The organism is Nonomuraea wenchangensis (genome assembly GCF_900111685.1).
Classification (GTDB): domain Bacteria; phylum Actinomycetota; class Actinomycetes; order Streptosporangiales; family Streptosporangiaceae; genus Nonomuraea; species Nonomuraea wenchangensis.
In genome coordinates, this window is sequence record NZ_FOHX01000018.1 from 1 (window position 1) to 112863 (window position 112863).

A 112863-nucleotide genomic window follows, 5' to 3' on the forward strand; every position below is an offset into this window, starting at 1 on the left:
CCGACCGCTGGTTCCCGTCCTCGAGGCTCTGCGGCGGGTGTGGGGCGATCAACCGAGATCTCACACTCGCCGACCGGGTGTGGACGTGCGGGTGCAGAAGCGAGCACGACCGTGACGTCAACGCCGCCCGCAACCTGCTTAACGCGATGACGCTCGAGCAGCAAGCAGCCTAGTTCCACGTCGCCGGGCAGTTCCTTGGAGACGCTAAACGCCTGTGGAGGCGACGTAAGACCTCGAGCAATCGAGGCAGATGCCAGAGAATCAGGCAAGAGGATCACTGAGATTCTCCGAACGGGAGGATGTCAACAGGGGAGAGGGCCTTCGGCGTCGAAGTAGCCACCGGTGGGGCCGTCGGGGCCGGCCTGCGCCATACGGACGATGATCTCGGCGCCTTCCTCGACGGTCTGTGTGCCGGTGTGTCCGTTCAGGTCGGTCGCGGTGTAGCCGGGCTCGACCGCGTTGATCCGCATGTTCGGAAACGCCTTGGCGTACTGCACGGTGATCATGTTGACCGCGGCCTTGGACGCCGGGTAGGCGACGCCGGGGTAGGCGTACGCGGGTGTCCCCGGAGCGGTCATGCCGGTCAGCGAGGCCAGCCCGCTGCTGACATTGACCACGACCGGGGCGGCGGAACGCTGGAGCAGCGGCAGGAACGCGTGGGTGACGCGCACCAGGCCGAAGACGTTGGTCTCGAACAGCTGCCGCATCAGGTCGGCGGTCGTCTCCGCGGCGCCGGCGACCAGGTTCCCTTCGAGGCGGCCTTCGATGCCGGCGTTGTTGACCAGCACGTCCAGGCCGCCGTCGGCCTCGATGGTCTTCGCCGCGGCCGCGACGGAGGCGTCATCGGTGACGTCGAGGAGGACCATGCGCGCGCCCAGCCTCGCGGCGGCCCTGCGCCCGCGCTCTTCGTCCCGGCTGCCGACGTAGACGGTGTGACCTGCCGCGATGAGCCTGCCGGCGGTCTCGAAGCCCAGCCCCTTGTTCGCTCCGGTGATCAGTGTTGTCGTCATGTCTCCAGGGTCCGGCCGGGTCGGGCGGACAGCCAGCCGTCTCGTCTTCCTGGGACTGGTGGTACCAGGAAGACCCGCAGGCGGGCGGTGCACAATTGTGGACATGGCGGAGTTCGGGCGGGCGGTGCGGCGGTGGCGCGATCGCGTCTCGCCCGAGGTCATCGGGCTGCCGGTCGGTGGGCACCGGCGTACGGCCGGGCTGCGCCGTGAGGAGCTGGCCCTGCTGGCCGGGATCTCCGTCGACTACCTCACCCGCCTGGAACAGGGCCGCGCCGCCAGCCCGTCCGCGCAGGTCGTCGAAGCCCTGGCCAGGGCGCTGCGGCTGTCGCCTGCCGAGCGCGCCCACCTGTTCGGCCTGGCCGGACTGGCGCCGCCTGGCCCGCGGACGGTCCCGGCGTACATCACCCCGAGCGTTCACCGGCTGCTGGACCGGATGACCGGGACACCCGTCGCCGTCTACGACGCGTCCTGGACGCTGCTGATGGCCAACCCCCCGTATGCGGCGTTGATGGGCGACCCGTCCGGATGGCGCGGCAACCAGCGCAACGCCGTATGGCGGCACTTTCTCGGCCCGCCCAACCGGGTCCGGCACACGCCGGAGTCCCGGCGCGCCCTGGAGGCCGCCTTGGTCGCCGACCTGCGCGCGACCGCCGCCCGCTACCCGGCCGACCAGCGGCTACGGCACCTGGTCCTGGACCTGCGGACGGGCAGCGACCGGTTCGCCGATCTGTGGGATTCCGGCACCGTCGGCCACCACGAGGCCGCGCGCAAGACCATCGATCACCCGCACGTGGGCGCCGTGACGCTGGACTGCGACGTGCTCACCGTGTCCGGCAGCGACCTGCGCATCATGATCTACACGGCCGAGCCCGGCACCGCGGACGCCGAACGCCTCGCACTGCTCACCGTGCTCGGCACCCAGACACTCGCCGGGTAGCCGGACCCCCTCGGCCGGCCGCCGTCGGCCCGTCGTCCCTCAGGCGCTCTCGGCGCGGAGGGCGTCGATCAAGACGTGCGAACGGGCCACGATCTCGCGGGCCTCGGCATCGTACGGGACGAGTTCGGCGGTGGTGTTGCCGATCATGCACCCTTGCGGAACGCCGGCGTCGGAGGCGTACTCCTGCGCCCGGGCCGGGTTGGCGAGAACCTCGCGCAGCGCCGGCAGCACCGGCCCGTCCTGCAGGGCCGCGACCAGCTGCCGCTTGTCGCCGAAGGCTCCGTACAGGCTGCCCCGCTCCAGCACCAGCGCGTCGACCAGGTCCTGGACGGAGGTCTCTCCGTAGCCCCGGGACCAGAACAGCAGGAGCGCGCGCTCCAGGGCCTGGTCCTGGTCGAAGCCGGCCCAGTCCGCGAGATCCGGCGTCGACTCCGCCTGGCCGGGGTGAGGATCTTCTCCCGGCCGGACGGCGGAGCGCCCCGGGTCGGCCTCGGCTCACCGGCGTGGTCGGCTGGGTCCCGAGCTGCAACACGGTGATCGTCTAGCGTCCATGACAGAAGGTCCCCGGAGCACGCCCCGGGGGGTCTTCCCGTTCCGGGGTGGTCGGCGTGATGTCACGTCTCGGCGATCAGCGGTGTCCTGAGGGCATGACCGAACACAACACACGCCACAAAGTCGTGGTCATCGGCGGCGGTTACGCCGGAACGCTCGCGGCCAACCGGCTGCGGCAGCGCGACGACGTCGACGTCACGCTGGTCAATCCGCGCCCGGAGTTCGTCGAACGCATCCGGCTGCACCAGTTCGTGGCCCGTACGGGCGAGGCCACGGTCGACTACGGCACGCTGCTCGGCGAGGGCGTCCGCCTGGTCGTCGACAGCGCGGCGCGCATCGACGGCGCCGCCCGCGCCGTACGGCTGGCGTCGGGCCGTACGCTGGACTACGACCACGTCATCTACGCGGTCGGCAGCACGGGCGGGACCCCCTCGGTGCCCGGCGCGGCCGAATTCGCGTTCGACCTCGCCGAGTTGGAGTCCGCGCGGCGGCTGCGCGCCAGGCTGGAGGAGTTGCCCCTCGATGCTCCTGTCACCGTGGTCGGCGGCGGGTTGACCGGCGTCGAGACGGCCGCCGAGCTGGCCGAGCGAGGGCGCAGGGTCACGCTGGTGTGCGGCCGGAGCCTGGCGCCCTACCTGAGCGCGGGAGGACGCCGCTACGTCGCCAGGTGGCTGTCCCGGCACGGTGTCGCCGTGCTCGGGAACGCCGCGGTGAGCGAGGTGCGGCCGGACGCGGTCGTCCTGGCGGACGGCGGGGTGCGTGCGAGCGCGCTGACCATCTGGACGGCCGGTTTCGGTGTGCCGGGGCTGGCGGCGGCGAGCGGGCTGCGTACCGACGCGCTCGGCCGGCTGCTCACCGACGAGACGCTGACCAGCCTCGACGACGACCGCGTCGTCGCGGCCGGCGACGCCGCCGCGCCGTCGGGCCGGCCGCTGCGGATGAGCGGCTACGCCGCCGGGCCGCTCGGGGCGCAGGCCGCCGACACCGTGCTGAGCCGTATCGGGGGAACCGAGCCTGCGCCGATCGAACTGGCCTTCACGGGGGCGTGCGTCAGTCTCGGCCGGCGCGCCGGCATCCGGCAGCTCGCCCGCAAGGACGACACCGCGGTGAACGTCTACGTCGGCGGCCGCTTGGGCGCGGTGATCAAGGAGTTGACGTGCAGGTTCGTGGTGGCGAAACGGATCCGCCGGGAGGCTCGCGAGCCGGGCTCCATGGGCTGGCCCAAGGGCGGCCCGCGTCCTGGGGAGCCGGCCGCCGCCGCGCGGGTGGTCACCTCCCCGTGAGCGCCGACGAGCACGCCGAGCGGTTCACCCTGCTGCGGCCGCTGCTGTTCACGATCGTCTACGAGATCCTCGGCTCGGTGACCGAGTCCGACGACGTGCTGCAGAACAGCTATCTGCGGTGGGCCGACGTAGACCTCGCGACCGTGCGGGACACCAGGTCGTATCTGGCACGGCTGGTGACCCGGCAGGCGCTCAACGCCGTGCGGGCGAGCGCGCGCCGGCGCGAGGACTACATCGGCTCCTGGCTGCCCGAGCCACTGCTGCTGGAGGAGAACGACGCCTCGGCCGATGTGCTGCTCGCCGAGTCGGTGTCGATGGCGATGCTCGTGCTGCTCGAAACGCTCACCCCCGATGAGCGTGCGGTGTTCGTGCTGCGCGAGGTGTTCGGCTTCGGCTACGCCGACATCGCCGCGGCGGTGGGCAAGTCCGTGGTGACGGTGCGCCAGGTGGCGCACCGTGCCCGCGAGCACGTACGGGCGCGGCGCAGACGCTTCGAGCCCGCCGACGCCGCGACGACCGCGCGGATCACCGAGGGGTTCTTGACGGCGGCGTCCACCGGCGACCTGGAAGGGCTGATGTCGCTGCTCGCGCCGGACGTCACCTGGACAGCCGACAGCGGCGGCAGGACCACCGCGGCGCGCCGGCCGGTGGCGGGCGCGGAGAGGGTGGCCGCGGTCGTCATGACCCTGTTCCGCCAGGAGCGGATGGCGGACCTGCGGATCCGGAGGGTCAACTGCAACCACGCCCCCGCGATCGTCCTCAGCGGCGAACGCCTGGAGGGGGTCTTCCTGATCGAGATCAGCGAGGGGAGGATCACCCACTTCTACGCCATCCGTAACCCGGACAAACTTCTCGCGGTGGCGGTCCCGCGTCAGATCAGCCGCTGATTAGACGCGCCGCCAGGCGGGGTTCACCCGGATCTCGATGTCGTCGCACATCGTCTCCGGCGCTGCGTCGGCCGTTACGCGGACCCGTATCGGACGGCCGGTGTCGGTCTCGACGAACGACAGAGGCGGGCGGCCTTCCTGTAGGTACGTGTCGCCCCATTGCATCAGCGACAGAAACACCGGCAGCAGGTCCTGGCCGGCCTCGGTCAGCCGGTACTCGTCGCGGGCCCGGCTCCCCGGCTCCCGATAGAGGACGGGCGCGACAATACCCGCGGCCTTCAGCTGTTTGAGTGCCCGAGACACCGCAGGTGCCGAGGTCCCAATCCGCGCGACGAAGTCGTCAAACCTGGTTGTGCCGTAGAAGCATTCGCGGACCACCAGGAACACCGTCTTGGTGCTGAGCAGGTCCAGCACCCGCCCCGCTGAGCATCCGTCGCCGATCGACCACGCATCTCGGTCGCGCAGCCGTTCCTCGAACTTCATCGCCATCTCACCATTGTAACTAACGTTTGCGTTATCCAGCATGGCGTGGTTACATCTCACTAACGAGGTCGTTATCCAGATGGAGTGTGCCGTGGTTGCAGTAGCGGGCAGAGTGGTTGTGGTGACCGGGGGCCGACGTGGACTCGGCGCGGCGCTGGTCGATGAGGTGCTGGCGCGCGGGGCGCGAAAGGTGTACTCGACTGCGCGCTCGGCGTACGTCGACGACCGTCCAGAGGTGGTGACCGCCGAGTTGGAGGTCCGTTCGGCGGCGTCGGTCGCCGCCCTCGCGAAGGTCGCCGCCGACGTCGAGATCGTGTTCAACAATGCCGGCATCCTGTTGCCGGCTCCGCTGCTGACGGGTGACTTCGAGCGCGCCACCGTGACGTTCGACGTCAACGTCTTCGGACCCCTGCGGATAGCACGCGCGTTCGCGCCGATCCTGGCCGCGAACGGTGGGGGCGCCCTGGTGAACATGCACTCCGTGCTGTCCTGGCTGGCCGGCGCCGGCGCCTACGGGGCGTCCAAGGCGGCGGCGTGGTCCATCACGAACTCGCTCCGACTCGAACTAGCGCGTCAGAACACCCAGGTCGTCGGCGTTCACGCGGGGTTCATCGACACCGAAATGGTCTCCGCCATCGACCTGCCGAAGGCGACGCCGGCCGAGGTGGCCGCGCGGATCGTCGACGGCCTCGAGGCCCAGGCCACGGAGGTGCTCGCCGACGACGTCACCATCGCCACCAAGGCGGCACTGTCCGGCCCCGTGGACCGCCTGACCTTCTCGGTCGCCCGTTGACGTCGCATCCCAACACTTAAGGAGTACTGACCCGCGATGCCACTGTGGACTGTTTTTCACACGCCCGGAATCTTCACCGACAAGGAGAAGCACCAACTCGCCTCCCACATCGCCGACCACTACGAACAGGTCGGGCTGCCCCGGTTCTACGTGGTCACGCTGTTCCATCAGACCCGACCCGAGGATTTCTACGTCGGTGGGGAGCCTGCCCCGGTCGGGGTCCGCGTTGTGATCGACCACATCGCCCGCCGCAACGCCGATCGAGAGAGCCGGCGCCGGACCGCCCAGTGGGTCAAGGGCATGCTGCAGCCCCACCTCGAACGAAACGCAGGGCTGCACTGGGAGTTCCACATCGATGAGACCAGTGACGACCTCTGGATGATCAACGGGATCGTGCCGCCTCCGGCAGGCTCCGACGCCGAGAAGCTCTGGGCTGAGACCAACTCGGCGTCCCCCTACTGACCGCGCCGCCGGTACCGGCATCGCGCCGATCCTGGTACCACTGGCTGTCACAGGTCTGGCCACGATCATGGTAGGTGCGGTGATCCTGCGCATCCGACGCCACGAAGCCAAGGCAATGCTGCTGGACCTGTTCTATCCCGTCCCGATCGTCTTCGTGGCCATCGGCCGCTTCGGCCCCGAGTCCTTCATCAGCTGACCGGGTGCAGAGGACGTTGCCACCCCGCGGGCGCCGGCTTCGGCGGCGAAGCCGGCGCCGCGGTGATGTCATCGGGAAGGTGGTCGGCCAACCGCGCCAGGGCACGTCCGGAGTCTGTCGTAAGCCGGTCAGCGGTGGGCGTGTGAGAAGCTCTGAAGGACCTGGTTGTCCTGGTCAGGGATATGGCCGAGCTTGTCGACCTCTTCAGCCAGCCCTGCCAGCACCGCGCGGAGCTGCACCCGGGTGACGTCGGCGAAGGTTCGCAGGTAGGCGATCTGCCGCTCCAGTTCCTCGGCCTCGCCACCGTGCTCGCCGCCGCGCGAGCGGTAGGCGCCGACCGCCTGGTCGGCGGCCTCCTCCGCCTGCCGCTGCGCCTCCGTCAGGATCATCTCGTACTGCTGGCGGGCCTCCCCGAGGATCCGCCGGGCGTAGTCCTCAGCCTCCGCGATCTGGACGTCGGCGGTCTGCTGAGCGCGGGAGAGGATGTTGATCGCATCGACGCTCAGGGCCTGCTGCTGGGGACCGGCGGGCTCGGCGCTGATGCCGTGCTCCTTGTACCACTGCTTCAACCGGTCGACGTACGCCCGCAGGTCCGCCTTCTCCTTGTCGCCGGCCGCCACGTCTTCCGCGACCCGGTACAGGAACGAGCGCACCTCGTCCTCGCTGTAGCCGCGGCGCCCGAGTGGTGTGCGCGAGAACTCCTGCTTGCGTATCCGATCCGGGGTGAGGGGCTGGCGTTCGCGGTCCGGGTGATCTGCCCAAGACATCTCTGCCGTCATGACTCCCCGCCTTTGTCGCTCGTGAACTCGTCGAAGTGGATCTGCTCGGAGGGCACGCCCGCGTCCAGCAGTCGTCCGACGGTGCTCTGAGCCATCTCCGTGGAGCCGCAGACGAACACCTGCTGGCCACGCCATGCCTGCAGCGCGACGTCCACGGCGTTGCCGCGGGCGCCACGGTAGTAGGGGTCGTTGGAGACGGCTGGGACGACGTTCAGCCAGGGGTGCTCCACGGCCATCTTGGACAGCGCATCGAGGTCGTACAGCTCCCGGGACGTCCGGGCGCCGACGACGATGTCGACCTTCCGCGACGGGCCCTCGTACATCACCTGTTCCACCAGTGCCTTCAGCGGCGCGAGACCCGTGCCGCCCGCGATGAGGAGCAGGTCGCCGGGCATGTCGGGGGAGAGCTTCAGCTTGTCGCCGACCGGCGCTCCCACGCGCAGTACGTCGCCGCGCCGCGCGCCCATGACCAGGGCGGCGCTCAGCACACCGCCGTCGACCATGCGTACGTGCAGGTCGATCGTGTTGTCCTGGCGCGGCGCGTTGGCGAAGGAGTAGAAACGCCAGACGCGCGGCCGCCTGGGGTGCGAGATCGACGCCGACTGGCCGGGACGGAAGACGTACTGGTAGTTCAGCCGGGCCCGGATCACCGCGATGCCGAGGGCGGGGGTCTCGTGGCTGATGATCTCGCCTTCCCACCAGGGCGGGGTGGTCTTGGACACGTCCGCGGCCGCGTCCGACATCACCTGGGCCACCAGGCTGTACGCCTTCGTCCAGTCCTCGGCGAGGGCAGGCGTCCAGCGGTCGCCCAGGAAGTGCTCCAGGGTGGCGAGCAGCGCCCTGCCGACGGCCGGGTAGTGCTCCGTCACGACGGCGAACTTGCGGTGGTCCCGGCCGAGCTGCTGCAGGTACGGGACCAGCTCCTCCACCCGGTCGACGTTGCTGACGATGCGCCCGAGTGCGCCGACGAGCCGGTCGCGCTGGCTCGCCATCGCCACCGGGAACAGGTCCCTCGTCTCCGGGTTCATCAAGAACAGGGCTGAGTAGAAGAACAGCGGCACCTCGTCGCCCGACCGGGCGACGAGGCGCCAGCTGTCCTTGAGAGCTTGCGCGTTCACTCAGTCGGCCGTCCCTACTGGCTCGGCCACAATGGACGACTCCACCTTGTTCAAGGTCAGCTCGACGTGCTGCAGGATCTCGTCCCCCACACCGGCCCCCTGCAACACGGAGAGCAGGATCTCGCCGACCTTCGCGTAGTGGTCGGCGGTGATGCCCATGCCGCGGTGCGCCTCTGCCAGGTCGCGGCCCTCGTACGGGTCGGGGCCGCCGAGGACGGAGCAGAGCAGCACCACCATGTGCCGCTTCAGCCTCGGCATGTCGATGCCGGCGAAGTAGGGCTTGAGGGCGGCGTCGTCGAGGACTCGCACGTAGAAAAGGTCGACGACGTCGCGAACAGCCGACGCGCCGCCGACCTGGTCATAGTAGGACGGCGAGATTGTCATGAATCCTCCAAGTGGGCTATGCGTCGCGGGACCGGCTGACGGTGTTCGGGGTTCGCCGCGGTCACGACGCGAGGAATGGCGAATGGACGCACCCTGGCGCTCCGGACGCCGAAAGCCCGGGCGCCCGCGAGAGATGCGGTGAGTGATGGTCGTGGGTTTCCTGCCGTCACCCTTCCTTCATGCCAGAGCAAAGGCACCGAGCCGGATTTTGTTACGCAGGGTAACGGTCGGTCACGCCTCAGGTGCCTGGCCTATCTAACCATGCCACCTATGCCCCATGAACCACGTTCCACCCTTTTTTGACCCCTGTGTCTCACGAACAGGCAACCTCTCCTGTCCGACCGTGGAAGTGCCGACGGGCATCCCGACTCTGGCGGACTCCGCTCCCGCGACACACCGCGACAGAACCCCCATCCCGCACCCACTCACCGCTTGACCTGCAGAAACACGGTTCATGCACCCACCGCCACGGACCGGCCGGCGGGCGAGCGATGGAAGGGGCTGACATGTCGAACCACTTCACCGGCCTCAGCCTTGGGTCACCACTCGGCGACCAGCGGCTCGACCTGTGCGACCTGTACGCCTTCCAGGCCGCCTGGAGCCCGGCGGCGTGATGCCGCCGCGGCTGCTCACCGACGACGAGGCCGTGGCCATAGCGGCGGGCCTGCGCCTGGCGGCGACGCGGCAGCTCACCGACGGCGCGGACACGACGATCCGGGCGCTCGCCAAGCTCGAACGGGTCCTGCCCGCCGCCCTGCGGGAACGGGTCGACGCGCCGTCCGAGCGACACTGGTACCTGCTCTGCTGGGACCTCTACCGCGACGGCTGGCGCACGTTTGTAAGGGCAGGATGTGACCGCGTCTGCTGCGAGCATGCGTGCACCGCCCAACAGAAACGATGATGACCCGCGAGCCCTTCTTCGGCATCGCCACAGCCGCCTCCATGATCTGCTGTTCGTATGGAACTGGTCGGCGCCGTCCCAGTCGAAGAGGCCGGCCTGCCCAGGCGGGGCATCTGAGCGGTGGGTCACGCGGCTCGCCAGATCTCGCTCCGCAGGTCGGTGCCGCGGATGACCTGGACGCGCCACGGGATCAGCCGGAGGACGTGCAGCCGGGGATCGGCGGGGCCGCTCCAGAAGTTGCCCAGATCGTACCCCGCCCCAGGCGGACTCCCCTGGCGGTAGAGGTCCCACACCCGCCGCGTCAGCTCCGGGTCGTCGACCCACTCGGCCACGGTGTCGAGGCTCACAGCGTTCTGCCTGGGGCTCCAGTACGAGAACGTGGCGTGCGGGTTGCCGGCCAGGTGCGCCGCCTTGACCGGGGTCTTGTAGGTGGCCAGCCAGCCGATCGGGCGATCGTCGACCACCTCCCAGATCGGTATCAGGACGCGTGCCCGGGGGCGTCCCTTGGCGTCCACCGTGGTCATGGTGGCGTAGACGATGTCGCCGATGTAGGCGGCGAACTGCTTCTCGATCTCGCCGAAAGAGGTCACTCTGGTCGTCATCGGGGACTCCTTCCGGGGTCAGGCCGAGACCTGGACGGGCACGGGGGCCGCGGGGCCAGGGGCACGGCGGCGGATCCCGAAGGCGGTGATCACGGCACCGGCGACCGCGGCCGCGACCGGGACGACGAGGGCGAGCCGCAGGGAGTCAAGCATCGCTTCGGGCGTGCCGGCGTCACCGAGCGCCGCGACGCTCACCGCGGTCACCGCCGACAGCCCGAGCGCGGTGCCGAACTGGATGGAGGTGTAGAGCAAGCCGCTGGCCAGGCCATGCTCGGACTCGGCGATCCCTTCGGTGGCGGCCATGGTCAGCGGGCCGTACGCCAGGGAGAAAGCCACGCCGAGCAGGAGCATGGTCGGCAGCATGGCCGCGTAGGTCCAGTCCATCCCGATCGGCAGGAAGAGCGCGTACCCCAGGGCTGCGACCACCAGCCCGCCGAAAAGCACGCGGACGTTGCCGAACCGGTTCACCAGTCGCGGGGTGAGCGTCGGCGCGAGGATCGTGTCGATGCCGATCACCAGCATGGCCAGACCGGTCTGCAGGCTGCTCCAGCCGCGCACCTCCTGCAGGTAGAGGGTGGCCACGAACTGGAAGCCGGCGAATGAGGCGAGGAACAGCATGGCGCCCAGGTTGGCTCGCACCAGCGGGTGGGAGCGCAGGATGCCGAGCCGGACCAGGGGGTGGGCCGTCCGTCGTTCGATCAGTACGAAGACGGCCAGCAGGGTGAGACCCGCGGCGAACACGCCGATCGTGCCCACGACGCCGTTGCCGGGGTGCTCCAGCCGGACCACGCCGTACACCAGCAGCAGCATCGCTCCGGTGATGCTGAACGCGCCGGCCAGGTCGAAGCCGCCGGCCGGCCGCTCGGGCACCTCGCTCTCCTTGAGCAGAACCAGCGCCGCGACGAGGATCACCGCCGCCATCAACACCGGCGCGAAGAACACCCATCGCCATCCGCCATCCGATCGAGGTCAGCAGTCCGCCGACGACCAGGCCGAGCGAGAAGCCGCCCGCGGCCGTACCGGCGTACACCCCGAGCGCCTTGGTGCGCCGCGGCCCTTCGGGGAAGTTGCCGGTGATCAGCGAGAGCCCGGCAGGCGCCATGAACGCGGCCGCGACCCCGGTCACGAATCGGGCGACCAGCAGCATCCACCCTTCTGTCGCGAAGCCCCCCAGGCCGGAGAAGAGCAGGAAGACGATCAGCCAGAACAGGAACATCCTCCGGCGGCCCAGCAGGTCGGCCGCCCGGCCGCCCAGCAGCATGAATCCGCCGTAACCGAGCACGTAGGCGCTGACCACGCCGCTCAGCACGCCGGTGGACAGGCCGAGGTCCGCCCGGATCGCCGGCAACGCCACGTTCAGCATCGCCACGTCGATCCCTTCCAAGAAGACGGCTCCCGCGAGCACGAGGAGCACGCCCCACGCGCGCGCGTCCATGCGGTGGTCCGATGTGGGCACGGTGTTTTCCTTTCGCAGAAACAGAACCGGCCCACGGTTCCTCAACCGCCTGCCAGTTCCCTCTTGTAACCAGCAGCATCGTCGAGCACCATGGGATCCCATGGAAGACGGCACTTCTGAGTCCCTCGGTTACTGCGGGGATACCGACGCCGACTACGACGTTCTCCAGTGGGACACGCGGGAGGACTGTGAGGTCCGGCAGATTCTCGACCGCGTGGCGGACAAATGGTCACTGCTGGTCATCGCCCTGCTCGACCGGCGCAGCCTGCGCTTCACCGAGCTGCGCCGCATGATCGACGGGATCAGTCAGCGCATGCTCACGCGCACGCTGCGGCACCTGGAGCGCGACGGGCTGATCAGCAGAACCGTGCATCCGACCATCCCGCCGCGCGTCGACTACGAACTCACCTCTCTGGGCGCGACCCTCCACTCCACCATCCGCGCGCTGGTCACCTGGACCGAGACGCACCAGAACGAGATCGCCGCCGCTCGGACCGCCTACGACGCCCGCATGCTCGCCGAGCAGCAGGCCGCCGAAGCGGAAGCCGCCGAACGGGCCGAGATCGCCCGCAGCGCCCTGCGCTGATGTGAGGCGCCTCGTCCGCGTGGCCGACGGCGCGGACGGTCTTCTCGATCAGCCGATCGCCGGCGGCCACGCCGCCAAGCCGTCCATCGAGAGACCTGCACCTCACAGCCAGGGGCGGCGGCCCGGCCCGGTGGGATGGGTGCCGGTGACGCCCATGAGGAGCGAGTAGACCGAGGTCGTGGCCGTGATGAAGAGGCGGTTGCGTTTGGCGCCGCCCCAGGAGATATTGGCGACCGGCTCCGGGACGGCGATCCGGCCGATGAGGGCAGGAGCTGGGCTACGGCTCGGGCATGACTTGCTGGCGGCGGCTGGCGGAGTGGGACAAGGCCGGCGTCCGGCAGCGGCTGCACGAGGTCCTGCTCGATCGGCTTCGGGCCGCCGACGCACTCGACTTCTCCCGAGCTGCAGTGGACTCCTCGCAGATCAGAGCGTTAAAAGGGGGCGCAGACCGGCCCGTCCCCGGTCGACCGAGGGCGGGCCGGCAGCAAGCACCACCTGATCACCGACGCCACCGGCATCCCCCTCGCGATCATCCTGACCGGAGCCAACCGCAACGACGTCACCCAGCTTCGCCCGCTGCTGGACGCCATCCCGAAGGTACGCGGCAAGCGCGGCCGACCCCGCCAGCGGCCTGATGTGGTGCTCGCCGACCGCGGCTACGACCACGACAAGTACCGCAACCTGGTACGCGAGCTGCAGATCCGCCCGCTGATCGCCCGACCGGCACCGAACACGGCTCCGGCCTGGGCAAACAACGCTGGGGCGTCGAGCAGACCTTCGCCCTGCTGCACGCCTTCCGCCGCCTGCGCATCCGCTGGGAAGTCCGCGCCGACATCCACGCGGCATTCCTCAAACTGGCCTGCGCACTCATCTGCTGGCGACGCCTCACCTCATTGCGTTAGGAGCTCTTAGCCGGGAGGGTCGCCCTCGGTGGCTCCGTGAGGAGCGCGGCCGCCCAGAGGAACACCTTGGGGTCGCCGAGGCCCGAGTCGGTGAGCCATTGAGCGGCCCTGCGCGCGTCCTGCTCGTCCTGGATCAGCCCATCGGGGCCCGGCCGGATGCCGGTGGCCTGGTGGACGTCGGTGACGAGGCCCCCGATGCAGGTCCAGGTGTGCCAGCCCGCGACGTCGAAACCGACCAGTTCGAAACCCAGCCGCCGCTCGCCGGCGCCGGGGAACTCCTCACGCCGGATGAGCCGTTCCGGGAGACTGCCGTCCCAGCCGTCGCGGGCCATGTCGTCCTGCAGCCCCGGAACATCATCGGCGGCGAATCCGGCCCCGAGCACATGTAACTCCGGCCGGCCGGCCTGGTCCCGGGCGATCTCGGCCTCCTGCGAACTGGCGAACCAGCGGTCCCAGCCGTCGGGGTCCACCGGCACCAGGTCCACCACGCAGTCGCTCAGGGACAGCAGATGCGGACCGGGAAGTCCTTGCTCCTGCCAATCCCGGAAATGAGCGCGGGTGGCGACCCGATAGCCGGCGAGGACGTAACGCAGTCGCATGGCACCGTTCCCTCTCGCTTCGCCGCCGCGCCCGGCTCGGCCCGGCGCCGTCCATTCTCGCGGTCAGGGAGTGCCGCTGCGCCGTTCGACCATCAGGACGCCAGGGTGCGCAGGACGCAGAACTCGTTGCCCTCAGGGTCCGCCATGACCACCCAGCTTCGGTCCGGGCCTTGGCCCACATCTCTCTTGGTGGCGCCGAGGCCGAGCAATCTGGTCACCTCGTCGTCGGTGCTGCAGTCGATCGGGCTGACGTCGAGGTGGAGCCGGTTCTTCACGGTCTTGCCCTCGGGCACCTGGATGAACAGCAGGGTGGGGGGCATCTGGCGGGCGCGGACCTCTTCGACGGTCGGCTCCCAGGAGCCGATCTCGACCTTGTGCTCGTTCCGGTCGATCACTTCGAGGCCCAGAACCGCGCACCAGAAGGCCGCGAGGCTCTCCGGGTCGTGGCAGTCGATGGTCAACTCGGTGAGTCTGCTTGTCATGCCTCGCCCTGTGTCGAAGGCGTTCCGAACCATACGGCGAGCGCCTCACGCAGTTCGGGCGTGGCGCTGTCCGGGGATTCGTCGAGGCCGGCGGCCCAGGCGACGTACCCGTCCGGGCGGATCAGCAGGGCGTCGGCCGGTCGGTCGTGGGTCTTGGCGGTGTGGATGTCGATGAGATGCCTGTGGTTCCGGGCTGTTCGGCGGAGCTCTGGGCGGTCGGCCAGGTCGAGCAGGACGGGCCGGGCGGCGTGCATGAGCTCGGCGACGCTGGTGGTGCCTTGGCCGGTGTGCAGGGTGAGGTCGGGGGCGAAGGTGCCGGACAGCGCATGATGGACGCTGCCGGGCATGGGGTAGCGGAGGTCGGTGCCGGCGACGAGGGCTCCCATGCGGCGCAGCGGCTGCTCGTCGGTGAGCAGCTCGGTGAAGACCTCGCGCAGCGCCTCGGCGGCGGCGTCGTGCCCGCGCCGCAGTGCCACCTGGGCCCGGGTGTGCAGCATGGTACGGCTGCCGGCGAAGTGGCGTTCGGCGTGGTAGGTGTCCAGCAGGCCGGTCGGGGCCTGGCCGTGCAGGTCGGCGGCCAGCTTCCAGGCCAGGTTGACCGCGTCGAGCAGGCCGGCGTTGAGCGCCACGCCGGTGGCGGGGAACAGGTGTGCCGCGTCGCCGGCCAGCAGGATCCGGCCGTTGCGGAAGCGGTCGGCCTGGCGGGCCTTGAAGGTGAAGCGTGACAGCCGGGTCGCCTCGGCCACGGGCAGCCGCGCGCCGAGCACGCGGTGGATGCTGTCCTGGAGCTCCGGCACGGTCATCGGGACGTCGTCGTCGTACTCGGCGTTCTCGTCCTCGATCGTGTAGAGGGAGACGGACTGGGAGCCGGATGACGAGCCGATGCCGAACAGGCCGTGGTCGGTGCGGGTGAAGCCCGCGCTGATCGTGCCGAAGCCGGGGACGTCGAGGTCTCCGTTGGCGAGCACGGTCACGGTGCCGGGCAGGGTGACCTGGGCCAGCCGGTTGACCTCGGGGTAGACGGTGCCGGGGAAGCCGATGCCGGCCCGGTCGCGCACCCGGCTGCGCGCGCCGTCGCATCCTACGAGGTAGCGGGCGCTCACCTGGTACGGGCCGTCCGGACCCAGCACGTCCACGGTCACCGCCGTGTCGTCCTGGCTGATCCCGGTCACCTCGTGCCCGCGGCGGATCTCGGCGTCGAGCTCGCCGGCGCGGTCGTCGAGCAGCTGCTCCAGTTGCTGTTGCGGGAGCGGCAGGGCGTGCAGCGGGGGGTCGGCCAGCTGGGTGAGGTCCAGGTGTACGCCGCCGAACGGGAACCGGGCAGGCGGGCGGGGGCCGGTGCAGGCCGCCTCGAAGCGTTCCAGCAGGCCCCGGTAGCGCAGCAGCTCCAGGATCTGCCCGCCGAGGCCGCCGGCCTTGGGGGTGTCCCGGCGGTGCGGCTGCCGTTCCAGGACCAGCGGCCGTACGCCGGCCAGCCGCAGCTCGGCGGCCAGCATGAGGCCGGTGGGGCCGGCCCCTACGATGATCACGTCGGTTCGGGTCATGGGGTTGTTCCTTCTTCGAGGTCGCGGGCCACGGTGGCGGCGGGGGTGTGCAGGATGCCGTCGAAGGCGTCCAGGACGGGGGTGTGCAGGAAGGTGCTCTGCAGGCGGATCCGGTCGGGGCCGGGGACCTGGGTGCGCGCCGGGCGGAGGCCGGCGAGGCTGAGCCCGAGGCCGGCGCCGGCGAAGGCGGCTTCGACGCTGCCCGGCTCGGGCGGCTCCAGCGCGGTGTCCTCGATGCGGAAGCCGAAGCGCGCCTCCTCGTCGCGGACCATCTCTCCGGTGTGCCCGCCGGTGCTGGTCAGGCCGAGGGCGACGTACGCGTCGCCGAGCGCGTCGTGCAGGTGCTGCCCCATCGGGAACCCGGTGAGCTGCCCGTTGAAGGAGATGGGTGCCTTCTGTATGTGGGCGTTGTGGGCGGCCAGCACGATACGGGTGCCCGGCTCGAAGCGCTCCAGGTGCCACAGGACCGACTCGGCCATGTAGACGTCGCGGGCCGAGGTGTCGGCGGTCAGCCCGTTCCCGGCGAACAGGCCGGCCATGGCACGGAAGCCGTAGTCGGCCTGGCAGGCGCCTTCGAGCCGGCGCAGGGCGAGGTCGTAGTCGCGCCGGTCACCGCGCGAGACGTACAGCGGCTCGACGGCGCGGAAGCGGATGAGCAGGCGCGTCAGGGCGGCGGTGAGCGCGTCCTGGTCGGCGGCGGGCAGGCGGGCCCACGCGGGCGCGGCCGAGGCGGCGGAGGTTCCGGCGAACGACGCGGCGATGCGCATCGCCTGCTCGATGGCCGGCAGGGTTTCGGGGTCGATGTCGCGCAGGTAGTCGGCGACGGGGGTCAGGGCGGGCAGCAGGGAGCCGCCGGCGGCCGGGATGTCGATGCCGGCGAAACGCATCGGCGTCGCGGCGGTGGCGTTGTGCCGGCGGATCCAGCGCAGGGGCTCCTCGACGCCCACCGGGATGGCCGTAGCGAGCTGGGCCGACAGGTCGTCGTCGGCGCCCTCGCCCTGGGCCCAGGCGTCGAGGGGGAAGCCTTCGCTGAAGCCGTACTCGAAGGCCAGGACGGTGAAGCCGCAGCGCTCGACCAGGAACCGCAGCAGGCGCCGGCGCAGGCGGATGAACTCGTCGATGAAGTGGGAGTGCTCGCCGATCGCGACGACGCGCGCGTCGCCGATGAGGTCGCGCAGCGGCTCCAGGTCGTCGAGCGGCGCCTCGGGGTCGAGGTGGGTGAGGGGGGCGGCGTGGTCGCGGAGCCAGCCGGTGAACGGGTCGGGGTGGGATGAGGCGGGCATGCCGGTGAACCGATTCTGTCGTGTGATCAGTGGCGCGGGAGTGCGGAGGCCGCGCGCTCCAGGTCGTCGATGCTGCCGGACATGATCGTCCGTACGTGTTGGGTGAGGTGCTCCAGCGGCCAGTCCCACCACGCCAGCGTGAGGAGGCGGGCGATGTCGGCGTCGCTGTGGCGGCGGCGGATGAGCTTGGCGGGGTTGCCGCCGACGATGCCGTAGTCGGGGACGTCGTCCACGACCACGGCGCCGGAGGCGATGATCGCGCCGTGGCCGATGCGGACGCCGGGCATCACCATGGACCGGTAACCGAACCACACGTCGTGGCCCACCACGGTGTCACCTCGTCCGGGCAGGCCGGTGATGAGGTCGAAGTGCTCGGCCCAGGAGCCGCCCATGATCGGGAAGGGGAAGGTGGAGGGGCCGTCCATGCGGTGGTTGGCGCCGTTCATGATGAACCGCACGCCCTCGCCCAGCGCGCAGAACTTGCCGATGATCAGCTTTTCCGGGCCGTAGTGGTAGAGCACGTTGCGGGTCTCGAAGGCGGTCGGGTCGTCCGGGTCGTCGTAGTACGAGAACTCGCCCACCTCGATCAGCGGCGAGGTGACCAGCGGTTTGAGCAGCACCACCCGGGGCTGGTCGGGCATCGGGTGCACCACGGTCGGGTCGGGGGAAAGGGGTATCAACGATCGGCTCTTTCCAAGAGACACTTAAGAGTACGGAACGCACCGTTCCGATAGGATGATGTCGGCGTACGGCTACCGATGTCAAGTACGGAACGTACCGTACCGATAAAGTGGCCGCATGACCCGCACACCCCACCGCCGCGGCGCCGACCGGACCGAGGCCATCATGCGGACCACGCTGGAGCTCGGCCAGGAGATCGGCTACGCCAACCTCAGCATGGAGGCGGTCGCGGCCCGCGCCGGCGCCAGCAAGCAGACCCTCTACCGCCGATGGTCGTCCAAGGGAGCCCTGCTGCTCGACTCCCTGCTGTCGCTGAACGAACCCGGCTTGGACTACCCCTACACCGGCGACCTCGCCGCCGACCTGCGCGCGCAGATCTACGCGGCCGTGGACCTGCTGGCCGGTCCGCCGTACGGCGCCCTGTTCCAGGCCCTGGTCGGCGAGGCCCAGCATGACCGCCGGGTCGCCGTGGCGCTCAACGAGCGCTTCATCGCCCCGCAGGCGGACAAGACCGTCGCCCGGCTGCGGGCGGCCCGCGACCAGGGTCAGCTGTCGCCCGACTTCGACCTCGATCTGGCGATGGCGATCCTGTCCGGCCCGCTGTACTTCCGGCTCCTGATCACCCAGGAACCGCTGACCCACGCCTACATCGACCGGGTCCTCGATGTGCTCTTCGCCGGGATGACGCCCCGCCCGTGAGCAGGCGCAGCCAGGCCGCGGCGAGTGCGGCGTGACCGGCAGCCGGAGCAGCGCCACCGGCGGCTGCCCGGACATGGGGTACGGGCGGTAAAGTGGTCGCGGGCAGCGATCTTGGCCGGCCAGGACCGGCACCGCCCCAGGTCCGCCTCGGACTCCACAAGGTCTTCAAGGAGCGAGCAGCCATGACCGGATCGTGGGGGTGGGATCTGCTGATCGGGATCACGGCCGCGCTGCTGGTCGCCTGGCTGGCGCTGATCGGCACGCTGGCGATCGTCCGGCCCCGCGGCAATCTGCTGCGGGAGGCGCTGCGGCTGCTGCCCGACGTGCTGCGCCTGGTGCGCCGCCTGGCCGCGGACCGCGACCTGCCACGCGGCGTACGCGTACGACTCGTGCTGCTGCTGGCCTACCTGGCCATGCCCCTGGATCTGGTGCCCGATTTCATCCCCGTGCTCGGCTATGCCGACGACGCCATCATCATCACCGCGGTGCTGCGCTCCGTGGTCCGCCGGGCCGGGGTGCACGCCGTTCGCCGGCACTGGCCCGGCACCGATGACGGCTTCGCCGCGTTGACGAGGCTGACCGGGCTCGACAAGCCTTCGACCACGACCTGACGCCCGGGAAAATCTTCCCGCCTGAGCGATGACTGCGCCCCATGGCGGGAGTCCTACCAGGTGACGGGCCACACGGGTCCTTGCTGAGGAGGATTGCCATGACGTCGACCCCCACGCCCGGATGGTTCGACATCTCCACTCCCGATGCCGCGCAGGCGCGACGTTTCTATCAGGAGCTGTTCGGCTGGACGGTGAACGCCATCGACGAGACCTACGCGCTCGTCGGTGGTGACGGCGGCTCTCCGGCAGGGGGCATCGGCCAGGCGGGGCCGGGCAGCCCGTACACCGGGTTCGTGGTCTACTTCACGGTCGACGACGTCGAGGCCGCGCTGGCGCGTGCGGAGAGCCTCGGCGGCAGCCGCGTCATGGAGCCGTCGCCGACGCCCATGGGGCGGATCGCGGTGTTCGCCGACCCCGACGGCAACCATGTCGGTCTGGTGAGCCACTGACCCGGCCGGTGGCGGGAGTTCCGCGAGAGCCTGTCCGGCGGATGACTCCGCAGGTCAGCTGCTCGCGGAACTCCCCGCGAAGCCCGAGGTCAGATCCGGGTCATGGACGAGGCGTAGCCGCCTCCGCCGGGGTAGACCCATGCGCCGGTGACCGTGGTGCCGTCGGCGTCGAACGTGCCCTCGTAGTACGCCGGGCTGCCCTTCGCGCCGCCCCAGATGGTCAGCTTGTCGCCGGTCAGCTCGTACACGTAGTCCAGCGTGTCGCCGGCCGAGTCGTAGAAGCGCGACACCACGTCCGCGCTGACCGGCTCGCCGAACGGGCGCAGGTTGCCGATCACTTCCAGACCGGTGATCCGCCGGCCGTCGTGGGTGAGCTCGACGTGCTGGAACAGGAAGAAGCCGCCGGGCATCCACTCGTAACGCACCGTGCCCTCGGCGCCGCCGGTGACCTTCCAGGTGCCGACCAGGCGGTCCAGGGCTTTCAGCTCGGCGCTCGGCTGGCTGGTGTCAGGCATCGTGTCCATCTCGTCCTCCTTGGTGAGTGCTTGCCGGTACCTCGGAGTCGATCCCCGGCCCTCGACATGGATCGAATGTGGCATAAGTCACATGATGGACCACGTCGAAGTCCCGGTCCCGGTGACGAGGTAGCGGCAGGAACTCTCAAGGAGGACGTCATGGCCACCGCCATCCCCGCTGTCCACATCACTCCCGCCGCGTCCGGCCGCCTGCTGCTCGCCGGGGCACTCGCCGGGCCGGTCTTCTTCGCCTCGGCCATCGCCCAGATGCTCACCCGCGAGGGCTTCGACCTCACCCGGCACCCCATCAGCCAGCTCGCCACCGGCGACCTGGGCTGGATCCAGATCACCACGTTCGTGCTCGCCGGCCTCGGCGGCCTGGCGCTGGCCGCGGGCGTCCGGCGCACCCTCACCGAGGGGATCGGCCGGCGGGCGCTGCCGATCCTCGTCGGGATCTTCGGCGCCGGGATGGTCTGCGCCGGCCTGTTCACCATGGATCCGGAGAACGGCTTCCCCGCCGGCACCCCCGACGGACCGGCCGCCCAGCTGTCCTGGCACGGCGTGGCGCACTCGGTCGCGGCCGCCGTCTCCTTCACCGCGCTGGCCGTCGCCGCCGTCGTGCTGACCGTCCGGTACGCCCGCCGCCGGGCCGCGCTGCCCGCCGTGCTGAGCGGCGCCGCCGGGCTCGTCCTGCTGCTGCCCATGTCGCCTGATCACATGAGCGTCCAGATCGCCGTCAACGGCCTGGTCGCCTTCACCTGGACGACCACCCTCGCACTGTCCCTGCGCCGCTCCGCCTGACCCGGCATACCCTTTCCCTCACCACTCTCAAGTAGAGGATCACCGTGAAGTACCTGTTGCTCAGCTACACCCCGGCCGCCGCCTGGGACGCCGCGACCGCCGACACCCCGTCCGAGGAGGCGCTGGCCGCGTTCGCCGCGTACCAGAAGTTCGAGCAGGAGTTGATCGCCACCGGCGAGTTCGTCGGCAGCGAGGGGCTCGGCCACCCGGTGGTCAGCACCACCGTACGCAAGGGCCCGGACGGGGTGGTGGCGACCGACGGGCCGTTCGCCGAGCTCAAGGAGGTCCTGGCCAGCTTCGCCGTGATCGACGTGGCCAGCAGGGAACGCGCCGTCGAGATCGTCTCGCGGGTCGTGGAGGTGCTGGGCGAGCCGATCGAGATCCGCCCGATCATGGGCGGCGACTTCGCGGCATGACCGGCCGTTCCGGCGAGGTTGAGCACCTGCTCCGTACGGAGGCGCCGCAGGTGCTCGGTGCGCTGGTGCGTCGCTTCGGTCACTTCGACGTCGCCGAGGACGCGGTGCAGGAGGCGCTGCTGGCCGCGAGCCGGACCTGGGCCGCCGACGGCGTGCCGGACGACCCGCGCAGCTGGCTGATCCGCGTCGGCTACCGGCGGATGGTCGACCTGCTCCGCTCCGAGCAGGCCCGGCGCCGCCGCGAGCACGAGGCCGGCGTCGCCGCGCTGGCCATGGGGGAACCGGCCCGGCAGGCGCGCCCGCCGCAGGAGACCGACGACAGCCTCGCCCTGCTGCTGCTCTGCTGCCACCCCGCGCTGAGCGCCACCTCCCAGGTGGCGCTCACGCTGCGCGCGGTGGGCGGCCTGACCACCGCCGAGATCGCGCACGCCTTCGGCACGACCGAACCCACCATGGGCACCCGGATCAGCCGCGCCAAGCAGCAGCTCGCCCGCGCCGGCGCCCGCTTCACCCCGCCGACCGGCGCCGGCCGGGACAGCCGGATGGCCGCCGTGACGCAGGTGCTCTACCTGATCTTCAACGAGGGCTACACGGCCTCCGCCGGCGACGAGCTCGCCCGCGTCGACCTCACCCGCGAGGCGATCCGGCTGACGCGCATGCTCCGCGACTCCCTGCCGGACGACCCTGAGGTGGCCGGTCTGCTCGCGCTGATGCTGCTGACCGAGTCACGGCGCCCCGCCCGCACCGGCGGCGACGACGAGCTGGTGCCGCTGGAGGAGCAGGACCGGACGCGATGGGATCCCGGCCTGATCCGCGAGGGCACCGAGCTGATCGACAGCGTCTGGAGCCGGCGCGAGGTGGGCCCGTACCAGTTGCAGGCCGCGATCGCGGCCGTGCACGCCGCGGCCGCGACGCCGGAGCAGACGGACTGGCCGCAGATCGCCGCGCTGTACGTGTGGCTGGAACGGCTCACCCCGACCGCGCCGGTGCGGCTGAGCCGGGTGGTGGCGGTGGCCCAGGCGTACGGGCCGGGCCGCGGCCTGGCGCTGCTCGACGACCTCAACCGTCGCCACCGGCTGGACCAGGAACCGCTGACCCGGCAACGAGAACGCGCGGTGCGCGCCCACCTGCTCCAGATGACCGGCGACACGGCCGGCGCGGCCCGGCTGTACCGCGAGGCGGCCGCACTGACCGGCAACCAGGTCGAGCAGCGCTATCTGCTCGACCGGGCCCACCGCCTCGGCTGAGCGACACAGGGCGACGGCCCGGCCGCCGCGGTCATGATGCGGTCATGCCGCGAGGAGCATGGGTCGCCCTCCTCATCGTCTCCTTCGTGCTCGCGACCGGGCGGCGGGTCACGCTGACCGGCCACACCGACGAGGTCTACGACGTGGCCTACAGCCCCGACGACCGGCTGCCGGCCAGCCGGTCCGCGGACGGCACCGTCCGCCTGTGCCCCGCCCCGGGCTGAGCGTCCTTCTTCCGGCACATACGAGAGCACCACCAGCCTGCCGCCGGAGCTTTACCGGAACCTTCGCCATTGGCGGGCGCGCACGAGAAAGGCGCGGGCATTATCACCAGTGATGTTCGCGACACTCTCCGTACGCACGCGCCGGCCCGCCTCATCGGCGGCCCGGCTGCTGACGTACGGGCTGCTGGCGATCAGCATGCTCGTCGGGGTGGTGTTCGCGCACGGCGGCGCCTGCGCCGCGGTGGAGCTGGCCGAAACCGGCGCGGACACCCTGCCCGCCCTCCTCGGCCCTTCCACCGCGCGCTCCGCGGACGCGACCCAGGCCGGCCACGGCCGGGGCAGCGCCCAGCCGGAGGGCCGGTGCCTGCATCGGCGGCTGCCGCCCCGGCATCAGCACGGCACCGAGCAGGACAGCTCGGCGGTCAGCCCGGCCGGCGCCTGGGTCCCGCCGCCGCTCCCGGCGGCCGCAGCCGTCGCCGGTGCTCTGCCGGTCGCCGCGCCTGTTGCGGTCCGGGTGGACGGGGGGCGCTCGCCGAACGCCCCGCATAGGAATGATCTCTGCGTGCTGCGCCTATAGGACGTGCGGCTCTTCTTCCGTCGCTTTCTGTCCATCGGCGTCCGCGGCTCTCTTCGTCATGCCGCGATCGCGTCATTCTCGCTTTCGGGGAATTCCACTCATGTCATCGCAAGCCACTTTCGCGCGCCCGCAGGCGGCGCCGCTCACGGGTCGTCCGGCGCTTTCGCTCACGGTCGGCAACACGCCGCTGGTCTACCTGTCGGAGCCGTTCGTACCGGACGGCGGCGGGTTCTGGGCCAAACTCGAAGGTCTCAATCCGGGCGGCATCAAGGACCGTCCGGCCCTGCACATGGTGCGCCGCGCCCGCGCCCGGGGCGAGCTGGCTCCGGGCGCCACCGTCATCGAGTCGACCAGCGGCACCCTGGGGCTGGGCCTGGCGCTGGCCGGGATCGTCTTCGGCCATCCGGTCGTGCTGGTGGGCGACCCCGGCATGGAGGCGCTGATGCGCCGGCTGCTGACCTCCTACGGGGTACGGCTGGAGATCGTCGAGCAGCCGCACCCGGTGGGGGGCTGGCAGCAGGCCCGCCGCGAGCGCGTGCGGCACCTGCTGGCCGAGACCCCGGGCGCCTACTGCCCCGACCAGTACCACAACCCCGACAACGTCGACGCCTACGCCGGGCTGGCGTACGAGCTGCTGGCCAAGCTGCCGCACATCGACGCGCTGGTGTGCTCGGTCGGCACCGGCGGGCACAGCGCCGGCATCGCCCGCGTGCTGCGCCGTCACTTCCCCGGCCTGCGCCTCGTCGGGGTCGACACCGTCGGCTCGACCATCTTCGGCCAGCCCGCCCGCCCCCGGCTCATGCGGGGGCTCGGCTCCAGCATCCATCCGCGCAACGTCGCCTACGACGCCTTCTCCGAGGTGCACTGGGTCGCGCCGGGCGAGGCGGTGTGGGCCTGCCGCGCCCTGGCCGCCCAGCACTACGTCTCCGGCGGGTGGAGCACCGGCGCGGTGGCCCTGGTGGCCCGCTGGGTGGCCCGTACCAGCCCCGGCGGGTGCGTGGTGGCCGTCTTCCCTGACGGGCCGTGGCGCTACTTCGACACCGTCTTCGACGACGAGTTCTGCCGCGCGAACGACCTGGCCGGGGTGGTGCCCGCGCAGGAGCCGGACGTGCTGGCGCACCCCGCCGAGCGGGAGGTGCACCGCTGGACCCGCTGCGCTCACGTCAGCGACCCGCTGGCCGGTGCGCTGTGAAGGGCGTGCCGGCCGAGTTCCGCTCCTTCGAGCGGCCGATCCAGCTGCTGCAGCTCAACCAGGCGGGCATCAATCTCGGCTTCTACATGCTGATGCCGTACCTGGCCCAGCACCTGTCCGGCGCCGGGCTGGCCGCCTGGACGATCGGGCTTGTCCTGGGGCTGCGCAACGCCAGCCAGCAGGGCATGTTCCTGATCGGCGGCAGCCTGGCCGACCGACTCGGCTGCAAGCCGATGATCATGGCAGGGTGCGCGTTGCGTACCCTCGGCTTCGCCCTGTTCGGCCTGTCCACCGCGGTGCCGCTGCTCATCGCGGCGGCGGTGGTGACCGGGCTGGCCGGTGCGCTGTTCAACCCGGCCGCCCGCGCCTACCTGGCCGCCGAGGCCGGGGAGCGCAAGGTCGCGGCGTTCGCCGTGTTCAACGTGTTCTACCAGGCCGGCATCCTGGCCGGCCCGCTCGCCGGGCTCGCGCTGCTGCGCGGCGGCTTCACCGTGGTGTGCCTGGCGGCCGCGGCCGTCTTCGCGGTGCTGACCGTGCTGCAGGGGCTGTGCCTGCCGGCCCGGCGCGTCGCGGCCGAGGCTCGGCCGCCCGTGCTGCGCGAGTGGCGCCAGGCGTTCACCGACCGCGCCTTCGTCGCCTTCTCGGCGGCGATGATCGCCTCGTACGCGCTGTCGTTCCAGACGTATCTGGCGCTGCCGCTGCAGGTGCGGCACCTGGGCGGCGGCCCGGCGGTGGTGATGGCGCTGTACGCGCTGTCGGCGCTGCTGGGCATCACCGTCCAGGTGCGGCTGACCGCCTGGTGCACGTCCCGGTGGAGCCCCGGCCAGGCGATCAGCCGCGGCCTGGCCCTGATGGGCCTGGCCTTCGTGCCGCTCGCGGTCACGACGTACCTGCCGCTGCCGGCGGGTTGGGCACTGGCGCCGGTGGCGGTGTGCACGCTGCTGCTCACCCTCGGCACCCTGGTGGCCTTCCCGTTCGAGATGGCCACCATCGCGGACATGGCCGGACAGGGGCTGGTCGGCACCTACTACGGGCTGTACAACCTGGCCTGCGGCGCCGGCATCCTGGCCGGGAACCTGCTGGCCGGCGCCCTCGTGGACGCCGCCCACGCCGATGGTCTGGCGGCCCTGCCGTGGCTGCTGCTGAGCGCGGCCGGGCTGGCCTCCGCCGCGGCCGTCGGCCGCCTGGACCGGCGCGAGCGCCTGCGCGGCCCCGGCCAGGAGGCGGCGGCCACCTGACGAGCGCCGCGCCAGGCCGGCTGCGTCGCTGCCTGCGGGACCGCGCTCGTGTTGGCTGGTTCCTGCGCCGGCATGGGCTGGGTGATGAGCTGGGGCCCGCTGCGGGCGCCTCTTGAGGGCTGTGTGGGGTGGCTGCGGGCGGGCGGAACGGTCGGGAGTAGCGTGGGAAGTGGTTCTGGCACAGAAGTAGTCCGGGGGGATCGTGAATGTGCCGCCGATGGGGATGTGCTGTTCGGAAGCGGTCGGCGGCTTCGGGTTGGCCGTTTCGGCTGGCTGGCTCGCGAGTTGCGGTTGAGTGATGAAGGCGCGGAGCCGTCGCGGGCTGCCTGATCTGCTCAGGGAGTCCCGTCGTCCGCTGCGGGTGCGGGAGCACCCCAACGCGGCGTGGTTCGCTGTGGGCGCGGTGTGCATCGGTGCGTTCATGGGCCAACTGGACGCCAGCATCGTCACGCTGGCGTTCCCGGCGCTGCAACGAGAGTTCAGCTCCTCGTTGGCGGCGGTGCAGTGGGTGTCGCTGGGCTACCTGCTCACGCTTGTGGCCTTGCTGGCCGGGGCGGGCAGGGTAGCCGATACGGCGGGTCGCAAGCTGATCTATTTGCATGGCTTTGTGGTGTTCACGGCGGCGTCTGCGGCGTGCGGGCTGGCGCCGTCGCTGGCGGCGCTGGTGGGTTTCCGCGTGCTGCAGGCGGTGGGGGCGGCGATGCTTCAGGCCAACAGCGTGGCGCTGGTGGTCTCCAGCCTGCCACGGATGCGGGTGCGGGCCGGGCTGGGGTTGCAGGCGGCGGCTCAGGCGCTCGGCCTGGCCTTGGGGCCGGCGCTGGGCGGGCTGCTGGTGGGGACGCTCGGCTGGCGATGGGTGTTCTGGATCAACGTGCCGGTCGGCCTGGCCGCCATCGCCGCGGGCCATTACTTGTTGCCGCGTACTCGCCGGCGCAGGCGCGCCCGCCGCTTCGACCTGGCCGGGCTGGCCCTTCTGGCCGGCACGACCACCTGTCTGCTGCTGGCCGCCTCGGTGATCTCCGGCCTGGCGTTGCCGCTGTGGTCGTTGCCTGTCCTGCTGACTGTCGCCGCCGCGTGCGGGGTCGCCTTCTGGCTGTGGGAGCGGCGGGCGACGTCCGCGCTGATCGACGTCGGTCTGTTGCGCAGCCGGAGGGTGGCGGCCGGGCTGGCGGGTGCGTTGGGCGGCTATCTGGTGCTGTTCGGCCCGCTGGTGCTGGTCCCCCAGGTGCTGGTGGCCGGCGGCATGGGTGAGCTGAGCACCGGCCTGATCCTGACGGCGTTGCCTGCCGGGTTCGCGCTGGCCGCATTGGGCGCGGAGCAGGTGTTGCCCGCGCGGTGGAGCAACCGGCTGCGGTGCGCGGCGGGTGCCGTGCTGGCCGCGGTAGGGGCTGGGCTGGCGGCCCTGTTGCCGGGCCAGGTAGGACTCCTGGTGGCTTGTCTGCTGGTGATGGGTGCCGGACTGGGCACGTTCATTCCCGCCAACAACAGCGTCGTCATGGTCGCGGTTCCGGAACAGGTGTCGGGCACGGCCGGGGGCATGCTGAACATGGCCCGCGGCATCGGTACGGCGTTCGGCATCACGGCGGTGACCTTGGCGCTGCATCTGGCCGGCGCCTCCGTCCTGGCCGGCGCGCGGGCCGCGCTGGTCGTGCTCGCGGCGGTCGCCGTACTGGCCGCGCTCACCGCGTTCGGCGCGCCGCCCGGCCACGATCACGACGGCACAGCCCCTGGCTTTTGACGACTGCGAGGAGGGAGAAACACGATGGCGACAAGCGTGACACCGCCCAGTCTCCCCGGGTCGGCTGGTTCCGCCGGGCTGGTGCTGGCCGACACCGTCGCCCGGCTACGGCGGGCGATGCGCCGCGCCGCTCGCGCCGCCGATCCTGACTGCCGGTTGACGGTCGCGCAGCTTGAGGTGCTGTCCTGCCTGGCAGCAGCATCCGGCGCCCGTCCCAGCCAGCTGGCCCGCCATCTGAGGCTCTCCCCGAACTCGGTCACGACGCTGGTGAACGCCTTGTACGCGCGTGGCCTGGTCAGCCGATCACGCACGGCGGACGACGCACGCGCGTTCGCGCTGTCTCTCACCGCCGACGGACAGAGCGCGCTGGCGCGTTGGAGGCGTACCAATGCCATCCTCGTCCACACCGCCCTGACCGGGCTCGAGGAGCACCATCAGCGCGTGCTGGCCGAGGCGATACCCGCGCTGGACGTGCTGACCCAGGCCATCGACGCGCTCGCGGACGCTCCGCCCCACATCGAGGAGGCTGATGATGACAGCACCGTGGCTGCCGGCCGATGACCCTCAGAACCGAGCACGTCAGGCGACCCAGAACCGGTGCCTGGCGGCCGCCACCGCGCTGGTGTCCGGACTTGTGATGCTGACGGTCGGCAGCGATGACGCCCTGCTGGCGGCGGGGTCGCTCAGCCTGACCATCGCCGTGCTGCTCGGCGCGTACGCCTACCGCCACCGCTATCAGGCGCAAGGGGGACCATCACCTCGCCACCTGGCCGCACCCGACCCACGCTTCTTCCTGCTGATCGCGGTGCTCGCCCTCACCGTGGCCATCCTGGTGGGAGCCAGCCTGCTCATCCAGTGAACAGCCCGGCCCGAACACTGTGCCGGAGCAGCGGCCTCGACTGGCCGCCCGTATCGCCGCGAAGCTGTAGGCGCCGGTGCCGTGGATGCCGGAAGTCACGATCGCGCTGGAAGTGGCGTTGGGCAAGGGGCTGGAGGCCGCCCACACCATCCACACCGCGGTCACGGGCGACAGCCGCTGATCCGGAGCGGACAGCCGCCTGCCGGCTGGTGCGCTCGCCTGTGCGGCAGGGCCGCTCCTACATATCCGCTCCCTCAAATCAGTCGAGGCCCAGCCGGCGCAGGGCGGTGGTCGCCGAACGGGCCGCGTGGCGGCGTTCCTGGCCGTGCAGGGAGCGTGGGGAGCGGTCCTCCCAGTCCGATTCGAAGCATCGCTCGGTGACCAGGTCGATCATCAGTTTGCGCTCGCCGTCGATCAGGCCGTAGCAGGAGGTGCTGCGTCTCATGGGGTGGCCGACCCAGAGTGCCAGGCGCCGCGTGCGGTCGGGGTGGAAGAGGGACTCGCCGTGGGAGGGCGCGGCGGCGACGCCGGTGAGGTCGAGGATGGTCGGCAGTACGTCGAGGTGGGACGACCAGGGGATCTGCACGGCCGGCAGCGTGGGGTGGACGGCCGCCAGGGGGACGAGGGTCTGCTCCGCGGTCACGGCCGTGGCGTGGAAGTGGTAGCCGAGCTGTCCGAAGGACTCGCCGTGGTCGGCGGTGAGGACGATCAGCGGGTCGCGCAGCACGCCTCGTTCCACGAGGGTTTCGTGCAGGCGGCGGAGGGTGTCGTCGGACTCCTCCAGCGCGTCGAGGAACCGCTCGCGCCGGCCGTCGCCCCTGCGGCGGAAGCGCGGGTCGCGGACCCGGTAGGGCACGTGGGTGTCGGTGGTGTGCACGTGCAGGAAGAGCGGCGCCCGGCCGGCGGGCAGGTCGGCGAGGAGGGCGTCGGCGCCTGCCGTGGGCAGCTCTCGGTCGGTGACGTGGCCGCCCAGCCGGGCGCGGTCGACGAGGGTCTCGTAGCCGGCCTCGGCGAGGATGTCGCGCAGCCCGTAGTAGCTGGTGCGGGCGGAGGTGAGGTACGCGGTGCGGTAGCCGGCCGCGTTGAGCCGGTGGACCTGCGATTCGCCGTCGGCGCGGTAGCGGCCGTGGGCGAGGAGGACGTGCGCGTTCGTGGTCAGCGGTGAGGGCGCGACGTGGCGGGGCGAGACCACGGCGTGGGCGTACAGGGCGTCCAGGAAGGGGGTGCGGGCGCCGTCCGGCGTGAACCGGGCCAGGTGGTCGCGGCCGACGGACTCCATGGTGATGAGCAGTACGTCGTGGCCGTGCAGGGCTCCGGCGTACGGTGAGCGGCGGGGCGGTCGTGCCTGCCAGCCGTCCGCCACCGCAGAGGGCCGGTACGGGGCGGGCCAGGGGCGTGGGAGCAGGCAGTCGCCGGCGATCGAGCCGCGTAGCAGCCCGCGCCGGCGGAGCAGGCGGCCGGCCGGCAGGAGGGCGAGCACGGTGGCCAGGTGCCACCATGGGGGAGGGGGAGTGGAGGCGGCGGGTGCGAGCGCGGCGGCCAGCGCGCAGCCGAGCCAGCAGCTCGCGCGGGTGCGGGCGGACGTCGTCGCCAGCCAGGCCACGAGTACGGCCACGACGGCGACCCTGGCCGCGCCGTGCGCGTGGACCGGCAGGAACGGCACCGCGAGCCAGCCGATCACGGGCAGCGGCAGCAGCGCGAAGCCGGGGTTGTCGCGGTAGAAGGAGATCGTCCAGTCGCGTACCCAGTCCACTTCCTCGGGCTCGCGGAAGGACCTCGACTGGGCCATGCCGTCGAAGGCGAGCCGGCCGACCTCGACGGTGAACACCCGCCAGATCGCGGCCCCGATCCACACCGTGGCCAGCACGGCGAGCACCACGACGCCCGCCGCCGCGCGGCCGGCGGGTCCGCCCGCCAGCTCCGCGAGCGCCGCTCCCGCCGCCAGCGCCGCGGCCCACAGCCCGTCGCCGAGTGCGGGCCGCGCCGTGGCCTGTCCGGCGAATTTCACCGCGCGTGACGCCGCGAGGATGACGAAGGCGATGGCCGCGTCATAGGCAATCGCGAGCGTGCTCATGCGCCTCCGTAAATGGTGCGGGAATTCACGTCGACGCGGATAAAGATAGTCGGGCCGAGGCGGCGGCGATGACGTCCGTGACGGTCACACCTGCGTGGCCGCCCGTCCTGCTATATGCGGATATATCCGGAATGTGGCGGGGTGATATGGTGCAGCCCGCCGCAGAAGGACCGGGAAAGTCTTGTCTCACTGGAACGACATGTTCAGCGGAGCCGGTGACCGTCATAGTGCGAGTCATGGCGGACGTCTTCGACAAATGTCGCAGCTGGGAAACCCACCGAATTTTCAAGTCCGCCGGGCTCTACCCATTCGCGCCCCCCGTCGAGGAGTTGCTCTCTCCCGGTGAGGCGCGTATTCACGGGCGGCCGGTCATCATGGCGGCGTCCAACGACTACCTGGGGCTTTCCGCCGACCCGCGCGTACGGGAGGCGGCGCGCAAGGCGATCGCCGAACACGGCACCTCCTGCTCGGGATCCCGCCTCGCGAACGGCACGTACGTGCTCCACCTGGAGCTGGAGGAGCGCCTGGCGGCCTTCCTCCACCGCGAGGCCGCGCTCGCCCTGTCCACCGGATACCAGACCAACCTCGCGGTGTCGGCCCTCCTCGGCCAGGACGACGTCGTCCTGACCGACCAGGACAACCACGCCTCCCTGCGCGACGCCGTACGCCTGGGCGGAGCCGTCGAGCGCGTGTTCCGGCACAACGACACCAAGCATCTGGAGTGGCTCCTGTCCGACACCCCTCCCGGCAGCGGCGTGCTCATCGTCACCGAAGGCGTCTTCTCCATGGCCGGCGACATGTGCGACCTGCCCAGGATCGCCGAGCTGGCCCGGCAGCACGGGGCCCGCCTGATGCTCGACTGCGCGCACGACCTGGGCGTGCTCGGCGCGGACGGCCGCGGCGTGCCCGAGCTGTCAGGGCTGGAGAGCAGCGTCGACCTGATCATGACCACCTTCTCCAAGAGCCTGGCCTCGCTCGGCGGGGCGCTGGCCGGAGAGGCGGAGGTCATCGACTACATCCGCCATTGGGCCTCTCCCGCGGTGTTCTCCGCCTCCATGACGCCGGCTTCGGTCGCGGCGGCGCTCAAGGCGCTCGAACTCGTCGAGGCCGAGCCGGAACGCCGCCGGCTGGTCATGGAGAACGCGGCCCGGCTGCGCGACGGTCTCCTGGGTCTCGGGTACGAGGTCGGGCGATCGCCCACGCCCGTGGTGCCGGTGCACGTCGGCGACTTCATGACGTGCCTGCGGCTGTGGCGTGCGCTGTTCGACGCGGGGGTCTTCACCGGCGCGGTGATCCACCCGGCGGTGCAGCACGGCCGGGAGCTGATCCGCATCAGCGCGACCGCGGCGCACACCGAGGCGCAGCTGGACCGGATCATCGGGGCCTTCGCCGAGGCCGGCACGGCCGTGGGGGTCATCGGGCCGCAGGGCATGACACGGTGACGGCGGTGTCCGTCGAACCGGTGAGGCGACGCTCCGACCTGACCGCCTTCATCCGGTTCCCGCATCTGATCCACCGGCCGGCGGACCCGTGGATCCCGCCTCTGGACAGGGAGCGTCGCGCGTTCCTCGATTCCCGGCGCAACCCGTTCTTCGACTACGCCGAGGCCGGGCTCTTCCTGGCCAGGCGGGGCGGGCGCGTGGCCGGCCGCATCGCGGCGGTCCGCAATCCCCGCCACAACGAGTTGCACGGCCCGGACGAGGGGTTCTTCGGCATGTTCGAGTGCGTCGACGATCCCGAGGTCGCGCGCGCTCTGTTCGAGGCGGCGGCCGGTTGGCTGGCCGGGCGGGGACTGCGCACCATGCTCGGCCCGGTGAGCCTGTCGACGAACCACGAGTGCGGCCTGCTCGTGGACTCCTTCGACCGGGCTCCCGCGGTGCTCATGCCGTACAACCCCGCCTATTACCCCCGGCTGCTGGAGGCGTGCGGATGCGTCAAGGCCAAGGACCTGTGGGCGTGGGAGCTCACCTGGGACCAGGTGCCGGGGGAGTTCCTGCCTCTGGCCGACGCCCTGGCCGAAGGCTCCCCGTACACGATCCGGCCGCTCCGGCTGGCCGACCTCGACACCGCCGCCTCGCACATCTGGGAGATCTTCAACCAGGTGTGGGCGGGCAACTGGGGGTTCGTGCCCGCCACGGAGAAGGAGTTCCGCCACCTGGTACGGACGTTGAAGCCGATCCTGCGGCCCGAGCTGACGCTCGTCGCGGAGCGCGACGGCGAGACGGTGGGCGCGCTGATCGGCCTCCCCGACGCAGGCCCGGCGTTCAAGGCCGCGCGAGGACGGCTCACGCCCCTCGGCCTGCTGCGGTTCGTCCGCGCCCTGCGCCACGTGGACGCGGCCAGGCTGATCCTGCTCGGCGTACGGGCGGAGAACCGGGACGACAAGGTGGTGCTCGAACTCGGGGCGCGCGCCATGCGGTCCGCGCGCGAGCTCGGCATCCGCCGCGTCGAGTTCTCCTGGATCCTGGAGGACAACGTCGCGGCCAACGGCGTGGCCCGCTACATCGGCGCCCGCCGCTCGAAGACGTACCGCATCTACCGGCGTGACTGCGAGCCGCCGCGGTGAGGCGCTTCCTGGTCACGGGCGCGACGGGCTTCATCGGCAGGAGTCTGGTGCGGCGGCTGCGGGCCGACGGGCACGCGGTCACCGCCCTCGTACGCGTCTCGTCCTCGCCGCGGCGGCGGCACGAGCTCGACCGGCTGGGCGTCGACTGCGTCGAGGGCGACCTGGAGACAGGTGCGGGACTGCCCGCCGCCGTCGCCGCCGCCGACCGGGTGATCCATCTGGCCGGCCTGGTCAAGGCGCGCACCGCGGCGGACTACTTCCGCGTCAACGCGGAGGGGACCCGGCGGCTGGTGTCGGCGCTGGCCGCCCGCCCGGACCCGCCCCGCCTGGTGGTGTGCTCGTCGCTCGCCGCGAGCCCCACCGCGGGTCCGCCCGTGTCGTACTACGGCTTGAGCAAGCTGGCGGCCGAGACGGCCGCCCGTCGCGTGGCGCGGCGGCTGCCGGTCGTCATCGTCCGCCCGCCCATCGTGTACGGGCCCGGCGACACCGAGTTCCTGCCGTCGCTGCTGCCCATGGCGCGGCTCGGGGTGATGCTCAAGGGCGGCCTCGGACCCAGGCGGTTCTGCCTCATCCACGTCGGCGACCTGTGCACGGCGCTGCTGGCCGCGGCCGAGCGGGGCAGGACCGTGCGGCAGGACGATCCCGCGGCCGGCGTCTACACCGTGTGCGACGGCGTCGAGCACAGCGCCGAGGACATCTGCCTGGCCCTCACCCGGGCGCTCGGCCGCCGCCCGCCGCTCGTCATCCCGGTGCCCGGCCCGCTGGTCGAGCTGGCGGCGGCCGGCGCCGAGGTCGTCGGCAGGGTCCGCGGGACCGTCCCGATACTCAACAGGGACAAGGCCCGGGAGATGCGCTGCCCCTCCTGGACGTGCCCGACCGGCCGGGCCGCGGCCGAGCTCGGCTTCCAGGCCCGGACCACCCTTCAGCACGGACTCGCGGCACTCGTACGCGACGAGATCGGAGACTCGCCATGACCCCTGTCGCCATCGTCGGGATCGGCTGCCGGCTGCCCGGCGGCATCAGCGACCTGGACGGCCTGTGGGCGGCGCTCTCGGCGGGCCGCGACCTGGTCACGCAGGTGCCGCCGGACCGCTTCGAGCCCGGGCGGTTCTTCGCGGCCGACCCGGCCAGCCCGGGCAAGACCTACACGGTCGCGGGCGGGTTCCTGGACGACGTCGCCGGTTTCGACACCGGCTATTTCGGGATCTCGCCGCGTGAGGCCGCCTCCATGGACCCGCAGCAGCGGCTGATGCTGGAGCTGGCGGTGGAGGCGTTCGACGACGCCGGGTTCGACCCGGCCGTCCTGGCCGGCTCCGCCACCGGCGTGTACGTGGGAGCCTCCACCCACGACTACGAGATCATGCAGGTGAGCGAGCCCGCCGGCATCAACGCCTACACCAACGCCGGCACCTCGGCGGGCAACATCGCCAACCGCGTCTCGCACGCCCTCGATCTGCACGGGCCGAGCATGACCATCGACACCGCGTGCTCCTCCGCGCTCGTGGCCCTCCACCAGGCCGTCCAGTACGTCGGCGGCGGCGGGCGGCGGATCGCGCTCGCCGGCGGCGTCAACATCCTGATCAGCCCCTACCCGTTCGTCGGGTTCGCCAAGGCGTCGATGCTGTCGCCCCGGGGCCGCTGTCACGCCTTCTCGGCGGAGGCGGACGGCTACGTCCGCTCCGAGGGCGGCGGCTTCCTGGTGCTGAAGAGCCTGGCCGACGCCCTGGCCGACGGCGACCGGGTGCACGCGGTGGTGCTGGGCACCGGCGCCAACGCCGACGGGCGTACGCCGGGGCTGAGCCTGCCCAACCCTGACGCGCAGGAGCGGCTGCTGCGCGAGGTCTACCGTGAGGCCGGGGTCGCGGCCGATGAGCTGGTCTACTTCGAGGCGCACGGCACCGGCACCCCGGCGGGCGACCCCGTCGAGTGCGAGGCGATCGGCAGGGCCCTCGGACGCCGTCGCAGCCGGGCGCTGCCGATCGGCTCGATCAAGACCAACGTCGGCCATCTGGAGGCGGCCGCGGGCGTCGCCGGCCTGCTGAAGGCCGTCCTCGTGCTCCGCCACGGGCGGATTCCTGCCTCGCTGCACGGCGACCCGCCCAACCCGCGCATCGACTTCGCCGGTTTACGGCTGCTTCCCGTCACCGAGTCGCGGCCGGTGGAGCAGGCGGGCGGGCGCAGGGTCGCCGGGGTGAACTCCTTCGGCTTCGGCGGCGCCAACGCGCACGCCGTGCTCGCCGCGCCGCCGACGATCCCGTCGGAGGGTCCCGCGAGGCCGCGCCGGCTGCCCGTGATGGTGTCGGCGCGGAACGAGGCCGCGCTGGCCGAAGCCGCGCGCCGGCTCGCGGCGCGGCTGCCGGCGGCCTCCGGCGAGGAGTTCTACGACCTCAGCTACACCTCGTGCCGGCGGCGGGGCCACCGGGAGGTCAGGGCCGCGGTCATCGCGGGCTCGGGCGCCGAGGCCGCCGAACGGCTCACGCGGCTCGCCGCGGGCGATGCGGCGGGCGGCGCGATCGGCGGCGCCTCCGCCGGAGGGCGGGTGGCGTTCGTCTTCTCCGGCAACGGCTCCCAGTGGGCCGGCATGGGCGCCGACCTGCTGCGGAGCGAGCCCGTCTTCCGGGCCGCGGTGCACGCCGCCGACGCCGCACTGTCGCCGTGGCTCGGCTGGTCGGTGGCCGAGGAGCTGGCCGCGCCCGTGCGACGGTCGCGGCTCGCGCTCACCGAGGTGGCCCAGCCGGCGTTGTTCGCCGTCCAAGTCGGCCTGCTGGAAATGTTGCGGGACTGGGGCGTGCACCCGCACGCGGTGGCCGGTCACAGCGTCGGGGAGATCGCGGCGGCGTACGCGGCGGGGATCCTGGACCTGGGGCAGGCCGCGCGGGTGGTCGCCGTACGCAGCCGGGCCCAGGCGCCCACCGCCGGTCTCGGCCGGATGGCGGCGGCGGGCCTCGCCCCGGACGAGGCCGCGAAGGTGCTGGCCCGCTACGGGGGGCGTCTGGAGCTGGCCGCGGTCAACAGCGGTCGCGACGTGACCGTCGCCGGGGATCCCGAGGCGCTGGCCGCCCTGGGGGACGAACTCGCCTCCCGGGGCGTCTTCTTCCGGCCGCTGGACCTCGACCACGCCTTCCACAGCGCGGCCATGGACGGCGCCGAGAAGGCGGTCCGCTCGGGGCTCGACGGGCTGCGTGCCGGGGCCGGTCACATCCCGTTCGTGTCCACGGTGACGGGGCGGGAGCTCCAGGAGACGCTCGACGCCGGTTACTGGTGGCGTAACGTACGCCGTCCCGTGCTGTTCGCCCAGGCCGTCGAGCGGTTGAAAGAGCGTGGTTGTGAGCTGTTCGCCGAGATCGGGCCGCATCCGGTCCTGGGCACGTACCTGACCAGGATGGGCGTCACGGCCGTGGCCACCCTGCGGCGCGACGGCGACGGGCCCGCCGCGGTGGAGAGCGCGGTGGCCGCGCTGGCCGCCGGTGACGCGCGGCTGGACTGGGCGCGGATCTTCCCTGGTCCTGGCCGCGTCGCCGACCTGCCCGCCTATCCCTGGCAGCGTGAGCGCCAGTGGCACGGCGGCCCGCACGTGTGGGCGCGTCCCCTCGACCATCCGCTGCTGGGCGAGCGGGCGGCGCTCATGGAGCCGGCCTGGCAGGGGCGGCTCGAACCCGAACGGCTCCCGTGGCTGCCCGACCACGAGATCGACGGCACGGTGATCATGCCGGGGGCGGCGTACATCGAGATGGCCCTGGCGGCCGGCCGCCGGGCGCTGGGCGGCCCGGCCGAGGTGCTGACCCTGCGGTTCCCCTCCGCGATGACCCTGTCGGCCGCCGACCCCGTCAGGCAGACCCAGGTCACGCTGTCCGACGAGGACGGCCTGTTCAGGATCGCGAGCCGGTCCGGGCAGGAGGGCGAGTGGCGGATGCACGCCCGCGGCAGGGTGCGCCGCCTGCACGGCGAGGCCCCGGGGCGGGTGGACCTCAAGGGCGCCAGGGCCAGGGCCACACGGCATCGCGACCACGACACCTGCTACGCCGAACTGACCGCCGTGGGCTTCACCTACGGTCCGAGCTTCAAGGTGCTGCGTGAGCTGTGGACGAGCCCGCGAGAAGCGCTCGCGTCCTACGTGCTCAACGTGTCGCAGAGCGGCTACGAGGCCCATCCCACGCTGCTCGACGGAGCGTTGCACACGGTGATCCCGCTGCTCATCGGCAGCGGTCACGGCTATCTGCCGGTGTCGGTCCGTGCGGTGCGGGCCTGGCGCACCCCGCCGCCGTGGGGGTTCGCCCACACCGAGCTCACCTACGTCTCCGAGCACGAGGCCGAGTTCGACGTCACGATCAGCGACGACACCGGCGAGGTGGCCGTGCTCATCGAGGGCTGCCGGGTGCGGCGGCTGCCGACGACGGCCAGGACGCCGGTGGTCGAGTACCTGACGGAGCTGCGGCCGGCGTCCCGCTCCGGCGCACCGTCCCTTCCCTGGCCCGCGTCCTGCCGCCCGGACATCGGCGACACCGCCCGCCCCGGCGACGGCGGTGACGACGGGGCGTGTGGGGCTCACTTCGCCGACCTCACCGCGCACTTCGTCGCGCGGGCCTTCGCCCGCCTGCTGCCCGGCGCGACCGCCTTCGACGTGCCCGCCCTGCTCACGGCGGGGGTGCTGCCGCGGCACGCGCGGCTCGTGGCGGCGCTCGCCTCGATCGCCGAAGCGCGCGGCCTGCTCACCCGTGACGATGACGTCGGCGATGGCCACGCTCACGAGCCGGCCGACCATGAACGCCCTGACGCCCGCTGGCGGCCGGCCGCCGAGCCGGTGCCCGAGGCGCTCTTCCGAACGCTCCTGCGCGCCTACCCCTCCCACTCGGCGGAGCTGATCCTGCGCGGGCGCTGCGGCCAACATCTCGAACAGGTGCTGACCGGCCGTCTCGACCCGTTAGAACTGCTCTTCCCGGAGGGCGGCGGGCACACCGTGGAGCATCTGCTCGACGCGTCGCCGGGCCGGCGGCGCGACTCGCGGCTCGCCCAGGCCGCGCTCGAGGAGATCGTACGGGCCTGGCCCCGGGACCGTCCGCTGCGCGTTCTGGAGGTCGGCGGCGGCACGGCGGGGATGACGGCCGCGCTCCTGCCCGTCCTGCCCCGCCGGCTCACCGAGTACGTGTTCACCGACCCCTCCGAGGCGTTCCTCCGCCGGGCCGCGGCACGTCTTGCCCCTTACGACGACTTCGTGCAGTACCGCCTGCTCGACCTGGCGCGAGAGCCCGCCGAGCAGGGATTCGACGGCGAGTCCTACGACGTGGTCGTGGCGGACGGCGCGCTGCACGCGGTGCCGGACGTGCGCGCCGCCGTCCGCAGAGCCCGCGACCTGCTGGTGCCCGGCGGTCGTCTCCTTGTCGTGGAGCAGCACGACAGTGACCGGCTGGTCGCCGTGTTCGGGCTGCTCGAACGCTGGTGGTCCTTCGCCGACTTCGACCTGAGAGCGGCGAGCCCGTTGCTCCCGGCGGCGCGGTGGGCGACGGTGCTGGGGGAGTGCGGCTTCGGCGACGTGGTCCGCCTCGGCTCCGGAGCCGAGGCGTCCGTCCTGCTCAGCCATGCCGAGGCGCCGGCCCTGTCCGACGCGGCCACGGAGCCCGTCGTGGACGGCGGCGCGTGGATCCTGGTGCCCGAGCAAGGCGCCGGGGACGAGCTCGCGCGCGAGGTCGCGGCGGCGCTGCGCGCTGCCGGCGCGTCCCCCGATGTGCTGGACGCGACCGTGGCCGGTGTGTCCGACTGGCCGACGGCTGTCGGCGACGGCGACGGCAGCGCCGACCTCGTGCTGCTGCTGGGCGATGAACCCTCAGGCGGTCCGGGGGCGGTCGCCGAGCTCACCGGGCGGCGCGCGCAAGTGCTGCGGGCCTTGGCCGGCGCTCGCGACCGCCTGCCGGCGAAGCTCACCGCTCGTATCTGGGTCATCACGCCGCCCACCGGCCTGCACCCCACTCCGGAAAAGCCCTGCTCGCCGCCCGCCGCCGCCGTCTGGGGCCTGACCCGGTCGCTCGCCAACGAACGGCCGGACCTGGAGATCAGGCGCATCTCGCTGGAACGGACCGCGCTGCCCCGTACGGATGCGCACCGCCTCGCGCTGGAACTGCTCGAACCGTCCGCCGAGGACGAGGTCGTGCTGACCGCGGGCGGCCGGTTCGTGCCGCGGGTCCGTCCGGCCCGGCCCGTCACCCGTCCCCATGACGTCGCCGCGGGGGAGCCGTTCCGGTTGCGGCTGGACGACCAGGGGCCCGGCTACCGGCTCGCCTGGGAGCGGACCGGTCCACCGCCCGAGCCCGGCCCCCATGAGATCGTCGTGGCGGTGCGGGCCGCGGCCCTGAACTACCGTGACGTGCTCTGGGCCCGCGGGCTGCTGCCGGAGGAGGCGGTGCAGGACACCTACCTGGGTCCGCATCTCGGCATCGAGTGTGCCGGGGTGGTGACCGCGACGGGCCTGGGCGTCACGAAGTTCCGGATCGGGGACGGCGTGTTCGTCGCGACCGGCGGGTCCCTCGCCTCGCACGTCGTGGCTCGCGAAGGGCTGGCCGGGCTCATGCCGGACGGCATGAGCTTCACGGACGCCGCCACCCTGTCCATCGCCTGCCTGAGCGTGCACTACGCGCTCGACCATCTGGCCCGCCTCCGGCCGGGGGAGACGCTGCTGGTCCACGGCGCCGCCGGCGGGGTGGGGCTGGCCGCTCTCCAGCACGCCGCCCATGTCGGCGCGCGGGTCGTCGCCACGGCGGGCAGCCCCGAGAAGCGCGACCTGCTGCGGCTGCTCGGCGTCACGCATGTGGTGGACTCGCGCGACCCCGGGTTCGCCGACCGCGTCCGCGCCCTGACCGGCGGCGGCGTCGATGTCGTGCTCAACTCGCTGGCCGGTGAGGCCATCCCGCGCGGGCTGGAGCTGCTGCGCGGCGGCGGGCGTTTCGTCGAGCTGGGCAAGCTCGACCTGTACGGCGACCGGTCGGTGTCGCTGCGCCCGTTCCGTGACAGTCTCAGCCTGTACGCGCTCAACCTGGACCTCGGCCCCCTCCTCGAACCGGAGTTGTGGGCCGACCAGGTGACCAGGGTGACCCGTCTCGTGCACCGGGGCGACTACCGTCCCATCGCCAACCGGGTCTACCCGGCGGTCCGGGTGCGCGAGGCGTTCCGGCTCCTGCAGCATTCCCGCCATGTCGGGAAGGTGGTGATCTCCTTCGACCAGCCGTTCCCCGTCGAGGAGCGGCCGAAGCCCGTGGAGCTCGATCCCGAGGGGACCTACCTCGTCACCGGAGGGCTCGGCGGGCTCGGCGCGTCCGCCGCCGTACGCCTGGCCGAGCGCGGCGCGCGTCACCTCGCCCTGGTCAGCCGCGCCGGCCCGGACGCGCCCGAGGCGGCGGCCACCGTACGCGCCATCGGGGAAAAGGGCGCGACGGCCACCCCGTACGCCGCGGACGTGACCGATCCGGCCGCTTTGCGTGCCGTGCTCGACAGCATCGAGCGCACGGGCCGTCCGCTGCGCGGCGTCATCCACGCGGCGATGGTCCTGGACGACGCCCCGCTGAGCGAGCTGTCCCCGGAACGTTTCGGCGCGGCGCTGAGCGCCAAGATGACCGGCGCGTACGTGCTCGACCAGCTCACCCGTGGACGCGAGCCGGGCTTCTTCGTCCTGCTGTCCTCGCTGGCCACCGTCATCGGCAACGCCTCGCAGAGCAACTACGTGGCCGCCAACGCGTATCTGGAGGCCCTGGCCCGGTCCCGCCGCCGGGACGGGCTCCCGGCGCTCGCCCTGGGGCTGGGCGCCGTCGGCGGGACCGGCTACCTCGCCCGGCACCCGGAGCTGATGGGCTTCCTGTCGCAGCTGCTGCCACCGCTCACCCCGGACGAGGCGTTCGACGCCCTCGAAGCCGCGCTGGCGCGGGGCGTGGAGGTGACCACGGCCGCGCGCGTGACGCCGGAGGCGATCGCCGACCGGCTGCCGGCGGTGCGCGTCCCGCGGCTGGCCGAGGTGCTGCCCGCGGTCTCCCGCGACCAGGACGGGCCGAACGCCGCCCTCCACGACCTCGCCGCCCTGGGCAGCCCGCAGGAGAGGCGGGGGCTCGTGGCCGCGGCCATCGCCGAGCTGGTCGCCGGCATCCTGCACACCACGTCCGACCGGCTCCAGCTCGACCGGCCGCTCGCCCAGCTCGGCCTCGACTCCCTCATGGCCACCGAGGTGGCGGCGACGATCCGGCGGCGGTTCGGCTGCGCCGTCCCGGCCCTGGAGGTCATCGGCGCCCAGGGCATCGACCATCTGGCGCAGCTCGTACACGCCCAGCTCGTCCAGCTGCCGGCTCCGGTGGACGGTTAGCCGGCGGCGGCGGCGAGGCGTTCGAACGGGCCCGGACCGTCGTGCGGCTTCGGCGGGGCGCCCAGGTGACGGACGCGGAGCTCGTCCATGAGCTCCTCGATGAACGCCGGGCCCTCCTCGCGCATGAGCCGCTGCCGGCTCCGGAGCTCGTCGCTGCCCGGGCGCCAGTCGAGGCCCCAGTTGCCTAGGGCGTAGATGATCGGGAGGGTCTGGATGCCGGCTTCGGTGAGGCTGTAGCGGGCGCGCTGCCCCCGCGCGGCGGCGCCGCGGGTGAGGATCCCCGCCTCGACGAGCCGTACGAGTCGGTCGGCGAGGATGTTCGAGGCGATGCCCTCGATCGACCCGGTGAGCAGCGCCCGGAAGTGGCGGCGGTCGCCGAAGATGACGTCGCGCAGCACGAGCATCGACCAGCGATCTCCGAGCACCTCGACGGCGGCGTTGATCGGACACCCGGACCGTGGCTCCACGATTCCCTCCTTGACAGGCATTTCACTCCACCTATAGTACTTGCAAAGTACAACCACTTGGGAAGAAGGGGAGTGATGGGCCGCTTCGTCTATTCGATGAACGTGTCCCTCGACCTGCGGATCGAGCAGGTCCCCGGGGACAACGGCGCCGGCGAGTGGCTGCGCCTCGGCGAGGAGCTGCACCGCGAGGCCAACGCGCGGACGCGGGCACTCGCGCTCATGGTCCATGGCCGGGTCTACTACGAGACGATGGAGGAATACTGGCCACGGGCGCCCGAGGACGCGTCGCTGCCGGACTACATGCGCGAGTACGGCGAGATCTGGACCGCCAAGCCCAAGATCCTCGTCTCCCGCACCCGCCGCGGCGCCGCCCACAACACCCGGATCATCGGCGGCGACGACGCGATCGAGCGGCTCGCCGCCCTGCGGGCCGGGACCGACGGCGACATCAGCGTGGGCGGCGCGACGCTCGCCACCCAACTCCTCCGGGCGGGGCTGCTCGACGAGCTGCTGCTCTGGACCCACCCGTCGATCCTCGGCTTCGGCCGGCCGCTGTTCGACGACTACGACCTCCCGATCGAGCTCGACCTCATCGAGCACCGATCGTTCGAACGCGACGTCACGATGCGTCGTTACGCCATCCAGGACACGAAGGAGACGGGCACGTGCTGAAGCAGGTCGCGGAGGGCGTGCTGGTCCACCAGAGCGCGTTGCTCCAGAACAACACCGTCGTCGTGCAGGGCCCGAGCGGCGTGCTGCTCATCGACCCCGGGATCACGGGCGCCGAGCTGGCCGACCTCGCGGACGGCCTTCGCCGGCTGGGCCGGCCCGTCGTGGCGGGCTTCGCGACGCATCCCGACTGGGATCACGCGCTCTGGCACGCCGAGCTCGGCGAGGCGCCCCGTTACGGCACCGCCCGCTGCGCGGCCGACCTGCGCGAGCTGCGCTCGGACGCGGACTGGAAGGCCCGCCTCGCCGAGGCGCTGCCGCCGGAGATCGCCGACGAGACGCCGCTGGAGCTGTTCGGGCTGATCACGGGTCTGCCCGCCGGAGCCACGCGGGTCCCCTGGGACGGTCCCGAGGTCCGGATCATCGAGCACCAGGCCCACGCCCACGGCCATGCGGCGCTGCTCGTCGAGGAGAGCGGGGTTCTCGTCGCCGGCGACATGCTCTCCGACGTCCTGGTCCCGATGCTCGACCTGGACGCCGCGGACCCGATCGGGGACTACCTCGCGGCGCTGGAGCTGTTCGACGGCGTGGCGGGCGACGTCGAGGTCTTCGTCCCGGGTCACGGGTCCGCCGGCGACGCTGAACGGCTGCGCGCGCAGATCGACCTCGATCGGGCGTACGTGCAGGCCCTGCGTGACGACCTGCCGGTCAGCGACCCGCGGATCGGGCCGACGGCCAAGCCGGGCTGGGAGTGGGTGAGCGATGTGCACGACGGGCAGGCGCAGGGCCTCGCCCGGAGAGGCGAGCGCGACGGGGCGCCCCGCTGACGTTCGCGTCGGCCGGGAGGGTCGCCCGCGTCTCGCGCGAGAGGCGCGGGCGACCCGTGGTTCAGCCGACGGCCGGGCCCGGGATCGGGCTGTAGCCGCCGAACTTGTGCGGCGGCAGGACGGAGGGATTGGGCTCCAGGTTCAGGCCCAGGGCGCCGCTGCCGAGGCGGGCCAGCAGGAAGCCGGTGCCCGGGACGCTGGGGCCGGTGCCGAACGCCGCCGGGTTGCCGGTGACGGTCCCGTCGATGCGCTCGAAGCCGCGGTAGGCCGCGTCAGGAGCGGTCGTCTTGTTGACGTACAGGGCGTTGTCGGTGCCCCTGACGTAGAGGGCGGTGACGTTCGCCTGGTAGCTCAGGGCGAGGTCGCTGGTGGCGCTGCCGCCGAGGGACTTCCAGGTGTAGGGCAGGGTGAACAGGTTGAGCGTCCAGACGGCGTTGTCCGCACCGCGGGCGGCGATGAAGCCGCCGCCGAAGATGCCGTCCTCGGCCACGGCGATGTTGCTGGTGACCTGGAGGTCGCCGAGCGGCTCGAAGGGGGTGACGCCGCTCGCGGCCACCCTGCTCACGTAGACGCGGCGGTCGGCGCCGCGGACGAACACCCGGACGGTGTCGTTCGGGAAGGCGAAGGTGCGGGTCGCGGTGATGTCGCTGGTGGCGAAGCCGCCGAGGCTGCTCCAGCCGCTCCAGGCGCCGCCGGTGAGCTGGTTGGTCCAGACGGCGCCGTCGGTGCCGCGGGCGAAGATCCGCAGGCTGCCCGCCGGCGCGAGGTTGGGGACGAGCGCCTCGACGTCGCCGGTGACGGTCAGGCCGGGCACGTGCGCGTAGCCGGTGACGGCGCCGGAGGGGGTGATCGTGTTGGTGTACACCTGGTCGTCGGTGCCCCGTACGAAGAAGTGGGTGCCCACGGCGTTCACCACCACCGACGGGTCGCCGACGATCACCCCGCCGAGCGACTGGAAGGGCCCGAAGGAGGAGCCGGAGCGGGCGCTGTAGAGCAGCGAGCCGTCGGCGCCGCGGGCGGCGACGCCGGTCGCGGCGGGCTGTGCGGTGCGGTCGTAGGCGACGGCGGGAGTGCCGAGGTCGGGCAGGTCGGCGGCGTACGGCGGCGGCGCGGCCGTCGCGGCGGCGCCGGCGGGTCCGGGCGTCAGGACGCCCGCGGCCACGGCCAGGATCAGGCCCGCGGTCAGGGTCTTGCGTAACCAGTGTGGCTGGACCATCGAAGTCCCTTCCGTTGGAGAGGTGACCTTGATTCGTCCGGCGGACGCGGGTGGATCACCGGCGGCGCGAGAAAGATCGCGCAAGCGCTCCTACAGGTAGGGCGGGCCTCACTGCCGACAAGGGGGTGTGCGGCAATGCGGAGACGCACGGCGGCGTGGAGCCTGGACCGTAGCTGTGGTCGTTCCCGGGGAGGTCCCGTGTCCCTCGTTCTCGCCGCGTTGCGCCGGGCGGCCCAGTGGCATCGGCCGCTCATGCTGATGGTCGCCTCGATGCTGCTCCTGCTGGTCGTCTCGGCGGCCGGGCTCGCGCTCGACGGCCGGATGCCGTTCGGCAACCCCGTCTGGCTCAAGCTGCTCAAGCTCGCGGTGTCGCTGGCCGTCTACGGGACGACCCTCGCCTGGATGCTGTCCCTGCCCACCGGGTCGGGCGGTGGACCTCCGGGCCGGCCACCGTCCCCGCCGTCACCGGGTCCGCCGCCACCGCCGTCGTCCCGGCCGGCCTCTCGGCCGGTGACAGGACACAGGCCGGCTCCGGCGGGGGTGCGAGCAGGCGGGGCGGCCGCCGGGCGGTCCCGAGGCTGCAGGCGGCGACGGGCCTTTTCCTCGAAGTGCTCATCACATCGCCGCGACCGCTGCTTTGATCATCCTCAGCGGGAACTCTGAAACGCCCAACGGATAAAGACGGTCGTGACAACCACCTCAGAACGGGAGCTTGTCGTGACGGATCCTCCGCCTCCCGACGACCACCGGCCATCGGTACGCGGCCAGGCCGGGTTGGCGGATCGCCAGGACGACTCCGCCATCATCAGAGAATCGCTGCGCACGCCGGAGTGCTTCGCGGCGCTCTTCGACCGGCACGCCACCGCCCTGCACCGCTACGCCGTGCGGCGCCTCGGGCCCGACCACGCCGAGGACGTGGTGGCCGAGGCGTTCACCAGGGCCTTCGAGACGCGCCACCGGTACGAGTTCGGCCGCGCGGAGGCGTTGCCCTGGCTGTACGGCATCATCACGAACGTCATCGGCCTGCACCGCCGGGCCGAGGTGCGCGGCTACCGGGCCATGGCCCGTACGGGTGAGGACCCCGTGGTCGCGGCGTTCGACGAGCGCGTGGCCGCCCGGGTGTCCGCATCGGCCACCCGGCAGCGCCTGGCCGCCGCGCTGGCGAGACTCGGCCGCGGTGAGCGGGACGTGCTGCTGCTGATCGCCTGGGGCGATCTCACGTACGAGGAGACGGCCCAGGCGTTGCGGGTGCCCATCGGCACGGTCCGCTCGCGCCTGTCACGCGCCCGCCGCAAGGTCGCGCACGCCCTGGGCGGCGCCAATCCCGTGGAGACGAGAGAAGAAGACCATGAACGACCTTGAGCTGATCAGGCGACTGCGCTCGGAGGTGGCGGAGACCGACCCGGACACCCTGACCGGTGCGCGGGGGCACCTGCTGGCCGTGATGGCCCGTAAGCCGGCTCCTCGGCGCTCCCGGCGACCGCTGACCATGCGGATCACGGGCCTTGCCGCCGCGGCCGCGGTCGCGGCCACAGCCGTCGTGATCGTCACCGGTCAGGCCGCCACGCCCGTCAAGCCACCGGCCTCCGCTGGTGACGTCCTGCCCCTGACCTCCGCCAGGAACATCCTGCTCGTGGCCGCGGCCAGCGCCGAGCGCACGCCGCAGGGCTCCGGAACCTACTGGTACATAAAACGGGAGAGCGAGGACGGCCGGCACGTCTGGGGGGAGAGCTGGACCACGCGCGACGGGCAGCGGTGGAGCAGAGGGGAGCCGGGCAACGGGCCCGGCGTGGTGAAGGAGCCCTCGGGCACGTTCTGGCTCGGACCCGCCGACAGCGGCGCCGAGGTCTCCATGGAGGATCTCGAGGCGTTGCCGACCGACCCCGAGGCGCTGAGGCAGAAGGTCACCTCGATGCAGAAGGGCGATCCCGCCGACGAGCTCGACGTCGCCGTCCTGCCGCTGACCTCGCTGATCGCGGAGCTCCCCGCGCCAGCGGAGGTGCGATCGGCGGCGTTCCGTGCGCTCGCCGAGCTGCCGGGCGTGCAGCGGATGGGCGCGGTCGGCGGCGGCGAGGAGCTGCTGATCCAAAGCGGGAAGCATGAGAGGAGGCTGGTCGTCGATCCTGAGACGTCCCAGGTGATCCGTACCAGTTGGCTCCCCACCGCCACGGGAGGGTCGATGGGTACGAACCGCGGGTTGTTCATCAAGCTGACCACAGGGTGGACGGACGAGCTTCCCCGGTAGGGTCCGCGCCCGTTATCCCGCTCGCCGCAGCAGCAGCGCCCCGGCGGTCATCGCCGCCGCCGCGGCGACGGCGGCCACGGCGGCGAGCAGGGCGGTGGCCGGGAATCCGAGGGCGCTGGAGAGGGCGCCGAAGGCGAACGGCGCGACGGTGGCGCCCGCGTACACGCCGATCTGCACGGTGTGCCCGGCGTCCTCGGTCCGGCCGGGCACCAGGCGCAGCGTGGTGGCGAGCAGGAGCCCGGTCCAGCCCCAGCCCGCGGAGAAGGCCAGGATCGCACCGAGGACGAACGTCGTCGCCGTCCCGATCGCGATCAGTGCCAGCCCGAGCCCGCCGGTGAGCATCATCGCGACGATCACCGCCGCATTGCGCCGAGGAGCCCGGTCGGTGAGCGCCCCGGCGATGATCCGTACGGCGATGGCGAACAGGGCGCTGAGCGACAGCAGGTTGCCCGTGACGGTGGTGCCCAGGCCGGTGTGGGTGCCCAGTTCGACGAAGTACGTGGCCACCGCGTTGTTGCCGGTCGCGGAGAGCGCGGCGGCCAGCGCCCAGAGCACCAGGACCCGCCCGACCGTCCGTCGCTCGCCCCTGGCCTCCTTCGGCCTGACGGGCAGCGGGCCGCCGGGCGCCCGGGCCAGTGGGGCGAGCGCGGCCGGGACGAGCGCGGCGACACCCGCGACGAGCAGGGCGGTCCGCCAGCCGTACGCCGGGAGGACCAAGGCGACGAGCAGGCCGGGAACGAGGGCGGCCGCCCCCAGCGCCGCGCCGATCATGCCCGCGGCCAGCGAACGCCGGTGTTCCGGGACGCGCGCCGCGATCAGCCGGCTCGCCACCGGCTGGACGAGCGCGTTGCTCAACCCGCCCACCAGCAGTGCCGCCGTCAGCAGCCCCGGCCCGGTCGCCCGCGACGCCACCAGCATGACGGCCGACGCGACCAGCGCCGCGACGGCGAGGACCGTGGGGACCGGCAACCGCGCCGCCAACCGTTTGGCGACGGGCGAGCCGAAGGCGGTGGCGGCGTAGAACAGGCTCATCGCCAGCCCGACGGCGCTGCGGGAGAGGTGCAGGTCCGCTCCCATCGTCGGGGCCAGCGCCCCGACGGTGAAGCCGGGCATGCCTGCCACGGTCGCGGTCAGCGCGGTCGCGACGATTCCCGGCCAGTACCGTACGGGCGAGCGGGTGGGCAGGCCGCGAGTGATGGTCGTGATCATGGATGATCTCGGGGCCGGTCAGACGTCCAGGGGACGCCAGGCGGGGCCGGCGCCGTCCTGGCGGACCTGCCCGAAGACCGCGTCGGCGAAGTGGATGCCGAAGCCGATCGTGCCGGGCTCTTCGAGCTCGGCGACGAGCCGCCGGCGATGCTCGGCGGACCGGGCGGGGTCGTGGTCGTAGAGGCAGGACCATTCGGGGTGGTCGACCTGGATCGGTGAATGGAGGGCGTCGCCGAAGGCGATCAGGCGGGTTCCGCCGCCGGTGATGACGTACTGCGTGTGCCCGGCCGTGTGGCCGCCGGTGACCTGGACCCGCACGCCGGGGAAGATCTCCTGCTCGTCCGTCACCGTACGCACGCGCGGCGTCAGCGCGGTGGCCTCCTCCTCGGTGACGCCCTGCGCGGACAGGTCGCGTCCGGCCCATTCCGGTTCGGCCACCAGATACTCGGCCCGGGTGAACACCGGCTGGTCGCCGCCCGGGGCGGGATGCCAGGCCCAGCCGAGGTGATCGATGTGCAGGTGGGTGAAGGCCACCGCCTCGATCTCCTCCGGCCTGCGGCCGAGCGCGGCCAGGCCGTCCAGCAGCGCGCCACCGTGAACGGCGCCGTTCGGGCTGCCCGGCTCGGCGGGCAGCGACACCGGGCCCCACCCCGCGTCGATCAGCAGGGCGCGGTCGCCGTTCTCCACCAGGAGACCGCCGATGCTCGCCACGAGGTGGCCGGAGTCGTCCAGGTACTGCGGGTGGGCGGCCCAGATCTCGTCGGTGGTGTCCGGCAGCCAGCTGCGGGGTCTGCCCTGGATGGCCCCGTCCGGGACGAAGGACACCTTCGTCTCGCCCAGCCGTACCGAGCGGATCCGCGCCGGCCGCCGCAGCCGCTCGTCCTGGTGAACCATGGTCGCCTTCCCTTCTTCGTGGTTCGGGTCGTCGACCCACCGTAAGATTCAAGCTTGAAATGGTCAAGCTAGAAATATTCTCGCTTGATGTACTTGCTAGGATGGGCGCATGAGCACGTCCCCGTCCTCGGAACCGCAGGCCGTCGCCGAGCGCGAGCTGTGCGGCCTGGTGAACGGACTGGCCCAGCAGATCGCCGTTCACGTCCGCGAACGTGCGGTCACCCTGGGCCTCACCTCGGCCCAGGCGACCGCGCTGCGGGAGCTCACCGGACCTATGACCATGCGGGAGCTCGCCGAACGCATGAGCTGCGAGCCCTCCAACGCCACCTTCATCGTCGACAAACTCGAGAAACAGGGCTTGATCGAGCGCCGCGCGCACCCCACCGACCGTCGCGCCAAGCAACTCGTCCTCACCCCGGAGGGCGACGCCCTCCGCGAACGGCTCCTCGAACTCCTCGTCCAGGACTCACCGCTGGCCGGCCTCACCGCCGAGCAGCAGCGCACCCTTCAGGACCTGCTCGAACAGGCCATCATCCGTTCTTGAGCCGACTGAGCACCCGATGGAGCCGGCTCCCGTCAGCGATGCCCCTAGATGATTTCGAGGTTGGCCATCATGGCCATGTCCTCGTGTTCGGCGTTGTGGCAGTGGAAGAGGTAGCGGCCGCGGTAGCCGTCGAAGCGGGTGATGATTTCGGCCGCCTCGCCGGGCCGTAGGGAGATGGTGTCCTTGAGGCCGGCGTCGTGCGGCAGCGGGGGGCGGCCGCTGCGCGAGAGCACCTGGAAGCCGACCAGGTGCAGATGGATGGGATGGTGGACGTCGGCGATCAGCCGCCACACCTCGACGTCGCCGAGGCGGGTGGTGACGTCGGAGCGGGCGGGGTCGAACGGGAGCCCGCCGATCAGCCAGCCGTGGCCGCCGTGCAGTCGCCCGGCGCGGAAGGAGAAGTCGCGCACGCGGACGGCGTCCGTCCGCCGCCAGGCCGGCAGATCGGTGGCGAGCGTGCGGGGGATGGTGCTGTCGTCGGCGGCGCGGCGTGCGACGCGGAAGGCCATCACTTCCCTGGTACGGCCCGAGCCGAGCCGGTTGAGGAGTCTGACGCGGCTGCCGATCGGGACATCGGAGAAGTCGATGATCACGTCGTAGCGTTCGGCGGGCGCGATCGGCAGCAGCCGGTGGGTGACCGGCGTGGCGAGAAGCCCCTGGTCGGCGCCGATCTGGACGAGATCGAGCCGGCGTCCGTCGTCGGTGACCGCTTCGAGCTCGTAGTGCCGGGCGTTGGAGGCGTTGAGGATGCGCAGCCGGTAGCGGGCCGCGTCGGCCTCATGCACGGGCCAGGGGGCGCCGTTGACCAGGATCACGTCACCGAGGACCCCGCCCAGGTAGGGTTCGTGCACGCCCGGCCGCTCCCGCAGGGTGGGGTCGAGGGAGGGGTAGGCGAGGCTGCCGTCGGCGGCGAACGCCCGGTCGGCGATCATGAGAGGCAGTTCGCGCGGCCCGGCGGGCAGGCCGAGTGCGGCCTCGGCGTCGTCACGGACGATGTGCAGCCCGGCCAGGCCCCGCCAGATGGCGGGGGCCGTGAAGTCCATGCGGTGGTCGTGGTACCACAGCAGCGTCGCCCGCTGGTCCAGCGGGAAGGTGTAGTCCCGCGTCAACCTGGTCACCACGGCCCGCGGATCGTGCATGACGTGTGGCGCGCCGTGCCCGGAGCCGTGTCCGGGCCGGCTGGGGGCGTCGGGCCAGCCTGCGGGCAGGACGAGGTCGGTCGGGTAGCCGTCGGAGGCCGCCGGGGTCCGTCCGCCGTGCAGGTGCACCACGGTCGGCACGGGCAGCTCGTTGCGGTGCGTCACGGTGACCGCACGGCCACGGCGCGACTCGATCGTCGGCCCGGGGAAGGAGCCCTCGTACGTCCACAGCGGCGTCGTGACGCCGGGCAGCAGTTCCGCTCTCGCCTCGCGCTGGGTGATCCGGTAGTGGTCGCCTCCGCCTGAGGTGCTGACCGGCTTCAGCACGGCGGGGATCGGCAGCGGTGTCTGGAAGGGCGGCGGCAGTGTCACGGCGCTGCGCAGCTCGGCGCCCGTGATCGGCGGCCGGCGGGCCAGCGCGGCCGAGGCCGACAGCCCACTCGCCGCCGTCAGCCCGAGCGCCCCGCCGATGCCCAGCATCCGCCGCCTGGTCACGCCACGGCCCTCAGGCATTCTCGGCCCCCTTACGCCGCGGCAGAGGCCGCCGCCAGACATCGATGAACTGCACGACGAGCGCGGCGACGGTCATCACGCCCAGCGGGACGTGCAGCCACAGCGCGCCTTCCAAGCCCGCGAAGTACTGCACCGTCTCGGCCGCCACCACCGCCGTCGTCGTCGCGAACGGCCAGGCTCGGCGCAGCCGTACCCACACCGCGATCCCGGCGAAAAGCTGCAGGTAGCCGATGGAGGTGACCACGTCGGCGCCGACCGCGTGCCAGCGAAGGCCGTCGAAGTCGCCGCTCAGATACACCCCGGCCAACACCGGCTGGCCGGTGATGGCCGCCACGTGCGCGCTGACAAGAGCCCGGAAAGCCCACCCGACCATACGAATCCTCACGGTGATCCCCCAATGCGAACACCGGCGACCTTATGACGGATGAGCTATCTTGGCTAAGATCAATATTGCTATGAGGTTATGCTCAGGGAGGCATGATGGAGCTGAACTCGCTCAGGCAGTTCCTGGTGGTGGCGCGGCTGGAGCACCTCAGCCGGGCAGCCGACGAGCTTCACATCGCCCAGCCGTCGCTGAGCCGTACCATCGCCCGGCTGGAGAGCGAACTGGGCACACCGCTGTTCGACCGGAGCGGCCGGCTCCGGCTGAACGACGCGGGCAAGCTTTTTCGCGATCACGTCGAACGTTCCCTCGGCGAACTCGAGGCCGGACGACGGGCCGTAGCCGAGGCCACCAGCGATGGCCTGGGCACCGTGAGGCTGGCGTCGGAGACCTTCCTCACCCTCACCGGACCACTGGCGGCTTACAAGCGAGCCCACCCCTCGATCGAGATCGAGCTCCACTGGTCACCGGCCGAGGACATGGCCCGCCACCTGCGGGCGCAGGAGGTCGACCTGTGCATCGCCTCCCAGCCGATCCATGCCGAGGGCCTGGAGTCGGTGAAGCTGTTCGACGACGCAGTGGGGTTGGCCACGCCACTCGACCATCCACTGGCGGGCCGTGCCTCCGTGAGCATCGACGAGCTCGCCGACCAGCCCTTCATCACCGCCCGCAAGGGGCACTGGCAACGCCGGCTCCTCGATCGGCTCTTCGCCGCGAGAGACCTCGTGCCGCGGATCGTCTGCGAGAGCGACGAGCCCGCCGCGATCGCGGAGCTCATCAGCGCGGGACTCGGCATAGGTCTCGTGCCCGCCTTCGCCCTCCGCAGCGCCACGCGGACCACCGCCGCCTGGATCTCCATCGACAGCCCCGACTGCCGTCGTACCGTCGCTCTGTACTGGGGCGCCGACAGCCACCTGTCCGCTGCCGCCCGCCTGATGCGCACCACGATCACCGACTGGCCCTGGACCACCGGCGTTTCCAAAGGTTTCCTTGACATCTGATGGTGCTCGATCCAGAATCCAAGCATGTCTTTGGAATCTTGGAGGAAGCGGCCACGACGGGTGCTCGACGACCCGGCCGCCATGCGGGCCTTCGCCCACCCCGTCCGCCTGGCCCTGCACGAGCTGCTGATGCGGGCCGGCGCCACGACCGCCGCGGACGCCGCCCGCGAGGTCGGCATCAGCCAGGCCCTGGCCTCCTACCACCTGCGGCAACTCGCCAAGTACGGCTTCGTGGAGCAGGCCGAGGCGCGCGACGAACGGGAACGGCCATGGAAGGCGACGTCGCTGACCCAGGAGTGGTCCGACCCCGAATCGAGCCCCGAGGCCTCGGCCGCCCGCGGCCTGCTGGAACAGGTCATCGCCGAACGGGCGCTGTCCCGGCTGGCCGAGTGGCAGGAGCGCCGTACGGACGAGCCGGACGAGTGGCGCAACGCCGGCGGGATCGGCAGCTCCTACCTCTACGTCACGCCCGACGAGCTGGCCTCGTTCGACGCCGCGTTCAACCGGCTCCTGGAGCCGCTGATGGCGCGGATCGCCGACCCGTCCGAGCGGCCGGAGGGGGCCCGGCCCGTCGTGCTGACCACCCTCCTGGTCCCGCTCCCGGCCACCTGCACCGGTGACTGACGCCAGGGGCGGCACCTTAGCGGGCGGGATCCGGGGCCTGTTAGGGAAGAACCGCGACTACCGGCGGCTGCTCACGGCCGGGCTGATCTCGCAGACCGGTGACTGGGTCATCGGCACCGGCCTGACCTACCACGTCTACGTCCTCACCGGGTCCACCCTGTCCAGCGCCACCATGCTGCTCGCGGGCCGGCTGCCGGACGTCCTGCTCGGCTCGCTGGCCGGCGTGCTCGCCGACCGCTGGGACCGCCGCAAGCTGCTGGTGATCACGGACGTGCTGCTCGGCCTGGGGCTGCTCCCTCTCCTGGCGGTACGCGAACCGGGCCAGGTGTGGATCGTCTACGCCGTCGCGCTGTGGACGGGCGTGCTCAGCACAGTCCTGTCCCCCGCACAGAAGGCCCTCGTCCCGCAGATCGTGGCCCCCTCGCAGCTCGTCAGGGCCAACGCGCTGCACGGGCAGAGCGGCCAGGCCGCCAGGCTGCTGGGAGCGCTGGCCGGCGGGGTCGCGGTCGGCACGGGCGGACTGGCCGCCGTCGTCTGGATCGGCATGGCCGGGTTCCTGATCTCCGCGCTCCTGCTGGCCCGCCTGCGGACGCCCGCCCGGCGTGCCACAGCCGGGACGACCATGGGCGGGCAGTGGGTCGCCGGGCTGCGGCTGGCCGGGCATGACCGCGGCGTGCGCCTGCTGGTGACGTACATGGTGATCACAGGGCTGGGCGAGGGCATCTTCGCGACGCTCGCGGCGCCGTTCGTGGCGGACGTGCTCGGCGGAGAAGGAGACGCGTACGGGCTGTTCCTGTCCGCGCAGGCGGTCGGCGGGATCGCCGGCGGTCTGGCGGTCGCCGCCCGCCCGGGGTTCGCCACGCCGCGAGCGCTGTTCGGATGGGGAACGGTCATCTTCGGCCTGGCCGACCTGGCGCTGTTCACCTACCCGCTCCTGACCCCTGAGCTGTGGCCGGCCATGGCGCTGATCGCCCTGGCCGGGCTGCCGGCCGCGGCGGCGATGGCGGGCCTGACCACCTTCGCCCAGACGGCCACCGGCGAGGACCGGCTGGGCGCGGTCTTCGGGCTCCTCGTCAGCGCCCAGGCCGCCACGTCGCTGCTCGGGATGGTGTCGGCGGGCGTGCTCGGCGAACGGTTCGGCATCGTCCCGACGCTCTGCCTGCACGCCGCCGGACTGATCACGGCGGGCCTGCTCGTCGTGGTGACATCACGGGGCGGTTCGCGAGCTGAAACCGCCTGAATGTTCGCCCCCGGAAAGGGGATCGTGGAAGCGAAGAATTACCTAAGATGAGCTCTCCCGACCGGGAGGGAACATGCGTGACCGGCTTCTGGCCGCTCTTCGCGAGCGCCTGCACGAGTTGTCCACCACCGGCGGTCCGATGCTCGATCCCGAGAGGGACCGGCTGGCGGAGGCACTCTGGCGGACGGTGGAGCCCGGCGTCGTGGACCTCGAGGTCAGCATGGCCGTCGGGTGGCATCAGTGGCATCGACATCACGCTTCACAGGACGAGAACGACCTCAGGGATGCTGTCCATATTCTCGGGCGATGTCTGTTCTTTGTGGATGCGGCGGAGTTTCCCGAAGACTTACTGCCTGATATCGCGGACATCGCCGCGGGGATCGGCAACGGGCTGCTGGCTCAGGCGGCGTCGTCCGGAGACCTGACGCTGGTCGAAGTCGTCGTCGATGGATGGCGGAGAGTGCTGACCGCCACCCCGCCGGAACATCCGCAGTGGCCTCTGCGAGCGGTGCAACTCGGCACATCGCTCCATTTCCAGTACGAACTCACCGCGGCGACGGAGCCTCTCGAAGAATCCATCACCCACTTTCGCGCGGCGGTCGCGTCCTTGCCCGGCAACGATGCGATCAGGTCACCTCTGCTCTCCAACTTCGCGATCGCGCTCAGGGAGCGAGCCGAAAGATCCCCCAGCGTCGCCAACATCGGCGAAGCCCTCACCGTCGCACGCGAAGCAGCGGCCCGCCCGCACGCCGACAGGCATGCCCTGCCGACTGTGCTGTCCAACCTCGGCATGGTTCTGCAGCTCCGCGTCAACCATCAGTCGGACCTGTCCGTGCTGCCGGAGGCCGTCGCCGTCAGCCGGGCCGCGCTGCGTGAGGCGGACGCCGACCATCCCGCGCTGTACAACCTGCTCACGCACCTCGGAACGGCCCTCGTGCTCAGCCACAAGCACGGCGGCCCGCCCGAGGTGCTGGACGAGGCGGTGAGCGTTTCCCGCCAGGCGCTGCGGCTGACGCGACCGGACCACCCCGCTCACTCCACGCTCGCCCACAACCTCATCGACGCCCTCCTGGCGCGTGGCGATCTCGAAGAGGTCTTCAGCGTGGCGACAGACACGCTGTCCCGCACAGCCCCAGGGAGACCCCTCTACGACCAGACAGCGGCACGTTTCGTGCTCGCGCTCTCGCGGCTCCGGCCTGGGGACGCAGCCGCCCGGGCAGGACTCCAGCTCCTGCCCGTCGTCAAGGACGAGCGGTCACGCGAGACGATCATGGTCGTCGTGTCGGACGGTCTCATCGAGAAGGCCGCCCGCACCCGTGCGCCCGGCGACATCGAAGCCGCGGAGTCGGTTCTGCGGCAGTTCGCGGCAGGCGGGTCGTCGCACGCGAAACTGGTTTACCAGCTGGCTCTGTGCCTGTGGTTGCGATTCCGTGCCGACGGATCGCCGGAGGTCCTCGACGAGGCGATCGACCTGACCCGGCGGGCGGTCGATGCCGCACCCGACGAGGACATCCAGGCCGTCATGCGCTCACAGCTCGGCATCATGCTGGTCAGCCGCTTCGACACACGTGGGACACTCGCGGACCTGGACGAGGCGGTCCAGGCCCACCGCGACGCCGTCGCCGGGATGTCGCCTGATCACCCGCACTACTTCGAGAGACAGTGGTCGCTCGGTCAAGCGCTCCAGGCGAGATTCGAGCGGCTGGGCTCGAAGAGTGACCTCAACGCGTCCATCGACGTGGCCAGACACACACTGTCCGGAACGATCCAGGACGCGGGCGTCAGGGCGAGCGTTCTGTCCTCCCTCGGCCAAATGCTGCGTCAACGTCATTCGGAGGAGAAGACGCAGGCCGATCTCGACGAGGCGATCGCCGTAAGCCGTCAGGCGGTCCTGGCCGGCGCATCCGGTCAGGAGCAGAAGGCGACGTTCCTCAGCAACCTGGGACTGGCCCTCGCCGAGCGAGCTCAGCTCGCCGGGTCGTCCGCCGATGCCGACGAGGCGGTGGACGCGCTGCGGCAGTCGGTCCGGCTGACCGCCGTCGACGGCCTCTACTACGCGGCGCACCTGTTCAACCTCGCGTTCGTCCTGCACGTCCGGTGGAGAGTGTCGGGCACGCTCGCCGACCTGAGCGAGGCCATCGCGACGGGCCGGCTCGGGGTGGAGCACTCAAGCCCCGACCAGCCGCTTCGTGGGGTCTGGCTGGGAGACCTGGGCGTACATCTCCTCGATCGGCATCTCGCCACCGAATCTCCGGACGATCTGGACGCCGCCGTCAGGGCGTTCACCGAAGCCGCCCGCACCGAGGCCGCCAGTGTCAGCCACAGGCTCAGAGCCGCCGTCAACGGAGGCGGGGCTCTCCTCGACAAGGATCCCGGCCGCGCGTTCGAGCTGCTCGCACTGGCCGTGGAACTTCTGCCGAAACTGCCCAGTCGCCGGCTGTCACGCGGCGAACAGCAAGAAGCGCTCGTCAGCTCGGCAGGGCTGGCGTCCACAGTCGCCGCGCTCGCGCTGGACCAGGGCCACGACGCGTTCCGGGCGCTCCAGCTGCTCGAACAGGGTCGTGCCGTACTGCACAGTCAGCTGATCGACACCCGTACGGACCTGACCGACCTGCGGGAGCGGCACCCCGAGATCGCCGCGCAGTTCGAGAGCCTGCGCCTGCTTCTCGACGGGGCGACCGGGGAGGACCGGCACCGGCGGGCCGCGGAGTTCGAGGCGTGTCTCGACCGCGTCCACCGGCTCAAGGGCTTTGAACGTTTCCTCCTCCTGCCGGACCTGGACCAACTGACCGGCGAGGCCGCGGACGGACCGGTGGTGGTCTTCAACACGCACCGCACGCGCTGCGACGCGCTGATCGTGCGCCCGTCGGGCCTCACCGAGCTGCGCCTGCACGGTCTCGACCAGCAGACCCTGGTGGCCAAGGTGGGCGAGTTCCACAGTGCCGCGCGCATGAGCGGGTTCGAGACGCTCGACCAGCGCCGGCAGGCCCGCGAACAGCTGAACGGCGTCCTGGAGTGGCTCTGGGACACCTGCATGGAGCCCGTCCTCCGCGAACTCGGGTTCAATGACACGCCGCAGGACGATCAGCCCTGGCCTCGGGCCTGGTGGGCGCCGGGAGGACTGCTCAACCTGCTCCCCATCCACGCGGCCGGCCATCACGCGGAACGAAAAGGCCGCACCGTCATGGACCGGGTGGTGTCCTCCTACACTCCGACGATTCGGGCCCTGCGCTACGCCCGCCAGCGCAGAAGGACACCGGACACCCTCGCGTCCCTGGTGGTCGGCATGCCGATCACCCCGCAAGCCCCGCCGCTGCCCTTCAGCGAGGAGGAGGCGCAGTCGGTCGGCTCCCTGCTGGAAGGCTCCCTCGTCAGCGAGGACGGCTCGGCCACCACCGCGTGGGCACTACGGCATCTTGGCCGTTTCCCCCTCGTCCATCTGGCCTGTCACGGCGTCAGCGACCCCGCCGATCCCGCGGAGAGCAGGCTCCTGCTCTCCGACCACGTCAACGACCCGCTGACGGTGGCGAGGCTGATCGACCAACGGCTGGGGGACGGGCAGCTGGCCTACCTGTCCGCCTGCCTCACCGCCTTCAGCCTCACCCCGCTCATGGACGAGTCGATCCATCTGGCCGCCGCGTTCCAGCTCGCCGGATTCCCTCACGTGGTGGGCACGCTGTGGCCCATCGGCGACCGCATCTCCGTGGAGGTGGCCAGGAGCTTCTACTCGGCGCTGATGCTGGAGGACGGACGGCTCGATCTCGGCAGAGCCGCGTACGCGCTCCATCGCGTGACCCGCGAGCTGCGGGACCGCTTCCCGAACAACTGCAAGCTGTGGGGGCCCTACCTCCACATGGGAGCTTGAGAACTTTGACCTACCGGGCCCCTTGAGGGAGATTCGGCCAGTTGCCGCCGCGCGCCCGTACGTCCGCGGCCACCTCCCGCACCGACCGGCCATCGGTGTCGATGCGCAGATCACCTGCCCCCGCGCGGTCGAGCGCCTCGGCCTCGCGTGCCGCGCGCTCGGCGGCCCGTTTCAGGGCTTCCGGGCCCAGCCCTCTCAGCCCGTCACCGGGTATGGCCGGCCCGCCTCCCCGGCCGCGGAGCGCGACGCGCTCGGCCAGCGTCGCTGGACCGGCATGCAGGCGGCAGACGGTCACGGCCGTTCCCGGCAGCGACTCGGCATGGTCCTGGAGTGCGTCGTCGGAGTCGGCTTCCCCGGAGACGACCAGGCACTGCGCGCCCACCGCGCGATATCCGGCCCAGACGGCCGCGAGGTTGCGCGCCTTGAGCCGACGGCTGTCCGCGGGATCCAAGGCACCGATCTGCTTCATGTCGACGTAGGCGGCCCGCACGCCGGTCCGGTGGACCTGCGAGAAGATCTCGTAGCCGACCGTGGACTTGCCGACCGCCGTCGCACCGCGCAGCCACAGCACGGGTACGGGCGGCGCGGCATCCGCTTGAGGTGCCGGCGGGCGGCGCGGCAGGTCTCGGGGGAGCGCCGGGGCGGTGAGGGCGCCCGGCCATCCACCGGCCCGCTCACGGACCAGCCGGGCCGCCTCGGGCACCGCGAGGCCGCCGGTGTCCACGCACACGTCGGCGTAGTCGCTCCGGTCCAGGGCGTCCGCCTCGGCGACCGCCTCCTCCACGAGTTCCGGACGCCAGCCTCGCCCCAGGAAACGTTCCTTGAGCTCGGCGCTGCCGACGCGCAGCCGGCACAACGTGAACGCGGCCTCGGGAAGAAGGGTCGTGTACTCACGAACCTCCTCGGAGGTGCCGACGAAGCCCGCGAGGACGAGACACCGCATGCCCTCCTGCCGGAAGTTCGCCCACATCGCGGCCAGGTTCCGCGCCCGGAGGCCATGGGTCACGTCCTGCGGCAAGGGGTGGCACAGGCTGATCTGGTCGGTGTCGACGAACGCCACCTTGACTCCGCTACGGCTCAGCTGCGTGAACACCTCCCAACCGACCGAGGACTTCCCGGCGGCCATGGGGCCTGACAACCACAGCAGAGGCAGACGAGGGTCGCTCATCCGCGCGACACTAGTGGGCTCCGGGCGGAGCGAGCGAGTGGATTTCGCCCTGCTCGCTTGTACCCTGATCAACTGTTCGTGCCAAACGGCGATGGCAGGAGACGGCGCATGACTTCGAAACTCGCCGGCGACGTGGTCGGCAGGCGCTACCGGCTTGCCGCCGTCCTGGGGTCCGGTGGTTTCGGGCGGGTCTGGCGGGCTCGGGACGAGACCCTCGACGTGGACGTCGCGATCAAGGAACTGCGGCTGCCGCCCGGGATGCCGGAGACCGAACGCGCCGAGCGGCTGGCACGCGCCACGCGCGAGGCCCGCAACGCCGCCCGGTTACGCAAGCACGACGGCATCGTCGCGGTCCACGACGTCGTCATCGACGGCGGCCTTCCCTGGATCGTCATGGAGCTGGTCGATGGCTGCTCGCTGGGCGAGCACGTCAAGGAGCACGGGCCTCTCCCGGTGGACAGGGTCGCCGCGGTCGCCGCGGCACTGCTGACGGCGATCGGCGCGGCGCACCGGGAGGGCGTCGTGCACCGCGACGTCAAACCGGCCAACGTCATGCTCGCCGCGAACGGGAAGGTCCTGCTCACCGACTTCGGTACGGCGGTCCACCACACCGACACCGCGCTGACCGCCACCGGGATGTTCATCGGCTCGGCGGAGTACATGGCGCCCGAGCGGTTGCGCGGCGGTGACGGCCTTCCCGCCGGGGATCTGTTCTCCGTCGGCGTGACGCTTTACCAGGCCGTCGAGGGGGTCTCGCCGTTCCGTCGCGACACCCAGGAGGCGACGTTGGCCGCGGTGCTCCTGGAGGAGGCGCCCGCGCCGCGACGAGCCGGGCCGCTCACGCCGCTCATCACCCGGCTGCTGGACAAGGACCCGGACCGCAGGCCGACGGCCGGCGAAGCGCTGGCCATGGCAGCGGGGATCGCAGGCGAGCAGCCCGCGACCACCGCCCGCGTGCGGCGCGACACCAAGATCATGCCGGCCTGGCCGGCGAAGCGGCGGCCGGTCGTCGCCGCCGCGCTGACGGGGGTCATGACGGCGTTGGTGGTCCTCACGGCGTGCGGCGTCGCCGGGCTTCCCGACGCGGGTGGAACGTGGGGGAGATTCGAGGAGGACCGGCGCGCCATCGTGATCGCCGTTGTCGATGTCGTTCTGGCCGGCTTGATGTGCGCCGGTCTCGCGCGGTTCCTGCCGGTGAACGCCGGCAGGATCGTCACGGCGGCCGTCGGCGCCGCCGGGCTCGTCTACGGCTGTGGCGCGGCCGCTTTCGCCTTCCACGGTGCCCGCGAGATCTTCCGGGACGCGCTGGGGCTGTCCCAGCGCGAGTCCGCGACGGTGTCGCTGGCCTTCGTCAGCAGCGTCGTCCTCGTCGCTGTCGGCTCGGCCTTGGCCTCGCAACTCCTCCTGCGGCGCGAGACGATCAGAGGCCGGACCCGGTCATGATCGCCTGAGTCCCCGGCCCCGCGCCTCATGGCCTCGTGCCGTTAGGGAACCCGGTCCAGCGCAGGTGCGCGGGAAGGTGGCTCATGTCGTTGAACATCACCAGCGTCGGCGGCAGGCCGGGGCGGTAGTCGATGACCGTCAGCGCGGCGTTGGCGCTGTTGAGGCCGAGCCACCGCGACGGCGGGGCGTCCAGGGCGTGCCGCACCAGCCACGCGATCTGGTAGGCGTGCGTCACCAGGACCTCGTGGGTGTCGCGCGGGGCCGTGGGGGCCTGCGCGAACCGGGCGAGCAGGGCCTCGGCGAGCTTGTGGCCCGAGGCGGCCTCGGCGTCGTCGTAGCCGTCGAAGAAGCCGGCCCAGGACGGCGGTGTCTCGGCCGGCCGGGGGACGTAGGGCACGTGGTCGATGAGTTCGGCGGCCTCGGCGACGGGCGCGTCCGGCAGATGGCGGGCCAGCTCGCGCGCGCTGGCCGCGGCGCGCGGCAGCGGGGAGTGCCACACGGCGTCGACCGGCAGGCCGGCGAGCCGTTCGCCCAGCAGCTCCGCCTGCCGGCGGCCGAGGTCGGTGAGGTCGCCGAACGCGTCGGCGGCTCCGTGACGGGCCAGGTAGAGGTGTCGTGTGGTCATGGGCGGGTGGGGCGCGGCGCCTGGATGGGCCCGCTTCCCGTCTCCTTCCGGTCCGTGACGGTGCCGTTGGTGCCGTCGATGGTGATGGTGCTGTCGTCGTGCAGTCTGCGTGTCGCGTCCGGGACGCCGAGGACGGCGGGGATGCCGTGCTCGCGGGCGACGATGGCGGCGTGGGAGAGCACGCCTCCGGTCTCGGTGACGACGCCGGCCGCGATGCGCAGCAGCGGCGTCCAGGCGGGGTCGGTGAAGGGGCAGACGATGATGTCGCCGGGCCGCGCGCGGGTGAAGTCGCGGGGACCGCGGATGATCCTCGCGGTGCCGGTCACGACCCCGCGGCTGCCGGGCGTTCCGGTCAGCCCGGGCGCGGCGGGCGCGGGCCATGCCGGGGGTGTGGCGGGTGCGGGCCATGCCGGGGGTGTGGCGGTGACCGGTCGCGCCTGCAGGATCCAGGGGCGTCCGTCGGCGATGGCCCATTCGACGTCCTGCGGTCCGCCGCGTACGTCGGCGATCCGTTTGCCCAGCTCAGCGAGCACGACGGCGGTGGCGTCGTCGAGCGCCGGCTGGTCGCGGGTGGCAGCGGGGACGTCGGACGTGACGAGCCGGTCGCCCCGCCGGTCGAGGCGGGTGCGTTTGTGCGCGAGCCTGCGGGTGACCGTCCCGTCCGCGGCGACGCGGTAGGCGTCAGGGGTGACCGTGCCGCCGACGACGCTGGGGCCGAGCCCCCAGGACGCCTCGATGCGGATCGGGTCGTGCGGGTCGGCGGGGGTGAACAGGACCCCGGACACCTCGGCGTCCAGGTGGCGTTGCACGAGGACGGCCATGGCACGGTCGCCGGCGGCGCCCCGGTGGTAGTCGAGGGCGCGCGAGGTGAACAGCGAGGCCCAGCAGGCGCGTACGGCGTCGGCGACCGCGCCGGCTCCGCGTACGCCGAGAAAGCTGTCGTGCTGACCGGCCGCCGACGCCTGGCCGGTGTCCTCGTGCGCGGCGGACGATCTCACCGCGACGGGCGGATCGCCGAGCTCGCCGAGCGCGTGCCCGAGCGCGTCGATCAGGGTGGCGTGGACGGGAAGGGCCTCGATCGCCCGCCGCCGGTCCGGCCCGGGGTCCAGGTCGCGTACGGCGGCGCGGTAGGCGGCGAACGGCACGACGAAGCCGCCGGGCACCGGCAGTCCCGCGCGGAGCAGCGCGCCGAGCGCACCGGCCTTGCCCCCGCACGTGTCGGCGACGGCCGACCTGAGGGGTACGATCATCCACCCGCCCTTTCAACGAAACGTTGACAACATTTCGTTGATTCTGGATCATGAGTGGCATGTCACGCAAGCAGGACATCACTCCCACCGGCCGCGCGGACCGCGCCCAGGCCGGCCGCGAGCACGACGCGCGCCGGCGTCTGCTGCGCCTGGGCGCGGACGCGCTCGACGCCCGTCCGTGGCTCCCCGCGCCGGCCCCGCTGTCGGCGGTGGACCTCGTCCAGTTCGCCGTCTGGCGCAACGCCGACCTGGGCCCGGAGGACGTCCTGAGCGCGCTGGCCCTGCTGCCGGCCGCTCGCGCCGAAGTCGACGGGCTCGAGTCCGCCCTGCTGTTCATCGCCCGTAGCAGCGGGCTGACCTGGGCGCAGATGGCGGAGGCGATGGGGTTCAACTCCCCGCAGGCGTGCCAGCAGCACTTCACCCGCCTGACCGCGCGCGAGGCCGGCGCGTGACCCGCGACTCCGCGCCCGGCCTGCTGGTCCTGCACGCGGTGCGCATCCTGGGCTTCGCCGACACTTCGGCGGTCGCGCAGCGGTACGGGCTCGACGAAACCCGGACCGGGGAGCTGTTGCGCGGCTTCGAGGCGCGAGGCTGGGCCGGGCACTCCGCCTTCGCCGGCACCGGCGGCTGGTCGCTGACCGAGCCGGGCCGGGCCGAGAACGAGCGCCTGCTCGCGGCCGAGCTCGCCCACGTCGGCGGCGCCGGCGAGGTCCGGGACGTCTACCGCGCGTTCCTCCCGCTGAACGCCCTCCTGCTGCAGGCCTGCACCGACTGGCAGCTCCGGCCCGCCGACGGCGACCGGCTCGCCGTCAACGACCACCGCGACGCCGACTGGGACGCCGGGGTGCTCCACGAGCTGGCCTGCGTCTCGCGCGCGCTCACGCCGCTGGCCGACCGGCTCGGGAGCGTGCTGGCCCGGTTGCGCGGGTACGACACCCGGTTTGCCGCCGCCCTGGCGCGCGCCCGGGCGGGGGAGCACGCCTGGGTGGACCGGACCGACGTCGACTCCTGTCATCGCGTCTGGTTCCAGCTCCACGAGGACCTCATCGCCACGCTCGGCCTGGACCGGAACGCGCACCCCTGACGGATCGGTGGCGGGCGGGCCGCCGGGCCCAGTCCGGGGCCCGCCCGCCGTCCGCCGGTCGCGGCGCGCGCCATCGCCGGTTACGCCGCGACCGGCAGCCTGGTCATCCGGAGAACGTCGCCTTGACGGTGACCTTGCCGCGCAGGCCCGTCAGCTCGACGGTGTCGCCGCTGACCGGCAGCGGCCGGCCCGCGGCGCTCGCCCCGACGAGCCGGTGCCCGGCGGGCACGCGCAGCCGGAGCTTCACGGCGGCGTCGCCGAGCCCGCTGGGCAGGCTGACCTCGCCGGTCACCTCGCCGCGCGCCAGCCGCGAGGTGAGCGTGTAGCCGACCTCGCCGAACGCGGTGGGCAGCCCGGCGACGGCGACGCGCTCGCCGTCGGCCAGCCAGCCGCGCGGCGTGGCGAAGGCCAGGTCGAGGCCGGTCGGGCTGCCGGTCTCGTCGCCCTCCTCGTGGACGAGCATCTCGCGCAGGTTCTTCAGGTACGCGGCGTTGTTGGCGCTGAGCGGCGACAGCCACGTGCCCCGGTAGAACGTGCCGGGGCAGGGGTCGATGTTGGCGCCCTCCCCGACGGTGAACGTGTCGCGGGAGAAGCCGTGCGCGAGCTGCCCGTAGAAGGCCAGCACCTGCCGGTCGGGCTGGTCGTTGATCGCCAGGAAACGGTTGTACTGGTAGCCGTACACCTGGTCGACGCCGGTGCCCTCGTAGCCGGCCAGCCCGCCCGGGTTGCAGTCGCCGATGGCCTGCCCGGTGTAGTTGAACCTGACCATACCGAGGAACGTGCCGCCGTGGGTGTGCACGTACTTCAGCAGCTTGGCGCTCTCCTCGCCGGTGAAGAAGCCGGAGGCGAAGCCGTAGTGGGCGAGCAGGTTCCAGTAGCTGGAGTCGCGGGTCTCGGTGATGGTGTCGTACGGCTGCACGCCCGACAGCAGCTCGCGCGGCACGAACAGGCTCCCGTCGGGCAGCTCCACCTTGGACCGGTCGATCACCTCGCGCAGCTTGCCGGTGAACCTGTCGTACGCCGGCCCATACGCGGCGGCGAGGTCGTCGCGGCCGAGCGAGCGGAAGACCTGGAGCAGGTCGCGCCAGCCCCACCAGGACACGAGCTGGGCGTGCGTCCAGTAGCCCTCGTTCCAGTTGTCCTCGCAGCAGCGCTGCTTCTCCAGGATGCCGTTGGGGTCGGCGGCCGTCTGGCGGACGTAGTCGTCCAGGTAGCCGCGCAGGGCGTCGAGGTTGCGCTCGACGAACGCGCGGTCGCCGGTGAGCCGGTAGTAGCGGGCGGCGGCGAGCAGTTTGGAGCCCTGTTCCCAGTTGCGGTACATGACGGGATAGGCGGGTCCGCCCTCCTTCGTCATGGTGAGCAGGGTCTGCAGGTTCGCGCGGTAGTCGTCGCCGAACCCGAACTCGCCGAGCGCGGAGACGGTGTCCACCATCTCCGGCACGTACTGCTGCTCGTAGAAGTTGCCGATGCTGTAGCGCCAGCCCATCGTGAGGTTCTGGATGAGCAGGTTGCGCAGCGCGCGGGTGGCGTACTCCTCGGGGACGGAGATCCGGGCGCCCTGGGCGAGTTTGCGCTTCCAGTAGGCGGCGACGCTGTCGCGCGCCTTGGCGTAGGAGCCGGGTGCCAGCACGGAGGCGCCGTTGCCGCGCACCTCGGCGGGGTTGTTGAGGACGGCGAGGGTGACCGTGCGGGGGCCGCGCGCCAGGTCGAGCTCGTAGGTGAGGTCGGCGCCGGACAGGGTGGGGGAGCCGTCGGTGAGCAGGTGCACGGCGTTCCCCGCGGCGACCTTGCGGCCGTTCAGCGTCAGGGCGGGGTTCTTCGGGTCTTCGAGGTGGACGCGGAGCGTGGCGGAGCGGGCGGTCTTCGTGCCGGTCGCGGTGATCTTCACGTAGCTGACCAGCGACGGCGTCTCGGGGGCGCGGGCGGCGAACGACTCCTGCGTGTACGTGACGCCGGCCGCGTCGCGGTAGCCGACGCGCAGGATCGGCAGGTAGCCGTCCTGGAGGGTGGCCGGGGTCAGCCGGCCGAGGTCGGAGCCGAACCGCTCGCCGCCGACGAAGAACCGCGTCCGGCGGAAGTCGCCGCAGCGGGCCTTGTAAGCCTCGGAGTAGTCGCCCGTCCAGGGGGCGGCGTCGCACGGGGTGTGCCAGTCGGCGGTGATGCCGCTGCCGTCGGCGGTGTGCAACGCGTAGTGGTTGCCGCTCGGCTCGGCCGGCGACTGGGTCTCGGCGGTGTCGCCCTGGGGGAGGGTGAGCGGCAGGTAGTGGTAGCCGGTGTCGCTGACGCCGTTGGCGCCGTTGCCGGTCTCGCCGGTGGCGACGCCGCCGGTCGCGATCGGCACCAGGTAGTCCTTGACGTTGTCGTACGTGGGGCCCTCCGGCTTGGCGATGAGGTGCTCGCCCCACAGGTCGGTGCGGGCGGCCAGCGCCTGCCGCACGCCGTCCACGTACTCCTGGCTGAGCGTCGGCCAGGTCTGCCGGTCGGCCAGCGGGGGCGGCGGTTCGGCGGCCAGCGCCGGCGTCGCGGGGGCGAGCAGCAGGGCCGCCACCACCGCCGCTCCTGCGGCCCGCGCCGTGCGGCGTGATGCGCGTGGATGCATCCAGGTCCTCCTCGATGTGCTGTTCACGAAGCGGCGATGGCGCGGGCTTGGCGGATCAGGTCCAGCGAGGCGAGCGGGCTGAGACCGTAGTGGTAGAGGTCGACCCGGTCTGCGGCGGCGGCGCGGAGCTTCTGGGCGAGGTTGTCCGCGCTGTCGCAGTCGGGATCCATCGGACGGAGCGCGACCCCGACGGGGCCGCGGGTGAGCGATCGGTACGCCTCCACCTCCAGGCGGACGCGTTCGGGGTCGCGGGCGTAGGCGGTGACGGTGACGGGGCAGGTCAGATCGCCGGGGCGGACGCCCAGCGCGCGGGCGCCGTGGACGCCGGGCTCGCCTTCGGGGCGGCCGTCCGCCCAGCCGAGCAGCCCGGCGGACAGGTCGAGCAGCCGGAACCCGGCGCCGGCGCGGGCCGCCTCGGCCGCCAGCTCCGCCAGCAGCGCGCTCACCGTGTCGCAGCGCGCCTCGAGGTAGCCGTCCAGCGCCTCGGCGAGCGGCGGGCCCGGCGGGCGGCCGGCGAGGCAGGCTTCGACGTGGGCGCGGGCGGCGTCCAGCAGGTCGGGCACGGGGACGCCGCGGGAGCCGGCCGCGGCCCGGCAGTGGGCGCAGAAGCAGAGCCCGAGCAGCAGCCGGGCGGTCGCGTCCAGCGGGACCGCGTGGCGCTCGTGCCCGTGCCCGTGCTCGAACGGCAGCCAGTGCGCCGCCTCGGCGAGCACCGTGCCGACCGGGTAGCGGCAGACGTCGCGGGTCAGCGCGACGGCGTAGGCCCGCACCTCGGGGTCGGAGGGGCAGAGCACGTGCGGGTACGGGTCGCCGAACAGGTTGCGCACCACGCCGGGTCGCGCCTCGTCGTCGCCGTCGTCGTGCAGGTAGACGGTCCAGGCGTCCACCGTGGCGCCATGGGCCGGGGCCCGCTCGGCCAGCTCGGCCAGCAGGTCCCGGCCGCGGGCGAACTCGCTGCGCCGTGGCCGCAGGCCGAGGCCCTGGTAGAGGCCGGGTTCGGGCGTGAAGCAGACGCCGGCGCCGCCGGTCGCCACCCGCCGTAGCGGGTTGTGCGGCAGCACGTCGCGGGCGGCGTGGTAGGCGACCGCCGGAGCCAGCCTGCTCACCCCGGCCCGCGTCACGACGTTGTCCAGCACCGCGTCCACGCCCTCGCCCGCCAGGTCCAGCGGGCCGCAGAACAGCGAGAGCTCCATCGGCTACATCCGCACCGTGAGCCCGCCGTCGGCGACCAGCGCGTGCCCGGTGACGTACGAGGAGTCCTCGCCGGCCAGGAACGCGACGGTCGCGGCGATCTCGCGCGGCTCGGCGAACCTGCGCAGCGGGATGCGCCCGGCGAAGTCCGCCCGGTCCGCCTCGCCCCAGCCGCCTTCCTCCCACATGTCGGTCCAGGTCGAGCCGGGGCAGACGGCGTTGACGCGGACGCCGTGGGGGGCGTACTCCAGGGCGAGGGTCTGGGTCAGCGACACCAGGGCCGCCTTGGAGGCGTTGTAGTGCAGCATGTCGGGCTGGCCGCGCAGCGCGTTCACCGAGGCCACGTTGACGATGGAGCCCCGGCCCGCGGCGCACATGCCGCGTCCGGCCTCCCGGCCGAGCAGCGCGGCGGCCTGGAAGTTGACCCGCATGACGTCGGCGAGGGCGTCCGCGTCCAGCTCGGCGAGCGGGATGCGGGGCGCCACGGCCGCGTTGTTGACCAGCGCGGTGAGCGGGGTCTCCTGCCGGTCGAGCCAGGCGGTCATGTAGTCGAGGTCGGTCACGTCGGCGACCAGGGGCCGTACCTCGCCGTGCTCCTTCAGCTCGGGGAGCGCGGCCTCCAGCCGGTCGCCGTTGAGGTCGCAGGCGGTGACGGCGAACCCGTCGGCGGCCAGCCGGGCGGCGACCGCCCGGCCGATGCCGCGGGCCGCGCCCGTGACCAGCGCCGTGCGCGGGGTGCTCATGCGGGGGCTCCGATCTTCAGTCCGAACAGGGGCGCGGCGTTGCCGCCGAGGATGAGCCGCTTGGCGGCGTCGTCCACCTGGGCGTAGACGAGGCCGCCGAGCTGCAGGGCGGCGTTCATGAACGGGATGTCGCTGCCGAAGACCAGCCGCTCGGCGCCGACCTCGCGGGTCAGGAACTCCACGACGCCCTCCCAGGAGAGCGGCCCGGTGAGGTCGAGGTGGATGTTCGGGCGTTCGGCGACGGCGGCGACCACCCGGTCCAGGCCGTAGTCGAGCCCGGCGTGGCCGAGCAGCAGCGGCACCTGCGGGTAGCGGTCGGCGATGGTGGTGAACACGCCGAGCGCGTCGCCCGCGAAGTAGCTGTGCGACAGCACCGGCACCCGGTGCTCGGCGGCGAACTCCCACACCGGCGCGTACGCCGGCCCGTCCAGCGGGTAGTCGCCGTGCAGCTCCGGATGCAGTTTGACGCCGCGGAACGCCGGATGGGCGAAGCACCGCTCCAGCTCGGCCGCGACCTGCGCCGGATAGTTGGGGTTGACGCAGCAGTAGCCGAGCACCCGGCCGGGATGGCGGGTGGCGGCCTCCATCACCTGGTCGTTGCCGTAGCGGTAGTCGGCGGAGATGCCGGCGTGCGCGGCGACCACGGCCACGTCCACGCCGAGCAGGTCCATGGCGCGGATCATGCCGTCGATGTCGTGGTCGGGGATGTGGAAGTTGCGGAACGCCCCGAGATGGCAGTGGGCGTCCACGATGAGCGGCGCGTCGGTCGGGGCGAGCTTGCCCGGCAGGTCAGTGCGCATACGTCGCGATCCCTTCTCCTGCGCGGGCGAGCAGCCCGGCCAGCGTCCCGCCGGCGATCAGCGCCCGGTCGGCCTCGGGCAGATCGGCCCGGTCGAGCTGGAGCCGCGCGCCGCCGAGCGACTGGACCGGGTAGCCGGAGCCGAAGACGGCGCGGTGCGCGCCGAAGCGCTCGCACAGGTCCTCAAGACCGTGGTGCACGTTGAACCCCGCGGTCTGGACGTACAGGTTGGGGAAGCGTTTGAGCAGCGGGTAGAGGGTGCGGTTGTTGCGTCCCTGGATGTCCATGAGGATGACCGGCAGGTCGGGGTGGCTCTCGGCCAGGTCGTACACCTCCCGCCATGGCGGCTCGCCGCGCCGGAACAGGGTGAAGTCCACGGCGAGCGGCATCCGGGCGCGTTCGAGCGCCGTCAGCAGCTCGCCGGAGCACCAGGGGGCCAGCGAGAAGCGGTGGCCGCCCATGTCGGCGGAGGGGAAGATCCTGGCCATCCGTGTCCCGCCCGCCAGCAGCTCCCGTACCAGCGTCTCGGGTTCGGGCAGCTCGCCCGTGTGCGGCGGCAGGACCACGCCCACCGGGTGCAGGCGGCGGCGTTCCGGCTCGGCGAGGCCGGCCAGCTCGCGCCCCAGCAGGGCGTTGCCCGCGGCGGGGGCGTGCTCGCGGGCGAGCACGTGGTAGACGGCCGCCTCGTGGATCCCGACCCGGTCGAGCTCCGCGACCAGCCGGGCGGGGGTCACCGCCTGGGTGATGTACGGCATGCGCCCTGCGGGGCGGCCGACGAACGTGTTGCAGTCGAGATATCGCACACAACCTCACTTGCTACCTGAAATGTTGGGGCTTCAGCGGATGCGGCACGCTTCGAGCCGGTCCCGGTCGAGCCGGACGCCGAGGCCGGGTGACGTGGGCGGCAGCAGGAAGCCGTCCTCGATGACGAGCTCGGTCGTGACGACGTCACCCGCGTGGTAGAGGTGCCCGGCCACGTCGCTCGGCTGGTCCAGCCGGGGGACGCTGAAGGCGAGATGGGCGGCCGCGGCGGTGCCGGCGCCCAGCTCGGGCATGCTGCCGACGGCCACGCCGACGCCGGCGACCGCGCACAGGTCGGCGATGCGCCGGGCCGCGGTCAGCCCGCCGGCCTCGGGCACGTAGATGTTGATCACGTCGGCGGCGCGGGCCCTGATCGCCCGCCAGGCGTCGTCGGGCGACCAGACGCTCTCGTCCGCCATGATCGGCACGGCGGTGGCGGCGCGCACCTCGGCCATGCCGTCGAGGTCGGCCGCGGGGAGCGGCTGCTCGACCGACAGCACGCCGTACGGCTCCAGCCGCCGCACCAGCGTGACGGCGTCCTTGGCCAGGCGGCAGGCCATGTTGAGATCGACCCGGATGCCGAGGCCGGGGCCGTGCTCGGCGCGCAGCGCGGCCACGGCCGCCACGAGCAGGTCGTGGTCGCCGGCCCCCTTGACCTTGACGGTGCGAAATCCCTGCCCGGCCAGCTCCGCGGCCCGCGCCAGCACCTGGGGCACCGGCGCGACCGGCAGCGACATCGACAGCGGCACCCGGTCGCGGGCGAGCCCGCCCAGCAGGCTGTGGACGGGCTGCCCGGCGGCCTGCCCGGCGAGGTCGAGCAGCGCGGTCTCGACGCCGGCGACGGCGGCGAGCGAGTGCCGGCCGAAGGCGAGGACGTCGGCGGCGACGGCCTGGAACCGGGTCACCTCGAACGGGTTCATGCCGACGACGGCGGGCGCGAGCAGCGTGTTGACGGCGTCGCAGAGCGCCGCGCCGTCGCCGTGCCAGATGAGCGAGATCTCGCCCACGCCGAGCGAGCCGTCGTCGGCCTCGGCCAGCACGATGCCGTAGTCGGAGGTGGTCTGGGTGCCGAGCGCCGAGGTGAACGGCTCGCGCAGCGGCACGGATACGGGCACGGCCTCCAGCCGCGTGACTCTCATCGTGCTCATCCCTTGGTGGCGCCGGACAGGACATCGGTGAAGAAGTAGCGCTGCAGCAGCAGGAAGATGACGACCACGGGCAGGGACGCGATCACCGCGACGGCGGCGATGTGGTGCCAGTTGGACGTCAGCGTGGACATGAAGTACTGCAGCCCGACGGAGATGGTGAAGTTGCCGTGGTCCTGCATGATCACCAGCGGCCAGAGGAAGTCCGACCAGGTCAGTGTGAACACCAGGATCGCCGAGGTGGCGAGCGGCGCCTTCACCAGCGGCAGCATCACCTGCAGGAACATCCGGGGCGGCGCGCAGCCGTCGATCCGCGCGGCCTCCTCCAGCTCGTCCGGCAGCCCGGCGAACGCCTCGCGCAGGATGTAGACCGACAGCCACATGTTGACCGCGGCGGTCGGCAGGACGATGCCGAGCAGGTGGTCGGTCAGCCCCATCTCCTTGGCGGCGACGAACAGCGGCAGCATGATCGCCGGGAACGGCACCACCATCGTGCTGATGCCGAGCAGGAAGAGCAGCTTGCGGCCGCGGAAGGCGAACCTGGCCAGCGCGAACCCGAGCAGCGCCGCCACCGACACGTTGAGCAGCACCGTGCCGGCGGAGGCGAGGAGGCTGTTGACGAAGTAGCGCTGCACGTCCGCCTGGTTCCACACGTACGCGTAGTTGTCCAGCGTCGGCGAGGCCGGGACGAGCTCCGGCGGCACCGCGAACACGTCGCCGCGTCCCTTGAACGAGGTGGACAGCAGCCACAGGACGGGCGCGAGCGCGAGCGCCGCCCCGGCCGTCAGCACAGCCAGCACGGCCGTCCGGGTGCCGAGCCCGAACACCTTCATCGTGACCTCCCCGCGAGCCGCAGGCCGAGCAGCACGAGCCCCAGCACCAGGGCCAGCAGCACCACCGCCATCGCGCTGGAGTAGCCGAACTTGAAGTAGGAGAAGGCCGACTCCCAGATGTAGTAGGCGGTGTTCTTGCTGGCGTTGGCCGGGCCGCCGCCGGTGAGCACGTAGATCTCGTCGAACATGCGCATCGCGGCGACGAACGCGATGACCGAGCTGAGCACGATCGAGCCGCGCAGGTGCGGCACGACGATCGAGCCGAAGGTGCGCACGTGGCCGGCCCCGTCGATGGCGGCGGCCTCCAGCTGGTCGTCCGGCATGGTGGCGAGGCCGGCCAGGTAGATCAGCAGGTAGATGCCGAACGCCCGCCAGACGATGACGCCGGTGACGGTCCAGATGGCGAGCGCGGGGTCGGACAGCCAGGAGACCGGCCCGCTCGTCAGCCCGGTCGTCACCAGCACGTAGTTGACCAGGCCGCCCTCGTCGAGCAGCCACTTCCACGCCACCGACGAGACGATGATCGGCACGACGACCGGCAGGTAGAGCACCGCGCGGAAGAACCGGCGGAACGGGATGCCGCGGTGGATCCAGTACGCGACCGGCAGCGGCAGGCAGACCAGCAGGACCGTCGCCACCGCCGTGATCAGGCCGGAGTTGAGCAGCGTCCGGTGGAAGACGGAGTCGCCGGCAAGCCTGCCGTACTGCTCCAGCCCGACGAAGTTCGCGGCGGTGAGTCCGTTGAAGTCGGTGAAGCTGAACAGGACCGTGTTGAGCACCGGGTAGAGGACGAACCCGCCGATGAGCATCACGGCGGGGACGGCGAACAGCCAGCCCCAGCCGCTCTCGCCCAGCCCGCGGGCCTTCGCGAGCGGGCGCGGCGGCGAGACCCGCCGCGCCCGGACGGCCGAACCGCTCACGAGCCCGCCGCGAGCAGCTCGTCCCAGCGCTTGGCGGCGTCCTGCAGGGCCCGCTCGGCGGGCTTGTCGCCGAGCAGCGCCGACTGGAACTCCGCGCGGAGCGCCGCGAACATCTCGGCCACGGCCGGATGCTTGGGCCAGTAGAACTTGACCTCCTGGTCGACCAGGACCTTCGTCTCCTCGGTCGTCTGGAAGTAGGGGTCCTTGGCGATCGAGGCCAGGCCGGGCAGCACGGGCGCCTGCTTGGCCAGCTCCAGGGTGGTGCCGCTGAAGTAGCGGGCGAAGTCGAGCGCCTCCTTGGGGTGCTTGGCGGCGCGCGGGATCGCGAAGTGCTGCAGGAAGCCGTTGGCGGCGCCGCCCGCGCCCTCGGGGTGCTCGGCGACCTTGAACTTCTTGAAGGTCTGCTCGTCGGTGTTGTCCTTGAGCCAGCGCAGGATCCACGGTCCGAGGAAGACCATGCCGGTCTTGCCCTGGGCGAGGATCTTGGCGCCGTCCATGACGCCGCCGTTGACGGAGGTGCGGTCGATCCAGCCCTCGGCCACGCCCTTGGCGTACTGGTCGAGGTGGGCGACGGCCTCCGGCGTGGCGAAGGCGGCCTTCTTGCCGTCGTCCGACAGCAGCGGCACGCCTGCCTGGCCTGCGAGGATGTCGGACGGGTTGCCGGCGTCGTCGAAGTCGTCGAGCGTCTGGACGAAGCCGGAGGCGCCGGTCTTGTCGTGGATGGCGCGGGCGGCGGCGAACACCTCGTCCCAGTTCGCGGGCGGCTTGGCCGGGTCGAGGCCGGCCTTCTCGAACAGGTCGGCGTTGTAGATGAGCGCCGAGACGCTGCCGTAGAACGGGATCGCGTACGCCTTGCCGCCGATCACGCCCGCGTCCCACAGGCCGGGCACGTACTCGGCGGCGACGGCGCCGGCGTCCTGGGTCAGCTCGTCGATCGGGTAGATGGTGTCGGTCGCGGCGAACTTCGGGAGGATGAACGGCGTCATGTTGACGACGTCGGGGGTCGCGCCGCCGCTGATCGCCGCGAGCAGCTTGCTCTGGGTCTGCTCGAAGTCGGGGATGTCCACCCACTTGATCGTCACGCCGGGGTGCTGCTGCTCGTAGCGGCTGATCGCGCCCTCGATGTAGGGCGTGTAGCCCTCCTTGAGGTTGATCGTCCAGAACTCGAGTGTGGCGGGGCCGCCGGAGGGGGCCGCCTCGCTGGTGGTCCCGCCGAAGACGCCGCACGCGCTGATCATCAGGGAGGCGGCTCCGATGGCGGTGGCGGCGAGGAAGCGCCGTCGCGAGGGCCGGGTCGGCACCATGAACTACTCCTTTCGCCCACGAACCCTTCCGCATCGCGTCGCGCTATTCCGGCGATGTTCGAAAATAGTTCGTTAACTGGGCTAGAGTGTGCCCGGACGCCCGCGACGACGTCAAGGGGTGTCGAGCTTGCCGACGATGTCGAGCCGGTAGAGCGTCTTGGGGCGGCCCCGCTTGTTCGGCTGGGCCATGCCGACCGGCGCGGCCAGCCCGCTCTCGCGCAGCAGCCGCATGATCCGCCGGCCGCTCGGCGCGCTGACCTTCAGCGCCTGCCCGATCTCCTCCGCGCTCGCCGCCGCGCCGAGCAGCCTGCGCTCCAGCCCGACCAGGCGCGACAGCGTGGCCACGCCGAGCCCGGCCCGCCTCGCCAGCTCGCGCAGGCCCGCCTCGTCGGTCTTGAACGCGTAGCGCAGCGGCTCCTCCTCGGCCTGCCCCATGGGGCCGATGACCAGGCCGTCCTCGGTCATCAGGAACCCTGTGTCGCCGCCTTCCTCCATCGCCCGGCGCACCGCCATCTCCGCGTGCCGCACCGAGTCGCGGGCCGACTCGCCGACGCCGAAGCCGACCGCCATGCGCACGCCGAGCCGGGCGCGCACCTCCTCCAGCAGCGGCACGCTCGTCCAGGACCGGGTGATCTCCTCCAGCAGGCCCTTGTGCGCGAACACCAGCACCGACTGGTCGCCGCGCGCCTCCACCCACGCCTCGGCGAAGGCCGGCGCGTCGAAGAACATGCGCAACGTGTTGACCCGCTCGACGCCGGCCTCGTACAGGCCGGACTCCTCCAGCAGGCGGTAGACGGCGGTGGCGAAGCGCAGGTTGGAGTGCCGGGCGGAGACGGCGCGGAGCACGACCTCGTTCATCGCCGACCTGATCGAGGCCACCACGGGCACCGAGCGCAGCACCGGCACGTCCAGCTCCGCCATCAGGCGGGAGTAGACCCGGCTGCGGCCGGTGACCGCGTAGTGGGTGCCGTGCCGCCGCCTGGCCTCCAGGTGGAAGGCGACGATCTCCTCCACCTCCTGGTCCGGCCCGTACGGCAGCACCCGCGTCGCCCGCGGCGGCAGGCCCAGCTCGCGGGCGAACTCCTCGGCCACCTGCTCCTCGAAGGTGTCGACGCTGGCCGGGACCAGCGGCAGGCCCTGCTCGCGGGCGCGCAGCAGGGCGAGCGCCAGATCGATGGGGCCGAGCCGCGCCACCCCGACGGGCATGCCCTCGGGCAGCAGGTGGCGGCACCGGTCGAGGGGCATCGGGCCGGCGAAGAAGACGGCGTCGACCTCCTCCAGCGCCTGGCGCACGGAATCACCGATGCCCGCTTCGTCCTCATAGCGGATCCATCGCGCCTCCACCCCTCCGAGATGGGCGAGCGCCGCCTCGAAGACCTCGGCGCCCTGCACGGGAACGACAATCGCTAGGCGTGTCCTCACATCGGCAGCTTAACCGAAATTAGATCGTAACGAGGGCGGACGGGGTTGCCGGGGCGCGTCCGCTCGCTATATACGTTCTATTTATGAACATGAGGTCGTTCTCTCTCGCCGAGCTGTCCAGCCCGGAGATCGGCCGCGTGGCGGCCTCGGCCGTGCTCGTGCTGCCGGTCGGCGCGGTGGAGCAGCACGGCGCCGGCCTTCCCACGGGCACGGACGCCCTGGTCAGCGCCGAGATCGCGCACCGGGCCGCCGCCCCGCTGACCGGCGTGCCGGTGCTGGTCGCGCCGGTCCTGCCGTACGGCTCCTCGCACCACCACCTGCCGCTGCCCGGGACGCTCTCGCTGCGCAGCCGCACCCTGCTCGCCGTGCTCGGCGATCTGATCGAAAGTGCCGCCGTGGCCGGGTTCCGCAGGATCGTGCTGTTCAACGGGCACGGCGGCAACGACGACCTGATCCGGCAGGCGGCCCGCGACGCCGTGCTCGACCTGCCGATCGCGGTGGGCGCGGCCTCGTACTGGTCGCTCGGCGGCGACCGCCTCGCGGAGCTCGCCCGGGAGGCCGGGATCACGCACGTGCCCGGCCACGCGGGCGCCTTCGAGGCCGCGCTCACGCTCGCCCTCGGCGCCACGCTCCCGGCCGCGTCCTCCTCGGCGCCCTCCTCGGGGCCCGTCGAGCCGCCGCGCGAGCCGGCTTACGGGTTCGCCATGGAGCACGGCTGGATCGCCCGCATGGGAGGGGTCACCGACCCCATCACCCCCGCCACGCGCGAGGTCGGCGAACGCCTCCTGGACCACCTGGTCACCGCGTTCACGGCGTACCTGGAGGCGTTCGCCCGCGACTTCCAGCGTTAGGCGCGACGGTCGTCAGGGGAGCGGCCAGGTGCGCAAGGCGGCGTCGGCCATCTCCTGGAGCTCTGCGCGGCCGACGCCGCTCGCGGCCTGGACGGCGATGCCGAACGCCAAGGTGGTGACGTAGCGGGCCAGCAGCCTCGGATCGCTCTCCGGCGGCAGGTCGCCGTCGTCGACGGCGCGCTGGAACCGTTCGCGGAGGCGGGAGCAGCCGTCGTTGCGCCAGGCGGCCAGTAGATCGCGCACCTCGCGCCCGGCGTCGCTGGCGGCCAGCGCGCCCTGGACGCCGAGGCAACCGTGGGGGTGGGCGGGCCGGGTGGTGGTCCGGACGACGCCGGCCAGGATCGCGGTGGCGACGCCGAGGGCGGTCGGCTCCTCCAGGGCCCGGGCCAGGTAGGCGCTCGGGCCTTCGGTATAGCGCTCCAGGGCCTTGCGGAACAGCTCCTCCTTGTTGCCGAAGGCCGCGTACATGCTCTTGGCGGAGATGCCCATCGCCTCGGTCAGGGTGGCGAGGCTGGCCCCCTCGTAGCCGTGCTCCCAGAAGGCCAGCATGGCGCGTTCGAGAGCTTCGTCGGCGTCGAATCCTCGCGGCCGGCCGATAGGGCCGCTCTGTCTGGTCACCACGCCCCGAAGCCTACCTCTTTTCGCATCGATCGCTGCAGAAGTGCTATGTTCGACTTCTGCAGCGATCGCTGCATAAATTCGAGGAGGTCACTGACATGGGACTGCTTGAGGGCAAGACCGCGCTCGTCACCGGCGGCAACAGCGGGATCGGCCTGGCCAGCGCCGTACGCATGGCGGCCGAGGGCGCGCACGTGTTCATCACCGGCCGGCGCGAGGCCGAGCTCGACGCGGCCGTCGCGGCGATCGGCCCGGCGGCCACGGCCGTGGTCGGCGACATCGCGAACCTGGCCGACCTGGACCGGCTCTACGAGACGATCCGCGACCGGGGGCAGGGCCTGGACGTCCTGTTCGCCAACGCCTCCGTCGCCGAGTTCGTGCCGCTGGAGCAAGTGACCGAGGAGCACTTCGACACCCTCTTCGGCATCAACGTCCGGGGCACGCTGTTCACCGTCCAGAAGGCGCTGCCGCTGCTCAACGACGGCGCCTCGGTGATACTGAACGGCTCCACCAACGCGGACGTCGGCGACACAGCGTTCGGCGTGTACGCCGCGTCCAAGGCCGCCACCCGCTCGTTCGCCCGGACCTGGGCCAACGAGCTCAAGGGACGCGGCATCCGGGTCAACACCATCACCCCCGGCCCGACCGACACCCCCGGACTGTCGGGGCTCGTCGGCAGCCCGGAGGAGGCCGACGGCTTCAAGCGGCAACTGGCCGAGCACGTGCCGCTCGGCCGGCTCGCCCGCCCGGAGGAGATCGCCGCCGCCGTGACCTTCCTCGCCTCCGCGCAGAGCAGCTTCATCACCGGTTCGAGCCTGTACGTCGACGGCGGCCTGAACCAGATCTGATGACAGTGATCGGCATCATCGGGGCGGGCGAGGTCGGCAGCCAGATCGCGCGAGCCGCGATCGCGAACGGCTACGACGTCGTCATCGCCAACTCACGAGGACCTGAGACCCTGCGGGACCTCATCGACGAGCTCGGGCCGAGAGCGCGTGCCGCGACCGCGGCCGGGGCCGCCGCCGCCGGAGACTTCGCCGTCGTCGCGGTCCCGCTCAAGGTCGTCAACGACATGCCCGCGCGGGAGCTGGCCGGGAAGATCGTGCTGGACACGAACAACTACATGGTCTGGCGCGACGGCAACATCCCGGTCGTCGACTCGGGCGAGAAGACCGTTCACGAGCTGCGGCAGGAGCAGCTCCGGGAGTCCAAGGTCGTCAAGGCCTTCACCCACATCCAGGCTCCCCGCATCACCACCGCGGGCAGACCGGCGGGCACCCCCGGCCGCCTGGCGCTGTCGGCCTCCAGCGACTTCCCCGAAGCGGTGGAGCTCGTGACGCGCCTGTACGACCGGTTCGGGTTCGACACCGTCGACAACAGCCCGCTCAGCGAGTCGTGGCGAAGCGCTCCCGGCCAGCCCGCGTGGTTCGCGCACGAGCACCAGACCCGTGCCGAGCTGACCGCCAACCTCGCCAGGGCACGCCGTCCCGGGCAGCGCGAGGTGTCAGCGCCGTAGGTCGCGCCCCGCGACGATCAGCCACAGGTACGGCAGGGGCAGCATCGCCAGCCAGAACAGGTGCGCCTGGGCCCAGTAGCCGAACCCGCAGGTCGGCGGCCAGAGCCGGACCTGCTGCGGCAGCAGGATGGTCGCCAGCACCGTCGCCAGCTGGACCACGACCGCCGCCATGGCGGCCTGCCGTCCCGGCGCGAGCCGTACGGCGGTCGCCGCGGCGGCCAGCGCGATGCCGAGGCAGACGCCCATCTCGATGAGCAGGTCGCCGACCGGGAACAGGGAGCCCTCCGGCAGGCGGGTCAAGATATAGGAGAAGGCCGCCAGCCAGATCGCGATCGCGGCGCCGCCGGGCAGCAGGCAGCGCAGCGCCTGCCGTACCCATCGGGGGACCGCGGCAGCGTCGAGGTCGGCGGACATGGCGTCGACCAGCCCGAAGGCCGCCGCCGCGCCGAGCAGGGTGCCGCAGACGCGCATGAGCACGAGCGCGTCGCCCCCGGGCAGTGGCTCCCCGTGCTCCACCAGGGTCACCAGCCCGGCGGTGAAGGCGGCGACCACGGCCAGAGGCTGCCAGTCGACGGCCCGGGCGAGGGGGCGCACCAGCAGGAGCGCCGAGCGCCGGCGGGACGGCGGCCGGGCGGGGACGGCCGCAGTGGCCTCTGGGCGGGCGGGCAGGGTCACCGGCATGGCGTGGCTCCCATCGGCGCGTCGAACTCGCGTTCCAGGCCGAGCAACGACAGGGCCTGGTCGATCGTGGTGGTGGGCCTGACGAGCGTGTCCCAGCCGGCCCGGACCTTCTCGCGGGCGCCGGGGGAGGCCAGCAGCCGCCTGGCGTAACCGATCTCGGCCGGGCCCCAGTCCAGTCCGGACAGGCGTCCCAGGTCGCGGTCGACGTGGAGCTGCCGCCGGGCCTCGGGAGGGGAGACCTGGCCGACGAGCCAGAGCGCCACCACCGTGCGGGCCTGACCGCGTACGTCACACGGCGCGACGCGGCGGGAGGGGGTGAAGTGCCGGGCGGCCGAGTCGTACAGTCCGGTCGCCCAGAAGGCCACGTCCTCGGCCAGCATCCGGCGCTGGTCGGGATGCCCCCAGCTCATCGGCGGCCGGATCATCCCGTCATTGCCGGTGAAGTTCCAGGCCGAGCTCATCTGCCGCACCTCGGGGGTCCGGGCCCGCAGCGCGGCGGGCAGCGCCGCCACGACCGGCTGGACGGCCTGTTCCCACAGCGGGATCCACGGCTCGTAGCCGGGAAAGGCGCAGTAGGTGAGCCCTTGGCGCCGCGCGCAGCGGTAGGCGTCGGGGCCGAAGTAGCGATCACGTACGCGGGAGTCCACGTGGGCGGCCTCCAGCGTCACGTTCGTGGGGAGCCGCGCCGGCGGCCGGGTGGAGGCCGCGGCGGCCCCCGCGGGCACCGCGACGGCCAGCGCCACCACGACGGCCACGGCGGGCGCCGGCCGTGGCCGATGCCTGAGCAGCGCGATCCCGGCGAAGACGACGGCGGCGGCGAGCACGTACGCCAGGTGGGCCGCCGACGGGCGGTCGGGCCAGTCCGGCCGGTGGTCCTGCATCACCGGCAGCAGCCAGCGGGCCTGCCCGTTCATCGGGTTCGTGTAGATGAGGAAGCCGAGCACGGCCACCACCAGCGGCCCCGCGATCAGCCACCGCGCCCAGCGGCCGACGGCCACGCCCAGCGTCGCGGCGAGGACCGCGGCGGCCACCGCCGTCAGCGGCTCGCACACGTCCAGCCGTCCTCCGGCGGGTCCGCTCAGCAGCCGGATCGCCAGGTAGCCGCCCACGGCCACCGCCGCCGCGAGCCCCGCGACCAGCGGGGTGGCCAGCAGCAGGGCGCGCGTGCGGTGCTCGGCCCGGCCGGGCAGGCCGGCGAGGCTCTCCGGCATGCCGTGCCGCCCGTCGCGGGAGGTGGCCAGGCTCGCCACGATCAGGACCGCCGCGGCCAGGCAGGTGGCCAGCCCGGTGGCGTTGACCGGGTCCATGGTGAGGTCGGGCTGCTGGTCCCGGCTGAGGAAGGTCTGCAGCGCCAGCACCAGGACGGTCGCGCCCCACACGAGCGGGTGCCGCGCCAGCCTGCGCGTCTCGAACAGAAACAGCCGCCGCGTCACGCCGCCTCCCCGAGCAGCATGAGGTAGCCGTCCTCGACGCCGGGCGCCACCGCGTCCGCCGCCGGCGGCGGTGCGCCGAGCGTGCGGTAGCGGCCGTCGGTCGTCCGCCAGAACAGCTCCGACGTGGCGGGCGGCGCGTCCGACAACCACACCCGGCCGTCGGCCACGGCCGCGAGCTCGCCGGGGGTGCCGTCGAAGACCGCCCGGCCGTCCCGCATGACGACCACCCGTTCGCAGAGCGCGGCGACGTCCTCGGTCTGGTGGGTGGACAGCACGACGACGCGGCTCTCGCCGAGCCGCGAGACCAGCGCGCGGAACGCCATCCGCTGCTCCGGGTCCAGGCCCACGGTGGGCTCGTCGAGGATGAGCAGGTCCGGCTCGCCCAGGAGCGCCTGGGCGAGCGCGAGCCGCTGACGCATGCCGCCGGACAGTTTGCGTACCTTCGTACGGGCCTGGTCGGTGAGGTGCACCTCGGCCAGCACCCGGCGCACCTCGGCGTGCCGGTGCTCACGGTCGGTCAGCTCCTTGAGTATCGCCACGTAGTCCACCAGGTCGAAGGCGGTGAAGTGCGGGTAGGCGCCGGGGCTCTGCGGCAGGTAGCCGAGCCTGCGCCGCAGCGCGGTGCGCTGGACGCGGTCGGCCGGGTCCAGGCCGAAGGCGCTCACGGTGCCGCCGTCGGGGGCGAGGGTGGTCGCCAGGCAGCGCAGCAGGGTGGTCTTGCCGGCGCCGTTCGGGCCGAGCAGTCCGGTCACGCCGGCGCCGAGCGTCAGGTCGAGGCCGTCGAGCGCCCGTTTCGCGCCGTAGGTCTTGGTGAGGTGCTTGATCTGGATCATCGTGTGCTCACTTTGTGGAAGCGGTACGTCAGAAGGAGGGCGGCGGCGCCGTACGCGATCTGCGGGGCGGGGCCGAAGACGGCCGGCCAGCCGGCGGCGAGGCCGCCCGCGCCGACGACGGCCAGCCACACCCCGCCCACGGCGAGTGCGGCGACCGGCACCGGCAGCCGGTTCGACAGGGCCAGGCAGCCCGCGGCGGCGGCCAGTGCGGGCAGCAGCCAGGCGGCGCTCAGCCCGGGCGGCGCGGGCAGCAGCGGCGAGGCGAGCCCGGCCAGCACGACCGCCACGGCCAGCACGGCCGTGGCCCGGGTCAGCAGCAGCCGGGGGCCGGACATGGGGGTGGCGGCGACCAGTTCGTGGGCGGGATCGACGCGCGGCCCGTAGGCGAGCGCGATGCCCGCCAGCGGCAGCGTCGGCGCGACGACGAGGAAGGCGGGCAGCAGGTCGGCCTGCGCGCGCGCCGCCAGCACCGCGAACGCCAGCACCGCCACCACCGCGGCCAGCCAGGCCCGGCTCAGCGTCGGCGTCGCCGTCAGCAGCCTGGCCAGGTGGTCGGGCACCCCTTGGTGCCGCAGGAGCCGTTCGGCCAGGCCGGGGCGCGGCGTGATCAGCTCGGTCTCCAGCCGCGCCCAGGAGGCTTCGAGCCAGTCCTCGTCGTACGGCACCGCCGCCCGGCAGCCGGCGCAGCGGCCGAGATGCGCGTCCACGGACATGGCCAGCGCCGGTTCGAGCCGGCCTTCGAGGTAGCGTTCACGCAGGTCGTCGGGGATGTGCCAGTCGCTCATGAAAGTTCCTCGCGCAGCCGGGCCCTGGCCCGCATCGCGCGGGTCTTGACCGTGCCTTCCGGGATGCCCAGGAGGCCGGCGGCCTCCCTGGTGGTGAGGCCGTCGAGGACGGTCGCCTCGATGACGGCGCGCAGCTCGGGGGAGAGCCTGTTCAGCGCCGCGCCGAGGTCGCCGTGCTCCACGCCCAGCAGGACGACGTCCTCGGCGGAGGCGACCGGGGAGTTGTCGTCCGGTTCGATGCCGGAGCCGACCCAGCGCGAGCCGCGGCCGCGCAGGGCGGAGATCAGCCGGCGGACGGCGATCGTCCACAACCAGCCGGCCACGTTGTCGCCCCGGAAGCCGTCCGCCGAACGCCACACGGCCAGGAACGTCTCCTGCAGTGCGTCGTCGACGGCGTCGGCATCGGCGCAGCGCCGGGCCAGCCGGGCGCGCAGCCAGGGGGCGTGGCGCTGGTGGAGGATGCGCAGGGCGGCGGTGCTGCGGGCGGCGACGGCGGCGACGAGGTCGGCGTCGCCGCTCTCCGCGGTGACGTCCGGGGCCGCGCGCCGCCGGAAGGGGAACGGTCTCACGGTGTATCTATCGCACGGCCCGCCCGGTACGGTTCGCCTTGATCGGCTCCAACCTCACAGGACGTATTAACCGGGGGTTCACCGGTCACCCGTACCTTGACGGGCCATGAGCTGGAAGTACAGGGCTAATGCGACACTCGAGGGATTGACCGGTTACACACTCACCCGCGCGGGGAGGCAGCGGGCGGCCGGGCCCCCGAAGCCGCCACCGGCGCCCAAGCCCGCCCCCGAGACGCAGCGGCTGCCCGGTGACATGGTGCGCGAACCGGTGGACCCGGCGCACGACCGGCTGCTGCGCGCGCCCGTCTTCCTGCTGTCGTCGGTGCGGTCCGGCTCGACCCTGCTGCGGGTGATCCTCAACTCGCACAGCGAGATCCACTCGCCCATCGAGACCCATTTCCGGCGCATGACGGTGGGGTTCACCACCGAGCCCGTACGGCAGGCGATGCAGCTGCTCGGCCACACCCACAGCGACGTCGAGCACCTCGTCTGGGACCGGATGCTGCACCGGGAGCTCCAGCGCAGCGGCAAGCCGATCCTGGTGGAGAAGACGCCGAGCAACGTGTTCGTGTGGCAGCGGCTCAGGATGTGCTGGCCGGACGCCAGGTTCGTCTTCCTGTTGCGGCATCCGATGTCGATCGTGCAGTCGTGGCACGAGGCCGACCCCGCCAAGCGGCCCATGACCGAGGCGGTGCCGCGGACGCTCGCGTACATGACCTATCTGCAGGAGGCCCGTACCCACCTGGAGGGTCACACGCTGCGCTACGAGGAGCTGGTCGCGGACCCGGAGGGGACGCTGCGGCCGCTCTGCGCGTTCCTGGGCGTGGAGTGGGAGCCGGGGATGCTCCAGTACGGGGACAAGGATCACGGGGCCTTCGAGAAAGGGGTGGGCGACTGGCGGGACAAGATCAAGAGCGGCACGGTCGTCGCCGGCCGGCCGCTGCCTTCGGCCGACGACCTGCCTCCCGAGCTCAAGGAGATCGCCGAGCTCTGGGACTACTGCTGACGGAAAGCGGCCGGGTGGGCGGTCGCGGTCGGTTCGCGGTCGCGGTCGGTTCGCGGTCGCGGCCCGGTCATCGCCCGGTTCCGTTCCGGGAGAGTCCGCCTGCCGTTCTTCCGCGCTTCGCACGCCGATCACACGCTGGGTCGAAGGTGTCGTGAATGATCACCGCTCCCTCGCGCCGGACCCTCCTGGCCGGCGCGCTCGCCGGCCTGTCCGTCCCCGCCGCCGCCGCGCCGCCCGCGCGGGCGGCGGTCGCGCCCCGGCCCAACTTCCTGATCATCCTCGCCGATGACCTGGGCTGGGGCGAGATCGGCGTCCAGGGGCAGCGGAAGATCGCCACTCCCACGATCGACCGGCTGGCCGCCGAAGGCGTGCGGTTCGCGACCGCCTACTCGGGGGCGCCGCTCTGCGCGCCGTCGCGCTGCTCCCTGCTCACCGGCCTGCACGCCGGGCACTCCACCGTGCGCGAGAACCCGGAGGGCGGCCCGCAGCGCGCGCTGATCGAGGACGACCTGACCTTCGCCGAACTGCTCCAGCTGTCCGGCTACCGCACCGCGTGCATCGGCAAGTGGGGCTTCGGGCCCGAGCTGCCCGGCCAGCCGTCGCACCCGAACGAGCGCGGCTTCGACGAGTTCCTCGGCTACATCACCCACCGCCACGCCCACCAGTACTACCCGCGCTACCTGTGGCACAACGCCGGCAAGATGGCGCTGACCGGCACGACGTACGCGCCCGACCTGTTTCTGCGGCGGGCCGTCGGCTTCATCGAGGAGCCGTCCGACAAGCCGTTCCTGCTCTACTTCCCGACCATCCTGCCGCACTCGCCGAGCGTCGTCCCGGGCGACGCCGGTCAGTACGAGAACAAGCCGTGGACCAGGCCCAACCGGCGCCACGCCGCCCAGGTCACCCTGCTGGACTCGCACGTGGAACAGCTCGTGGCCACGCTGCGCAAGACCGGCAAGGCCGCGAACACGATCGTGCTGTTCATGAGCGACAACGGCCCGCACCGCGAGAAGGGCGTGACGCCCGGCCTGTTCGACTCCAACGGCCCGCTCCGCGCCGACAAGCGTGACCTGTACGAGGGCGGCATCCGGGTGCCGCTGATCGCCTGGTCGCCGAAGCTGCGCCCCCGGGTGGAGACGCGGCCGGTGGCCTACTGGGACGTGCTGCCGACGCTGGCCGACCTGGCCGGGGTGCCGGCGCCCGACGGGATCGACGGCCGCTCGTTCCGCGGCATGCTCAACGGCGGCGACGGGCCCGATCACCACCATCTGGTGTGGAACCGGCCCCGCAAGGCGCAGGCGATCCGCCGCGGGCGGTGGAAGGCGATCAGGTTCGCGCCCGGCATCGCGGGCGCCGGCCCCGGCGGCAGGATCGAGTTGTACGACCTCGGCACCGACCTCGGCGAGCGGAAGGACCTGTCGTCCGACCGGCCGGAGCTGGTGGACGAGCTCATGGAGCTGCTCGACCAGTCGATCGGCCCCGATCCGCGCCGCCCGTACGGGTTGAGGATGACCGCCTCGGGCGACCGGGTCACCGTGACGCTCGTCAACGGCTCGGCCGTCACGTGGCGGAGGGTGCGGCTCGCGCTGCACCTGCCGGGCGGGCGCACGGTGACCTCCCGTCAGGAGGCGGCCGAGCTGGTGCCGGGCGAGGAGATCAGCGCGACCTTCCGGGTCGCCGGGCGCGGGGCGGTCACCGGGCGGGCGTCCTTCCGCACGGGCGGCAGGCGGCACACGTTCCGGCGTACCTATGACCGCCGGCGCAGTCTCGTATGAGCCGGACACGTGCTTCGGTCAGGAGTGTGTCTGTCACCGTACGTGGATCCGGCGCTCTGACCGTGATCTTGCCGCCCCAGGCTGCCTCCGACCTGCGATGATCGGATTGCGTTGATCGCGAGATCGCAGAGAACGGATGCACCTCACAGGCGGTCACCCATGAAACAGACCCCCACCCGTCCCTGGACCGCGTGACTGGAGCACGCGGTCCGGGACGTGGCTTATCGCGTCATGCGGAGGCCGCGTCGGAGTGGACTCCCTGGTCCAGCAGGGCGTTGATCATCTCCTGGAGTTGGTCGCGTCCGACGGCGCCGAGTGCGCCGGTCAGGGCCTGGGCGAGCTTGTCGAACGGGTCGTCCATCGGCAGCTCCGTCACCTTCTCGGCCAGTTCCTCTACGCTCCACAGCCCGTCTTTGTGGATGTGGTCGCCGAGGGACCAGCCGTGGCTTACCGCGACCGTTCCGCCCCGAACCGACAGCACCTGGCCGGTGAGCGGGCAGGTTGCGCCGGCCAGGTAGGCGGCAACAGGCGCGCTGGCGGCCGGGTGCAGCGGGTCGAACCGGCCCGCAGGTGGTTCCTGGGTCATGCCGGGAACTGCGAGAGTGAGGCGGGTGCGGGCCATTGAGGGCGAGATGCAGTTGACCCGCACGCCGTACCGGCCGAGTTCGAGGGCGGCGATGGTGGTCAGCGCCGCGACTCCGGCGTTGCCTGCCGCGTAGGAGACCTGCGCGGGCAGCGGGTTGAGCAGCCCGGAGCCGGAGGAGGTGTTGACGACGGCGCGGTCGACCCGGACTCCTGCATGGAACTGGTCGCGCCAGTGGCGGGCCGCCCAGTGCGTCACCGCGAAGGTGCCCTTGAGCTTGACGGCCAGGACGTCGTCGAAGTCCTCCTCCGACAGGTCGGTCAGGCCCATGTTCCGTTCGATGGTCGCGTTGTTGACCACGACGTGGAGGTCACCGAAGGACTCCAGGGCCGCCTCCACCATGCGGCGGGCGCCCTCCCAGTCGGCGACGCTGTCGGTGCTGGCCACGGCCTGCCCGCCGCGGGCAGTGATCTCTTCGACGACCTTCGCGGCCACGCCGGCGTCGCCGCCCGTGCCGTCGATGCCGACGCCGGGGTCGTTGACGACGACCTTGGCGCCTTCGGCGGCGAAGAACAGCGCCTCCTCCCGCCCGATGCCGCGCCCTGCTCCGGTGATGAGGACGACGCGTCCGTCCAGACTTCCCACGAAGGACTCCTTCTACTAGCTACAGTCTCTGCACTGATTCACAGTATGCATCAATTCAGAAGATGCACTAAACTGCTCTGCGTGGTGGAAAAACACGGACTGCGGGAGCGCAAGAAGCAGCGCACGCGGCAGGCATTGATCGAGGCGGCGGTGCGCCTGTTCGAGGACAAGGACTACGACCACGTGACCGTGGCCGAGATCGCTGACGCCGCGGAGGTGTCCCCCCGCACCTTCTTCCTCCACTTCCAGGCCAAGGAGGATGTGCTCCTGGCCAATGCCGACATGCGCGTCGATCTGGCGCTGCAGGCGATCGCCGAGCGCCGCGCCGGGGAACGGCTACCCGAAGTGCTGGTGCGGGCGATGGACGAGATGATCGCCAACACCTGGGACAGCGACCTCCCCAGCGGGCTCGCGGCACTTCGCGCACGGCTGGCAGCCTCGGTGCCGGCGCTGCAGGCCCGGCTGCTGCAGCGCTACCTCACCGCGCAGGCCGAACTGGCCCAGGCGCTGCAGCGGGCATTCCCCGACAGACTCGACACGATCACCGCCTCCGCCCTGGTCGGCGCGATGGTGGGCGCGACCAGCGCATCCGCACTGACCGCGCTGCAGCGCGGCGACGGACCCAACGAAGTACGCAACGCCATGCGGCAGGCCATGGCCTTGGTGGCGCAATCCGTCACCTGACCCGTCATCCGAGCCATGATTCATCAAGAACCGCGCGATGAGCGGACAAATCTCCTGTGGGCTGGGATTTCGATGTGCCCCTGACGGTCCTCCCCGGGCCCCACGCCGAGGCGGGCGTAGCTGGTCGATCAGGTGTGTGATCCTGACGGTGACGACACCGACGATGAGGATTGACCGGGCCTCACCCGACCGACACGGCCTGGTCGAACAGCATCACCACCTCATCGACCGGGTCCATCGCGGACTGCGTGACCACCGCCGGCTGACCACTCCCCGGTTGGCCCGGTCCCGGTTACCGTGAAGCCATGAACGGGCCCGGCGCGGGGGTGGAGCCATCGCCGCCGCTGGCGCAGTTGACCGTGACCGCGCGGGAGGAAGCCGTGCGGCGGTTTGGGATCTTGCAACCTCACCTGGAAGACGCCATCGCGTTGTCCGAGGTCGCCCACACGGGCAAGATCTCGATACGGACGGCCCGGCGGTGGGCGGCGCGCTACCGCCGGGGTGGCCTGACCGCGTTCGGGCGGCGCTACCTGGACCCCACGCTGGCCGCGTTCGTCGGAGAAGGCGTCGTCATCCGGTACGACCCCCGCGACCTGGCCGAACGCACCACCCTGGTCGACCAGCTGCTCGCCCACCGCACCGGCCTTCCCGCGACCGCCCGCGAGCTCGCCCCACCGGCACCCGCGCGGCGCCGGTTGAAGATCTACACCGAGGAATAGAGGAGCATGGCCCGTGACCACCACGCGCTCCAACCCCAACCGGAAAGCCGTGCGGCGCGGGCCACGCCCCACCCCGCCGATGCAGAACCTGATCTCCACCAAGGAGCACCGCAGGTTCTGCGAGTTCGCCGACACCGTACGCGTCTCCCGCTACATCGGCCTGTGCTCGGCCCCGCCGGCGTCGGCAAGACCTTGTCGGCCCACTCCTACGCGCGCTGGCCGGAACAACGCCCCCTGCTGGACAGCGCGAGCTTCAGCGACTTCACCGTCAACTCCTTCTGCTCCAGCACCCCGACCCCGAACTGCAGCCGGTCCCTTCTCGACGTCGCCTTGGCATCGGGCTGAAAGCCGCTGCTCCGGCCCCGGGTTCAGTCGTCCTCGAGTCCGCTCTCCTGGAGCCGCCGCCACTTGGCCATCGATCGCTCGATCTCCTCGCGCATGAACGCGAAGAACCGGCCGGTCTCCTCCAGCCGCCGCCCGGCGGGAGAGTCGGGGCCCAGGAGCGTGACGCCTTCCTCGGCGCCGGTCTGCACGTGGACCAGCACCGGGACGGACTGGCTGATGTAGTGGCTCCAGGTGTGCTCGTGGATGCGGCAGAAGTCGTGCCGGCTGCCGGGTGCCCGGCCGCGTTCGACCAGCCGCACCTGCACCAGGTATTTGACCGCTCCCGAGATGGCCGGCGCGCCGACCCCCAGCCGCTCGGCCAGCTCGGCGGCCGACAGCCTGCCGGAGTCGGTGACCAGCAGTGCGGCGTACACGCGCGCCGCCATCCGCGGCATGCCGGACTCGACCAGGATCTGTGCGAACCGTTCCCTGAAGTGCGCGACGGCGTCCTCGCCCGCTCGCGTCACCACCGCTCCGTCCTCCGTCATGCCGCCACAGTCTAGAGCATTTCGAAAACTTCACGAATTTCGTGAAAAAGGAGTAGCGTCGTTGTCGTGACGGACACCGGACTCATCGGAGTGCAGAAGACCCTCACTCCCGTCCTCAAGGCCAAAGCGCTGGACAACCGGCTGCCGGACCCGATCCTCGGCGACGTCTACGCCGAGCGGGTGATGCGCCGCCTCGACCCCGACTACGACCGCCGCAGATTCGGCACCAGCCAGGTGGGCCTGGTCGCCGCGGTCCGCTCCCGGGCCCACGACGACTGGGCCCGCGCCTTCCTCGCCGAACATCGCGACGCGGTGGTCCTGCACCTGGGCTGCGGGCTGGACGCCCGCGCGTACCGGCTCGACCCGCCCTCCACCGTCGACTGGTACGACCTGGACTACCCCGCCGTCATCGAGCTGCGCCGTCGGCTCCTGCCGCCGCGCGACCACCACCACACGCTGATCGGCACCGATGTCACGGACCTGACCTGGCTGGAGGGCGTCCCTCGCGGCCGGCCGGTGCTGATGATCGCCGAGGGGCTGGTGCCGTACCTGACCGAGGAGGACGTCCGGCGGCTGCTGACGAGCGTCGTCGACGCCTTCCCCTCGGGCCAGATCCAGTTCGACACGGTGCCGGTCTGGGCGTGGCGCTTCTCGAGGTGGGATCCCAGCCTGCGGGTGTACGACGCCCGGTTCCACTGCGGCTTCGACGTCCCGGCCGCGCTGGCCGCGTGGCATCCGCGGCTGGAGTACGTCGACGAGGCGCCGATGAACGACGCGCCGATCCTGATGGCCAAGGCCCCGCCTGGCGTCCGCCGCCTGTACCGCTTCATGAACCTGCTGCCGGGCATGAAGCGCTCCACCCGCATCGTGCGCTTCCGCTTCCGCGAGACGCCGGCCTGACAGGGTCCGCCGCCGTCACGGCGGGCCGATGTTGCGGAAAACCCCCGCGGCCCTGCCGATCACGCCGGTGGCCAGGAGCGGACCGCCGGGTACGGCGGACAGCGACGTGAGCTCGCCCCCGGCCGGCACCCTCGTCCAGCGGCCGGAGTGATCGCGGTGAGCGAGTGCGGAGTCGATCCCGTTGACGTCCACGGAGCCGAGGAACCAGTGGCCGTTCCTGCCGTCGGGCACCGGCGGGAGGTCGCGGACCATCCGGCCGGCCTGCGCGGAGATGCTCTCACCGTGCCAGCCGGAATCGGTCAGGAAGAGCAGGAACGACGACACCCCGATCTCCCCGGTGATCCAGACGCCTGACCGATCGGCGGTGATGGCACGCACCATGGGGGTGAGGGGGCCGGGCGGGACCTCGTCGGACGGGGGCGGGGCCTTCGGCAGGTACGGGCTCAGGTCGACGCCGTTCCAGGTCCTTCCGTCGAAGTGATGGACGAAGGGGCCGTCGGCGTCGAGTGCCCAGATGTCGGAGGCCGAGCGAGCGCTGACCCGGAGCGTGCGGAAGGAGAGGCCCGACTCCGACCAGATCTCGCGGTCGTAGCGCCACGCCTTGGAGTCGCCGAAGATCCACACGTCGTCCCCGGCGACGGCGAGGGTCCAGGCCGTTGCCGGCGCCTCGCGGGCGATCGTCCAGACGCGCCCGTCCCAGTGCAGGACGGAGCCACCGGCCAGGGCCCACACATCGGACGGGCCGGACGCGGCGACCGGGCCGACCTCGCCGCGTCCGACGGGGAGCTCGATCCTCGTCCAGCGGTCGCCGTCCCAGTGGAAGGCCGTGGGGCGGTGCGGGCCGTCGGCCATCGGCAGCCGGGCGGCGAGACCGAGGACCTCCCAGCCGAAGGCCCAGGCGTCGCGCTCCCCGGTGGCGATGACCTGCCCGTAGGTGAGGGACGGCAGGCGGGCCGCCAGTTTCCAGCGGTCGTTCCCGTGCGCCCAGGGAGCGGCCCGCCACAGCCACAGCCCGGCGACCGCCGCGGCGACGCCGACCGCCCACCACGGCCACAGGCCGGCGGCGACCAGTGGTGGGGACATGACGCGGAGCATGACGTCAGCCGCTCTCGCGGCTGCCGATCCGGCTGAAGATGGCGCTGGACTCCCGGCGCGCGGCGTCGGCGTGCCCTGCTTCGCCGTACCGGTGCTCCAGGCGGGCCAGGACGGCGAGGGTGCGGGCGCGCCACAGCGGCAGCTCCAGGGTGTCCCACAGAGCGAGGGACGCCGACAGCGCGCCCCTGGCCTCGGCCGTCGCGCCCTGCTCCAGGCGGAGCTCGCCGAGCGTACGCAGGAGGAGGGCACGGCCGAAGCGGTCGCCCTTGCCGGCGAAGGTGTGCAGGCTCGCCTGGAGCGCCTGCTCGGCCTGCGCGAGGTCGCCGACCCGAATCAGGATCTTGGCCAGCGACTGGTCGGCGTAGGCCACGCCGTGCGGGTCGGCCAGCGCGGCGAACAGGCGGCGCGACGCCCGGGTTCTGGCCGCGGCTCGCGGATATTCGCCCCTGGCCCGGTGGACCAGGCCGATGCTGCGCTGGAGCAGAGCCTCGCCGCGCCGGTAGCCGACCTTCCTGTACGCGGCCAGCGCCCGGCCCAGCAGCCACAGCGCCAGCTCGTCGTCGCCGCGCTCGCGGGCCACGAAGCCGAGCATGTAGGTGGCGTGCGCCTTCCCCGCCACGTCGCCGAGCGCGGTGAAGATCGACAGCGCCTCCGTCAGGTGGGCCTCTCCCTCGGCGAACCATCCGCCCTCGGCGCGGACGGTGCCCAGGCCGGACATGGCCGACGCCAGGTGCCGCCGGTCGCCGAGGCGCTGGAAGGCCCGCCTGGCCTCCTCATAGGCGGCCACGGACTCGGTGAAGCGGTCCTGGGTGAAGCGGATCCTGCCCAGCCCGAGCATCACCAGCCCCTCGCCCTCCAGGTCGCCGGGCCTTCCGGCGGCGTCCGGGGCGCCGGACCGGCGGCCCAGGCGGGGGTCGCCGCACACGATGTCCTGGCGCAGCCGTACCAGCGCGGGACCGACATCGAGACCGAGGTCGCCGGTCAGCCGCGCCCGGGACCGCTCGAACACGTCGAGTGCCTCGGAGACGCGGCCGGAGCGGTAGAGCGCGAGCATCAACAGGCCGGCCAGCCGCTCACGGAGGGGGTCGGCGGCCACCTCCTCGGCCAGCGCGCCGAGGATCTGCCGGTGCCGGCCGAGCCGCAGGGACGCCTCGGCGTGCTCCTCGATCGCCTCGCGCCGCGCCTCCTCCAGTCTGACGCAGAGCGTCTCGCGGGCGGCGCCGACGGCCGCCTCGTCGAGGGCGGGGCCGCGCCACAGGTCGAGCGCCTGACGGAGCAGCGCGCTCTTCTCCTCGTCGTCCGCGCTGGCACCCGCCCGATGCTTCAGTACGGCGAAGCGGTGCGCGTCCACCGTCATGGGGTCGATGCACAGCTCGTAGCCCGAGCCGGCGCCCCGCAGCCGCACCTCGCTCACGGCTGCGCCGGTGCTCGCGGGTGCGCCGGTGCTCGCGGACACGCCGGTGAGCAGGCTTCGCAGCCGGGAGACGAGCACCTGTATCTGCCTGCGCGCCCCCTGCGGCGGCTGATCGGGCCAGAACACCTCGGTCAGGCGCTGCAGGGGGACGACGCGGTTGGGCGACAGGGCCAGCACGCCGAGCAGCAGCCGCTGCTGGCGCCTGGGCAGCGTGACCGGCGCACCCGCCCATCGCAGCTCGACCGGGCCCAGTAAAAGGACGCCGTCGCCTGGTGACGTGATCACCCGTCCATCATTGACCGGGTGTCGGGCGATGTGGTCAACCGATATTGAATCGAAACGAATCCCGCGATTGTCCGGACGAAACGTGCCGCGTCCGAGGCGGGAATGATGTGTTCCTGAGATTTATGCTGTCCGGCGATAAGGCAAGTCACATTCCGCGACGAGCGAATTGTCCGCCACGCCTCCGCGAGAAGGGCGCCATTGCGCGCCGAATTCGTCTTTTCCCCGGGGCGCAAGGCCCCTGACGTCTCTGGCAAACCTGTGGCAACAGCCCTCCCGTAGCGTACGCGAGCATCTGCATCCCGCGCTGCGAGGAGAGCCAATGAAACGATTAGCCGTCGTGACGGCGGTCACCGCGATGGTCCTGCCGCTGCTGGCCGCCGTGTCCGGCCAGGCCGCCACCGCCGAGGCCGCGGCGGAGACCGACCAGCCCGTCGGCCCCGGCCAGTACTTCGCCGACAGCAGGACTTTCGAGCTCAGCGAACTGGACGCCGCCGCGGCCGTGATCGGCCGCAAGCACGCGGTCGCCGCCGTGGACGGCGGGCTGGCTCAGCCGAAGGCGGTGCCCGCCTCCAGGGCGGACCTGTCGGTGTTCGGGCCGGGGTGGCAGGCGGAGTTCCTGGGCGGCACCACCGGCAGGAAACTCGAGATCTCCAGCGACGCCGCCCAGGTCACCGAACTCGGCACGGGCGAGCAGACCCGGTACGCCTACAAGAGCGGCGCCGCATTCCCCGACGGCGGCGAGGTGCGCCGCTACGAGGCCGCGGACGGCTCCAAGCTCACCGAGACCAGCCGGTGGGACGCGGCGGCCGGGACGCTGCGCACCACGGTCAGCGAGACGATCTCCACCAACCTCGGGACCACGGAGGCAGGCGACGACGGGTTCACCGACGACGCCGGCAACGCGATCAGCTCGGCCGACCTCAACCAGACCTACGTCTGGCAGCAGGCCGGCGCCTCCCAGTCCGACGCCTGGAGGGTGACAGGTGTCGGCACGAACGCGTTCGGCACCTCCACCGTCCAGTACGACGCCCAGGGCCGGGTCGCCACGATCACCGAGCCCGCCGCGGGCGAGGAGCTTCAGAACGTCCTGTCCTTCACGTACGCGACCGCCACCACGGCGACCGGCACGGCCTTCGGCGACTACGCGGGCCGGCTCAAGCAGATCACCCAGACCTCCGGCACCGGCACGCCGCAGAGCGTGGCCGCCTACTCCTACGACAGCGCCGGCCTGCTGCGCACCATGGCCGACCCGAGCCAGAGCGGCACGCAGCCCGCGACCTACGCCTACGACACGGCCGGGCGGCTGACCAGCTTCGACTCACGCCTCAACGGCGGCTGGCAGCTCACCTACACCGGCGACTCCGCGCTGCCCACCGCGACCGCCGCCGCCGGCAACACCACGCCGGGCGCCTCCGACAGCCCGCCGCCGTCGCTCGACCCGCCCGCTCCCGGCGCCACCACCGGAGGCGGCGAGGTCGCGGGCCCGCTGTCCTACCCGTCCAACTGCTGGGCCGCCGTGCACTGGATGTACTACAGCCGCCCCTGCGCGGCCTGGGCGGCCCACTACGGCTGGCACTACCCGTACTGGAGACAGTTGCCCACCAAGCGCTGGGTCGTCGGCATCCTGTACGACCACTGCACCAAGTCGCCGGACAAGCCGTCGGGGTTCAACTTCACCAGCGCCTGCGACATGCACGACTACGGCTACGGCATCATCGGCAACAACCTGAAGCGGTGGTACTACCCGTACTACCTGGACTGGAGCCGCAAGTCCGACGTGGACAGCCTCTTCTACACCACGTTGCGCGACTGGACCTGCACCGCCTACAGCAAGATCAGGCGCCCTCTGTGCAGGAACATCGCCTGGACCTACCGGCAGTTCGTCCGCAAGGGCAACCCCAAGAACGGCGCGAACGCGACCAGGGACTGACCTGATCCGGCGGACGCCCGCGGCGGGCCTGGACGTCGTGGCGTCCGCCACCTTCGCCGCCCCCCGGCACCCCGGCACTTCGGACGGAGTGGACAGTCATGAACCGACGCGTGATCCGCCGCATCATCGCCGTGGCGATCCTGCTCTTCCCCCTGCTCCCTTCGGGGGCGTTCGCCGCCGACGCCACGGCCCGGGCCGCGCAGGAGGGCCCGTGGGTGGAGCCCGGCCTGGCGGAAAAGCTGGCGGGCGGCGCCCGTACCAGAGTGAACGTGGTGACGAAGGCGCGCGAGGACCTGCCGGCCGCGTCGAGCGCCGGACCGGTGCTGCAGACGTTGTCCCGCATGCCCGTGGTCACGCTGCGCGCCGACCGGGCGGCGCTGGAGCGGCTGCTCGGCCAGCCGGGCGTGGTCAGCGTGTCGGAGGACCGGCCGGTGCCGCCGTCGCTCGGCGAGAGCGTCCCGCTGATCGGCGCCGACCGTACCCGCGCGGCCGGACTGACCGGCGCGGGCAGCGTGGTGGCGGTGCTGGACACCGGCGTGGCGGTCAACCACCCCTTCCTCGGCGGCCGGGTCGTCGCCGAGGCCTGCTTCTCACCCAGCGACCCCGACTACTCCGCCACCAGCCTGTGCCCCGACGGCGCGGACGAGGAGGAAGGGCCGGGATCGGCGGACTCCGAGAGCGGCCCATGCGCGAACATCGAGCTGAACTGCGACCACGGCACCCACGTGGCCGGCATCGTCGCCGGCGACGGCGAGGGCCTGGAGGAGGCCGACGGCAGCGGCGTCGCGCCCGAGGCGGAGCTCGTGGCCGTCCAGATCTTCAGCAGGTTCGACACGGACGACTTCTGCGGGCCGGGCGCCTCACCGTGCGTGCTCAGCTTCACCAGCGCCCAGCTCGCCGGGCTGGAGAAGGTCCTGGAGCTGAGCGGCGAGCTGCCCATCGTGGCGGCCAACCTCAGCCTGGGCGGCGGCAGGAACACCACGGCCTGCGACACCGACGCCCGCAAACCCGTCATCGACCGCCTGCGGGCCGCCGGGGTGGCCACGGTGGTCGCGGCGGGCAACAACGGCTACACCGACGCGATCAGCGCGCCCGCCTGCGTCTCCTCGGCCGTCGCCGTGGGCAGCACCACCGACCAGGACACGATCTCCGACTTCAGCAACCGCGGGCCGCTGCTGGACCTGTTCGCGCCGGGCACGGACATCGTCTCGTCGGTGCCCGGCGACACGTACGACTCCCTGAGCGGGACGTCCATGGCCGCGCCACACGTCGCCGGCGCCTTCGCGGTGCTGCGCCAGGCGTTCCCCGGCGCGAGCCCGGCCGAGCTGGAGTCGATGCTGAAGGACAGCGGCCGTGGCATCGCCTACCCTGGCGGGCCGACGCCGCGGATCCAGCTCGACGACGCCGCTCTGGGTGCGAGCGTGCGGCCTGGGCCCGATCAGTTCTTCTCCTCGCGCGGCCGAATCGCGGACAACGTGCTGGTCAGCGCGAACTCGACCATGGCCGTACAGGTGGCGGGAACGGCCGGGCTGCCGGCCACGGGGCTGCGCGCCGTCGCGCTCAACGTGGCCGCCAAGGGCGACCTGTTCAACTCCGGCTCGGTCGCGGTGCACGCGTCGGACGAGCCGGAGCCCGCCGGCAACCCGCTCTTCTACGACGCCACGCGCTACGCCTCGACCCTGATCATCGCCGGCGTCGGCGCGGACGGGAAGATCAAGGTGGTGAACAGGAGCACCGGCCCCGTCCGGGTGACGCTCGACGTCCACGGCCACACCCTCGCCCAGGCGGCCGCCGTGGTGGGCGGCGGCTACCTGCCGATCACGCCCGTACGGGTCGCGGACCGGACCGTCGTCCCGGCGCTGGGCAGTTACGAGCTGGCCACCTCCGGCATGACCGGGATTCCCGCCGCCGGGGTGGACGCGGTCGCGCTCACCGTGATGCTGAAGAGCTCCTCGACCGGGACGATCCGGGTCTACGCCGCCGGGGACGTCTTCCCCGCCGACGCCAACGCCGACTACCCGGCCAACGTCCCGGCGCAGTTGTTCACCATCGTCAAGCCCGGCACCGGCGGGAAGATCAACCTGCACAATCTCGGCTTCGGGACGGTGGAGATCTCCGTCGAGGTCGTCGGCTACTTCACCTCCGCCCAGCGGGCATCGGTGCTCAAGGCGGTCGGGGCGTCGCCGGTCGCCCGGGGCCTCACCATCGCCGCGGGCGGCACGAAGGCGCTGAGCTTCACGGGTGTGGCGGGCGTCCCCACGTCCGGCGTTTCCGCGCTGGGCCTGGCCGTCGTGGCGAAGGGCGCGGCGAACGGGGTCGTCTCGGTCGTCCCGCAGGGCGGTTCGAGCACCGCGCGGGTGGTGGCGTACGCGGCGGGCAAGGATTCGGCCGGGTTCACGATCGCCGCCACGCGGCAGGACGGGACGGTCGTGCTGAAGAACGAGGGCACCTCGCCGGTGACCGTCTCCGTGGACGCCTACGCCGCGCTCACCGGCCGATGATCACTACACGCTCGGACCAGGGGGAGTTTCATGCGGTGGATGCGGGCGCTGGCCGGACTGTTGCTGGTGACAGCGGCGGTGACGGCGCAACAGGGAACGGCGCGGGCCGCCGCGTGCTCGGCGGCGCTCCCTCAACCCGACGCCTATGGGATCACCTGCACCAACGTGACGGAGTCCGAGCAGTCCGACCACTCGAAGCTGCGGGACGTCACGATGACCTCGACCATGATCTTCCAGCCGGCCGGCGGCACCCCGGTCATCAACCCGCTGACGCGTCCGATCACCGTACGCGTCTACCTCCCGCCCGGCTACGACCCGGACCGGAGCGTCCCCTACCGGACCCTCTATCTTCTCCACGGGGGTGGCGACAACTACGACACCTGGACCACCAGGGGCGACGTCGTCGCCCGCCTGCGCGCCGCGCTGTTCGACGGCATCGTGGTCATGCCGACCGGCGGGATGACCGGCTGGTACACGGACTGGGCGGGGCGTACCGACGGATATTTCGCCCCGAAGTGGGAGTCATACCACAACAGCCAGCTCGTTCCGTGGATCGACGCGAACTTCAACACCGTCGCCGACCGGTCGGGACGCTGGCTCGCGGGGCAGTCCATGGGCGGCTACGGCGCACTCAAGTACGCGGCCACGCACCCCGACCTCTACTCCGCCGTCGGCGCCTTCTCACCGGGCATCGACCTGCGCGCCGCGCCCGCCCAGAGTACGATCTCCGACTCGATGTGGCAGTCGGGCGCGGCCATCCTCTGGCAGGACCCAGGCGAGTACCGGGTCAACAAGTACGAACCCGGCAGCATCTTCCCCGTCCCCGACCCCGTGGTGCAGCGCCGCTACCGCCTGGAGAACCTGTTCGGCCCGCCCACCGAGACGGTCTTCCACGGCGCCACAGTTGACGACTGGCCCGCCGCCAACCCCGCCGACCTGGTCACGCAGGGCAAGTACGCCCCCTACAGCGGAAAGCTGGCCCTGTACGCGGGTGACTGCGACCGGGTCCCGCACACCCCGAACGGCAGCGAGCCCGCACCCGCCGACTGCGGCTACGACACCACCAGGACCGACGGGGCAACGGGCACCACCGAGGGGGTGCTGGGCGCGTACGCCAGCGAGTTCGACCGGACGCTGACGACTCTGGGCGTCGGGCACCGCTACTGCTACACCCGGGCCGGGCACGACTGGAGCGCCTGGCAGTCGTACCTGGTCGACTTCCTCACGTACGCCTCCGGCACCGCCCCGCCTCTCTGTCCCGTCAGCTGAGTGCGCGCCCCGGACCGCTGACCGTCGCCATGGCGGCGCTCAGCACGGCCCGGAGCGGGGCGTGCGGAAATCCGTCGCCCGTGCCGGTGTCCGGCCCGGTCCGGGTGCTGTAGAAGGGTTCGTCGTCGTGGTCGTCCTGTCGGGCCCATTGGTTGCCGGCCTCGTCCCGCTGCCAGGTGACGTTCTCGCCACGGAAGTCGGCACGCGCGAGCCAGTCGGCGCCGCACGGCCAGTAGCCCTCCCACTGCGTGGGGCGTAATGCGGCATATGCCGCATCGACGTCGGCGACGGCCTGGTCCACGTCGTCATCGTCGAAGACGGCCGCGAATCGGCACAGCAGGGCCAACGGAGCCCCCGGGTGCCGCAGCCGCGGGTCCCGCGTGGCGATCGCCCGGCAGATCAGGTCGACGGCCGCGTCGCGGGAGGACCTGTCAGCGATGCGCTGAGGTCACCGCGCGGTGTCAACGCCGGGCCGAGGGCTCGGCGCTCGCGCTCCGCGCGGCCGGGCTGCGGCTCAGGCGCACGCCGAGCAGGACGAGCCCGACGCCGATCGGCAACAGCATCCCGGTCGCGACGAAGAGCCGGACGGTCAGCCCGTTCAGTCCGGGGAGCGTGGCCGCCAGCCGCAGGTCGGCGGAGATCACTGGGCTCGCGTCCGCGTTCATGATCACTACGGTCCAGTCGCCCGCCTCGGGCGTCCAGGTGAGGCTGCCCGATCCTGTCGCCGCCCAGAACGGCTGCGCGGCGGGAGGCGCGGCAGGCTGCCCGCCCTGGTGTCGCGTGTAGGCGGTGCCGTCCGGGCCGGGGCCGAAGGTCAGGCGGGTGAGGCGGTCGTAGCCGGTGGTGCTCAGGTACCTCTCCACGTCGGCCCGGGGGCCGACGCCGACGAACAGCGGGGTGCCCTTGGCCGCGGCCTCGATGCGTACCTGGCCGGTGAAGGCGCGCAGGTACTCCACGCCCTGGCCGCTGATCGCGACCGGTTCGGTAGTGAGCGCGTACGCCGGGGTGGCGACCCGCTCGCTGGTCGTGCTGACGAAGCCGTCCGAGGCGCGCACGTGAGCGAGCACCGCCGACAGGGAACCGGCGGCCGCCGTGCCTACGGCGCCGAACGCGAGCAGCGCGCCCGCGAGGATCGCCACGACCGACGCGGCTCCGTGCCGTACGGGTGCGTGGCGCGGCTCGCGCGGCGGCTCCATGCGCGGCAGCTCGTGACCGCCCTGCTCCAGCCGGAACGGCGGGTAGGCGTCGGTCATGAGCGTCGCGTAGGCGGCCACCCTGAGCGCCCACCGGTTCATCCCGAGCACGAGGTCGTACAGGCCGAGCGGGTAGCGGCCGGTGAACAGCAGGCTGAGGGCGGCGACGAGGACGAGCAGCCCGATGAGACCGCCCCAGTCGAGCGTGTAGAGCACGCCGCCCCCGTCGGGCAGGCCGCCGCGCCAGGAGATGACGCTGCCGCTGGTGAACAGGCCCACGATGAGGTAGTGCGGGATCGCCAGCAACCACCACTTGACCAGCACCAGCCCGCGGGACAGGTGGTCGGGGTAGTCGATCTCCAACGTGGCGGGGTAGTCGGGCGCCGGCCCGAGAGTGAAGGGCGGGTACCGGTCGGTGCCGAGCGCGCCGTAGGTGTAGTACGCCACCCGCCAGGTCCAGCGCAACACACCGAGGTTGAAGTCGAACAGCGAGCGCGGGTAGCGGCCGGTGAACAGGATCGCGAAGAACGCGATGACGGTGAGGACGCCGAAGGCGATCCACAGGAAACCGAGCACGATGTAGTGGGGGATCGCCAGGAACCACTTGACGATCCACAGGCCCCGGTTCAGCGGCTCCTCCAACCGGGCCTCGACACGTACGGGATAAGTACTCACCTTCTCAGCGCACCACCGGCGCGCCCGTACGCCTGCGGGCGAAAGTCCCGGGTCGCGTGCCGATGGACATCCGTCGCGCGGGAGCCCCCTGCCGCCTTGGGGCTGGAGGGAAGGAGGTCGCCTGCGGAGGACCAAGGTCCCGTCAACGAAGGCGCTCTGCCCTGGGGGATCGGACTCCCGCAGCTGACGGTACGGATGCCCCCACAGCGGCAAGGTCATCGGGTTCGTCCTGCGCGGCAGCCAGCGTCGCAAAGCAGGACCGCCGTATCTCAGGACAAGTCGGCGCATCGCATCGCGTTTCTCTTGATCGCGGTCAGTCATCGTCGTGCTTCCAGGAGCTCCGGTAGTAACACCCGTTGAAGGGCGTTCGCCTCGGGTGCGCGCAGGCGGCCGGAGAGAAGGTGGGCTCACCACGACGACATGAGTGACGTAGGTGGTCAGCATGGCCCTTCTCCTGGGTACGACGCGCGCAAAGAACGATCCGTTGGGCGAGACGTCCTTCGCCACCGGCCGCGGTCGCCGGCGGCGCTACGGGGAGGCGTCACGGCGGTCGTGTACGGCCCCGGCCGGTGTTGTAGTCGGCGGTGTCGAGGAAGTAGTCGCGCACGGGCACTGTCCGGTAGGGCGTGGCATGTCCTGAACCCTCCACACCTTCGGTCATGGCAGCGCCTTCCCGCCCGGAAGGGGCGAGCCCCCCTCGGCCTCCTCGACGACGGGTGGTGCCGTGTCCGGGAAACCGGAGGTGTGCCAGGTGGCGCCGGTGGGAGTGACGGCGAACGCTTCTACGCCGGGGAGCCCTTCGATCCAGACGCGGGCCGCCGCGCCCATCGCGAAGGCGGCGGTGGCGTAGGAGTCCACCATGGTGAGGCCGGTGCCGATGAGGGTGATCGAAGCCAGGTCCAGCGCAGGCCGGCCGGTGTGGGGGTTGGTGATGTGCGGCCCGCGTTCGGCCGTGCCGGAGGTGGCCACGGCCAGGTCGTCTCCGGCGATCACCGTGGCCACCGCACCTGGGCGCAGAGGGTGCGCGACCGCGATCCGCCAGGGCCGGTCGGGCGCGGGCCTTCCTGCGCATTGGAGGTCCCCGCCGCCGTTCAGGCAGTGATTCACGGCTCCGCAGCGGGTGAGGATGCGTGACGCCTGCTCGATGGCCCACCCCTTGACCAGGCCGGACGGGTCGAGGTGGCCCGAGGGGCGGGTGGTGAAGTAGCCGCCGGACGCCGTCACCACCGACGCGCACAGTTCGAGGACGTCGGCCACTTGCGGCGGGCAGTCGTCCAGGCCGATCTCGCCTGCGCCCAGGCGCCTGATGGGGCTGTCCGCGCGGTAGGTCGAGAAGACGGCGTCCACCTGGTGCAACCAGGCGACGGCCTCGGCGATGGCGTGCCGCCCGTCCCCGAACGGGGGCCGGAGGTCGAAGGAGAAGACCGTGCCCATGACATGCTCGACGTGTCGCATCACAGTCCGGCCCGGTCCAGGGCGCTTTGCAGGGACTGGACGTAGCCCTCGCTGGTGTATGTGGCCCCGGAGACAGCGTCGATCTGGGCCGATCCCGCGGCCAGCGCCTCGTCGTTGAGCGTCGGCAGCGCCCGGCTGTTGATGGCGATGTCGCGATGATTGCCGTCGGGGGCCTGGAGTACCCGGATGCCGGCCATCTTGCCGCCGGCCAGGACGAGCTCGATCTGCACGGGCCCCCAGCGAGTGGTGGCGACATCGCCCGTGACGACCTTGTCCCCGCTGCCGGCGCCAGAGCTGACGCCCGGCCCCGTCCAGGTGCCGCCGGTCTGCGGAACGGTGGCGTCCTGCCGGGGAATCGACGTCCCGTCCTCGTCCTCGCTGTCTTCGTCGTCCACGTCCTTCTGCCGGCGGCCGGAGGGAGGCTCACCGGGGCTCGGCGGCGAGGCTTGGGAGACAGCAGACGGTGGGGACGCCACCGCGGTCAGCTCGTGCGGTTTGAACGACAGGAGCAGCACCAGGCCGACGGCGGTGACGAGGATGGCGAATATCGCTCTGCGCATGGGGATTCCTCAGAACTCGAACGACTCATGATGGATGCGGCGAGGCGGTATTCCCGCGGCGCGCAGCGCGGATACCGCCGCGTCGGCCATTCCGGCGGGTCCGCACACGTAGGCCTCGTGCCGCGCCAGCTCGGGCACCAGCCCTGCCAGGACCTCCGGCGTGAACGGATTCCCGACCTGGTAGCGCGGGCCGACGCAATAGTGCAGTGCTGCCTGGCGCCGACCGGCGATCTCCTCCAGCTCCGTACGGAACACGAGGTCCTCTTCGCTGCGGGCGCGGTAGAGGAGGGTGAGATCGCCGGGCGCGGCGGGAATCGACTCGAACAGGGCACGCAGCGGGGTTATGCCGACCCCGCCTGCCACGAGCAGTACCTTGCGCCTGTGGCGTCGCCGGCCAGGGGTGAACGCGCCGCTCGGGCCTTCGGCGATGACCCGGGTGCCCGGTCGCAGGCGCGCGAGCCGTCTGCTCTGGTCCCCCAGGTCCTTGACGGTGATGCGCAGCTCTCCGGGCCGGGGGACGGCCGACAGCGAGTACGGGTTGGCCGACCACCACAGATCCCTGGTGAGGAACCGCCATCGGAAGAACTGGCCCGGCTCGGCCTTCAGCCTGTCCAGGCGACGGCCGGAGAGGTAGACGGAGATGACGCCCGGCGCCTCCACCTCTACCCGGTCGACCCTGAGCCGGTGCCGCAGCGCCTGACGGATCGGAGTGAGGAACCGGTACCAGGCGAGCACGACCGCGACCCCGAGATAGAGGGTGTACCAGGTGGCGCGGGCGACGGGCGAGGCGACGAACTCGCTGCCGGTCGACAACTGATGCCCGAAGGCCAGCCACGCCGCCAGATAGGTGTAGAAGTGCAGGTGGAACCAGGTTTCGTAGTGCAGGCGCGGCCGGATCGCGCGTGCCGAGACGATGCCCACGCCCACCAGGAGCAGGACGGCCACCGTGGCGGCGAGCACGTCGGGGTACGACAGGTTCAGCGTCACCGTCTCGCTCGCCACGTCGGTGCCGTCCGCCACGGCGTAGCCCCAGATGATCAGCAGCGTGTGGGCCACCGCCAGCCCGACCACGTAGCGACCGCCCATCGCGTGCCAGCGAGCGAGCCGATCGGAGCCCACGCCGCGCTCCAGCGGCGGGATCCTGGCCATCAGCGCGAGCAGCACCGCGATCCCGTAGGCGGCCAGCAAGCCGGTGATCCGGCCGGCCCCGCTGAGCCAGTCCCCGAGGCCGGCGACACGTGGGGTGCCGGACCACCACAGGCCCAGCACGGCCAGCGCCCCCGCGGCAATGACCGACAGGACGGCGGCGGGATGGGCGCGGACGGCTCCGCGCCGCGCTGCCCCTGCCCCTGCCCCTGCCCCGGTCGCCACTCGTCCGGCCGAAGCGATGCTCACGATCGTGCCCCCCTTGCGCGGCGTCCCTTCTCCATCGCGAGCCACACTGCCAGCCGAACTTCTCTGTTCCCTCTGAACGAGGCATATCCCAACCGTTCAGAGGGTTCTCATAGGTGAGACAGACGGCCCGCAGAGCGGACGGGGGGATCCTGACAACACCATGCAAGCCAGTGCCCGTGAGCTTCCCGAGTTGCGCCGCGCCGACGGCGCGCCCGTTCGCGTGCTCGTCGTCGAGGACGAACCCGACCTCGCCGAGGTGCTCGGCACCGTGTTGCGCGAGGAGGGCTGGCAGGTCCGCACCTCGGGCTCCGGCGCCGGCGCCGTGAACGCGGCCCGTGAGTTCCAGCCGGACGCGGTGCTGCTCGACATCATGCTGCCCGACCTGGACGGCCTGGAGGTGCTGCGCCGCCTGCGGACCGACGCGCCGCAGGTGTGTGTGCTCTTCCTTACTGCCAAGGACGCGGTGGAGGACCGGATCGCCGGGATCACGGCAGGCGGTGACGATTACGTCACCAAGCCGTTCAGCCTCGCAGAGGTCGTCGCCCGGCTGCGCGGCCTGCTGCGCAGGGCCGGCATGGCACAGATCGCCGAGGGGAACCGGCTGGTCGTCGGCGACCTGATCATGGACGAGGACGCCCGAGAGGTGACCCGCGCTGGAGAGCTGGTGGAGCTCACCCCGACCGAGTTCGAACTGCTGCGCCTGCTCCTGCGTAATCCGCGCCGGGTGCTCAGCAAGGCCCGGATCCTGGACGAGGTCTGGTCCTACGACTTCGGTGGCCAGGCGCACGTGGTGGAGCTCTACATCAGCTACCTGCGCAAGAAGATCGACGCCGGGCGCACACCGCTGATCCACACGGTGCGGGGCGTGGGATACGTGCTCAAGCCATCATGAGACCGCATACCCTACGCGGCCGCCTGATGGCCGGAGTGCTGGTCCTGCTCGCGCTGGCCTGCGCCACGATCGGCGTGGGCACCTCCATCGAACTGGAGCGCTTTCTGGTGGACCGGCTGGACCAGCAGCTGTCCATGGCTGCCGGCCGGTTCGCCGTCACCCTCGAGCACCGCCGGGAGGAGGAGCGCGAGCACGGTGACAGCCGTGGTCAGTCGATCGGCACCCTCGGCGTGCGCATGGTGAACGGCCAGGTGATCAACGCCGCCGTGGTCCGGTCCCGCAGCGCGGACGACGCCCGGCTCAGTCTTTCCGCCCAGGACGTCGCCGCCCTGGCCGCCGTACCGGTGGACGGGCGCGGCCATGCCGTGGAGCTGTCCGAGCTGGACGACTACCGGGTCATGGCGACCCGGGGCAAGGGTGGCGACGTACTCGTCGACGGGCTCCCGATGGAGGGGGTCGAGGCCACGGTACACCGGCTGATCTTCGCTGAGCTGGTGGTGTTCGCCGTGGTGATGGCCACGGCGGGGACGGCGGGCGCGGTATGGGTGCGGCTGTCCCTGCGTCCGCTGCAGCGGATGGCCGCCACGGCACAGCGGGTCAGTACGCTTCCGTTGTCCAGCGGTGAGGTGGCGCTGCCCGACCGCGTACCGGTCGAGGACCAGCGCACGGAGATCGGCCGGCTGAGCGAGGCCTTCAACCGGATGCTCGGGCATGTGGGTGACGCGCTCACCCGGCGGCACGCCAGCGAGCAGCGGATGCGGACTTTTGCCGCCGACGCCGGCCATGAGCTGCGAACCCCCCTGGCCACCATCCGGGCTCACACGGAGCTGGCCCGCCGTCATTCCGCAGAGCTGCCGGCCGAGGTGGGGCACTCCTTGGAGCGGATCGAGGCCGAGTCGGCGCGGATGGGCACGCTGGTCGACGACCTGCTGTTGCTCGCCAGGATCGACGCGGGACGGTCGCTGGCCCGTGAGGAGGTGGATCTGACCCGCGCGGTGATCGACGCGACCGGCGACGCCCGGGTCTCGGCCCCCGGCCACCTCTGGCGGCTGGAGCTGCCGGAAGAGCCGGTCACAGTGATCGGCGATGCCGCGCGTCTGTACCAGGTGGTGGTGAACCTGCTCAGCAATGCCGCCCTCCACACCCCCCGGGGCACCACGGTGACGGTATCCGTGCGCGTCCTGTCAGAGGAGGTGGAGCTGACCGTCACCGACGACGGGCCGGGCATCCCCGAGGAGATCCAGCAGGAACTGTTCGAACGGTTCGTTCGCGCGGACAAGGGCCGCTCGCGTGCCCTGGGCGGCAGCGGGCTCGGGCTGGCCATCGTCAAGGCCGTGACCCTCGCCCATGAGGGAGCCGTGTCCATCCAGAGCCGGCCAGGCCGTACCGCCTTCCAGGTGACTCTCCCCGCCTCCGCGAGCCGTTCTGAGGCCGGACCGCATTAGCCGCGTCCCTACCGCGAGCGCCGGGAGCGGCTACACGGCCTCGTCATATCGGGCAGGCACTGGCAGGTTCCGGAGGTGTTCAACGACGCCGAGGCCGTGCTGGAGGCCACCCGCCGGCTCGGCCTGGAGTTCATCCTCTGCAAGCAGCTCGCCTCGCCATACCGGCCCGGCCGCCGCTCACGGCCGACGGCAAACCCCGCAGCCATGAGGTCAGGGCCAAGAACCCCACGGACAAGCTGCTCAACGTCTTCTCCCTCGTGCACTGCGTCCCGGAGTGACGCGCTGGTGCGCCTGACCCGGGTGCCTGCGGGCGGGTCATCCCGGAGCTCTGCGGCTGAGGTCCTCCCAGGCGCGGTACTTCGCCACCCGGTCCTGAAGATCCTGCTGGACCATGTCGTAGGACGCGGCGCCGACGATGAGACGCAGCGGCGGCTCCGGCAGGTCCACCAGCTCCATGATCACTGGAGCGGCGGTCTCCGGGGCGGGCCCGGCGTCATCGCCCCACATCTTGATCAGCTTGTCGCGTAGTTCCTGATAGTGCGGGGCGGGGGCGGTCATCGTGGTGCCCGTGGTGAACAGGCCGGTGTCGTAGCCGCCCATCTGCACGATGGTCAGCTTGATGCCGAACTGCGCGGCCTCTCCCGCGACGGCCTCGGAGACCGAGTCGAGCGCCGACTTGCCGGCCGCGTACAGGCCGACCATGGGGAAGCCGCCGCCGGTGCCCATCGTGGTGACCTGCAAAATGCGGCCGGAGCCCTGGGAACGCAGGTGGGGGAGCACGGCCTGGGTGACCCAGACCGCACCGAACAGGTTGACGTCGAAGTGGGCCCGGATCTGCTCTTCCGTCGCCTCCTCCAGCATGCCCAGCAGCATGACCCCGGCGTTGTTGACCACGATGTCGAGCCTGCCGAAGGCCGCTACCGCCCGGTCCACGCCGGCGAACACGGCCGCGCGGTCGGTGACGTCGAGCGGTAGCGTCACCAGGTTGTCGGGGAAGCGCCGGACCAGGTCGGCGAGCGGCTCGACATTGCGGGCGGCCCCGATGACCCGGTCGCCCGCTTGCAGCGCCGCCTCCGTGAACGCCCGGCCCAGTCCTCGTGACGCGCCCGTGATGAACCATACGCGGCTCATGGGCTCCACCTCCTCTTGCTCGGGTTCAGTGCAACGAGACAAGACGGTACGTCTCGCCTCGCATTACTGTCAAGACGGATCGTCTCGTCTCACTCGGTGGTACGATCCCGGCATGGCCAAACAGCCCGACCCCGCCCGCCGCAGCCAGCGCTCCCGGCAGGCCATCCTCACCGCCGCCCGCGAGCTGATCACCGAGATGGGCTACGCCAAGCTGAGCATCGAGGCCATCGCGGCCCGCGCGGGCGTCGGCAAGCAGACCATCTACCGCTGGTGGCCCTCCAAGGGCGCGGTGGTCCTGGACGCCTTCCTGGCGCTCAGCGAGGCCGGGCCGGAACAGGACATGGCGCTGCCCGACACCGGCGACCTGGAGGCCGACCTCAAGGTGGTGATGCGGGCCACGGTGGCCGAGTTCGCCGACCCGGCCTTCGAGGCGCCGATCCGCGCCCTCAACACCGAGATCATCAACGACCCGGCCCTGGCCGCCCAATACCAGGAGAAGCTGGCCGGCCCGGTGGACGAGGCCAAGAAGGAGCGGCTGCGCAGCGCGCAGCGGGCCGGGCAGCTCGCCGCCGGCGCCGACCTCGACCTGGCGCTCGAACTGCTGTACGCCCCCCTCTACCAGCGCTGGCTGCTACGCTCCGGCCCGCTCACCCCGCAGTACGCCGACGCCCTCGTCGACGCCTTCCTCAAAGCCATGGGCCCGGACATCGACGCATCCACCCACTGATCAAGGGGGATTCGCGCCTACGGGAGCGCTGCGCACCGAGGCCGCCGTGCTCGCCGGGAGCCCCAGCGCCCGTGATCGGGACGAGCTGTGAAATCACACTATGACCGGTGTCACGTCATGGGCCCGCAGATCTCCCGGTACGGCAGCACGGAAACGTGGGCGGCCCACTCCTGAGCCGTCATCGACGCCCCGCCGGCCGCAGGATCGAGACCGCCGCCGGTGTCGGCCGAGCTCGCTGCCGGACACCGGGTCGTACAGCAGCACCCTGCCGTTGTCCTGCGTGAGCGCGACGAGCTCCTCGCTAGGCGAGTACGCCGTTCGGAGAATCTCAGTGATCCTCTTGCCTGATTCTCTGGCATCTGCCTCGATTGCTCGAGGTCTTACGTCGCCTCCACAGGCGTTTAGCGTCTCCAAGGAACTGCCCGGCGACGTGGAACTAGGCTGCTTGCTGCTCGAGCGTCATCGCGTTAAGCAGGTTGCGGGCGGCGTTGACGTCACGGTCGTGCTCGATTCCGCACCCGCACGTCCACACCCGGTCGGCGAGTGTGAGATCTCGGTTGATCGCCCCACACCCGCCGCAGAGCCTCGAGGACGGGAACCAGCGGTCGGCCGCCCACACGCTCGAGTCGTACCACCGCGCCTTGTACTCGAGCTGACGGAAGAACTCGCCGAAACCGAGATCGGAGATCGGGCGGGCGAGTCTCCTGTTCGTGACCATTCCGGCGACGTTCAAGGTCTCGACGGCGATGGCCCGCTTGGATCTCGCGAGCATCGTCGTCGTCTTGTGCAGGAAGTCGGCCCTCCGGTTTGCCACCTCAAGGTGAACCTTGGCCAGACGCTGGACAGCCTTGGCCCGGTTGCTCGAGCCGAGCCGTTTCCTCGAGACCGCCTTGCCCGCCCTGCGGAGCTTCCTCAGGGCAGCCTTGAGCGGCTTCGGGGCGTGGATCTCGGTCACCACGCCGTCGTCGTCCACGATGGTGGCGAACGTCTTCACCCCGACATCGATCCCACACGCGGGCGCATCACTCGAGACCGCTCGCCGCTCGTTGATGTCGGTCCGGTCGATCTCGAGTTGGAACGACACCCACCAGCGGCCCGCCTGCTCACGAACGGTGGAGCCGATCACCCTGGCCCGTCCATCCGGGATGCGGTCGGTCAGCCACGACATGTCCTCGAACGTGCTTACCTTCCCCACGCCGGGCAGGGCGACGACTCGAGCAGACAGCGGGCGGGCGCGGTCGGCGTCGTAGCGGAACCTCGAGCCATGCTTGCGCTTCCTCCAGTCAGGGAAGCCGACCTTCCGCCCCTTCCGCGTCCCCGACCTGGAGTCGAAGAAGTTCTTGAACCCGGCCGCACGGACCCGGCACGCCTCCTTCGGCACCCTCGAGGACAAGCCCTCTTCGGTGAACCACCGATAGCGGTCGCGGTGCTCCAGACGCCACAGCCGCTCCAGCGCCGGGGCGGACCACGGGACCGGCGTCAGGTCCGAGTCGGCAATTCCGTACGTCTTCTCCGCCTCACGCTGCTCGAGCGCAGCTTTGACCTTCTCGAGGCAGAAGTTCTCCACCACCCGCGACAGTCCAGCGTGCTGCCCGAGCCGGGCGCGCTGCTCGAGCGTTGGAGCCAGTTCCACGCGGAAGCCCTGCCGGTCGGTCATGCCGCGTCCCGCGCCGCGCGCAGAGCCGCCTTCGCGCGGCGTGAGGCCGAACGCCGCCCGTACAGGCGGGCGCAGAACGAGGTGAGGATCTCGGTCATGTCCCGCACCAGATCGTCATCGACTTCGGCGTCATCGATCACGACGATGCGCCGCCCGCTCGCCTGGAGCGCGGCCGACAGATGCTCGAGACCGAACCGGGTCAGCCGGTCGCGGTGCTCGACCACGATCGTGGTGACCTGCGGATCACGCAGCAGGCGGGCCAGCTTCGGCCGTCTGCCGTTCAGACCGGAGCCGATTTCGCTCACCACTTCGGCAACGGTCAGCCCCATTCCGGTGGCAGCTGTGACGACTCGGCCTGCCTGCCGCTCGAGGTCTGTCTTCTGGTCGGCGCTCGAGACCCGGCAGTACGCCACCGTCCGACCATCCCGTTCGGACGGTTGCTCGAGCACCAGGTACCGGCCGGTAGCGGTCTTGACGATCGGGACCGGCATTTTCCCGTCTCGTGCCCACTGCCAGGCGGTCTGGTAGTGCACGCCATTCCGCCGCGCCCACTCGGAAAGCTTCACACACAGATGATCCCGCATGAAGACTGAAGAACACTGATGATTTCGCTAACAGCTAACAGCCCCGGAAATGCCACGCGTCGGCACACCGGCGGCCGTGCGGCTGCCGGTGTCCCAGCGGCCGGTCGCGTCCGCGCCCCGGCGCCGAAGGGCCGGCCGATCAGCTTGCCCGTGGCCACGTCCATCACCGTGATCCTTCCGCCGGACACGACCGCCAGCCGGCCGGCGAGCCAGTATCCGCCCAATCGCTGGGGATCCCCAGGCCCGAGAACTTCCACGGAGATCTTCGATGCGTGGTTCGTCCGGAATGTTCGGGGAAACGGTGGTGCTCTTTCGCACAGGTGGAGCCGCTTGATCGGCGGCGAACGAAGGTCCTAGATTGCCGCCCATGATCTTGCCCCTCGCGCTCAGCGCGTCCCTCGCCCTGACCGCTCCGGCCGCCGTGGCCCCCACCAAGCCGGTGACGTTCCAGGGGTTCACCATCCAGATCCCCGCCCGGTGGCACGTCAAGAAGGAAGGCGTCAACCTGCGGGTGATCACCGGCGCGTGCTCCGCCAAGGCCGCCGAGTGCAGGAGCTTCCTGCTGGGTGGTCCCATCGCGGTCAAATACGCCTCCGAGGGCGGCGCGTACCGGTCTGACCAGCCCTATCACCCCAGCAGCGGCGTCACCGAGTGCGTGCCGGAGAAGAAGTACACCAGCGGGCGGGCCACGCGCGTCAAGACCTCGCAGACGGCTTTCGGCGCCGGGCAGCGGGCGCGCTTCACCGAGTGGAAGATCTCCTGCGACGGCAGCAGGCCGGGCGTCGCCTCCTACACCCAGCGCGTCTGGTACGTGAAGGCCAGGAAGGTACTGGTCGTGGACCACTGGAAGACGCCCGGCCTGGCCGCCGTCCTCCGCGAGGCCGTGTGGGGGTAGCCGTTGGCGCGCAGCCTCGCAGCCCGTGGGGTTCTTCGCGTTCTCAGGCGAACTCCGACTCGCGATCGTGCTGTAATCGGCCAGGCGCCCGCCAGTGATGAAAACAGCTCACCGACAGGCCATTTCTTTTTCCGGGCCATGAACCACTGCCTTGCGGTCGGTCCGTAAAATCGCCGCATAAAAACGCATGCCATTTCCTATGGATATCCATCAAAGCTGTGGTTACCATCGGCGGTGAAGATCGACACCAAAGGAGGTAGCTAATGGGCCGTATCAAGAAGTTCGCCGTTTCGGCGGCCGCGGCGGCCGGGATCGCCGCCGCGACGACTCTCATGTCACCCGCTGCTCCCGCTCTGGCGGCGACCTGCAGCACCGACGCGCAGATCGGCACCCCCGGCGGCACCGGCTGGGCGTTGTGCAGTGGCACCGGAGTTACTCAGACACGGGTCGTGCTCTTCTGCCAGAACAGCAGTGGTGGCTACACCACGGTGTACGGTCCATGGGTTGCCAATTCCGTTAAATCAAATGCCAAATGCAGCAGCACCTCGTGGCCGATCTCGGTCGGATATCAAACAATCTGAGCCGCCACAGATTCATCCGGTCGCGGTGCAATTCCGGCTCAATTGTGACCCAGCTGTTCCGTGTGGTCCTTGAACCACCCGACGTTCTGATCGCCGGTTGCCGGTCCTGTCCGCGGGGCCACGGCCGAGGTCCCGGCTCTTGAGCCGGTAGCTGTCCCCCTCCACCGTGCGCGACCGGCCGCCCGGCAATCCGGGCGTTACGGCGGGACATGAAGCCTCCGTGTGGTGCGGATTCGACATCTTCACCGCATCGGAGGCTTCTCTCTTGATCGAGCCCCTCGGTTGCAGCGCCGCGCGGAAGACTCACCCGCCGGAACGCACCAGCCCGTCCAGCGGCACCGCGGGATCGGCCAGCGCGCCCCGGTCCACCGGGGAGCCGGACAGGACGAGGGCCTTGAGCTGGTCGCCCTGGTCCCAGATGTTGACGTTCATCGCCGCGAGCACCGTGTCGTCGTCGCCCAGCCAGAAGGCGAGGAACTCCCGCCCAGCCACCTCGCCGCGGATGACGACATCGCGGGAAACGCCGGGCGGGACGTGGCCGAGGTACTCCATGCCCAGGTCGTACTGGTCGGTGTAGAAGTAGGGCGGCTCGTCGTAGACGGCCTCGCGGCCGAGCATGGCGCGGGCGGCGACGGCGGGCTGGTTGAGCGCGTTGGCCCAGTGCTCGACGCGGACGTGCCGGCCCAGGCGGGGGTGGTAGGCGTTGGCGACGTCGCCGGCGGCGAAGATGTCGGGGTCGCTGGTGCGCAGGTCGGCGGTGGTCTTGACGCCGTTGTCGATCGTCAGGCCCGCGGCGGCGGCCAGTTCGGTGTCGGGGACGGCGCCGATGCCGGCCACCACGGCGTCCGCGTCGATGTGGGTGTCGTCGGCCAGGCGTACGCCGGTCTCGGTGATCTCGGCGAGGCGGGCGCCGAGCCGCAGGTCGACCCCGTGGTCGCAGTGCAGGGCCGCGAAGACGGCGCCGATCTCGGGGCCGAGGGCGCCGAGCAGCGGCTGCCGCTCCTGCTCGATCACGGTGACCTCGACGCCGGCCGCGCGGGCCGCGGCGGCGGTCTCCAGGCCGATCCAGCCCGCGCCGATGAC

Annotated in this window: 107 protein-coding genes and 2 pseudogenes (1 of these 109 only partly in view); 55 read left to right on the forward strand and 54 right to left on the reverse strand. The window is 71.8% G+C overall.

Annotation, left to right across the window (positions count from 1 at the left end; all coding sequences use genetic code 11):
* Nucleotides 1–173 (forward strand): zinc ribbon domain-containing protein (locus BMW85_RS38165; protein ID WP_143082543.1); only part of this gene is annotated, 173 nt, incomplete at its 5' end.
* Between the two features lie 129 nt (nt 174–302).
* Here BMW85_RS38165 and BMW85_RS38170 read toward each other — a convergent pair.
* A complete protein-coding gene (locus tag BMW85_RS38170; RefSeq protein ID WP_091091640.1) occupies nt 303–1010 on the reverse strand; it encodes an SDR family NAD(P)-dependent oxidoreductase in 708 nt (235 codons plus the stop codon).
* Nucleotides 1011–1113: 103 nt separating this feature from the next.
* Here BMW85_RS38170 and BMW85_RS38175 point away from each other — a divergent pair, with 103 nt between their 5' ends.
* Nucleotides 1114–1947 (forward strand): helix-turn-helix transcriptional regulator, encoded by an 834-nt coding sequence (locus BMW85_RS38175; protein WP_218156115.1) that lies wholly within the window; start codon nt 1114–1116, stop codon nt 1945–1947.
* A gap of 39 nt (nt 1948–1986) precedes the next feature.
* Here BMW85_RS38175 and BMW85_RS38180 read toward each other — a convergent pair whose 3' ends face one another.
* On the reverse strand, nt 1987–2328 hold the full coding sequence (locus BMW85_RS38180) for a helix-turn-helix domain-containing protein (RefSeq protein WP_091091644.1): 342 nt from the start codon (nt 2326–2328) through the stop codon (nt 1987–1989).
* A 266-nt stretch (nt 2329–2594) separates the two neighbouring features.
* Between BMW85_RS38180 and BMW85_RS38185 the strand changes: the two genes are divergently transcribed.
* Both BMW85_RS38185 and sigJ read left to right on the forward strand, forming a co-directional pair.
* Nucleotides 2595–3782 carry an NAD(P)/FAD-dependent oxidoreductase gene (locus BMW85_RS38185; RefSeq protein WP_091091646.1) on the forward strand — a complete coding sequence of 396 codons (1188 nt, stop codon included), beginning with the start codon at nt 2595–2597 and terminating at the stop codon, nt 3780–3782.
* Entirely contained in the window at nt 3779–4669 is an 891-nt protein-coding gene (sigJ, locus tag BMW85_RS38190) for an RNA polymerase sigma factor SigJ (RefSeq protein ID WP_091091649.1), read from the forward strand. Before BMW85_RS38185 ends, sigJ begins: the two co-directional genes overlap by 4 nt.
* Here the strand turns inward: sigJ and BMW85_RS38195 are convergent, their stop codons facing one another.
* Nucleotides 4670–5158, reverse strand: a complete 489-nt coding sequence (locus BMW85_RS38195; RefSeq protein ID WP_091091651.1) for a winged helix-turn-helix transcriptional regulator — start codon at nt 5156–5158, stop codon at nt 4670–4672.
* Nucleotides 5159–5192: 34 nt separating this feature from the next.
* Here BMW85_RS38195 and BMW85_RS38200 point away from each other — a divergent pair, with 34 nt between their 5' ends.
* The gene (locus BMW85_RS38200; RefSeq protein WP_245775303.1) at nt 5193–5945 is read left to right on the forward strand and encodes an SDR family oxidoreductase; all 753 of its coding nucleotides are present in this window, start codon (nt 5193–5195) and stop codon (nt 5943–5945) included.
* A gap of 36 nt (nt 5946–5981) precedes the next feature.
* A complete protein-coding gene (locus BMW85_RS38205) occupies nt 5982–6407 on the forward strand; it encodes a tautomerase family protein (RefSeq protein ID WP_091091655.1) in 426 nt (141 codons plus the stop codon).
* Between the two features lie 324 nt (nt 6408–6731).
* On the opposite strand, the gene BMW85_RS38210 is transcribed toward BMW85_RS38205, so the two are convergent.
* The 3 genes from BMW85_RS38210 to BMW85_RS38220 are packed head-to-tail and all read right to left on the reverse strand — an operon-like array spanning nt 6732 to nt 8884.
* Nucleotides 6732–7370 (reverse strand): DivIVA domain-containing protein, encoded by a 639-nt coding sequence (locus BMW85_RS38210; RefSeq protein ID WP_177241094.1) that lies wholly within the window; start codon nt 7368–7370, stop codon nt 6732–6734.
* Between the two features lie 8 nt (nt 7371–7378).
* Nucleotides 7379–8500 carry a globin domain-containing protein gene (locus BMW85_RS38215; RefSeq protein ID WP_091091659.1) on the reverse strand — a complete coding sequence of 374 codons (1122 nt, stop codon included), beginning with the start codon at nt 8498–8500 and terminating at the stop codon, nt 7379–7381.
* On the reverse strand, nt 8501–8884 hold the full coding sequence (locus BMW85_RS38220) for a group I truncated hemoglobin (RefSeq protein ID WP_091091663.1): 384 nt from the start codon (nt 8882–8884) through the stop codon (nt 8501–8503).
* 610 nt (nt 8885–9494) lie between these two features.
* On the opposite strand from BMW85_RS38220, the gene BMW85_RS38225 reads away from it, so the two are divergent.
* Nucleotides 9495–9785, forward strand: a complete 291-nt coding sequence (locus tag BMW85_RS38225) for a hypothetical protein (protein WP_177241095.1) — start codon at nt 9495–9497, stop codon at nt 9783–9785.
* 125 nt (nt 9786–9910) lie between these two features.
* On the opposite strand, the gene BMW85_RS38230 is transcribed toward BMW85_RS38225, so the two are convergent.
* The 3 genes and pseudogenes from BMW85_RS38230 to BMW85_RS51585 form a co-directional block, all read right to left on the reverse strand.
* Nucleotides 9911–10387 (reverse strand): pyridoxamine 5'-phosphate oxidase family protein, encoded by a 477-nt coding sequence (locus BMW85_RS38230; protein WP_091091666.1) that lies wholly within the window; start codon nt 10385–10387, stop codon nt 9911–9913.
* Nucleotides 10388–10405: 18 nt separating this feature from the next.
* Nucleotides 10406–11329, reverse strand: coding sequence for an MFS transporter (locus tag BMW85_RS38235; RefSeq protein ID WP_245775305.1), 924 nt, complete (start codon nt 11327–11329; stop codon nt 10406–10408).
* A 55-nt stretch (nt 11330–11384) separates the two neighbouring features.
* Nucleotides 11385–11945 (reverse strand): annotated as a pseudogene (locus BMW85_RS51585) (MFS transporter); the annotation flags it as partial.
* On the opposite strand from BMW85_RS51585, the gene BMW85_RS38240 reads away from it, so the two are divergent.
* A complete protein-coding gene (locus BMW85_RS38240) occupies nt 11944–12429 on the forward strand; it encodes a winged helix-turn-helix transcriptional regulator (protein ID WP_091091669.1) in 486 nt (161 codons plus the stop codon). The pseudogene BMW85_RS51585 and the gene BMW85_RS38240 overlap by 2 nt on opposite strands.
* A 269-nt stretch (nt 12430–12698) precedes the next feature.
* Nucleotides 12699–13331: pseudogene (locus tag BMW85_RS51590) on the forward strand (IS5 family transposase); the annotation flags it as partial.
* On the opposite strand, the gene BMW85_RS38255 reads toward BMW85_RS51590, so the two are convergent.
* The 5 genes from BMW85_RS38255 to BMW85_RS38275 form a co-directional block, all read right to left on the reverse strand.
* A complete protein-coding gene (locus tag BMW85_RS38255; RefSeq protein ID WP_143082545.1) occupies nt 13328–13930 on the reverse strand; it encodes a hypothetical protein in 603 nt (200 codons plus the stop codon). The pseudogene BMW85_RS51590 and the gene BMW85_RS38255 overlap by 4 nt on opposite strands.
* 92 nt (nt 13931–14022) lie before the next feature.
* Nucleotides 14023–14412, reverse strand: coding sequence for a VOC family protein (locus BMW85_RS38260; RefSeq protein ID WP_091091677.1), 390 nt, complete (start codon nt 14410–14412; stop codon nt 14023–14025).
* A complete protein-coding gene (locus BMW85_RS38265) occupies nt 14409–15956 on the reverse strand; it encodes an FAD-dependent monooxygenase (RefSeq protein ID WP_091091680.1) in 1548 nt (515 codons plus the stop codon). Before BMW85_RS38265 ends, BMW85_RS38260 begins: the two co-directional genes overlap by 4 nt.
* Nucleotides 15953–17239: an erythromycin esterase family protein gene (locus tag BMW85_RS38270; protein WP_091091681.1), complete on the reverse strand. Its 1287-nt coding sequence runs from the start codon at nt 17237–17239 to the stop codon at nt 15953–15955. The genes BMW85_RS38265 and BMW85_RS38270 overlap by 4 nt, the downstream gene beginning before the upstream one ends.
* Nucleotides 17240–17265: 26 nt before the next feature.
* Nucleotides 17266–17880: a CatB-related O-acetyltransferase gene (locus BMW85_RS38275; protein ID WP_177241096.1), complete on the reverse strand. Its 615-nt coding sequence runs from the start codon at nt 17878–17880 to the stop codon at nt 17266–17268.
* A 157-nt stretch (nt 17881–18037) separates the two neighbouring features.
* Between BMW85_RS38275 and BMW85_RS38280 the strand changes: the two genes are divergently transcribed.
* The 3 genes from BMW85_RS38280 to BMW85_RS38290 all read left to right on the forward strand — a co-directional run bounded on the left by BMW85_RS38280 (nt 18038) and on the right by BMW85_RS38290 (nt 19679).
* Nucleotides 18038–18619, forward strand: a complete 582-nt coding sequence (locus BMW85_RS38280) for a TetR/AcrR family transcriptional regulator (protein ID WP_245775306.1) — start codon at nt 18038–18040, stop codon at nt 18617–18619.
* A gap of 182 nt (nt 18620–18801) precedes the next feature.
* Nucleotides 18802–19230, forward strand: coding sequence for a YkvA family protein (locus tag BMW85_RS38285; RefSeq protein ID WP_091091684.1), 429 nt, complete (start codon nt 18802–18804; stop codon nt 19228–19230).
* A 98-nt stretch (nt 19231–19328) separates the two neighbouring features.
* Nucleotides 19329–19679: a VOC family protein gene (locus BMW85_RS38290; protein ID WP_091091687.1), complete on the forward strand. Its 351-nt coding sequence runs from the start codon at nt 19329–19331 to the stop codon at nt 19677–19679.
* Nucleotides 19680–19768: 89 nt separating this feature from the next.
* Here the strand turns inward: BMW85_RS38290 and BMW85_RS38295 are convergent, their stop codons facing one another.
* Nucleotides 19769–20203, reverse strand: a complete 435-nt coding sequence (locus BMW85_RS38295; protein ID WP_218156116.1) for a DUF1579 domain-containing protein — start codon at nt 20201–20203, stop codon at nt 19769–19771.
* Between the two features lie 150 nt (nt 20204–20353).
* Here BMW85_RS38295 and BMW85_RS38300 point away from each other — a divergent pair, with 150 nt between their 5' ends.
* The 10 genes from BMW85_RS38300 (at nt 20354) to BMW85_RS38345 (ending at nt 28486) form a co-directional block, all read left to right on the forward strand.
* Nucleotides 20354–20995 (forward strand): DUF998 domain-containing protein, encoded by a 642-nt coding sequence (locus BMW85_RS38300; RefSeq protein ID WP_091091690.1) that lies wholly within the window; start codon nt 20354–20356, stop codon nt 20993–20995.
* A 44-nt stretch (nt 20996–21039) separates the two neighbouring features.
* Complete coding sequence (locus tag BMW85_RS38305; RefSeq protein ID WP_091091692.1) at nt 21040–21411, forward strand: YciI family protein; 372 nt, start codon at nt 21040–21042, stop codon at nt 21409–21411.
* A complete protein-coding gene (locus tag BMW85_RS38310; RefSeq protein ID WP_091091694.1) occupies nt 21408–22658 on the forward strand; it encodes an RNA polymerase sigma factor in 1251 nt (416 codons plus the stop codon). Before BMW85_RS38305 ends, BMW85_RS38310 begins: the two co-directional genes overlap by 4 nt.
* Nucleotides 22659–22702: 44 nt before the next feature.
* Entirely contained in the window at nt 22703–22882 is a 180-nt protein-coding gene (locus BMW85_RS38315) for a WD40 repeat domain-containing protein (protein WP_091091696.1), read from the forward strand.
* A gap of 112 nt (nt 22883–22994) precedes the next feature.
* The gene (locus BMW85_RS38320) at nt 22995–23459 is read left to right on the forward strand and encodes a hypothetical protein (RefSeq protein ID WP_091091699.1); all 465 of its coding nucleotides are present in this window, start codon (nt 22995–22997) and stop codon (nt 23457–23459) included.
* A 100-nt stretch (nt 23460–23559) separates the two neighbouring features.
* Nucleotides 23560–24651 (forward strand): PLP-dependent cysteine synthase family protein, encoded by a 1092-nt coding sequence (locus BMW85_RS38325; protein WP_091091700.1) that lies wholly within the window; start codon nt 23560–23562, stop codon nt 24649–24651.
* Nucleotides 24648–25889, forward strand: a complete 1242-nt coding sequence (locus BMW85_RS38330) for an MFS transporter (protein WP_091091703.1) — start codon at nt 24648–24650, stop codon at nt 25887–25889. The genes BMW85_RS38325 and BMW85_RS38330 overlap by 4 nt, the downstream gene beginning before the upstream one ends.
* Before the next feature lie 298 nt (nt 25890–26187).
* Nucleotides 26188–27627: an MFS transporter gene (locus BMW85_RS38335; protein WP_091091705.1), complete on the forward strand. Its 1440-nt coding sequence runs from the start codon at nt 26188–26190 to the stop codon at nt 27625–27627.
* A gap of 24 nt (nt 27628–27651) precedes the next feature.
* Complete coding sequence (locus BMW85_RS38340; protein ID WP_091091707.1) at nt 27652–28188, forward strand: MarR family winged helix-turn-helix transcriptional regulator; 537 nt, start codon at nt 27652–27654, stop codon at nt 28186–28188.
* Nucleotides 28157–28486: a hypothetical protein gene (locus BMW85_RS38345; RefSeq protein ID WP_143082546.1), complete on the forward strand. Its 330-nt coding sequence runs from the start codon at nt 28157–28159 to the stop codon at nt 28484–28486. Before BMW85_RS38340 ends, BMW85_RS38345 begins: the two co-directional genes overlap by 32 nt.
* A 259-nt stretch (nt 28487–28745) precedes the next feature.
* Here BMW85_RS38345 and BMW85_RS38350 read toward each other — a convergent pair whose 3' ends face one another.
* Nucleotides 28746–30560, reverse strand: a complete 1815-nt coding sequence (locus BMW85_RS38350) for a sulfatase-like hydrolase/transferase (RefSeq protein ID WP_091091711.1) — start codon at nt 30558–30560, stop codon at nt 28746–28748.
* A gap of 236 nt (nt 30561–30796) precedes the next feature.
* Between BMW85_RS38350 and BMW85_RS38355 the strand changes: the two genes are divergently transcribed.
* The 4 genes from BMW85_RS38355 to BMW85_RS38370 are packed head-to-tail and all read left to right on the forward strand — an operon-like array spanning nt 30797 to nt 41464.
* On the forward strand, nt 30797–32002 hold the full coding sequence (locus BMW85_RS38355) for an aminotransferase class I/II-fold pyridoxal phosphate-dependent enzyme (protein WP_177241097.1): 1206 nt from the start codon (nt 30797–30799) through the stop codon (nt 32000–32002).
* A 5-nt stretch (nt 32003–32007) separates the two neighbouring features.
* A complete protein-coding gene (locus BMW85_RS38360; protein WP_143082547.1) occupies nt 32008–33126 on the forward strand; it encodes a GNAT family N-acetyltransferase in 1119 nt (372 codons plus the stop codon).
* On the forward strand, nt 33123–34100 hold the full coding sequence (locus tag BMW85_RS38365) for an NAD-dependent epimerase/dehydratase family protein (protein ID WP_091091718.1): 978 nt from the start codon (nt 33123–33125) through the stop codon (nt 34098–34100). The genes BMW85_RS38360 and BMW85_RS38365 overlap by 4 nt, the downstream gene beginning before the upstream one ends.
* Entirely contained in the window at nt 34097–41464 is a 7368-nt protein-coding gene (locus BMW85_RS38370; protein ID WP_091091721.1) for a type I polyketide synthase, read from the forward strand. Before BMW85_RS38365 ends, BMW85_RS38370 begins: the two co-directional genes overlap by 4 nt.
* Here BMW85_RS38370 and BMW85_RS38375 read toward each other — a convergent pair.
* Entirely contained in the window at nt 41461–41931 is a 471-nt protein-coding gene (locus tag BMW85_RS38375) for a winged helix-turn-helix transcriptional regulator (RefSeq protein WP_218156117.1), read from the reverse strand. The two genes, BMW85_RS38370 and BMW85_RS38375, sit on opposite strands and share 4 nt — an antisense overlap.
* 75 nt (nt 41932–42006) lie before the next feature.
* On the opposite strand from BMW85_RS38375, the gene BMW85_RS38380 reads away from it, so the two are divergent.
* Entirely contained in the window at nt 42007–42603 is a 597-nt protein-coding gene (locus BMW85_RS38380) for a dihydrofolate reductase family protein (protein WP_091091725.1), read from the forward strand.
* A complete protein-coding gene (locus BMW85_RS38385) occupies nt 42597–43427 on the forward strand; it encodes an MBL fold metallo-hydrolase (RefSeq protein WP_091091727.1) in 831 nt (276 codons plus the stop codon). Before BMW85_RS38380 ends, BMW85_RS38385 begins: the two co-directional genes overlap by 7 nt.
* Nucleotides 43428–43488: 61 nt before the next feature.
* On the opposite strand, the gene BMW85_RS38390 is transcribed toward BMW85_RS38385, so the two are convergent.
* Complete coding sequence (locus tag BMW85_RS38390) at nt 43489–44643, reverse strand: DUF8189 domain-containing protein (RefSeq protein ID WP_091091729.1); 1155 nt, start codon at nt 44641–44643, stop codon at nt 43489–43491.
* Between the two features lie 198 nt (nt 44644–44841).
* Between BMW85_RS38390 and BMW85_RS50005 the strand changes: the two genes are divergently transcribed.
* Genes BMW85_RS50005 through BMW85_RS38400 form a run of 3 tightly spaced genes read left to right on the forward strand, consistent with a single transcriptional unit; the run spans nt 44842 to nt 46888 of the window.
* Nucleotides 44842–45306: a hypothetical protein gene (locus BMW85_RS50005; protein WP_177241098.1), complete on the forward strand. Its 465-nt coding sequence runs from the start codon at nt 44842–44844 to the stop codon at nt 45304–45306.
* A 54-nt stretch (nt 45307–45360) separates the two neighbouring features.
* A complete protein-coding gene (locus BMW85_RS38395; RefSeq protein WP_245775307.1) occupies nt 45361–46005 on the forward strand; it encodes an RNA polymerase sigma factor in 645 nt (214 codons plus the stop codon).
* Nucleotides 45992–46888, forward strand: coding sequence for a CU044_5270 family protein (locus BMW85_RS38400; protein ID WP_091091731.1), 897 nt, complete (start codon nt 45992–45994; stop codon nt 46886–46888). Before BMW85_RS38395 ends, BMW85_RS38400 begins: the two co-directional genes overlap by 14 nt.
* 12 nt (nt 46889–46900) lie before the next feature.
* On the opposite strand, the gene BMW85_RS38405 is transcribed toward BMW85_RS38400, so the two are convergent.
* A complete protein-coding gene (locus BMW85_RS38405) occupies nt 46901–48097 on the reverse strand; it encodes an MFS transporter (RefSeq protein ID WP_091091734.1) in 1197 nt (398 codons plus the stop codon).
* Between the two features lie 18 nt (nt 48098–48115).
* The gene (locus tag BMW85_RS38410; RefSeq protein ID WP_091091737.1) at nt 48116–48991 is read right to left on the reverse strand and encodes an MBL fold metallo-hydrolase; all 876 of its coding nucleotides are present in this window, start codon (nt 48989–48991) and stop codon (nt 48116–48118) included.
* A 109-nt stretch (nt 48992–49100) separates the two neighbouring features.
* Here BMW85_RS38410 and BMW85_RS38415 point away from each other — a divergent pair, with 109 nt between their 5' ends.
* On the forward strand, nt 49101–49535 hold the full coding sequence (locus BMW85_RS38415; protein WP_091091739.1) for a MarR family winged helix-turn-helix transcriptional regulator: 435 nt from the start codon (nt 49101–49103) through the stop codon (nt 49533–49535).
* Between the two features lie 44 nt (nt 49536–49579).
* Here the strand turns inward: BMW85_RS38415 and BMW85_RS38420 are convergent, their stop codons facing one another.
* Together BMW85_RS38420 and BMW85_RS38425 are read right to left on the reverse strand one after the other, a co-directional pair.
* The gene (locus tag BMW85_RS38420; RefSeq protein WP_091091740.1) at nt 49580–51187 is read right to left on the reverse strand and encodes a multicopper oxidase family protein; all 1608 of its coding nucleotides are present in this window, start codon (nt 51185–51187) and stop codon (nt 49580–49582) included.
* Nucleotides 51180–51521: a hypothetical protein gene (locus BMW85_RS38425; RefSeq protein WP_218156118.1), complete on the reverse strand. Its 342-nt coding sequence runs from the start codon at nt 51519–51521 to the stop codon at nt 51180–51182. The genes BMW85_RS38420 and BMW85_RS38425 overlap by 8 nt, the downstream gene beginning before the upstream one ends.
* 143 nt (nt 51522–51664) lie before the next feature.
* Here BMW85_RS38425 and BMW85_RS38430 point away from each other — a divergent pair, with 143 nt between their 5' ends.
* From BMW85_RS38430 to BMW85_RS38445, 4 genes are all read left to right on the forward strand, one after another.
* Complete coding sequence (locus tag BMW85_RS38430) at nt 51665–52570, forward strand: LysR family transcriptional regulator (protein ID WP_245775308.1); 906 nt, start codon at nt 51665–51667, stop codon at nt 52568–52570.
* A gap of 24 nt (nt 52571–52594) precedes the next feature.
* Nucleotides 52595–53194, forward strand: coding sequence for a helix-turn-helix domain-containing protein (locus BMW85_RS38435; protein WP_091091745.1), 600 nt, complete (start codon nt 52595–52597; stop codon nt 53192–53194).
* The gene (locus tag BMW85_RS38440; protein ID WP_091091747.1) at nt 53187–54434 is read left to right on the forward strand and encodes an MFS transporter; all 1248 of its coding nucleotides are present in this window, start codon (nt 53187–53189) and stop codon (nt 54432–54434) included. Before BMW85_RS38435 ends, BMW85_RS38440 begins: the two co-directional genes overlap by 8 nt.
* A gap of 139 nt (nt 54435–54573) precedes the next feature.
* A complete protein-coding gene (locus BMW85_RS38445; protein ID WP_143082548.1) occupies nt 54574–58299 on the forward strand; it encodes a CHAT domain-containing protein in 3726 nt (1241 codons plus the stop codon).
* A 10-nt stretch (nt 58300–58309) separates the two neighbouring features.
* Here BMW85_RS38445 and BMW85_RS38450 read toward each other — a convergent pair whose 3' ends face one another.
* Entirely contained in the window at nt 58310–59467 is a 1158-nt protein-coding gene (locus BMW85_RS38450; protein WP_143082549.1) for an adenylyl-sulfate kinase, read from the reverse strand.
* A gap of 108 nt (nt 59468–59575) precedes the next feature.
* Between BMW85_RS38450 and BMW85_RS38455 the strand changes: the two genes are divergently transcribed.
* A complete protein-coding gene (locus BMW85_RS38455; protein ID WP_091091755.1) occupies nt 59576–60910 on the forward strand; it encodes a serine/threonine-protein kinase in 1335 nt (444 codons plus the stop codon).
* A 25-nt stretch (nt 60911–60935) separates the two neighbouring features.
* Here BMW85_RS38455 and BMW85_RS38460 read toward each other — a convergent pair whose 3' ends face one another.
* The gene (locus tag BMW85_RS38460) at nt 60936–61535 is read right to left on the reverse strand and encodes a histidine phosphatase family protein (RefSeq protein WP_091091757.1); all 600 of its coding nucleotides are present in this window, start codon (nt 61533–61535) and stop codon (nt 60936–60938) included.
* Nucleotides 61532–62785, reverse strand: a complete 1254-nt coding sequence (locus BMW85_RS38465) for a PEP/pyruvate-binding domain-containing protein (RefSeq protein ID WP_091091760.1) — start codon at nt 62783–62785, stop codon at nt 61532–61534. The genes BMW85_RS38460 and BMW85_RS38465 overlap by 4 nt, the downstream gene beginning before the upstream one ends.
* A gap of 59 nt (nt 62786–62844) precedes the next feature.
* Between BMW85_RS38465 and BMW85_RS38470 the strand changes: the two genes are divergently transcribed.
* Together BMW85_RS38470 and BMW85_RS38475 are read left to right on the forward strand one after the other, a co-directional pair.
* The gene (locus BMW85_RS38470) at nt 62845–63237 is read left to right on the forward strand and encodes a DNA-binding protein (protein ID WP_177241099.1); all 393 of its coding nucleotides are present in this window, start codon (nt 62845–62847) and stop codon (nt 63235–63237) included.
* Nucleotides 63234–63869 (forward strand): transcriptional regulator, encoded by a 636-nt coding sequence (locus tag BMW85_RS38475; RefSeq protein WP_091091766.1) that lies wholly within the window; start codon nt 63234–63236, stop codon nt 63867–63869. The genes BMW85_RS38470 and BMW85_RS38475 overlap by 4 nt, the downstream gene beginning before the upstream one ends.
* A gap of 103 nt (nt 63870–63972) precedes the next feature.
* Here BMW85_RS38475 and BMW85_RS38480 read toward each other — a convergent pair whose 3' ends face one another.
* The 10 genes from BMW85_RS38480 to BMW85_RS38525 all read right to left on the reverse strand — a co-directional run bounded on the left by BMW85_RS38480 (nt 63973) and on the right by BMW85_RS38525 (nt 75596).
* Nucleotides 63973–66468, reverse strand: a complete 2496-nt coding sequence (locus tag BMW85_RS38480) for a glucosidase family protein (RefSeq protein ID WP_143082550.1) — start codon at nt 66466–66468, stop codon at nt 63973–63975.
* 23 nt (nt 66469–66491) lie between these two features.
* Complete coding sequence (locus tag BMW85_RS38485) at nt 66492–67661, reverse strand: hypothetical protein (protein ID WP_091091772.1); 1170 nt, start codon at nt 67659–67661, stop codon at nt 66492–66494.
* A 3-nt stretch (nt 67662–67664) separates the two neighbouring features.
* Entirely contained in the window at nt 67665–68402 is a 738-nt protein-coding gene (locus BMW85_RS38490) for an SDR family NAD(P)-dependent oxidoreductase (protein WP_091091774.1), read from the reverse strand.
* Nucleotides 68399–69202, reverse strand: coding sequence for an amidohydrolase family protein (locus BMW85_RS38495; protein WP_091091776.1), 804 nt, complete (start codon nt 69200–69202; stop codon nt 68399–68401). The genes BMW85_RS38490 and BMW85_RS38495 overlap by 4 nt, the downstream gene beginning before the upstream one ends.
* Nucleotides 69192–70004 (reverse strand): amidohydrolase family protein, encoded by an 813-nt coding sequence (locus tag BMW85_RS38500; protein ID WP_091091778.1) that lies wholly within the window; start codon nt 70002–70004, stop codon nt 69192–69194. Before BMW85_RS38500 ends, BMW85_RS38495 begins: the two co-directional genes overlap by 11 nt.
* Nucleotides 70005–70037: 33 nt before the next feature.
* Nucleotides 70038–71141: a mandelate racemase/muconate lactonizing enzyme family protein gene (locus BMW85_RS38505; RefSeq protein WP_177241100.1), complete on the reverse strand. Its 1104-nt coding sequence runs from the start codon at nt 71139–71141 to the stop codon at nt 70038–70040.
* A gap of 5 nt (nt 71142–71146) precedes the next feature.
* Nucleotides 71147–71980, reverse strand: a complete 834-nt coding sequence (locus tag BMW85_RS38510) for a carbohydrate ABC transporter permease (RefSeq protein ID WP_091091782.1) — start codon at nt 71978–71980, stop codon at nt 71147–71149.
* Nucleotides 71977–72900, reverse strand: a complete 924-nt coding sequence (locus tag BMW85_RS38515; RefSeq protein WP_091091784.1) for a carbohydrate ABC transporter permease — start codon at nt 72898–72900, stop codon at nt 71977–71979. The genes BMW85_RS38510 and BMW85_RS38515 overlap by 4 nt, the downstream gene beginning before the upstream one ends.
* The gene (locus BMW85_RS38520) at nt 72897–74204 is read right to left on the reverse strand and encodes an ABC transporter substrate-binding protein (RefSeq protein ID WP_091091786.1); all 1308 of its coding nucleotides are present in this window, start codon (nt 74202–74204) and stop codon (nt 72897–72899) included. Before BMW85_RS38520 ends, BMW85_RS38515 begins: the two co-directional genes overlap by 4 nt.
* Before the next feature lie 111 nt (nt 74205–74315).
* A complete protein-coding gene (locus BMW85_RS38525; protein WP_091091788.1) occupies nt 74316–75596 on the reverse strand; it encodes a hypothetical protein in 1281 nt (426 codons plus the stop codon).
* Nucleotides 75597–75715: 119 nt separating this feature from the next.
* Here BMW85_RS38525 and BMW85_RS38530 point away from each other — a divergent pair, with 119 nt between their 5' ends.
* Nucleotides 75716–76477: a creatininase family protein gene (locus BMW85_RS38530; protein ID WP_177241101.1), complete on the forward strand. Its 762-nt coding sequence runs from the start codon at nt 75716–75718 to the stop codon at nt 76475–76477.
* A 12-nt stretch (nt 76478–76489) separates the two neighbouring features.
* Here BMW85_RS38530 and BMW85_RS38535 read toward each other — a convergent pair whose 3' ends face one another.
* Nucleotides 76490–77098, reverse strand: coding sequence for a TetR/AcrR family transcriptional regulator (locus BMW85_RS38535; protein WP_091091792.1), 609 nt, complete (start codon nt 77096–77098; stop codon nt 76490–76492).
* Nucleotides 77099–77193: 95 nt separating this feature from the next.
* Between BMW85_RS38535 and BMW85_RS38540 the strand changes: the two genes are divergently transcribed.
* Both BMW85_RS38540 and BMW85_RS38545 read left to right on the forward strand, forming a co-directional pair.
* The gene (locus tag BMW85_RS38540) at nt 77194–77943 is read left to right on the forward strand and encodes an SDR family oxidoreductase (protein WP_091091795.1); all 750 of its coding nucleotides are present in this window, start codon (nt 77194–77196) and stop codon (nt 77941–77943) included.
* Nucleotides 77943–78611, forward strand: a complete 669-nt coding sequence (locus tag BMW85_RS38545; RefSeq protein ID WP_091091797.1) for an NADPH-dependent F420 reductase — start codon at nt 77943–77945, stop codon at nt 78609–78611. The genes BMW85_RS38540 and BMW85_RS38545 overlap by 1 nt, the downstream gene beginning before the upstream one ends.
* On the opposite strand, the gene BMW85_RS38550 is transcribed toward BMW85_RS38545, so the two are convergent.
* Genes BMW85_RS38550 through BMW85_RS38570 form a run of 5 tightly spaced genes read right to left on the reverse strand, consistent with a single transcriptional unit; the run spans nt 78600 to nt 82912 of the window.
* Complete coding sequence (locus tag BMW85_RS38550) at nt 78600–79292, reverse strand: hypothetical protein (protein WP_091091798.1); 693 nt, start codon at nt 79290–79292, stop codon at nt 78600–78602. The two genes, BMW85_RS38545 and BMW85_RS38550, sit on opposite strands and share 12 nt — an antisense overlap.
* Nucleotides 79283–80725 (reverse strand): hypothetical protein, encoded by a 1443-nt coding sequence (locus tag BMW85_RS38555; protein WP_091091801.1) that lies wholly within the window; start codon nt 80723–80725, stop codon nt 79283–79285. The genes BMW85_RS38550 and BMW85_RS38555 overlap by 10 nt, the downstream gene beginning before the upstream one ends.
* Nucleotides 80722–81558 (reverse strand): ABC transporter ATP-binding protein, encoded by an 837-nt coding sequence (locus tag BMW85_RS38560; RefSeq protein WP_091091803.1) that lies wholly within the window; start codon nt 81556–81558, stop codon nt 80722–80724. Before BMW85_RS38560 ends, BMW85_RS38555 begins: the two co-directional genes overlap by 4 nt.
* The gene (locus BMW85_RS38565; RefSeq protein ID WP_091091806.1) at nt 81555–82343 is read right to left on the reverse strand and encodes a zf-HC2 domain-containing protein; all 789 of its coding nucleotides are present in this window, start codon (nt 82341–82343) and stop codon (nt 81555–81557) included. The genes BMW85_RS38560 and BMW85_RS38565 overlap by 4 nt, the downstream gene beginning before the upstream one ends.
* Nucleotides 82340–82912 (reverse strand): RNA polymerase sigma factor, encoded by a 573-nt coding sequence (locus tag BMW85_RS38570; protein ID WP_091091809.1) that lies wholly within the window; start codon nt 82910–82912, stop codon nt 82340–82342. Before BMW85_RS38570 ends, BMW85_RS38565 begins: the two co-directional genes overlap by 4 nt.
* A gap of 145 nt (nt 82913–83057) precedes the next feature.
* On the opposite strand from BMW85_RS38570, the gene BMW85_RS38575 reads away from it, so the two are divergent.
* Nucleotides 83058–83918: a sulfotransferase family protein gene (locus tag BMW85_RS38575; protein WP_218156119.1), complete on the forward strand. Its 861-nt coding sequence runs from the start codon at nt 83058–83060 to the stop codon at nt 83916–83918.
* A 155-nt stretch (nt 83919–84073) separates the two neighbouring features.
* Nucleotides 84074–85693 (forward strand): sulfatase-like hydrolase/transferase, encoded by a 1620-nt coding sequence (locus BMW85_RS38580; protein WP_091091812.1) that lies wholly within the window; start codon nt 84074–84076, stop codon nt 85691–85693.
* 229 nt (nt 85694–85922) lie between these two features.
* Here the strand turns inward: BMW85_RS38580 and BMW85_RS38585 are convergent, their stop codons facing one another.
* Nucleotides 85923–86921: an SDR family NAD(P)-dependent oxidoreductase gene (locus BMW85_RS38585; protein ID WP_091091814.1), complete on the reverse strand. Its 999-nt coding sequence runs from the start codon at nt 86919–86921 to the stop codon at nt 85923–85925.
* Between the two features lie 81 nt (nt 86922–87002).
* On the opposite strand from BMW85_RS38585, the gene BMW85_RS38590 reads away from it, so the two are divergent.
* Entirely contained in the window at nt 87003–87605 is a 603-nt protein-coding gene (locus BMW85_RS38590; RefSeq protein WP_091091816.1) for a TetR/AcrR family transcriptional regulator, read from the forward strand.
* A 305-nt stretch (nt 87606–87910) separates the two neighbouring features.
* Entirely contained in the window at nt 87911–88324 is a 414-nt protein-coding gene (locus BMW85_RS50600) for a Mu transposase C-terminal domain-containing protein (RefSeq protein ID WP_091091818.1), read from the forward strand.
* 368 nt (nt 88325–88692) lie between these two features.
* Here the strand turns inward: BMW85_RS50600 and BMW85_RS38600 are convergent, their stop codons facing one another.
* Nucleotides 88693–89196, reverse strand: coding sequence for a GbsR/MarR family transcriptional regulator (locus BMW85_RS38600; RefSeq protein WP_245775309.1), 504 nt, complete (start codon nt 89194–89196; stop codon nt 88693–88695).
* Between the two features lie 66 nt (nt 89197–89262).
* Here BMW85_RS38600 and BMW85_RS38605 point away from each other — a divergent pair, with 66 nt between their 5' ends.
* Nucleotides 89263–90096 carry a class I SAM-dependent methyltransferase gene (locus tag BMW85_RS38605; protein WP_091091820.1) on the forward strand — a complete coding sequence of 278 codons (834 nt, stop codon included), beginning with the start codon at nt 89263–89265 and terminating at the stop codon, nt 90094–90096.
* A 15-nt stretch (nt 90097–90111) separates the two neighbouring features.
* Here BMW85_RS38605 and BMW85_RS38610 read toward each other — a convergent pair whose 3' ends face one another.
* Nucleotides 90112–91179 carry a hypothetical protein gene (locus tag BMW85_RS38610; RefSeq protein ID WP_143082552.1) on the reverse strand — a complete coding sequence of 356 codons (1068 nt, stop codon included), beginning with the start codon at nt 91177–91179 and terminating at the stop codon, nt 90112–90114.
* Between the two features lie 16 nt (nt 91180–91195).
* On the reverse strand, nt 91196–92890 hold the full coding sequence (locus tag BMW85_RS38615) for an AfsR/SARP family transcriptional regulator (RefSeq protein WP_091091822.1): 1695 nt from the start codon (nt 92888–92890) through the stop codon (nt 91196–91198).
* Between the two features lie 319 nt (nt 92891–93209).
* Between BMW85_RS38615 and BMW85_RS38620 the strand changes: the two genes are divergently transcribed.
* The 3 genes from BMW85_RS38620 (at nt 93210) to BMW85_RS38630 (ending at nt 98590) form a co-directional block, all read left to right on the forward strand.
* Nucleotides 93210–94820: a phospholipase A2 gene (locus BMW85_RS38620; RefSeq protein ID WP_143082553.1), complete on the forward strand. Its 1611-nt coding sequence runs from the start codon at nt 93210–93212 to the stop codon at nt 94818–94820.
* 98 nt (nt 94821–94918) lie between these two features.
* A complete protein-coding gene (locus BMW85_RS50605; protein ID WP_091091825.1) occupies nt 94919–97321 on the forward strand; it encodes a S8 family peptidase in 2403 nt (800 codons plus the stop codon).
* Nucleotides 97322–97351: 30 nt separating this feature from the next.
* Entirely contained in the window at nt 97352–98590 is a 1239-nt protein-coding gene (locus tag BMW85_RS38630) for an alpha/beta hydrolase (RefSeq protein WP_091091827.1), read from the forward strand.
* On the opposite strand, the gene BMW85_RS38635 is transcribed toward BMW85_RS38630, so the two are convergent.
* The 5 genes from BMW85_RS38635 to BMW85_RS38655 form a co-directional block, all read right to left on the reverse strand.
* Entirely contained in the window at nt 98583–98936 is a 354-nt protein-coding gene (locus BMW85_RS38635; protein WP_091091829.1) for a hypothetical protein, read from the reverse strand. The two genes, BMW85_RS38630 and BMW85_RS38635, sit on opposite strands and share 8 nt — an antisense overlap.
* 115 nt (nt 98937–99051) lie before the next feature.
* Nucleotides 99052–100458 carry a DUF4389 domain-containing protein gene (locus BMW85_RS52395; RefSeq protein ID WP_342743484.1) on the reverse strand — a complete coding sequence of 469 codons (1407 nt, stop codon included), beginning with the start codon at nt 100456–100458 and terminating at the stop codon, nt 99052–99054.
* Nucleotides 100459–101115: 657 nt separating this feature from the next.
* Nucleotides 101116–101913, reverse strand: a complete 798-nt coding sequence (locus BMW85_RS38645; protein WP_218156121.1) for an FAD:protein FMN transferase — start codon at nt 101911–101913, stop codon at nt 101116–101118.
* A complete protein-coding gene (locus tag BMW85_RS38650) occupies nt 101913–102473 on the reverse strand; it encodes an FMN-binding protein (protein WP_091091834.1) in 561 nt (186 codons plus the stop codon). The genes BMW85_RS38645 and BMW85_RS38650 overlap by 1 nt, the downstream gene beginning before the upstream one ends.
* A gap of 9 nt (nt 102474–102482) precedes the next feature.
* Entirely contained in the window at nt 102483–103868 is a 1386-nt protein-coding gene (locus BMW85_RS38655; protein WP_245775310.1) for a ferredoxin reductase family protein, read from the reverse strand.
* A gap of 160 nt (nt 103869–104028) precedes the next feature.
* Here BMW85_RS38655 and BMW85_RS38660 point away from each other — a divergent pair, with 160 nt between their 5' ends.
* The gene (locus tag BMW85_RS38660) at nt 104029–104760 is read left to right on the forward strand and encodes a response regulator transcription factor (protein ID WP_091091837.1); all 732 of its coding nucleotides are present in this window, start codon (nt 104029–104031) and stop codon (nt 104758–104760) included.
* Complete coding sequence (locus tag BMW85_RS38665; RefSeq protein ID WP_091091839.1) at nt 104757–106205, forward strand: sensor histidine kinase; 1449 nt, start codon at nt 104757–104759, stop codon at nt 106203–106205. Before BMW85_RS38660 ends, BMW85_RS38665 begins: the two co-directional genes overlap by 4 nt.
* A gap of 315 nt (nt 106206–106520) precedes the next feature.
* Here the strand turns inward: BMW85_RS38665 and BMW85_RS38670 are convergent, their stop codons facing one another.
* The gene (locus BMW85_RS38670; RefSeq protein ID WP_091091841.1) at nt 106521–107336 is read right to left on the reverse strand and encodes an SDR family NAD(P)-dependent oxidoreductase; all 816 of its coding nucleotides are present in this window, start codon (nt 107334–107336) and stop codon (nt 106521–106523) included.
* A 112-nt stretch (nt 107337–107448) separates the two neighbouring features.
* Here BMW85_RS38670 and BMW85_RS38675 point away from each other — a divergent pair, with 112 nt between their 5' ends.
* Nucleotides 107449–108063, forward strand: coding sequence for a TetR/AcrR family transcriptional regulator (locus BMW85_RS38675; protein WP_091091842.1), 615 nt, complete (start codon nt 107449–107451; stop codon nt 108061–108063).
* 436 nt (nt 108064–108499) lie between these two features.
* On the opposite strand, the gene BMW85_RS38680 is transcribed toward BMW85_RS38675, so the two are convergent.
* Entirely contained in the window at nt 108500–109720 is a 1221-nt protein-coding gene (locus BMW85_RS38680; RefSeq protein ID WP_091091844.1) for an RNA-guided endonuclease InsQ/TnpB family protein, read from the reverse strand.
* On the reverse strand, nt 109717–110286 hold the full coding sequence (locus tag BMW85_RS38685; RefSeq protein WP_091091846.1) for an IS607 family transposase: 570 nt from the start codon (nt 110284–110286) through the stop codon (nt 109717–109719). Before BMW85_RS38685 ends, BMW85_RS38680 begins: the two co-directional genes overlap by 4 nt.
* A 385-nt stretch (nt 110287–110671) precedes the next feature.
* On the opposite strand from BMW85_RS38685, the gene BMW85_RS38690 reads away from it, so the two are divergent.
* Together BMW85_RS38690 and BMW85_RS48880 are read left to right on the forward strand one after the other, a co-directional pair.
* The gene (locus BMW85_RS38690) at nt 110672–111199 is read left to right on the forward strand and encodes a hypothetical protein (RefSeq protein ID WP_091091847.1); all 528 of its coding nucleotides are present in this window, start codon (nt 110672–110674) and stop codon (nt 111197–111199) included.
* A 263-nt stretch (nt 111200–111462) separates the two neighbouring features.
* The gene (locus tag BMW85_RS48880) at nt 111463–111780 is read left to right on the forward strand and encodes a hypothetical protein (RefSeq protein ID WP_143082554.1); all 318 of its coding nucleotides are present in this window, start codon (nt 111463–111465) and stop codon (nt 111778–111780) included.
* 303 nt (nt 111781–112083) lie between these two features.
* Here the strand turns inward: BMW85_RS48880 and BMW85_RS38695 are convergent, their stop codons facing one another.
* Nucleotides 112084–112863: the 3' portion of an NAD(P)/FAD-dependent oxidoreductase gene (locus tag BMW85_RS38695; protein WP_177241102.1), read on the reverse strand. 456 nt of this gene lie beyond the right edge of the window; the window shows 780 of its 1236 coding nt (coding positions 457–1236); its start codon lies beyond the right edge, outside the window; its stop codon occupies nt 112084–112086.

Bases quoted from the DNA above. Each gene is read 5' to 3' on its own strand.
- BMW85_RS38170 (WP_091091640.1), bottom strand. From the start codon at position 1,010: ATGACGACAACACTGATCACCGGAGCGAACAAGGGGCTGGGCTTCGAG.
- BMW85_RS38175 (WP_218156115.1), top strand. From the start codon at position 1,114: ATGGCGGAGTTCGGGCGGGCGGTGCGGCGGTGGCGCGATCGCGTCTCG.
- BMW85_RS38185 (WP_091091646.1), top strand. From the start codon at position 2,595: ATGACCGAACACAACACACGCCACAAAGTCGTGGTCATCGGCGGCGGT.
- BMW85_RS38195 (WP_091091651.1), bottom strand. From the start codon at position 5,158: ATGGCGATGAAGTTCGAGGAACGGCTGCGCGACCGAGATGCGTGGTCG.
- BMW85_RS38200 (WP_245775303.1), top strand. From the start codon at position 5,193: ATGGCGTGGTTACATCTCACTAACGAGGTCGTTATCCAGATGGAGTGT.
- BMW85_RS38205 (WP_091091655.1), top strand. From the start codon at position 5,982: ATGCCACTGTGGACTGTTTTTCACACGCCCGGAATCTTCACCGACAAG.
- BMW85_RS38210 (WP_177241094.1), bottom strand. From the start codon at position 7,370: ATGTCTTGGGCAGATCACCCGGACCGCGAACGCCAGCCCCTCACCCCG.
- BMW85_RS38220 (WP_091091663.1), bottom strand. From the start codon at position 8,884: ATGACAATCTCGCCGTCCTACTATGACCAGGTCGGCGGCGCGTCGGCT.
- BMW85_RS38230 (WP_091091666.1), bottom strand. From the start codon at position 10,387: ATGACGACCAGAGTGACCTCTTTCGGCGAGATCGAGAAGCAGTTCGCC.
- BMW85_RS38240 (WP_091091669.1), top strand. From the start codon at position 11,944: ATGGAAGACGGCACTTCTGAGTCCCTCGGTTACTGCGGGGATACCGAC.
- BMW85_RS38255 (WP_143082545.1), bottom strand. From the start codon at position 13,930: ATGCGACTGCGTTACGTCCTCGCCGGCTATCGGGTCGCCACCCGCGCT.
- BMW85_RS38260 (WP_091091677.1), bottom strand. From the start codon at position 14,412: ATGACAAGCAGACTCACCGAGTTGACCATCGACTGCCACGACCCGGAG.
- BMW85_RS38265 (WP_091091680.1), bottom strand. From the start codon at position 15,956: ATGACCCGAACCGACGTGATCATCGTAGGGGCCGGCCCCACCGGCCTC.
- BMW85_RS38270 (WP_091091681.1), bottom strand. From the start codon at position 17,239: ATGCCCGCCTCATCCCACCCCGACCCGTTCACCGGCTGGCTCCGCGAC.
- BMW85_RS38275 (WP_177241096.1), bottom strand. From the start codon at position 17,880: ATGCCCGACCAGCCCCGGGTGGTGCTGCTCAAACCGCTGGTCACCTCG.
- BMW85_RS38280 (WP_245775306.1), top strand. From the start codon at position 18,038: ATGACCCGCACACCCCACCGCCGCGGCGCCGACCGGACCGAGGCCATC.
- BMW85_RS38285 (WP_091091684.1), top strand. From the start codon at position 18,802: ATGACCGGATCGTGGGGGTGGGATCTGCTGATCGGGATCACGGCCGCG.
- BMW85_RS38290 (WP_091091687.1), top strand. From the start codon at position 19,329: ATGACGTCGACCCCCACGCCCGGATGGTTCGACATCTCCACTCCCGAT.
- BMW85_RS38295 (WP_218156116.1), bottom strand. From the start codon at position 20,203: ATGGACACGATGCCTGACACCAGCCAGCCGAGCGCCGAGCTGAAAGCC.
- BMW85_RS38300 (WP_091091690.1), top strand. From the start codon at position 20,354: ATGGCCACCGCCATCCCCGCTGTCCACATCACTCCCGCCGCGTCCGGC.
- BMW85_RS38310 (WP_091091694.1), top strand. From the start codon at position 21,408: ATGACCGGCCGTTCCGGCGAGGTTGAGCACCTGCTCCGTACGGAGGCG.
- BMW85_RS38315 (WP_091091696.1), top strand. From the start codon at position 22,703: ATGCCGCGAGGAGCATGGGTCGCCCTCCTCATCGTCTCCTTCGTGCTC.
- BMW85_RS38320 (WP_091091699.1), top strand. From the start codon at position 22,995: ATGTTCGCGACACTCTCCGTACGCACGCGCCGGCCCGCCTCATCGGCG.
- BMW85_RS38325 (WP_091091700.1), top strand. From the start codon at position 23,560: ATGTCATCGCAAGCCACTTTCGCGCGCCCGCAGGCGGCGCCGCTCACG.
- BMW85_RS38335 (WP_091091705.1), top strand. From the start codon at position 26,188: ATGAAGGCGCGGAGCCGTCGCGGGCTGCCTGATCTGCTCAGGGAGTCC.
- BMW85_RS38340 (WP_091091707.1), top strand. From the start codon at position 27,652: ATGGCGACAAGCGTGACACCGCCCAGTCTCCCCGGGTCGGCTGGTTCC.
- BMW85_RS38345 (WP_143082546.1), top strand. From the start codon at position 28,157: ATGATGACAGCACCGTGGCTGCCGGCCGATGACCCTCAGAACCGAGCA.
- BMW85_RS38350 (WP_091091711.1), bottom strand. From the start codon at position 30,560: ATGAGCACGCTCGCGATTGCCTATGACGCGGCCATCGCCTTCGTCATC.
- BMW85_RS38355 (WP_177241097.1), top strand. From the start codon at position 30,797: ATGGCGGACGTCTTCGACAAATGTCGCAGCTGGGAAACCCACCGAATT.
- BMW85_RS38370 (WP_091091721.1), top strand. From the start codon at position 34,097: ATGACCCCTGTCGCCATCGTCGGGATCGGCTGCCGGCTGCCCGGCGGC.
- BMW85_RS38380 (WP_091091725.1), top strand. From the start codon at position 42,007: ATGGGCCGCTTCGTCTATTCGATGAACGTGTCCCTCGACCTGCGGATC.
- BMW85_RS38390 (WP_091091729.1), bottom strand. From the start codon at position 44,643: ATGGTCCAGCCACACTGGTTACGCAAGACCCTGACCGCGGGCCTGATC.
- BMW85_RS38400 (WP_091091731.1), top strand. From the start codon at position 45,992: ATGAACGACCTTGAGCTGATCAGGCGACTGCGCTCGGAGGTGGCGGAG.
- BMW85_RS38405 (WP_091091734.1), bottom strand. From the start codon at position 48,097: ATGATCACGACCATCACTCGCGGCCTGCCCACCCGCTCGCCCGTACGG.
- BMW85_RS38410 (WP_091091737.1), bottom strand. From the start codon at position 48,991: ATGGTTCACCAGGACGAGCGGCTGCGGCGGCCGGCGCGGATCCGCTCG.
- BMW85_RS38415 (WP_091091739.1), top strand. From the start codon at position 49,101: ATGAGCACGTCCCCGTCCTCGGAACCGCAGGCCGTCGCCGAGCGCGAG.
- BMW85_RS38420 (WP_091091740.1), bottom strand. From the start codon at position 51,187: ATGCCTGAGGGCCGTGGCGTGACCAGGCGGCGGATGCTGGGCATCGGC.
- BMW85_RS38430 (WP_245775308.1), top strand. From the start codon at position 51,665: ATGATGGAGCTGAACTCGCTCAGGCAGTTCCTGGTGGTGGCGCGGCTG.
- BMW85_RS38435 (WP_091091745.1), top strand. From the start codon at position 52,595: ATGTCTTTGGAATCTTGGAGGAAGCGGCCACGACGGGTGCTCGACGAC.
- BMW85_RS38445 (WP_143082548.1), top strand. From the start codon at position 54,574: ATGCTCGATCCCGAGAGGGACCGGCTGGCGGAGGCACTCTGGCGGACG.
- BMW85_RS38450 (WP_143082549.1), bottom strand. From the start codon at position 59,467: ATGAGCGACCCTCGTCTGCCTCTGCTGTGGTTGTCAGGCCCCATGGCC.
- BMW85_RS38455 (WP_091091755.1), top strand. From the start codon at position 59,576: ATGACTTCGAAACTCGCCGGCGACGTGGTCGGCAGGCGCTACCGGCTT.
- BMW85_RS38460 (WP_091091757.1), bottom strand. From the start codon at position 61,535: ATGACCACACGACACCTCTACCTGGCCCGTCACGGAGCCGCCGACGCG.
- BMW85_RS38465 (WP_091091760.1), bottom strand. From the start codon at position 62,785: ATGATCGTACCCCTCAGGTCGGCCGTCGCCGACACGTGCGGGGGCAAG.
- BMW85_RS38470 (WP_177241099.1), top strand. From the start codon at position 62,845: ATGTCACGCAAGCAGGACATCACTCCCACCGGCCGCGCGGACCGCGCC.
- BMW85_RS38480 (WP_143082550.1), bottom strand. From the start codon at position 66,468: ATGCATCCACGCGCATCACGCCGCACGGCGCGGGCCGCAGGAGCGGCG.
- BMW85_RS38485 (WP_091091772.1), bottom strand. From the start codon at position 67,661: ATGGAGCTCTCGCTGTTCTGCGGCCCGCTGGACCTGGCGGGCGAGGGC.
- BMW85_RS38490 (WP_091091774.1), bottom strand. From the start codon at position 68,402: ATGAGCACCCCGCGCACGGCGCTGGTCACGGGCGCGGCCCGCGGCATC.
- BMW85_RS38495 (WP_091091776.1), bottom strand. From the start codon at position 69,202: ATGCGCACTGACCTGCCGGGCAAGCTCGCCCCGACCGACGCGCCGCTC.
- BMW85_RS38505 (WP_177241100.1), bottom strand. From the start codon at position 71,141: ATGAGAGTCACGCGGCTGGAGGCCGTGCCCGTATCCGTGCCGCTGCGC.
- BMW85_RS38510 (WP_091091782.1), bottom strand. From the start codon at position 71,980: ATGAAGGTGTTCGGGCTCGGCACCCGGACGGCCGTGCTGGCTGTGCTG.
- BMW85_RS38520 (WP_091091786.1), bottom strand. From the start codon at position 74,204: ATGGTGCCGACCCGGCCCTCGCGACGGCGCTTCCTCGCCGCCACCGCC.
- BMW85_RS38530 (WP_177241101.1), top strand. From the start codon at position 75,716: ATGAGGTCGTTCTCTCTCGCCGAGCTGTCCAGCCCGGAGATCGGCCGC.
- BMW85_RS38540 (WP_091091795.1), top strand. From the start codon at position 77,194: ATGGGACTGCTTGAGGGCAAGACCGCGCTCGTCACCGGCGGCAACAGC.
- BMW85_RS38545 (WP_091091797.1), top strand. From the start codon at position 77,943: ATGACAGTGATCGGCATCATCGGGGCGGGCGAGGTCGGCAGCCAGATC.
- BMW85_RS38550 (WP_091091798.1), bottom strand. From the start codon at position 79,292: ATGCCGGTGACCCTGCCCGCCCGCCCAGAGGCCACTGCGGCCGTCCCC.
- BMW85_RS38560 (WP_091091803.1), bottom strand. From the start codon at position 81,558: ATGATCCAGATCAAGCACCTCACCAAGACCTACGGCGCGAAACGGGCG.
- BMW85_RS38565 (WP_091091806.1), bottom strand. From the start codon at position 82,343: ATGAGCGACTGGCACATCCCCGACGACCTGCGTGAACGCTACCTCGAA.
- BMW85_RS38580 (WP_091091812.1), top strand. From the start codon at position 84,074: ATGATCACCGCTCCCTCGCGCCGGACCCTCCTGGCCGGCGCGCTCGCC.
- BMW85_RS50600 (WP_091091818.1), top strand. From the start codon at position 87,911: ATGAACGGGCCCGGCGCGGGGGTGGAGCCATCGCCGCCGCTGGCGCAG.
- BMW85_RS38600 (WP_245775309.1), bottom strand. From the start codon at position 89,196: ATGACGGAGGACGGAGCGGTGGTGACGCGAGCGGGCGAGGACGCCGTC.
- BMW85_RS38610 (WP_143082552.1), bottom strand. From the start codon at position 91,179: ATGTCCCCACCACTGGTCGCCGCCGGCCTGTGGCCGTGGTGGGCGGTC.
- BMW85_RS38620 (WP_143082553.1), top strand. From the start codon at position 93,210: ATGAAACGATTAGCCGTCGTGACGGCGGTCACCGCGATGGTCCTGCCG.
- BMW85_RS50605 (WP_091091825.1), top strand. From the start codon at position 94,919: ATGAACCGACGCGTGATCCGCCGCATCATCGCCGTGGCGATCCTGCTC.
- BMW85_RS38630 (WP_091091827.1), top strand. From the start codon at position 97,352: ATGCGGTGGATGCGGGCGCTGGCCGGACTGTTGCTGGTGACAGCGGCG.
- BMW85_RS38645 (WP_218156121.1), bottom strand. From the start codon at position 101,913: ATGCGACACGTCGAGCATGTCATGGGCACGGTCTTCTCCTTCGACCTC.
- BMW85_RS38650 (WP_091091834.1), bottom strand. From the start codon at position 102,473: ATGCGCAGAGCGATATTCGCCATCCTCGTCACCGCCGTCGGCCTGGTG.
- BMW85_RS38660 (WP_091091837.1), top strand. From the start codon at position 104,029: ATGCAAGCCAGTGCCCGTGAGCTTCCCGAGTTGCGCCGCGCCGACGGC.
- BMW85_RS38665 (WP_091091839.1), top strand. From the start codon at position 104,757: ATGAGACCGCATACCCTACGCGGCCGCCTGATGGCCGGAGTGCTGGTC.
- BMW85_RS38670 (WP_091091841.1), bottom strand. From the start codon at position 107,336: ATGAGCCGCGTATGGTTCATCACGGGCGCGTCACGAGGACTGGGCCGG.
- BMW85_RS38675 (WP_091091842.1), top strand. From the start codon at position 107,449: ATGGCCAAACAGCCCGACCCCGCCCGCCGCAGCCAGCGCTCCCGGCAG.
- BMW85_RS38680 (WP_091091844.1), bottom strand. From the start codon at position 109,720: ATGACCGACCGGCAGGGCTTCCGCGTGGAACTGGCTCCAACGCTCGAG.
- BMW85_RS38690 (WP_091091847.1), top strand. From the start codon at position 110,672: ATGATCTTGCCCCTCGCGCTCAGCGCGTCCCTCGCCCTGACCGCTCCG.
- BMW85_RS48880 (WP_143082554.1), top strand. From the start codon at position 111,463: ATGGGCCGTATCAAGAAGTTCGCCGTTTCGGCGGCCGCGGCGGCCGGG.